This is a genomic window from Petrimonas sulfuriphila, assembly GCA_038561985.1.
In the GTDB taxonomy this organism is placed as follows: domain Bacteria; phylum Bacteroidota; class Bacteroidia; order Bacteroidales; family Dysgonomonadaceae; genus Petrimonas; species Petrimonas sulfuriphila.
Genome location: CP073276.1, coordinates 346029 through 461371, shown reverse-complemented (window position 1 = coordinate 461371; position 115343 = coordinate 346029). Strand labels below are relative to the sequence as shown.

At 43.0% G+C, this 115343-nt stretch carries 86 protein-coding genes and 5 tRNA genes (2 of these 91 cut by a window edge); 44 read left to right on the top strand and 47 right to left on the bottom strand.

What is annotated here, in order from left to right:
- From KCV26_01795 to cysK, 3 genes are all read left to right on the top strand, one after another.
- Positions 1 to 140, top strand: the final stretch of a protein-coding gene (locus tag KCV26_01795; GenBank protein ID WZX37149.1) for a DUF4954 family protein. 1849 nt of this gene lie to the left of the window's left edge; the window shows 140 of its 1989 coding nt (coding positions 1850-1989); its start codon lies beyond the left edge, outside the window; the stop codon is at positions 138 to 140.
- A gap of 275 nt (positions 141 to 415) precedes the next feature.
- Positions 416 to 1237: a serine acetyltransferase gene (locus tag KCV26_01790; GenBank protein ID WZX37148.1), complete on the top strand. Its 822-nt coding sequence runs from the start codon at positions 416 to 418 to the stop codon at positions 1235 to 1237.
- 44 nt (positions 1238 to 1281) lie between these two features.
- A complete protein-coding gene (cysK, locus tag KCV26_01785) occupies positions 1282 to 2190 on the top strand; it encodes a cysteine synthase A (protein WZX37147.1) in 909 nt (302 codons plus the stop codon).
- On the opposite strand, the gene mfd is transcribed toward cysK, so the two are convergent.
- Entirely contained in the window at positions 2170 to 5496 is a 3327-nt protein-coding gene (gene mfd / locus KCV26_01780) for a transcription-repair coupling factor (protein ID WZX37146.1), read from the bottom strand. The genes cysK and mfd overlap by 21 nt on opposite strands.
- A 146-nt stretch (positions 5497 to 5642) precedes the next feature.
- On the opposite strand from mfd, the gene KCV26_01775 reads away from it, so the two are divergent.
- Both KCV26_01775 and glgP read left to right on the top strand, forming a co-directional pair.
- A complete protein-coding gene (locus tag KCV26_01775) occupies positions 5643 to 7292 on the top strand; it encodes a glycogen/starch synthase (GenBank protein ID WZX37145.1) in 1650 nt (549 codons plus the stop codon).
- A 171-nt stretch (positions 7293 to 7463) separates the two neighbouring features.
- Complete coding sequence (glgP, locus tag KCV26_01770) at positions 7464 to 10031, top strand: alpha-glucan family phosphorylase (protein ID WZX37144.1); 2568 nt, start codon at positions 7464 to 7466, stop codon at positions 10029 to 10031.
- A 912-nt stretch (positions 10032 to 10943) separates the two neighbouring features.
- On the opposite strand, the gene KCV26_01765 is transcribed toward glgP, so the two are convergent.
- The 10 genes from KCV26_01765 to KCV26_01720 all read right to left on the bottom strand — a co-directional run bounded on the left by KCV26_01765 (position 10944) and on the right by KCV26_01720 (position 28137).
- Positions 10944 to 13799, bottom strand: a complete 2856-nt coding sequence (locus tag KCV26_01765; protein WZX37143.1) for an insulinase family protein — start codon at positions 13797 to 13799, stop codon at positions 10944 to 10946.
- Between the two features lie 35 nt (positions 13800 to 13834).
- A complete protein-coding gene (locus KCV26_01760; GenBank protein ID WZX37142.1) occupies positions 13835 to 14260 on the bottom strand; it encodes a hypothetical protein in 426 nt (141 codons plus the stop codon).
- Between the two features lie 317 nt (positions 14261 to 14577).
- On the bottom strand, positions 14578 to 16677 hold the full coding sequence (locus tag KCV26_01755; GenBank protein ID WZX37141.1) for a S46 family peptidase: 2100 nt from the start codon (positions 16675 to 16677) through the stop codon (positions 14578 to 14580).
- Positions 16678 to 16718: 41 nt separating this feature from the next.
- Positions 16719 to 18677 carry a 4Fe-4S binding protein gene (locus tag KCV26_01750; protein ID WZX37140.1) on the bottom strand — a complete coding sequence of 653 codons (1959 nt, stop codon included), beginning with the start codon at positions 18675 to 18677 and terminating at the stop codon, positions 16719 to 16721.
- 56 nt (positions 18678 to 18733) lie between these two features.
- Positions 18734 to 20317, bottom strand: coding sequence for a hypothetical protein (locus KCV26_01745; protein ID WZX37139.1), 1584 nt, complete (start codon positions 20315 to 20317; stop codon positions 18734 to 18736).
- Positions 20318 to 20358: 41 nt separating this feature from the next.
- Positions 20359 to 21588, bottom strand: coding sequence for a DUF4876 domain-containing protein (locus tag KCV26_01740; GenBank protein ID WZX37138.1), 1230 nt, complete (start codon positions 21586 to 21588; stop codon positions 20359 to 20361).
- A gap of 64 nt (positions 21589 to 21652) precedes the next feature.
- A complete protein-coding gene (locus tag KCV26_01735; protein WZX37137.1) occupies positions 21653 to 24832 on the bottom strand; it encodes a carboxypeptidase-like regulatory domain-containing protein in 3180 nt (1059 codons plus the stop codon).
- 133 nt (positions 24833 to 24965) lie between these two features.
- The gene (locus KCV26_01730) at positions 24966 to 26177 is read right to left on the bottom strand and encodes a FecR family protein (GenBank protein WZX37136.1); all 1212 of its coding nucleotides are present in this window, start codon (positions 26175 to 26177) and stop codon (positions 24966 to 24968) included.
- Positions 26178 to 26331: 154 nt separating this feature from the next.
- Entirely contained in the window at positions 26332 to 26928 is a 597-nt protein-coding gene (locus KCV26_01725) for an RNA polymerase sigma factor (GenBank protein WZX37135.1), read from the bottom strand.
- A 228-nt stretch (positions 26929 to 27156) separates the two neighbouring features.
- Positions 27157 to 28137 (bottom strand): FecR family protein, encoded by a 981-nt coding sequence (locus tag KCV26_01720; protein ID WZX37134.1) that lies wholly within the window; start codon positions 28135 to 28137, stop codon positions 27157 to 27159.
- Between the two features lie 127 nt (positions 28138 to 28264).
- Between KCV26_01720 and KCV26_01715 the strand changes: the two genes are divergently transcribed.
- The 4 genes from KCV26_01715 (at position 28265) to KCV26_01700 (ending at position 36046) form a co-directional block, all read left to right on the top strand.
- Complete coding sequence (locus KCV26_01715) at positions 28265 to 29383, top strand: hypothetical protein (GenBank protein WZX37133.1); 1119 nt, start codon at positions 28265 to 28267, stop codon at positions 29381 to 29383.
- A gap of 39 nt (positions 29384 to 29422) precedes the next feature.
- Positions 29423 to 32989, top strand: a complete 3567-nt coding sequence (locus KCV26_01710; protein ID WZX37132.1) for a TonB-dependent receptor — start codon at positions 29423 to 29425, stop codon at positions 32987 to 32989.
- A gap of 25 nt (positions 32990 to 33014) precedes the next feature.
- Positions 33015 to 34847, top strand: coding sequence for a RagB/SusD family nutrient uptake outer membrane protein (locus KCV26_01705; GenBank protein ID WZX37131.1), 1833 nt, complete (start codon positions 33015 to 33017; stop codon positions 34845 to 34847).
- Positions 34848 to 34963: 116 nt separating this feature from the next.
- A complete protein-coding gene (locus KCV26_01700; protein WZX37130.1) occupies positions 34964 to 36046 on the top strand; it encodes a family 43 glycosylhydrolase in 1083 nt (360 codons plus the stop codon).
- Between the two features lie 201 nt (positions 36047 to 36247).
- Here KCV26_01700 and KCV26_01695 read toward each other — a convergent pair whose 3' ends face one another.
- The 7 genes from KCV26_01695 to KCV26_01665 form a co-directional block, all read right to left on the bottom strand.
- Entirely contained in the window at positions 36248 to 36703 is a 456-nt protein-coding gene (locus tag KCV26_01695) for a helix-turn-helix transcriptional regulator (GenBank protein ID WZX37129.1), read from the bottom strand.
- Between the two features lie 21 nt (positions 36704 to 36724).
- Positions 36725 to 37120, bottom strand: a complete 396-nt coding sequence (locus KCV26_01690) for a hypothetical protein (GenBank protein WZX37128.1) — start codon at positions 37118 to 37120, stop codon at positions 36725 to 36727.
- 180 nt (positions 37121 to 37300) lie between these two features.
- On the bottom strand, positions 37301 to 38980 hold the full coding sequence (locus KCV26_01685; protein WZX37127.1) for a hypothetical protein: 1680 nt from the start codon (positions 38978 to 38980) through the stop codon (positions 37301 to 37303).
- A gap of 331 nt (positions 38981 to 39311) precedes the next feature.
- A complete protein-coding gene (locus KCV26_01680) occupies positions 39312 to 40760 on the bottom strand; it encodes a SusD/RagB family nutrient-binding outer membrane lipoprotein (GenBank protein WZX37126.1) in 1449 nt (482 codons plus the stop codon).
- Between the two features lie 25 nt (positions 40761 to 40785).
- Complete coding sequence (locus KCV26_01675) at positions 40786 to 43944, bottom strand: SusC/RagA family TonB-linked outer membrane protein (GenBank protein WZX37125.1); 3159 nt, start codon at positions 43942 to 43944, stop codon at positions 40786 to 40788.
- Between the two features lie 727 nt (positions 43945 to 44671).
- Positions 44672 to 45694 (bottom strand): FKBP-type peptidyl-prolyl cis-trans isomerase, encoded by a 1023-nt coding sequence (locus tag KCV26_01670; GenBank protein ID WZX37124.1) that lies wholly within the window; start codon positions 45692 to 45694, stop codon positions 44672 to 44674.
- A gap of 32 nt (positions 45695 to 45726) precedes the next feature.
- Positions 45727 to 46311: an FKBP-type peptidyl-prolyl cis-trans isomerase gene (locus tag KCV26_01665; protein WZX37123.1), complete on the bottom strand. Its 585-nt coding sequence runs from the start codon at positions 46309 to 46311 to the stop codon at positions 45727 to 45729.
- A 121-nt stretch (positions 46312 to 46432) separates the two neighbouring features.
- On the opposite strand from KCV26_01665, the gene KCV26_01660 reads away from it, so the two are divergent.
- From KCV26_01660 to KCV26_01625, 8 genes are all read left to right on the top strand, one after another.
- On the top strand, positions 46433 to 47140 hold the full coding sequence (locus KCV26_01660) for an NAD-dependent deacylase (protein WZX37122.1): 708 nt from the start codon (positions 46433 to 46435) through the stop codon (positions 47138 to 47140).
- 265 nt (positions 47141 to 47405) lie between these two features.
- Positions 47406 to 49994: a DNA mismatch repair protein MutS gene (gene mutS, locus KCV26_01655; protein WZX38290.1), complete on the top strand. Its 2589-nt coding sequence runs from the start codon at positions 47406 to 47408 to the stop codon at positions 49992 to 49994.
- A 17-nt stretch (positions 49995 to 50011) separates the two neighbouring features.
- Positions 50012 to 50614, top strand: a complete 603-nt coding sequence (locus KCV26_01650; protein ID WZX37121.1) for a thymidine kinase — start codon at positions 50012 to 50014, stop codon at positions 50612 to 50614.
- A gap of 68 nt (positions 50615 to 50682) precedes the next feature.
- Positions 50683 to 51153 carry a hypothetical protein gene (locus tag KCV26_01645; GenBank protein ID WZX37120.1) on the top strand — a complete coding sequence of 157 codons (471 nt, stop codon included), beginning with the start codon at positions 50683 to 50685 and terminating at the stop codon, positions 51151 to 51153.
- A gap of 100 nt (positions 51154 to 51253) precedes the next feature.
- The gene (locus KCV26_01640) at positions 51254 to 51586 is read left to right on the top strand and encodes a type II toxin-antitoxin system RelE/ParE family toxin (protein WZX37119.1); all 333 of its coding nucleotides are present in this window, start codon (positions 51254 to 51256) and stop codon (positions 51584 to 51586) included.
- On the top strand, positions 51567 to 51869 hold the full coding sequence (locus KCV26_01635; GenBank protein ID WZX37118.1) for a helix-turn-helix transcriptional regulator: 303 nt from the start codon (positions 51567 to 51569) through the stop codon (positions 51867 to 51869). Before KCV26_01640 ends, KCV26_01635 begins: the two co-directional genes overlap by 20 nt.
- Before the next feature lie 101 nt (positions 51870 to 51970).
- Complete coding sequence (locus tag KCV26_01630; GenBank protein WZX37117.1) at positions 51971 to 54250, top strand: UvrD-helicase domain-containing protein; 2280 nt, start codon at positions 51971 to 51973, stop codon at positions 54248 to 54250.
- A gap of 122 nt (positions 54251 to 54372) precedes the next feature.
- The gene (locus tag KCV26_01625; GenBank protein ID WZX37116.1) at positions 54373 to 56019 is read left to right on the top strand and encodes a diphosphate--fructose-6-phosphate 1-phosphotransferase; all 1647 of its coding nucleotides are present in this window, start codon (positions 54373 to 54375) and stop codon (positions 56017 to 56019) included.
- 108 nt (positions 56020 to 56127) lie between these two features.
- On the opposite strand, the gene rpoC is transcribed toward KCV26_01625, so the two are convergent.
- From rpoC to KCV26_01520, 21 genes are all read right to left on the bottom strand, one after another.
- On the bottom strand, positions 56128 to 60414 hold the full coding sequence (rpoC, locus tag KCV26_01620) for a DNA-directed RNA polymerase subunit beta' (GenBank protein ID WZX37115.1): 4287 nt from the start codon (positions 60412 to 60414) through the stop codon (positions 56128 to 56130).
- 25 nt (positions 60415 to 60439) lie between these two features.
- A complete protein-coding gene (gene rpoB / locus KCV26_01615; protein WZX37114.1) occupies positions 60440 to 64252 on the bottom strand; it encodes a DNA-directed RNA polymerase subunit beta in 3813 nt (1270 codons plus the stop codon).
- A 97-nt stretch (positions 64253 to 64349) separates the two neighbouring features.
- Complete coding sequence (rplL, locus tag KCV26_01610) at positions 64350 to 64727, bottom strand: 50S ribosomal protein L7/L12 (protein WZX37113.1); 378 nt, start codon at positions 64725 to 64727, stop codon at positions 64350 to 64352.
- Between the two features lie 47 nt (positions 64728 to 64774).
- Entirely contained in the window at positions 64775 to 65299 is a 525-nt protein-coding gene (locus KCV26_01605) for a 50S ribosomal protein L10 (protein ID WZX37112.1), read from the bottom strand.
- A gap of 21 nt (positions 65300 to 65320) precedes the next feature.
- Positions 65321 to 66019 (bottom strand): 50S ribosomal protein L1, encoded by a 699-nt coding sequence (gene rplA / locus KCV26_01600; protein ID WZX37111.1) that lies wholly within the window; start codon positions 66017 to 66019, stop codon positions 65321 to 65323.
- A 20-nt stretch (positions 66020 to 66039) separates the two neighbouring features.
- Positions 66040 to 66483: a 50S ribosomal protein L11 gene (gene rplK, locus KCV26_01595; GenBank protein ID WZX37110.1), complete on the bottom strand. Its 444-nt coding sequence runs from the start codon at positions 66481 to 66483 to the stop codon at positions 66040 to 66042.
- Between the two features lie 73 nt (positions 66484 to 66556).
- Complete coding sequence (gene nusG / locus KCV26_01590) at positions 66557 to 67099, bottom strand: transcription termination/antitermination factor NusG (protein WZX37109.1); 543 nt, start codon at positions 67097 to 67099, stop codon at positions 66557 to 66559.
- A gap of 18 nt (positions 67100 to 67117) precedes the next feature.
- A complete protein-coding gene (gene secE, locus KCV26_01585; protein ID WZX37108.1) occupies positions 67118 to 67309 on the bottom strand; it encodes a preprotein translocase subunit SecE in 192 nt (63 codons plus the stop codon).
- A 20-nt stretch (positions 67310 to 67329) separates the two neighbouring features.
- A tRNA-Trp gene (locus tag KCV26_01580) sits at positions 67330 to 67402 on the bottom strand.
- A gap of 58 nt (positions 67403 to 67460) precedes the next feature.
- Entirely contained in the window at positions 67461 to 68648 is a 1188-nt protein-coding gene (gene tuf / locus KCV26_01575) for an elongation factor Tu (protein ID WZX37107.1), read from the bottom strand.
- 112 nt (positions 68649 to 68760) lie between these two features.
- Positions 68761 to 68832: transfer RNA gene (locus tag KCV26_01570), tRNA-Thr, on the bottom strand.
- Between the two features lie 6 nt (positions 68833 to 68838).
- Positions 68839 to 68911: transfer RNA gene (locus KCV26_01565), tRNA-Gly, on the bottom strand.
- Positions 68912 to 68980: 69 nt separating this feature from the next.
- Positions 68981 to 69063: transfer RNA gene (locus tag KCV26_01560), tRNA-Tyr, on the bottom strand.
- 10 nt (positions 69064 to 69073) lie between these two features.
- Positions 69074 to 69147 (bottom strand) — tRNA-Thr (locus KCV26_01555).
- 107 nt (positions 69148 to 69254) lie between these two features.
- Positions 69255 to 69551 carry a ribosome-associated translation inhibitor RaiA gene (gene raiA, locus KCV26_01550; GenBank protein ID WZX37106.1) on the bottom strand — a complete coding sequence of 99 codons (297 nt, stop codon included), beginning with the start codon at positions 69549 to 69551 and terminating at the stop codon, positions 69255 to 69257.
- Positions 69552 to 69564: 13 nt separating this feature from the next.
- Entirely contained in the window at positions 69565 to 70455 is an 891-nt protein-coding gene (locus KCV26_01545; protein WZX37105.1) for a tyrosine recombinase XerC, read from the bottom strand.
- 58 nt (positions 70456 to 70513) lie between these two features.
- Positions 70514 to 70705, bottom strand: coding sequence for a 30S ribosomal protein S21 (locus KCV26_01540; protein WZX37104.1), 192 nt, complete (start codon positions 70703 to 70705; stop codon positions 70514 to 70516).
- Positions 70706 to 70946: 241 nt separating this feature from the next.
- Entirely contained in the window at positions 70947 to 72365 is a 1419-nt protein-coding gene (locus tag KCV26_01535; GenBank protein WZX37103.1) for a sialate O-acetylesterase, read from the bottom strand.
- A gap of 124 nt (positions 72366 to 72489) precedes the next feature.
- Positions 72490 to 73341 carry an endonuclease/exonuclease/phosphatase family protein gene (locus KCV26_01530; protein ID WZX37102.1) on the bottom strand — a complete coding sequence of 284 codons (852 nt, stop codon included), beginning with the start codon at positions 73339 to 73341 and terminating at the stop codon, positions 72490 to 72492.
- Positions 73342 to 73409: 68 nt separating this feature from the next.
- Positions 73410 to 75164 (bottom strand): RagB/SusD family nutrient uptake outer membrane protein, encoded by a 1755-nt coding sequence (locus KCV26_01525; GenBank protein ID WZX37101.1) that lies wholly within the window; start codon positions 75162 to 75164, stop codon positions 73410 to 73412.
- Between the two features lie 12 nt (positions 75165 to 75176).
- Positions 75177 to 78410 carry a TonB-dependent receptor gene (locus tag KCV26_01520; GenBank protein ID WZX37100.1) on the bottom strand — a complete coding sequence of 1078 codons (3234 nt, stop codon included), beginning with the start codon at positions 78408 to 78410 and terminating at the stop codon, positions 75177 to 75179.
- 436 nt (positions 78411 to 78846) lie between these two features.
- On the opposite strand from KCV26_01520, the gene KCV26_01515 reads away from it, so the two are divergent.
- The gene (locus KCV26_01515; GenBank protein ID WZX37099.1) at positions 78847 to 79281 is read left to right on the top strand and encodes a helix-turn-helix domain-containing protein; all 435 of its coding nucleotides are present in this window, start codon (positions 78847 to 78849) and stop codon (positions 79279 to 79281) included.
- A gap of 75 nt (positions 79282 to 79356) precedes the next feature.
- On the opposite strand, the gene KCV26_01510 is transcribed toward KCV26_01515, so the two are convergent.
- The 4 genes from KCV26_01510 to dnaK form a co-directional block, all read right to left on the bottom strand.
- Positions 79357 to 79638, bottom strand: coding sequence for an RNA-binding protein (locus tag KCV26_01510; protein WZX37098.1), 282 nt, complete (start codon positions 79636 to 79638; stop codon positions 79357 to 79359).
- A gap of 55 nt (positions 79639 to 79693) precedes the next feature.
- Positions 79694 to 80119, bottom strand: coding sequence for a cold shock domain-containing protein (locus KCV26_01505; protein WZX37097.1), 426 nt, complete (start codon positions 80117 to 80119; stop codon positions 79694 to 79696).
- A gap of 85 nt (positions 80120 to 80204) precedes the next feature.
- On the bottom strand, positions 80205 to 81296 hold the full coding sequence (locus KCV26_01500; GenBank protein ID WZX37096.1) for a nitronate monooxygenase: 1092 nt from the start codon (positions 81294 to 81296) through the stop codon (positions 80205 to 80207).
- 291 nt (positions 81297 to 81587) lie between these two features.
- Positions 81588 to 83510, bottom strand: a complete 1923-nt coding sequence (dnaK, locus tag KCV26_01495; GenBank protein WZX37095.1) for a molecular chaperone DnaK — start codon at positions 83508 to 83510, stop codon at positions 81588 to 81590.
- A gap of 222 nt (positions 83511 to 83732) precedes the next feature.
- Between dnaK and KCV26_01490 the strand changes: the two genes are divergently transcribed.
- On the top strand, positions 83733 to 85253 hold the full coding sequence (locus tag KCV26_01490) for a DUF4301 family protein (protein WZX37094.1): 1521 nt from the start codon (positions 83733 to 83735) through the stop codon (positions 85251 to 85253).
- Between the two features lie 40 nt (positions 85254 to 85293).
- Here the strand turns inward: KCV26_01490 and KCV26_01485 are convergent, their stop codons facing one another.
- Positions 85294 to 88209, bottom strand: a complete 2916-nt coding sequence (locus KCV26_01485; protein ID WZX37093.1) for an insulinase family protein — start codon at positions 88207 to 88209, stop codon at positions 85294 to 85296.
- A 330-nt stretch (positions 88210 to 88539) separates the two neighbouring features.
- Between KCV26_01485 and KCV26_01480 the strand changes: the two genes are divergently transcribed.
- From KCV26_01480 to KCV26_01435, 10 genes are all read left to right on the top strand, one after another.
- On the top strand, positions 88540 to 92892 hold the full coding sequence (locus KCV26_01480) for a CusA/CzcA family heavy metal efflux RND transporter (protein WZX37092.1): 4353 nt from the start codon (positions 88540 to 88542) through the stop codon (positions 92890 to 92892).
- 49 nt (positions 92893 to 92941) lie between these two features.
- On the top strand, positions 92942 to 94075 hold the full coding sequence (locus KCV26_01475; GenBank protein WZX37091.1) for an efflux RND transporter periplasmic adaptor subunit: 1134 nt from the start codon (positions 92942 to 92944) through the stop codon (positions 94073 to 94075).
- A gap of 61 nt (positions 94076 to 94136) precedes the next feature.
- Positions 94137 to 96116, top strand: coding sequence for an OmpA family protein (locus KCV26_01470; protein WZX37090.1), 1980 nt, complete (start codon positions 94137 to 94139; stop codon positions 96114 to 96116).
- 75 nt (positions 96117 to 96191) lie between these two features.
- Positions 96192 to 97115, top strand: coding sequence for a J domain-containing protein (locus tag KCV26_01465; GenBank protein WZX37089.1), 924 nt, complete (start codon positions 96192 to 96194; stop codon positions 97113 to 97115).
- On the top strand, positions 97112 to 97405 hold the full coding sequence (locus KCV26_01460; protein WZX37088.1) for a hypothetical protein: 294 nt from the start codon (positions 97112 to 97114) through the stop codon (positions 97403 to 97405). Before KCV26_01465 ends, KCV26_01460 begins: the two co-directional genes overlap by 4 nt.
- A gap of 43 nt (positions 97406 to 97448) precedes the next feature.
- Entirely contained in the window at positions 97449 to 98351 is a 903-nt protein-coding gene (locus KCV26_01455; GenBank protein WZX37087.1) for a DUF4835 family protein, read from the top strand.
- Between the two features lie 7 nt (positions 98352 to 98358).
- Positions 98359 to 100059: a DNA repair protein RecN gene (gene recN, locus KCV26_01450; protein WZX37086.1), complete on the top strand. Its 1701-nt coding sequence runs from the start codon at positions 98359 to 98361 to the stop codon at positions 100057 to 100059.
- 28 nt (positions 100060 to 100087) lie between these two features.
- On the top strand, positions 100088 to 100840 hold the full coding sequence (gene rlmB, locus KCV26_01445) for a 23S rRNA (guanosine(2251)-2'-O)-methyltransferase RlmB (protein WZX37085.1): 753 nt from the start codon (positions 100088 to 100090) through the stop codon (positions 100838 to 100840).
- A gap of 11 nt (positions 100841 to 100851) precedes the next feature.
- Positions 100852 to 101229, top strand: coding sequence for a RidA family protein (locus KCV26_01440; protein WZX37084.1), 378 nt, complete (start codon positions 100852 to 100854; stop codon positions 101227 to 101229).
- Positions 101226 to 101600, top strand: coding sequence for a YccF domain-containing protein (locus tag KCV26_01435; GenBank protein WZX37083.1), 375 nt, complete (start codon positions 101226 to 101228; stop codon positions 101598 to 101600). The genes KCV26_01440 and KCV26_01435 overlap by 4 nt, the downstream gene beginning before the upstream one ends.
- Here KCV26_01435 and tatC read toward each other — a convergent pair whose 3' ends face one another.
- Both tatC and KCV26_01425 read right to left on the bottom strand, forming a co-directional pair.
- Positions 101601 to 102425 carry a twin-arginine translocase subunit TatC gene (tatC, locus tag KCV26_01430; protein ID WZX37082.1) on the bottom strand — a complete coding sequence of 275 codons (825 nt, stop codon included), beginning with the start codon at positions 102423 to 102425 and terminating at the stop codon, positions 101601 to 101603.
- Between the two features lie 98 nt (positions 102426 to 102523).
- Entirely contained in the window at positions 102524 to 102733 is a 210-nt protein-coding gene (locus tag KCV26_01425; GenBank protein ID WZX37081.1) for a twin-arginine translocase TatA/TatE family subunit, read from the bottom strand.
- Positions 102734 to 103012: 279 nt separating this feature from the next.
- Here KCV26_01425 and KCV26_01420 point away from each other — a divergent pair, with 279 nt between their 5' ends.
- From KCV26_01420 to KCV26_01350, 15 genes are all read left to right on the top strand, one after another.
- Positions 103013 to 104464: a family 10 glycosylhydrolase gene (locus tag KCV26_01420; protein ID WZX37080.1), complete on the top strand. Its 1452-nt coding sequence runs from the start codon at positions 103013 to 103015 to the stop codon at positions 104462 to 104464.
- Positions 104465 to 104538: 74 nt separating this feature from the next.
- A complete protein-coding gene (locus KCV26_01415; protein ID WZX37079.1) occupies positions 104539 to 105027 on the top strand; it encodes a transcriptional repressor in 489 nt (162 codons plus the stop codon).
- A gap of 86 nt (positions 105028 to 105113) precedes the next feature.
- Positions 105114 to 105290, top strand: a complete 177-nt coding sequence (locus KCV26_01410; GenBank protein ID WZX37078.1) for a four helix bundle protein — start codon at positions 105114 to 105116, stop codon at positions 105288 to 105290.
- Positions 105291 to 105407: 117 nt separating this feature from the next.
- On the top strand, positions 105408 to 106670 hold the full coding sequence (locus tag KCV26_01405) for an adenylosuccinate synthase (GenBank protein ID WZX37077.1): 1263 nt from the start codon (positions 105408 to 105410) through the stop codon (positions 106668 to 106670).
- A gap of 20 nt (positions 106671 to 106690) precedes the next feature.
- Positions 106691 to 106987 (top strand): hypothetical protein, encoded by a 297-nt coding sequence (locus KCV26_01400; protein WZX37076.1) that lies wholly within the window; start codon positions 106691 to 106693, stop codon positions 106985 to 106987.
- Positions 106988 to 107068: 81 nt separating this feature from the next.
- Positions 107069 to 107752, top strand: a complete 684-nt coding sequence (locus KCV26_01395) for a zinc metallopeptidase (GenBank protein WZX37075.1) — start codon at positions 107069 to 107071, stop codon at positions 107750 to 107752.
- 390 nt (positions 107753 to 108142) lie between these two features.
- A complete protein-coding gene (locus tag KCV26_01390; GenBank protein ID WZX37074.1) occupies positions 108143 to 108859 on the top strand; it encodes a pirin family protein in 717 nt (238 codons plus the stop codon).
- 67 nt (positions 108860 to 108926) lie between these two features.
- Complete coding sequence (locus KCV26_01385) at positions 108927 to 109877, top strand: TIGR01777 family oxidoreductase (GenBank protein ID WZX37073.1); 951 nt, start codon at positions 108927 to 108929, stop codon at positions 109875 to 109877.
- Between the two features lie 3 nt (positions 109878 to 109880).
- Complete coding sequence (locus KCV26_01380; GenBank protein ID WZX37072.1) at positions 109881 to 110417, top strand: DUF1697 domain-containing protein; 537 nt, start codon at positions 109881 to 109883, stop codon at positions 110415 to 110417.
- An 8-nt stretch (positions 110418 to 110425) separates the two neighbouring features.
- The gene (locus tag KCV26_01375) at positions 110426 to 110992 is read left to right on the top strand and encodes a YdeI/OmpD-associated family protein (protein WZX37071.1); all 567 of its coding nucleotides are present in this window, start codon (positions 110426 to 110428) and stop codon (positions 110990 to 110992) included.
- A 31-nt stretch (positions 110993 to 111023) separates the two neighbouring features.
- A complete protein-coding gene (locus KCV26_01370; protein ID WZX37070.1) occupies positions 111024 to 111386 on the top strand; it encodes a DUF1801 domain-containing protein in 363 nt (120 codons plus the stop codon).
- A 1-nt stretch (position 111387) separates the two neighbouring features.
- Positions 111388 to 112230, top strand: a complete 843-nt coding sequence (locus KCV26_01365; protein WZX37069.1) for a VOC family protein — start codon at positions 111388 to 111390, stop codon at positions 112228 to 112230.
- A gap of 177 nt (positions 112231 to 112407) precedes the next feature.
- The gene (locus tag KCV26_01360) at positions 112408 to 112842 is read left to right on the top strand and encodes an SRPBCC domain-containing protein (GenBank protein ID WZX37068.1); all 435 of its coding nucleotides are present in this window, start codon (positions 112408 to 112410) and stop codon (positions 112840 to 112842) included.
- A gap of 82 nt (positions 112843 to 112924) precedes the next feature.
- Entirely contained in the window at positions 112925 to 114715 is a 1791-nt protein-coding gene (locus KCV26_01355) for a gamma-glutamyltransferase (GenBank protein WZX38289.1), read from the top strand.
- 55 nt (positions 114716 to 114770) lie between these two features.
- Positions 114771 to 115190 (top strand): VOC family protein, encoded by a 420-nt coding sequence (locus tag KCV26_01350; protein WZX37067.1) that lies wholly within the window; start codon positions 114771 to 114773, stop codon positions 115188 to 115190.
- Positions 115191 to 115225: 35 nt separating this feature from the next.
- On the opposite strand, the gene KCV26_01345 is transcribed toward KCV26_01350, so the two are convergent.
- A protein-coding gene (locus KCV26_01345) for a PQQ-dependent sugar dehydrogenase (GenBank protein WZX37066.1) crosses the window boundary here: on the bottom strand, positions 115226 to 115343 show its 3' end. 1145 nt of this gene lie beyond the right edge of the window; the window shows 118 of its 1263 coding nt (coding positions 1146-1263); the start codon falls outside the window, past its right edge; the stop codon is at positions 115226 to 115228.

Genomic DNA, 115343 nt, shown 5'->3' with positions numbered 1-115343 from the left:
TCCAGGACCAGGCCATGGACTTTGAATATGTTCGCGGAGCTTTTGATAAAAATCTGTTCGTAATGGCTACCCTTAAGCACATTGAAGATAAAAAAGCGTTGGGTGACGAACTTATCGAAAGGATTAAAAATGTAAAATAAAACAGCTTGCTGTAGTTCAGATTTGTTGTTGAAGAACAGTTTTTTTATTAAATGTTATTTTTTTAGGGACAAAAATGAACAAAACAACAAATGTGGGTGTTTTCATTTCAAATAAGTTATATCTTTGCTACTTCCTAACGTAAAAAATGAATAAGAAGCGAATGCATATTTGTTGTTGCTGTTGTTGATCACCACCTCCCAATCGATTAACAAGGGCTGGCCCTCTGTTCCTTTCAGCAAACAAATAAAAATTATTCATTAAAAAAACTCTTCTTATGATAAAAAAGACTTTTGAACTTATCAATAAGTTTCAACCGTTGCCCGTACAAATCCCCATTGACAAGTGTAAGCTGGAAGAAGTGGTTAAAACGCTCTTTTCGCAAATGTTCCCTGTCTGCGAACGGATTGATATGGGTGACATTCATGAAAAGCTAAAGGATTGCGCCCGGGAATTGAGTGTAAACATTGCCCGCTTGAAGGATCAGCAGTTTGCAGACGAAGCTGTGTATAAATTCTTCAGCCGGTTTCCTGAAATTCAGGATCTTTTGTACGAAGATGCAAAATGCTACCTCAAAAATGATCCGGCAGCCAAGTCACTCGAAGAAGTAATCATCACTTATCCCGGTTTCTTTGCACTGAGTGTCTACCGGATGGCGCACGAACTGCATGTGTTGGGTGTACCTCTTATCCCGCGCCTTTTTGGTGAATATGCTCACTCAAAAGTCGGAATCGATATCCATCCCGCTGCTAAAATCGGCAAGAATTTATTTTTGGATCATGGCACGGGGATTGTGATTGGTGAGACTGCCGAAATAGGCGACAACGTGAAAATCTATCAGGGCGTAACGCTGGGAGCGCTCTACGTGGAAAAAAAACTGTCGGATGTAAAACGGCATCCCACAGTGGAAGACAATGTGGTTATTTATGCCAATGCTACCCTTTTGGGAGGAGAGACGGTTATCGGGCACGACTCAACCATTGGTGGCGGTGCGTGGTTGACACAAAGCGTTATCCCCTATTCGCTGGTTTACAACTCGGTGGATGTTAAGATCAGAACGGTAAAAAACTTTGTTCAGCCTCTTGACTTTATCATTTAAACAAAAACATATAAGGTATTCATAACATTTTAAAATTAACAACAATGAGATTTAACAACATTCTGGAATCAATCGGGAATACACCTCACGTACGTTTGAGCAAGTTGTTCCCCCATCACGAAGTATGGATTAAACTGGAAAGACAAAATCCAGTAGGGAGTATCAAAGATCGTATTGCTCTGGCAATGATTGAAGATGCGGAGAAAAAAGGGATCTTGAAGCCCGGAGGAACCATTATAGAACCCACATCGGGAAATACCGGTGTAGGGCTTTCTTTTGTCGGTGCCTACAAAGGGTATAAGGTCATTATCGTGATGCCCGAATCCATGTCGGTTGAACGACGTCGCCTGATCGGGCTTTTTGGCTCGGAACTGGTGTTGACACCCCGGGAGAAAGGGATGAAAGGTGCCATTGAGAAAGCCCTGGAGCTTCAATCCGGAATTCCGGGATCCTGGATCCCACAACAGTTTCAAAACCAAGCCAATGTAACGGTTCATGCAGAGAAGACGGCAAAAGAGGTACTCAATGATTTTCCCGAAGGGTTTGATTACCTGATTACGGGGGTAGGTACCGGTGGCCACATTACAGGAGTGGGGAGAGAGCTAAAAAAGAAGTTTCCTTCCATTCAGGTCATTGCCGTTGAGCCGGCGGCTTCTCCCGTTATTTCCGGCGATAGTCCCGGCCCGCATACCATTCAAGGCATCGGAGCTGGCTTTATCCCCGACACGTTGGACCTGAACGTGCTCGACAGTGTCATCAAAGTATCCAACGAAGACGCCTTTATATACGCCCGTAGGCTAGCACGAGAGGAGAGTATTCTCGGAGGGATCTCCACCGGTGCGGCTATTGCTGCCGTGGCGCAGAAAGTGTCGCAACTGACCGAGAAAAAGCGGATATTGACGTTCAATTACGATACGGGAGAACGGTACTTGTCAGTGGATGGATTGTATTAGCGCAATCGCTGCCTCAACGGTTTTTACATTCCGGATGATTACCGATCGTTTTTTGCCGGCTTCCCGTAGCTGGCAGTCCCGCGGATGAGTCTGGATAAAGTTTAGCAGTTTGTCGAAAGCCGTTGAGCGGTAATAAGGCGATTCGGTATCGGAGATAAGGAAGAGGGTCATTCGGCCGGTCTTCAGGAAAATCTTTTCGATACCTAGTGATTTAGCAAGCCGGCGAAGCCGCACGATACGGATAAGCTCTTTTCCTTGTGCGGGGATTTTACCAAAACGGTCTTCCAGCCGTTGGGTAAAATCCATGATTTGTGTCTCGGATTCCATGTTGTCCAACTCGCGGTACATGGCTACCCGTTCGGCATCGTTGGGGATATAGGCTACCGGAAACATCAGCTCCAGGTCACTCTCTACGGTCACGTCGTCGACAAAATCCTCTTCCCTTTCGGCCTTCAGTTCCTGTTGTTCGCGATAGAGTTCGGTAAACTCCTCCTTGCGCAATTCCTGTACGGCTTCTGCCAGGATCTTCTGGTACGTCTCGTAGCCCAGGTCGGCAATAAATCCGCTTTGTTCTGCACCCAACAGGTTACCGGCACCCCGGATATCCAGGTCCTGCATCGCGATGTGAATGCCGCTGCCCAGCTCGGAGAAATTCTCAATAGCCTGTAACCTTCGCCGGGAATCGGTGCTGAGTGTGTAGAGCGGTGGAGCCATCAGGTAACAGAACGCTTTGCGATTACTCCTTCCCACGCGTCCGCGAAGTTGGTGGAGGTCGCTCAGCCCAAAGTTTTGAGCGTTGATAACGATAATAGTGTTCACGTTGGGCATATCAATTCCCGATTCGATAATGGTGGTTGCCAGCAGCACATCGTACTCGTGATTCAGAAAATCGGCAATAATGGCTTCCAGTTTTTTCGGATCCATCTGTCCGTGAGCTACCGCAATACGGATGTCTTTGACCTCGCGCCTGAGCAGCGCTTCCATTTCGTAAATGTTCTGTATGCGGTTGTTGACGATAAAAACCTGCCCGTTCCGGCTCACCTCGTAGTTGATGGCCTCTTTCATCACCTCCACGTCGAACGTGTGAACCTCCGTTTGTACAGGATAACGGTTGGGGGGAGGCGTGTTTATGGTGGAAAAATCGCGAGACCCCATCAGCGAAAACTGCAACGTTCTGGGAATAGGGGTAGCGGTCATCGTGAGCGTGTCGATATTGCTTTTCAGCTGTTTCAGTTTCTCTTTGGTGGATACGCCGAACTTTTGTTCTTCATCTATAATCAACAGGCCCAGGTCGTTGAACTGAATGTCTTTGCCTACCAACCGGTGAGTGCCGATGATGATGTCTATCTTGCCTTCTTTCAACTCGGAGAGGATTTGTTTTTGTTCTTTCGCCGAGCGGGCGCGGCTCAGGTAATCCACTTTTACGGGAAGATCGGACAATCTTCCGCTGAATGTCTTGTAATGCTGGGTGGCCAGCACGGTGGTCGGTACCAAAACGGCCGTTTGTTTGCCATCGGTGGCCGCTTTGAAAGCCGCACGTACGGCTACTTCCGTCTTGCCGAAGCCCACGTCGCCGCATACCAACCTGTCCATCGGATGGTCACTTTCCATATCCAGCTTGATTTCTTGCGTGGCTTTTAGCTGATCGGGCGTATCTTCATACATGAACGAAGCTTCCAGTTCAGTTTGCAGGTAGGTGTCTTTTGAATAGGAGAATCCCTTTTCGTTCTGTCGCTGGGCGTATAACTTTATAAGGTCGCGGGCGATATCCTTTATTTTTGTTTTAGTTCTTTCCTTAGTCCTTTCCCACGCACCGGAGCCTAATTTGTTGAGTTGCGGAGACTCTCCTTCTTTGCCTTTGTATTTGGATATCTTATGAAGGGAATGGATGGAAACGAATACCGAATCGTTGTTCAGGTAGGTTAGCTTGATCACCTCCTGCACCGTTTCTCCGATACGAAGGCGGACCAGTCCCGCAAATTTTCCGATTCCGTGATCCAGGTGAACCACAAAGTCGCCTTGTTGAAGCTGGTTAAGCTCCTTTAATGTGAGTGCAATCTTTCCGGAGCGGGCCTTCTCGGATTTCAGGTTGTATTTGTGGAACCGGTTGAAAATCTGATGATCCGTAAAGCAGCAGATTTTCAGCGATTCGTCCGAAAACCCTTCGTGCAATGTTTTGTTTACAGGCGTGAACGGAATATCGTCGCCCCTGTCGTGGAAGATGGTGTTCAGACGCTGGTGCTGTTTTTCACTGTCGCTGAGGATGTAAAGGGTATAGTTGTTTTGCAGGAACTGGTTGAGCGAGTCCGAAATCAAATCAAAATTCTTTTGAAACAACGGTTGTGGAGTTGTTTGAAACTGCAAGATGGCATCTGGGGTGTCCGTCAGTTTCGTATCGAACCGCAGGTGTGTGAACGGTTCAATAGATGACAGGAACTCTTCTTTCGTGAGCAGGTCGGCTTTAACCAGTTCCTCGTTACTGATGTCAATGCTCAGCTCATCGTTGCAGATACTTTCAACGCGGCTTTCTATCCAGCGGATATCTTCAATCGCGATAATCGTCTCCCGGGGAACAGAGTCAAAAAGCGATGCGTTTTTGTGCTTGCTTTTACCGAATTCAGGGACGATACGGATTTCGACGAACTTCTCTACAGAAAGTTGGCTTTCAACTTCAAAGCTGCGAATGGTTTCCACCTCGTCTCCAAAGAAATCGATACGGTAAGGCAATTCGTTCGAAAAGGAAAAGACGTCCAATATACTTCCGCGAGTGGCATACTGTCCGGGTTCGTAAACGTAATCCACAGCGGTGAAACCGTAAGAGTCCAGTACTTCCGATACAAAACCGGAATCCACCTGCTCACCCACCGACAACCTCAGGGTGTTTTGCTGAAGTGTTGCCTGAGAAACCGTTTTTTCTGCCAGCGCATCGGGGTAAGATACGATGAACAACGAAGAGTCGTTGTTTTGTAAACGACTCAACACTTCGGTGCGGAGAATTTCGTTTGCCGGATCCATCTGTCCGTACTTGGCAGCACGTTTGTAAGCCGAAGGAAAGAAAAGGATGTCTTTCGTTCCCAGGATCTGTGTAACGTCGTGATAAAAATATCCTGCCGTTTCCAGGTCATTGAGGATAAAAAGAAAGGTCCGCGGTTGTTTGTTATAAAGCGTTGCCGAGAAAAGTGCACGCGAAGAACCGTGCAAACCTTTCACTAAAAGTGTTTTTACCTCTTTCAGCAATTTGTTTGCGGCCGCTACGTTGGGGTGAACCTCAAGGATCCGGAGCAATTGAGAGATGTCTGATACCATCGTTTATAAATTCGGGGCAAAGGTACAAAGAAATTACGATTTTAGATTTACGGATTGTGCCTGTGATTATGATATTTTTAAGACTTCCCTTTTCGCTTTTTCACTTTAAATCTGTATCTTTGTCTTTCAAATTACAGTTCTTTTATATGCAAATGGATGCAAAGCATACTCCCGACTACATCTTCGAAGCAAGTTGGGAAGTGTGTAACAAAGTTGGCGGTATCTACACCGTTTTATCAACGAAGGCAAATTCACTACAAAAATTATACAAAGACAAGGTTTTTTTTATCGGCCCCGATGTTTTACAACCATCGGATAATCCCTGGTTCCTGGAAGAAAAGGAACTTTACGCCGATTGGAGAAACTTTGCACGGATAAACCAGAACCTCGAGATACGTGCTGGAAGGTGGAATGTACCTGGAAATCCCATCGTTTTTCTGATTAAGTTTGACCGGTTTTTTGAACAAAAGAACAGCATCTATTCAGAGATGTGGCTCGATTTTGGGGTAGACTCCATGTATGCCTACGGAGATTACGACGAGTCATCGATGTTCGCCTATGCTTCGGGGGTGGTTATAGAAAGTTTCTATCGGTTTCACCGTTTGGAGGCGTGCCATGTCATTGCGCACTTCGATGAGTGGCAGTTAGGTATGGGAGCCTTGTACATCAAGAAATATGTTCCGAAAATTGCCACAGTTTTCACCACCCACGCCACGGGAGTAGGACGCTCTATTGCCGGAAACGGGCTCCCGCTCTACAATCACCTGAAAAATTATAACGGCGATCAGATGGCGCGCCAACTGAATATGGTGGCCAAGCATTCCATTGAGAAAAGGGCGGCACAAAGTGTGGATTGTTTCACTACGGTAAGTGATATTACGGCACAAGAGTGTTCGCAGTTTCTTCAGCGTCAGCCTGATGTGGTGACTCCCAACGGATTTGAGAAAGACTTTATCCCCAACGGATTGAACTATAGGCGTACCCGAAAAAAGGCGCGTGAAACGTTGCTGAGTGTTGCGGAGAAACTATTGGGGCATTTTGTTCATCCCGATGCACTACTGGTAGGAATTAGCGGAAGGTATGAATACAAGAACAAAGGTATCGATGTTTTTATCGATGCGTTGGACACGTTGCGCAAGATGCCTCAATTGTCCAAAGATGTGATTGCATTCATTATGATCCCTGCTTGGATAAAGGGTCCCAGGGAAGATTGGCAATCGGCACTTTATACAACTCATCAGCTGCAGGATATCGAAAACGACAAGATTGTAAATTACCTGAAATACCTTGGATTTAGCAATTCAGAGCAGGAGAGGGTAAAAGTAATTTTTGTTCCGTCTTACCTGAACGGATTCGACGGTATCTTCAATACGGATTATTACAACCTGTTAATTGGCCTGGATGTTTCTGTTTTTCCGTCCTATTACGAACCGTGGGGGTACACACCGCACGAGAGCGTTGCCTTTTCCATTCCTACCATCACGACAACGCTGGCGGGTTTTGGTGTTTGGGCAAAGAAAAATGGAGATACAGAGAAAGGTTTATCCGATGGGGTACAGGTCATTTACCGGGACGACAGCAACTATAAAGAGGTGGCAGAGGAGATTGCAGCCACCCTATACGACTTTACACTCAAAAGTATAGATCAGGTGAATGTGTTGAAAAAAATGGCTGCGGAACTTTCCGACAGGGCAGATTGGGCACATTTCATCACCTATTATCAGGAAGCTTATCGCAAAGCATTGCACAACTCTTTTATACGGTTATCGAAACCGGCAAGATACAAAGCCGATTAAATGCTTATATTTGCGGAAAAGAACAAAGAATAAAGAGCGAAAACTGTTAGACGATTGGGTAGTTAGATGGTCAGACTATCTTGACGTTTAAAAGTGTAGTGGTCTGAAATTCTGATGATTTGAATTCAGACCAAAATCAACATTAAAAAATCAACATTTAAACGATAAAAAATGATTATTAAAGCGAGTTATTCAAACACTCCGGTATGGCATGATGTGCACGTACATTCAATTTTGCCGGAAGAGTTAAGGCCGTTGGAAGAAATCGCCCATAACCTTTGGTGGGTTTGGAGCGAGGAGGCAAAAGAAATTTTTGAATTGCTGGATTATGAGGAATACGAAAAGTGTGGTAAAAATCCGGTAGCGTTACTTCAAAACTTGCGTACTGAAAAAACGGAGGAAATTATGAAAAATGCCGATCTGATGGCTAGAATAGGTCGGTTACATCAATCATACAAAAACTATATAGGTACTCCTTTCGATGCAGATCGGCCCAGTATTGCTTATTTCAGCATGGAATACGGCCTGTCGCACGCTTTAAAGATATACTCCGGCGGGCTCGGCGTTCTGGCCGGTGATTACCTGAAAGAAGCAAGCGACAGCCGGGTTGATATGACTGCTGTCGGGTTCCTGTACCGCCACGGATATTTCACCCAAACCCTTTCCGTGGACGGGCAGCAAATTGCCAACTACGAAGCCCAAAACTTTGGTTCCTTACCCATAACCCAGGTACTGGATGAACATAACAAGCCTGTTGTTCTCGAAGTACCTTTCCACGACAGAACCATATATTCAAATATCTGGAAAGTATCGGTAGGGCGTATTCAGTTGTATCTGATGGATACAGATCTTGAACATAACAGCGAATATGACCGGTCCATTACCCACCAACTTTACGGAGGGGATTGGGAAAACCGCATGAAACAGGAATATTTGCTTGGCGTAGGAGGAATATTGCTTCTGAAAAGGCTAGGTATCCGGAAAGATGTGTATCACATGAACGAGGGGCATGCAGCCCTTATCAGTGCTAAGCGGTTACGCGATTATGTGCAAGAAGAAAAACTGTCGTTCAACGAAGCGTTGGAGGTTGTACGTGCATCCACCCTTTATACGGTACACACCCCTGTTCCTGCCGGTCATGATTATTTTGAGGAGTCGCTTATCCGGAAATACATGGAACCTTTGGTCAACAAGATAGGTATCCCCTGGTATCAGTTTATGGATATGGGACGTGATAATCCGGGTACAAACGAAAAGTTCTCGATGAGTGTTTTTGCGTTGAACACCGCACAGGAATCAAACGGAGTAAGTAAACTTCACGGCCTGGTTTCTCAGGAGATGTTTCAGCCGGTCTGGAAGGGTTATTTTCCACAGGAACTCCATGTGGGCTATGTTACCAACGGTGTCCACCTGCCGACCTGGGCAACTTCATCGGTAAAGAGGATTTACGAGAATAACCTGGGCGAAGATTTTTACCAGGATCAGTCTAATCCCGAGATATGGAAAAAGGTGTATGATATCAGTGATGAGGAGATTTGGGGATTACGCATGCACTTGAAGGAGAAGCTTGTCGATTACATCAAGAGTGAGTTTGTTGATGGGTGGTTAAAAAATCAGGCTGCCCCCACCCGGATCATTTCGATGCTCGATGAAATCAGGCCGGGTTCTCTGATCATAGGATTTTCGCGCCGTTTCGCTACCTATAAACGGGCTCATTTATTGTTTTCAGATTTAGACCGTCTGGCAAAAATACTGAACAATCCCGAGCGCCCGGTTACGTTTATTTTTGCCGGCAAAGCGCATCCTGCAGATGGTGGTGGACAATCGCTCATCAAGCACATTGTGGAAATATCGCGCCGCCCCGAATTTTTAGGAAAAATAATTTTCCTCGAGAACTACGACATGCGTTTAGCTAAACGTTTGGTTTCGGGCGTTGATATCTGGCTGAACACCCCTACGCGTTTACAGGAAGCTTCGGGCACATCGGGTGAAAAAGCCATTATGAACGGCGTGTTAAACCTTTCTGTATTGGATGGCTGGTGGTACGAGGGGTATGTCGAAGGGGCCGGTTGGGCGTTAACCGCAAAACGGACTTACGAAAATCAGGCTTTCCAGGATGAACTGGATGCATCGACTCTTTACACCATGCTTGAGTCGGAGATCATTCCGCTTTATTATGCGCACAACAGCAACGGATATTCGCCTCAGTGGGTGAAGTTCGTGAAGAAATCGATTGCAGAAATAGCTCCGCATTACACGACCAAACGGATGATGGACGACTACTTCGACCGTTTTTATATGAAGCTGGCACAACGATCGAAAAAGCTTGCCGAAAATAATTATGCGAAAGCTAAGGAAATCGTTCGTTGGAAAGAAGATACCGCATCTAAATGGGACAAGATCGAAGTAATTAAACTGGAGTTTGAGCCGGTACAGGAAGTAGATATAAATAACGGAAAAAACAAGATTTACGGCGAAGTGGTTATCGACAAGAAAGATATTGCTGCCGAGTTGGGGCTGGAGTGCGTGGTGGTTGACTACGACTCAACTGCCAATAAAGTTGAATTTGTTGAAAAATACGAGTTCAACTTGTTGAAAACGGAAGGTTCCCGGCTTTTTTTCCAAACCAGAGAAGCGCTAAACGACCCAGGCACACACCAATATGCTTTGCGTATTTATCCGAAAAATCCGGATCTGCCGCACCGCATGGATTTTGCTTACGTGAAGTGGATCAGTTAAAAACGCACTTTCCGATGAGCAGTATTTTAAGAAAATGCTTGTTTTGTTGTGCAAATTATGTATATGTGATACCGCTTTGGGCGTTCGGGTTGAATTATTAGATTGGCGCCAACGTATCACTTTAGGGAAAGTATTGCCTGCCGCACCGCATGGACTTTGCTTTTTTTTTGAGACAGCCTCTTTTTGCATAGACTTCCATCGGTTTGTTGTTTCGGTTCCAGAGGTATTCCATCGTTACCGGCGGAATGGTTGAGAAGGTTTGTGCAAGCACGTTTTATTCGCATCGAACAGTTCAAAACTCTGCTTTTTGCAGTAGTTCTCTTGCATGGTGTGGTTATCCCGGGTTTTGGTTTCCGCTTTTTGCGCTTGCATTGGTCTACATGGATGTTTGGAAAGGAGTGTTGTTTCAAGAGTCAACTTTTTTCAGGTAAAAGTATACTATTGAAAATTCAGCATTTTTTTTCAACCATACAAATAAGTTTCGTGATAGTGTATGATATTGCAATTTGTACCGGATCTTCAAGTTTAACTTTTTAGCTATATAAAATTAATACTTCGTTAAAACTTCATTTATAATGCTGACAGTCAACAATTTATATCAGGCCCTCTAAAAGTGCCATACTCTATTGATATTCAGTGAATTACAAGAACTATTTAAAAAAATTACCGAAGTATTATAAAATTAAAATTGAAAAATAAATGAACGAGTCTCCTCCAATAAGTCTTTTTTCTTAAAAATTTCACAATATGATCATTGATATTCAATAAGTTGCAAACCGATAAAATTGGGTTTTGAGGTTTTCGGAGAGGACTCATGAATAGTTTAATAAAGACTTCCCGATTGAAATTTCTTCAATCGGGAAGTTGTATATAATGATTTACGTCGGTAACGCTTGAGATAGGTTGACCCTTTTATTGTTCAACTGTGCTATCCCGGGGATCAAAGACAAAAGTCATTTTATTACCTGAGCCAAATAGTTGTTTAGCCAGATTATGTATCCTTGCTGCATTAACCTCATCCAACAATTCAGAATCATTAGTATCCAGAAATTCTTCATTTAATATTGATTGGGTAATGATGGTAGACCAGGGAATAATCTTATTATTATTCAGGGCTTTTTCCCGATATTTCTTTACTTCATCAATCTCTTTTATGGTAGGTCCATCCTTTGCTAATAGATCTGCTTCATGCTGTACAACTTTCAATAATTCAGGAATCATTGAAGAATTAGTCTCAAATTCAATCTTTACAACAAGTTGCGATTGAGGGTGTCTGATGAGTGATGCGGATACAGCGACATGATAGGTGCCTCCTCTGTCCTCGCGAATGCTTTGATAACATCTTCTGGATAATATATCACGTAAAAACAGCGTGTTTGCATAATTTGTTGAGCTATATTCAATATCTGTATGGTAAGTGATAGATACTGAAGCCTTCGATGTTATTGTGTTTTTCGCATTATAAAAAAGTTCTACTTTTCCTCTGTTTAATTCAGGATCTTTGTATTCCAAAATTTTTTCTTGTGCGTGGTGATTGACAGCAATAGAGGCTAAATATTTTTCTATTAAAGGGACAGCATCTTTAACAGGCATAGGGCCGGTAAATATGAATGTAAACTCAGCTGGATTACAAAAATGACGCTTATAAAGTTTATTTAATTTTTCCGTATTAATTGACTGAATATATAGAGTATCGAAGTTAGTTTTAAGAGGATCGGAAGAGTAGGTAAGTCTCTTAACTGAATCCTCAAATAGTTTTGTTTCATTTTTTTCTTCTCCGATAGTCTTTAAAAATAGTTGTTGGAACTTACTGAGCTCTGTTTGGTCTGCAGAAACGTCAGTGAAATGGGAGTAGAGCAGTTTAAAGAAATTTTCACTTTTTTGCGGATAAAAATCCCCTGAATAGTTATCTGTTCTTCTGTTGACTGACTGGCTTAATCTGATGCTATTGGTATGTTTCCATTCACTCAATTCATTCCAGTTTAAGTTGGCTACATTATAGTACCTCATGTAATTTTTCAGAATCATAATCTCCTCTATGGAGTGAGGACGAGCATAACCTCCCGGAGTAAAGGCTGATAGCCTAACTTTTTTACCGTTTCCGTACGATTCTTTCCATATGACCCTTGCTCCATTTTCAAGCTTGATCTCAGTGGTTGAATCAAGTGGTACTTTATATTTAATGCCAAAGTCAGCTGCACTTATCTGGCGGAAACCTGAAATTCTACCTGGATTTATTGGTACTGAGAGAGCAAGTTCTTTTTTGATCACAGGGTTATATTGTTCTAGAGCTTTATTTTGGACTGATTTAACGAGCCCTAACACCTCAGTGGCTGAAGGAAGTGATTCTTTGTCACTTTCCGGTGCAGCAAAGATTATTATCCTGTTGTTTTCATTTAAAAAGACTTCAATGTTGTCATTAATATCTGAAATTTTCATTTTGTCTAACATTGAGTATGTCAGATCCATTAATTCTGTATGATTCACAAGTGCCTTGTTCCGTGTAAAGTTTTCTACTGCAATATTAACAAAATCTTTGTTGGCCGGTTTTTGCACTTGATTAGATTGTTTTTTTCTGATGTTTGCTCTTACAATATTTTTAGCATTATCCAATTCTAATCTTGTCATTCCATGTTGCCTTATACGTTCAACTTCTTCTAAAACACCATTGAGAGCTGTGTATAGATCTTTCCCGTGTGCAGGCATAGCAGTTGCAGTAAAAGTTTTACATGTATAATCAATTTCACCGAATACCGGAACGATTACGCGAAAATCAGCACCGGTCTTTTTGGCTCTTTCCGTACATCTTGATTTAAACATCTCTAAAAATAGTTCTTCCACAAGCTTATCGTATACAAATGCATGTGTTTGCCTTTCGGCAACAGAGCGATGCGGTATTTTTACAGTCATCCTTACTGAGCTCGCTTTTGTTTCAGGATCAGTGAAAAATCCAACAATGGGCTCCTTGTTATCGGGAACCGTATAATATATCTTCTTCGTTTCATTTTCAGGATTTGGGATTGTGGAAAACCTCTCTATGATTTTTTTTTCGATCTCTACGGCATTAATATCTCCTACAACAATTACTGCTTGCAGGTTAGGCCTGTACCATTTATGATAGAAGTCGATTAAATCTTGATGGTCAAAGTTTTCTATCACTTCAGCTAATCCTATAGGGGTCCTTTCGGCAAAACGTGAGTTGGTACGTTGAATTTTTGATATGGTCTGCATTGTTCTTGTCAGCGGGTTGTCACCTCTTCGCATTTCTTCACGAACTACTCCTCGCTCACTTTCAATCTCTTCAGGCAGACAGTTGATGTAGTGTGACCAGTCGTGCAGTGCCAATAAAGCAGTATCAACCACTGAACTCCTGGTTACAGGTACTTCCGATATATTGTATACAGTACGGCTCATGGAAGTGTATGCATTTACATTTACCCCAAATCGTACGCCTATACTTTCGAAATAGTTGAGCAATTGCTTACCGGGAAAATGTTTTGTACCGTTAAAAGCCATATGTTCTAAAAAATGGGCCAATCCGCGCTGGTTTTCCTCTTCCTGCAGAGAACCTACATTGTGGACAATAAAAAAATCAGCTCTGTTTTCACTTAATTTGCTCTCTCTGATATAATAGGTAAGTCCATTTTCTAGCCGACCTGTAATAAATTCTTTATCGACAGGCAATGCTTCTGATATATCGAACGATTGTGCAGCTAAGAATGCAACCTGAACGAGCAATCCAATTATAAGAAACGTTTTCTTATTCATATTATACTTGTTAATAATGTAGTATTTCCAGTAATTTATTTATTTTCGATATTAAAACCCAGCGTAAAAGCAAGATAAGGCCGGTTCTCGTAAATCCAGTTTTTTCTGTCTTTACCCAGTAAATTATCCATTCCTATAGCAATACCTGCCTTTAGGTTGTTGTAACCCATATAGACGGCAATTCCTTTTTGTAACACTACCCCGTCGTACTCATCATCTATAGCATGATCTGTGGTGGTTGGGGATATAAAAGTGTTCCCTATTCCCATAAACAGGCCGTAAAAGAATTCGTAGTTGGAGATATTTCTTACATATAAGCCAGACTTGTGGTTTAAATAATCAATATTATATCTGTTTTTCAAATATCCGGCACAAATTGAACCGTTAAAATCGCAATTTAGCTGATGAGAAACTTCCTTTACAGCAGGTCTTAATTTAAGCGGGAGAATAATGAAATTCATTTTAAAGGCATTTTCATGGAAAGTTATTCGCGGCAAAATGTTTTTTTCGCATAAAATTAATGGGTAGATTTCTACTGTCGAACTATCAAAATCACATGTGAAGTTCTTGCTGTTTATCCGGAATATTTCCACTTGATCTTCATCACCCTTAACAAACAGATCTTTCGAATCAGTCCTTCCGGCCTGTTTGAAAAATCTGTTGTTAATTTTTCGGGTTGATGTGTTTTTCAATGTCCAACATCCCGGTAATACAATTAGTGCAGCAAGAAGAAAGAAGGGAAACAATCTTAGACACATATTACAACTATTGATACTTGCTATTTGGCTGCTATTTCATCCAAAAGATATCCAACATCAGTACAATTGTCGATATACCAAAGTACATACCGGATATCAACCGAAACACAGTTTGTCATCTCATCCTGATAGTAATACTTTGAAGCCAAGGACTCTTTGTTTCCGTCGAATGCCAATCCTATCAGCTCGCCTTTCCCGTTCATGACAGGGCTTCCCGAATTGCCGCCCGTAATGTCATTGTTTGTAAGGAAGTTTACATGCAATTTTCCATCCTTTCCATATTTTCCCCATTCTCCTCTTTTAATTATATTGAGAATATTTTCAGGATATGCAAAGTCATAATCATAAGGATTATACTTGTCAATAATGCCTTGCGTGGTTGATATATAGTTGTAATTGATTGCATCAGATGGTTGCATTTTGCACACATTTCCATAAGTAAGTCTCATGGTAAAATTGGCATCCGGATATTGTAATATACCTGCACTTTTTTTCTTGTTGTACAATGCTTTTTCATAAAGACCGTCCATTTTGTACAATGACACTTTACCCTTTAATATCTGTGTTTCATCTTTGCGTAAATCAGATATTTTTATATCTCTAGCCAACTTAACTGCTGGATCTTCCATGAAGAGCTTAATGTTGTTTTTTTCTTTCGCTGCCTCTTTAAATCTATTGGGATCCAGCATAACAGAATTATCGAATATCTCACTTGTCATTGCTGCGTAATTGTCTTCGAACTTTCCTGTCAGATACTTTATAAATGGCCCCCAATATTTTTCAGGTACGTTTTCGATAAATAGTCTCAGTTGATACTCCATAAGCTCTTTTTCTACTCGGGCATCATATTCAGTAAATAATTTTTCAACCCTTTTTACGAATGAGTCATACGATTGATTGTCGTCAGGTTTTAAAGAGTTTACCCTGTTCCCCAGTGCAATAAATCCCTTCCCTGAAACGAGCGATTGGCGGTAGTATGTCATATATTTTTCGATTTCTTCCACATCTTTGTATCCTCTTTCCATCATCGACAGGAGTGAGGCGTCATTTTTCCAGTATTTGTTTTCTTCCTGCCTTTTTTTCTCTACAACATCAAATCTTCGTGTGCAAGCAACCTCACCTGCCAGGGATTCCTGTACGTTGCTTAAACCAAAAAATATATTTGAATATTTCTTGCGTATTTCGGAATCTCTGTTCATCCATTTTCTGATAATTTCCATTTTTGTCCCCATAGATTCCACCATTATAGGCCCAATTATTCTTTCATTCATATCTACTTTGAAAGAGGAACTGTATCTGTCGGTTCTCCCCGGAAAGCCAATTATCATAGCAAAGTCGTTCTCCTGAACACCATCCAGTGAAATCTTCAGAATTTTTTTGGGTTTAATTGGAATGTTTTCATCTGAGTAAGCTGCAGGTCTTCCATTTTTATCTCCATATATACGATACAGTGCGAAATCACATTTATGTTGAGGCCATTCCCAATTATCAACATCGCCTCCAAACGCTGCGACCTGAACAGGGGGGGCGCCAACAAACCTTATGTCGGTATAGGTATCATAATAATACATATAATACTTGTTGCCATTCCACATGGAAGAGCACGAGGCTTCGTATCCGCTTTGCTGCTTGTGTTTATTTTCGATAATACTAAATACACGTCGCGAACCGCTTGGCTGTTTTATTTTCTGTAAAGAATCTCTGACATGGTTCACTTCGTTTGTGCAATCTACCACTTTTCTTAGGAAATAGATGGTTTTCCCTTTTACAGGTATCTCCTCGGAGCTGTTTTTTGCCCAGTATCCATTCTCCAGCAGGTTGTTTTCAGGGGTACTTAGATTGAAAATATCATCATAAGCACAATGATGATTTGTTATTAAGAGTCCTTTATTGGAGATCATACTGCCGGTGCAACCAAAATCTAATGAAACAACGGCATCTTTCAGAGAAGCTTCATTTTCACTGTATATAACTTCTGACCCAATTTCCAATCCCCTGGTTTCCATGCGCTTTTGCAGTTCATTATTCAGAGCTTGTATCAGCCACATGCCTTCGTCTGCCTTTACTGTGTTTGCACTTATACCTATTAAAATTATCAAGATGATGATATATTTTCTCATATCAGATTTTCTTTTGTAAAATTTCTGTTTATTTAGTATTGTTATTCTGTTTGTTGTTTCTTGTCCTTGAAATCTAATCTTGCATCTATTTCTTTGATCTCTCCACTTGTCATTTTTACACTCCATTTATCCGAACAAAGATTTTCCCATAATTTCTCTCCGGAAATTACTGAAGGGACATAGACTATTTTCATGGAAGGAGTATCATTGTCATCTAAAAATGTCTCCAGTCTCAAAACTCCTTCGTTTAAAGAGAGGTAACTAGATAAATAGGGAATATTTCTCGAATAGATTGGTTTGTCAAGTTCAGGAAAGGGTACCACCAATGATGCAGAGTCTAATCCGGCAAATTTCTTAATATTCTCCTTATAACGTGAATTGTATTTATTGAAATGCCTTTCCAGAAAATCTCTCCGTGTAATAGTATCGGTTTCCGTTTCAATTTTCACAAATTCAAAATTCAAATCTCTTATATTCTCTTGCCCATCGGCCGAACGAATGATAAGCTGCCTTTTCTCTACAATATTTTTTAGGAACTCTTTATCAACGGGTTCGTCAATATCCATATACAGATGTACGGTTAGCGGACATGAAAACTTGGTCTCAATTCCAAAATACTTATCATTTCCATATTGTCTGAACTGCATTCCGAGATAATTCGGATCTAATTTATCGTACATCTTTTCGGTATACATTGTAATTACTTTAATCAGACTGTCTGATAATTCGGGATTTACAATCTTGAACTTCACAGGCGTATATGTTGCTCCCATGATCTCCTCTTCGCTTGTTTGAGTTGGATCGTAGAGGATGTTTGCAGTTTGAGTTTTAACAAAAGTAGATACACCATAAACACCGGGAACACGACGTAACTTTGCGGAAAATGCTTTTGAACTACCGTAACAATGTACAGAGCTTAGTCCTTCCATTTTGAATGTTTTAAGCTTTACATCTTCGATGTTATCACCCCATGTTTCATTGATTGTAGGCATTTCCCACTTAGAACCAATAATCAATGCAATGATAAATAGAACTATTGTTAATATGGCCGGTAACCAGCGGTTATATTTCTTCTTGTTGAATGTAAGTGCATCAGAAGGACAAGCCGATAGACACTCGCCGCATAGAGTACAATCCACTTCCTTTACAACTTTGTTTTTGTCAACAGGGAGGTTGTAGGGGCATTTTTTGGAGCAAAGTCCGCAGTCAGTACACTTTCCCTCATCCTTATTCACCTTTATCAATGGGAAGACTTTGGGTTTTACCATGAAAACTTCAAGGATATACCCCATAAGGCAGGCTGTTATCAAAAGATATAACCATGGAATATTTAATCCTAACTGAATAAGAATTATATATAGGATTATCATGGATAAGAACGAAATGGTAAACTTGAACAGGTTACTTAATGCGCCCAAAGGACAAACATATTTACACCAGAACAATTTAATGAAGAAACTTCCTAAGAACAGGATTACTAAAGAAGCAACTGCCATCCATAATGTGATCTCCCCATGAAATCCGGTAGCAGCTGCATAGTAGGGATCGAAATTCTTACAGAATAGTTCAGATGTACTCAATGTCATGTAAAAAACGATAAATAGGAGTATGTATTTTACCGATCTGAGAATTTTATCTACAACGGTTCCGTTCGCAATTTCAATCCCTTTAATCTTTGTCTTTTTTCGAAACTTAAACATATATTCCGAAACCAATCCTACAGGGCATAAGTAACCGCAGAACAACTTGCCAAAGAGAATTACTCCCACTCCAAGTGCCAGGCCCATCAAAACCTGAACTGTGGTCATACTGCAGGCTAAAGTTTCGCTGGATAGGTAAGATCCAAAAGCTTGAAGGCCGCCAAAAGGACAATACGCTTCCGGATCGGAAGAAGTTTTAGAGAAAACATTGGTCATTGTGATGATTATTGCAAATAATACACCCCATTGCAGTAGATGTCTGAACCAATTTTTTTTGAAATGTCTCGAAAATAGTTTCATAATTTATTTTATTGTATTAATATATTGTTGTATCGTTATTCTTTTCGCTGTTTCTTCTAAAAAACATAGCTCGTTGATAAAGACAGAAATGATCTCTTCTGTTTGTTTTTAGCTACTATCTTGTGGTATTTCATACAGAATTCTAAAGCATAATTTTTATCCGGATTCAATAAGTGACGATACCTTGCTCCAACATTGATGTTTGTTCTGGAGGCATTACGGTATTGATAATCTATTTCCAACAATCTCTTATTTAGTTGCAGCATGCCTAAATTGCCTGAGCTTTCCGAATTTAATGAGTTTCCTTCATCTGAACCTTTAGAGAATGCTACCCCGGCTTCCAGTTCAATTATATTTTTTTGCTGAGGATAGAAATACTTCCTCCCCTCAAAGTACAAAGTATTGATGTTAAAATGTTGATTGTAAGTCTCGGGGAAAATTTTGTAAGTTTTCTCGTTAATCATCCTGTTAAACCCAGCTGTTAGGTTGAAATTATATTTCCAGTCGGTTTTTTTATAGCAAAAGCGATAAGCAGCATCTAGTTCTTTAATGGAAGTCATATATCTTAAAACGCTCCCTTTTTCATAATATTCCCACGATTTAATTTCTCCCGGAACCTGCTCATAATTATTAATTATGTAATTCGAAGCCCTTTCGTTGCTGTTTAGATTAAATTTTATAAAATGATTGGAGCTGTTTCCTAAAAACTTGATAGAACCGCCATAATGGTAGTTTAGCAACTCTTCACGACTGTACTTTTTGGTAAGAAATATCCCTTCGTAGTTGTTGAGTTTCCCATAATTCATTTCTAATTCATTGAACCACTCGAGATTATTGTTATTGTAGTCAAGTTGAAATGCCCCTCCAAGTAAATTAAAAAAATAGCCTCTTTTAAGAATGGTTGCTGAAGTTATTCCTGATTTGGCCATAAAAAACAGTCCTTCCATGTAGTATATGTTTTTCCCTGTCAAATCTCCGATAAAATCATAGGTCACTCTGTCTACATCGTACTTATAGTTGAAGTTCAGACCTGTAGTGAAATTTGCAGTTTTGTGGGTAACACCAGGTTTTATACATATTGACGAATATACATTCGAGTTTCTTCCATCAGTTCTTTTTGCCATTGTTGCAGTGTGATAACTAATGCCAATTCCCAATGCTGTTTTATTAGTCAGGGCATATGCAATTTTTCCGGACATGTCGTAACTCTCGCTTAGGACTTTCCCCGGAATTGAGTCCAGCATAGGGTTTGTTGTAAAGTCAGGTATGTAGTTGCCTAGCCAGGTTTGATTCTTTTTGGTGTCATATTTGTATGTGAAATCACCATAAAAAAGCAGTTTCTTAACTTTCCTATAAGCTTGTGTAGCAACTCCGAAATTAAATAAATTTTCAGCCGAATTGTAATTTCTGTAATCACCACTCTCAGAATTGTAAAAGCCTCCAACAGAAGCATAATCCTGAAACTGATAATAGGCCAGTCCCGAAACATTATCAGAAACAGCCCATGGAGCACGTAATTGTATTTCTTCAAATGTGTAGTCAATTTTTTCATTTTTATCGCTTGCCTGTGCGAACATGTTGAATGTCATTAACTGCCATGATACCCATGCTCCTAGTATAATTATATATCTTTTTTTCATGAAATAAATATTTAAAATATAACGGGTTAAATAACGCCAGCTTATTGATTATATAAAGTAGGATGAGGTATAACTTCGAAATCGTTGGATGAATTGTTCGTGTCCATATATACTATTCTTCCACCTGTTTTTTCCGTTTCTTCATTGTCGACTTTTCTTATGATACTCTGTCCCTGACCCGATCCTGATATCATTGCAAATCCGTTATCAATCTCTGGCATGAATCTTTTGGTATCTGTGGGATTTCTAAGGCATTCAACAGCATCTAAAATAAGATTTTTATCAACAAGCAAAGCGCTTGAATTAATGTTTGAGGAGTTCGGATTTAACGCGTAATTGTCCAGAATATACTGTTCAATACTCTTTCCACCCAGGGTAAATATAAAAAATCCTGGACTGAAATTAGAAATTACAAAAGCTTTTGCACTCCCAATTTTCCAAATCCCCTCAAGTAATTTGACACCCGCTTCGGGAGTAGCATGGCTAGGGGTCATGATGGGATCATAAATGGCCCAATATCCTGGTCTCCCTAAGTTTACAGAGGTTTGCACAGATGCGGAGTGATCTATAGCATTGAGTGCTAAAACCACTTCCCGGCCAGGTTCAAGAATGTTGTCTTTACCGGTTCCGGGAAACATCCATACCATGGATGCTGCCGGAATGGAATCTCTCAGTTCCGAGGTCCCCGGTTTTACCCAATCAGACAAACGTCCGTTGGTGGGAGCATTAAATGGATAAACCACACCTAAACACAATGAATCAAGGTATGCGTCCTGATCTGAGTTATTATATAGGATAATGTATTTGTCAGTAGTATAGCTTTTGCCTGTTTCTTCGTTGAAACATCCCCCAAAATACAACTCTTTGAATACAATCTGACTCGATTTCGATGCTGTAAGCTCAATTTCAACGCTGTTTGACTGGGATATCGCATCAATTTTTTCAGACATTCCGTTAAAGAGGTAAAGGATTCCTCCCGAATCTCTAAAGGATGTTTCGGTTGACGCTATGTAGTAACCTGGAGCAACTCTGATTTCTGCAACCCCCTGTTCATCGGTAATGCCTTTAAACTGAAGACCTGCTGTGTTATCGTAAAGTATAACCTTTAATCCTTTTACAGGATAATCATATCCTTCTGGCATTTTTACGCTTACAATAACAGTTCCACTTAATTCTGCTTCACTGAATTCATCTGATCTGATATTCTCGAGGCAAGAAGGAATAATTAAAATGAAGCTTATAGAAATAATACTGTATAAATATCTTTTCATTTTATTTGATTTTAATGTTTTTGAAATTTTTCTGGCGCTGTGTTTGCACCCAAGTATCTGATGATCAAAATTTAAATTTCACTTCTGCTCCAAAATATATATCTGAATTTAATCGGTTCCCAATTGCATTAGGACGTGCTTTATCCTTCATGATCGGCGTATGATTTGTAAAATTATTTGCATAAAACGATAGGGAGGTGTTATCGCCAATTTCCTTTGTCAGTCTTATATTAGCCATCATATATGGTTTATATCCTGTTGGCAGAAAGTAGTAGCTGTTGTTTGTAGTTTCCCTTAAAAGAGCGAGCCGAGTTTTTAACACAGGATCGTTGGTGGTGTGAAAATCTGAAAACGGATGTCTGTTTCCATCAAAACCTATGTAATATGTTGGATCTCTATAGATATCCTGCAGCACATTTTTGTTTGAAAAATCGTCATATATCGGCTTCCCATTCTGATCTTCAATGTATGAGTTTGCCGGATCAAAAATATATCGCGATTGATTGAACCAGATAAACTGAGTGGTTAATGAAACAATCATTCTAATTGCAGGAATGTTTGTTACAAAATTCAGATTGGTGTTAAACCTTCTGGCACTGTTACCGATATCGCTGCCGGTATTTTTGTCGAATACTGCTAAATAGGGGAAGACCTCCTGTGGATTTACCGGATCGTTACTGTTTATCTTTTTAAGTTCTTCTCCATCTTTACTGTCTTCCGTTTTCAGGTAAGCACCGTTAAGAATAACCGTAGTGTTCAGTGCCTCGATTTTAGGGAATGACATTGAATATTCAATGCCCCATTTATCTATTTTACCCCGGTTATCCGGCCTGCTAAATAATTTAAAATCATTTCGGAGTGTATGGGATACTTCAATGTAATTTCCTGTTTCATCTTTTGCATATACGGTGCCGTTCTCAAATTTTGGATCAGCATTTTCTCCGGTCAAGGCGTTATAATATTTAATAGTATTAGTCTTGAAATTAACATTTTGGGTAATACCATCAACCAGTTTTTCTTTAAAATAGGTAATCTGTGCATTAATTCCGGAAATGTTTACATCAATACCCATCTCCATATTATAGGTCTTGTTGGGTTTTAAGTTATATGGCAGCAGTTCATCAATAATATCGGTCTGTATTACCGCAAGTGACTTGTTGGCTTCCGTACTGCTATAACGGAATAGGTTATAATCCATATAAATCGGTGCAGGATACAGATAACCGATCGATGGCAACTTTTCCATTATTCCCCAACCACCCCTGAAGTTTAATTTTCTCAGGCCACCCCTGAATTTAGGTTTGAATAGTTCGTATCTCGCATTAAACCTGGGCTCAACAGTAGGATTATAATTATATCCTTCCAGTTTCATTTTGGTTATACGAGCTCCACCTACAAGTTCCAGAGTGGATTTTTTTATTGGTATTTTAATTTTTTCTTCGGCGAATAAGCTGATGTTGTCCATGAAAGGGATCTCTTTATAATTACGTTCTCTGAAAAAGGGAGGAGTTGCATCGGTATAATAACTACCCCTTCCTTTGTTTCCATCACGGTTATATTCAAATCCAAGTAAACTGGCGAATAGGGTTTTTCCCATCAACTTATTAAGATTCCCATGAATTTTGGCATTAAAGGAAAGTGGAACACTTTCCAGCCAAAAATCTTCCTTATAGAGAAGTTCTGTAAAATAGCCTTCTGATATTCCTGGCACTTTAGTGTTTGTTGTTGGAGTGGGGGTTCTGTTTATGACGGTGTATTGATTTGTTTTTTGTTTTTGATAGACTGCCGAAATATTGTAGTTTAGCACAGAAATGTAGGGTTTATTAAGCATCCAGGACCCATAAATGGATGTGTTTAAATTATTTGTAGAGGACTTGGAAAAGTCTTCTTTTGAGACATCCGGATCTTGTGTGACATTATTGGAGGTAAAGTTACCATTAACCTTGAAATTAAACCTGAATGGCGTTTTTTCTTTATTGAAAGTATTGGAGTAAGTTAATCCAATCGTTGTCCGGTCAAAGATATCAACAGGCGAGATATTTTTCTTGAAAGCCTTGGCGTAATCCATGCTCACGTTTAAAAATCCCACGTTATATGGCAGCCTGTATCCTTTATTAATTGATCCAGCTTTTGTCCTTGGATCAGATTTTATCCTCACTTCGTAGGGTGTCATACCTGCCTTGGTTTTCACTACAATCGCGCCTGAGGTCATATCACCATACTGAGCCGAAAGTACTCCTGTCATAACTTCTACCGATTCGATATTGTCAGTTGGGATTTTTCTGTAGTCGAATGTGGCACTTTCTACCTCTGCATTATTGGATACTTTATTACCATCAATCAGTAAGCCTACTCCGGCAGCATTTAACCCGCTAAAATCCTTGATGCTCCTTATGGTTATTATGTTCTGAGTAGTTAGATTGGGATTGTTTATAAGTGCACCCGGCATAAGTTGCATAACATCTGCAAGGCTCGATGGCTGAAGGTGATCAATAGAAGCCTTTTCCATTATATGAGATGAGTTTATTGCCCCTCCTGACTGAGCTGTAACTATAACATCATCAAGTAACAAATTGCTGGGCTCCAGCAAAATATTCAAATTTGAAATATCCTTTGTTACACTTATCGGGATAGAGTAGGTGACATAGCCCATACTCGATGCTTCAAGAGTATATTCACCGGGAAGGACGTTCTGGATGGAAAATTTACCGTTTTTGTCACTCGTTGCCCATAAATTGAGCTCTTTTAATACTACGACGGCAAAAATAATTGTTTCTCTATCTTTGGAATCGATTATTGTACCGTTAATGGCAAAACCATTTTTTTTGGTTTCCTTTTTTTGATTAATTGGTTTTTCAAAAACGATTTGTTCTTTTTCTTCGTCCAGGTAAAACACAATTTGTTTATCGTAAATTTTATAATTAAAATTGCTTCCGTATGTGATGATGTGTAGGATATCTTCAATTGATTCATTCTTGATGTTGATATCAATTTTTTTACTCATCTCATCGTTCAGATTACCAGGTATAAGAAAAATGAAGTCGCTTTTTTTCTCAATTTCAGAAATCACTTGCTTAATGGATACATTATCAAGCCTGATGCTGATATAAGTCTCCTGTGAAAAGGTTGTTGCGTTTGCAGAAAGAATTACAGCAAGTAGTAATACATTCAAAACCTTGAACATTTTAAATACCATTTTGGCATTATCAGGTTTTCCCTGTTGTCTTATACATTTATTCTTCATGATGCGAAATACTTTTATTGGTTACATTGTGTGTGATAATATAATGATTGAAAAGTATGGTTATGTAGATGATAAACAATGAGATGATAATTATTTTAGCCATTTATACTGAAAACATTTTGTTAGTTGTAATCTATTTTGCGATCTTTTTATTATTTCTTATGTAAATTGTGTTATTTTCTTTCTTATATGTTGTGTTAGATAGTATTGCGATTGATTTCATTACATTGTCTATATTATCAGAAAGATATAGTTTCCCATTGCATGTAAGACCTTTCAGGTTTGTAGCATTTGTACATTTTAACGAGAAATTATAATTTCGTGCTATGTAATTCAATAAATCCTCTACGGGCGTTTCATTAAGTATTATATACCCTTTAGTCCAGGTGATATATTGCGATGCATCAACCTGACGCTTGCTAAATGAGTGATTGTTATTGAGTAATGCCATTTCGTTTGGCATAAGCAGAAAATCTATATCTTTTTTTGTTTTTTTTGCCATTAAATTCACTTTGCCTTCCGCTAGTACAACAGTCTGTGGCTGTTTTTCATACGCCGAAATACAAAATTTTGTTCCTAACACGCTGACACAAAAATCGGATGTTTTAACAAAAAAAGGTGCTTTTTTATTTTCAGCCACTTCTATATACATCTCGCCTGTTATTGATATTTCGCGCTTATTTTCTTCGAACTCTGAAGGGAAGGTCAGTGTAGAACCTGAATTGAGCCAAATCTTTGTTCCGTCGTAGAGGGTAACTGTTGTACGTTTTCCGTAAGGTACTATAAGTTTATTGAGCCCATTCTTGCTCATTGCAATTTCAACCTCTCCCCCTTTGTTATCATCTGGGATTCTTGCTATACCCATTTTATCAATTTGCAAACTGATATTTTTATCAAACAATGTTGTCTTACCAGTAGTTATAAGCTGAATACTTTCAGTCTCATTTTGATAGATTGATATTTGTCCGGTGGAGCCAGATTGAGATATTTGATATATAAACATTCCTATTAATAGCAGAATTGAAGCTACTGTCCCGTAACTTACTAATCTTAGGATTCTCTCTCTCTTTTTCTCTTTGTTTTTTCTTTTTTGCTGTACTGAAAATAATATCTCCTGAAGGATTTTTTCTTTTTTCTCTACTTTGAGATATCTTTTTGGAAAAGACTTTTTTTTCAGGTATCCATCAGCAATATCAATTTCCTTCTGTAATTCAAGATTTTGTTTTATCAATACATTCCAATATCTGTCTAATTCTCTTGAAGGAGAAAATCGCCACAATAGATATTTTTTATCTCGTAGCAATTCAGAATGAGTTTTATGAAAAGGGCGACTATTGCTTATCATAATTGGGGAAAATTTTGTTGATAAAACTATTTAAAGATTTTATAACGTATTAACAAGACAGATAAAACTTGGGAATGTCGCCTGTATTTAGTAAAAATAATGATAAATTAACAAATCCACATCCTTTGCATACAAAATCCAGAAGAATAGTTCACTATTGCAGAAGAGGAGAAGGGAAATGAAATGGCGCTGTGGATAATTCATATATCAAGTATGTGAAATAAATAATAAATATTATACCATCGTATTTATTACGTAAGGTTAACAAGGCTTTATATACCAATTTACGGCAATTATCATAATTAATATCCATTATCTCCGCTACATGTTTATAATCCTGTTCCTGAATAAAGTGAAGATAGATGATTTCTCTTTGTCGCGGAGATAAGAGAGAAAGCATTTCTTCAATCTTTTTTTCGATCTCATCTGACTCTTCCCCTTTAATTAACCTGCTTTCCGGTGTGTTTTGAGTATCAGTAAAAAGAGTGTCAAGTAGAGTCGAATTGTTGAAGGTTATTGTGAAGCTCTCTTTTTTATATAAATCTATCAGCCTGTTGCGAAGAGATTTAAATAAATAGAATTTTATGTTTGAGATCTTTTTTATATCTCTATTTAGTTCACATAGATTGACAAAAACATCTTGTATAGCATCGATGATATCGTATTCTTTAAAACCTAAATAAATGGCGTAAGTATACATGTCATCCACATAATTATTGTATATTTCCGCAATATTTCCACAACTTGGCATACGTACAAAACCCTTTAATACACTTGCTGAAAAAAGTCAACAATTGTGCTGCTTACATTTGACTATATAAATGTCATGCAAAAATACAAATATATGTTCAAAAGTTTAAATAAAAGTTGCATTCGACTTTCTACCTGTGTATTTTCCTTGTATTGATTGATTTAATATCTGTTTTTCATTTTTGCCCCCGCTGTTTCAAGAGTCAACTTTTTTCAAGAGGAAGTCATTTTATTTGCCATTAAAGATATAAACTTTGTTTTTTTTAATTGAATACTTAAATTTATTTGTTTCTGCCATTATTCCAAGTATCTCTTCCAGATTATTTGTTTCAATAATGAAGCTCCCGTGGAAAACTAAACTCTCAAGGCCCTCAGATTCAAATGAAAATGCCACATCAAACTGTCGTTCGAGCTCTTTGGAAATTGTTAATAAAGGGATTTCATCCCAAAAAACTTTATTATTAATCCATTGCTCAGCATAGTCGGCGTTTTCAGCCAGTGTATAAATCTGATTTACTTTATTAAAAGATATTGTTTGATTGGGTTTCATTATGTACTCCTTATTAGCACCTGATAAAGCTATAGACCCCTCCAGCAGCGAAATTTTCATATAATCCTCGTCACTGTAATTCTTGATATTGAACTTTGTGCCTAAAACTCTAATTTGTGTGGAGTCTGTTTGTACAATAAATGGATATTCTCCATGTTGTACTTCGAAGTATCCTTCTCCTGTTAATTGAATATTACGGTTATTCCTGCCAAATTTCTCAGAGTATGATAATTTAGAGTCGGCGTTCAACCAAACAACGGAACCATCGGGTAGCTTCATTTTTAATTTAGATTTTCGAGGGGCATATACCTCAGAGATAAGCAAATTTTCAGGAGTGTCCTTAAATACGTTGGTTATTAGTGTGGTAGTGACCAATAGTAAAATTATAGCTGCTGCATACCCGGCATATCTAACAAGCCTATCCTTTCTTTTAGTAACCTCCTTTTTGCGAATCCGCTCCAAAAATCTGGCGTATGCACCTTCAGCATAAAAATGGTTAGTATCATGCCCGGAAGATAAAAGCCAGATGTGTTTCAGCTTTTCAAAATGTTTTTTATTTTCCGTGCTTGCGTGCACCCAGTCATTCAACTTGTGTAGATCTTTCTTGGCAATGTTTCCGGAAAGAAAATCATATATCAATTTTTCAAATTCTTCTTTCATATAATCATAAACTTAATTTTCTTTTGAAAACTATATCTGTGTCACAGATAAGACAGTTTTTCATTATAGTAAGTATAGTGAATTTTATGGCATTTAATATTAATTAAACATATTCATCATAAAAAAAATGATAAAGGGAAGATATAACAAAGACTATTTGGTTAGTGCAGTAAACGGCATTATTAATGCCGGGGATAACTGGAGAAATGTTACTGCAGATTTGAAAAATCAGTACGCCGGCATTGTTATTCCAGATTTCATGCAGATTTATGAAAATAATAATCTACATGGCAGAAACGGGAATAAAGGATGGCTGATTACTATTCCTGCAGGAAAAATCAACATGAAAGTTAGCTGGGATATGAGTATTGACAAAGGGGGATGGGATATGCCAAGCCCTGCACATCGTACAACGGCTATTATGGAGTCAAATACAGACTATTCTCTATTTATTCCGGGATTGTCAGGCCAGTTATGGTCGCCTACATTCTATTGCCTTGCATTGAACGACAATCAACTGTTGTCTGCACCGCATATCGGATACAATCCGGCCACAGCAATCAAAAACTGTCCGGGGACATTGGGTATTTCGGCCGAAGGAAAAGCAGAAATATCATATGCTGAAGTATTTGACAATGTACTGTATAAATTCTCAAACGGAGGGACAAACAAACAGGTTTCGAATGGAACACCCTGGACTCCTGTAACTGCTGTCAGCGGCTATTCTTATCCTTTGCAGGGAGGATCGGTAATGATTGGTGCTGAAAATAAAGCGTCATATCAGACTTTTGCTACAAATGAAGGAAGGCATACTCCAATACGAAACGCTGCTTTGTCGGGCCATATCAATGGAAGTAATCCGTGGATATCAGACCGCTCTATACCTGTTGTAGACGGAGTTCCCATGAGCAGGCGTGCAGCAGGAATCACCCCCGATGGTGATCTGGTGTTTTTTGTAAGCAACCGATTCAGCAATACCTATAATATGGTTAAAAACGAAAAGGTGAATTGGAATACTCCCAGCGATGGTTCTTCATTGCGTGAAGTGGCCGTAGCCTTGCAAGAGGTAGGCTGTACAGATGCGATTGTTTTCGGAGAAAGTTATTTTGCACCGGTTGTCATTAAAGATAGCGAAAGAGGAATACCTTTAGGAAAGACCGCAGGAAGGTACGACTGGGAGCTAACCGGTAAAATTAAGAATCCCGACCAGGAAGGGACTACACAATCCTGGATGATGTTTAAATAAAAAATTAACAATCAGTTCAAAATACTAAAACAAATATCAATGAGTAAAATTATTAAACACTTGTTTTTCGTCTTATTGGCAGCGTTGCTTCCACTGTCAATCTATGCGGAGAAGGATGACCTGCATTTGCAGAGTGCGACATTAATTACAACTACCGACAATGGAGACGCTTTGAAGCAAGTGACCCTGAATTTGCAGAGCACAACAGTACGCGAAGCACTACAAGAATTGGAGGTTAAGGGAAATGTATTCCTTGTTTATGAGAAGAACGATATTGATTTATCACGTAAAATAACCGTAAGGGTTAATAATCAAACTGCTAGAGAAGCTCTAAATCAAATATTGCAAGGGCAGGAATTGGAATACAAAGTTAAAGGTGATCATATTATCATTACCCGCTCTGTAAAACAAAATTCGAATGAAAAAAGACGTATCAACGGTATTGTAACAGATCCAAATAATGAACCTCTTATTGGTGTTACGTTAACTATTCCGGGTACTAATACCGGTACAGTGACAAATGCAAATGGCAGGTTCGAACTGGAGATACCGGCAGATACAAAAACAATACAGGCTTCATATATTGGCTATGCAACACAAAAAGTTGGACTGACCGCCGGCAAAACCACTTTCAATATTGTATTGGATGAAGATGTTGCTCTTCTTTCCGAAGTAGTGGTAGTAGGTTACGGCACGCAGAAAAAAGTCAATCTCACCGGATCGGTAGCTACAGTAAATCTGGAAAAAGAATCCCGTTCACGTCCCCTGGTCAGTGCTTCACAGGCACTGAGCGGTATGACTGCCGGGTTGCAGGCAATGCAGGGCTCAGGGACTCCATATGGAGAAGGTTTCTCATTCAATATTCGTGGCGTGGGTACACTGAACAGTTCTTCACCGCTTGTACTGGTAGATGGAATGGAGCAAAGTTTGAATAACGTAGATCCAAACGATATCGCCTCAATTTCAATTTTGAAGGATGCTGCATCATGTGCCATCTATGGTAATAGAGGGGCAAATGGTGTTATTCTTGTGGCAACCAAAACCGGGAAGGCCGGCAAAGTGAGTGTGTCTTACAATACATTATTGTCTCTCAACCAGCCTACCAAATTAATTAAGACTGTATCTAATTATGCAAAATACATGGAGTTAATGAATGAATCGGCAATTAATATTGGCGAATCAGCTCCCTTTAGTGAAATAACTATAAATGAATGGCGTGAAGCAGAGAAAGATCCGAATGGAATTTCACTATCAGGATACCCTAATTACGTAGCTTATCCTAATACCGATTGGTATGATGAGATATACAGCAACGATTGGATGATGAAACATTCTTTGTCGGTTACAGGACAGGAGGGGCGCACAGGTTATAATCTCTCAGTATCTTATATCGATAACCCGGGCTTAATAAAGAACACAGGGTATCAGCGATACTTTATGCGCACAAATGTATATTCAGATATTACTAAATGGTTGCGTATCGGTACCCGTATGTGGGGCTATCACACAGATCAGAAGAAGAGCGATACAAATTCACTCAGAAATATTACTACCCAAAAAATGGTACCGGGGGTTTATCCCTTTTATGACGGGAAGTATGGTGCCCCCGAAGCAAATGAGGAAGATCCTCAGTCACATAACCCTTTGTGGGATATGGCTCAGTCGGAAGGACATATCAAGAATACGCAAATGTTTACTACCTTCTATACCAATATAAAGTTTTTGGAAAATTTATCATACGATATCAACTTAAACTATAAAGACTATCGCCATGAATTTATGGCTGTAGATACTGATTATGGGAAATATAGTTTTAAGAGTGACCAGTGGATTGCATCTCTGAAAGATCCTGCCGATCTGTACACACGCATGGGATATATTCGTGAGAATGACTGGAAGCTTACTCAACTACTCAAATATAACCAGACATTTGACAAGCATGATGTGAGTGCTTTGATGGGGTTTGAAGAAGAGCGCTTTATGAAGAGAGTAACAAACACAACCAAGTTGGGACTCATTGATGCATCGGTAGGTGATCCGAGTTCGGCTACTACCCCTTCAGACATTAACGGCACAGGTGATGAGTTTACTTCACGTTCATATTTTGGACGTATAAATTATGCATTTGATAACCGCTATTTATTTGAAGCAAACATGCGTTACGATGGTTCTTCACGCTTTTCGCCCGATAATCGTTGGGGGTTATTTCCGTCAGTTTCTGCCGGATGGCGCATAAGTGAAGAAGCGTTTATGGAGGAACTTCCCGTCGATAATCTTAAACTGCGTGTTTCATGGGGAAAATTGGGGAATAACGCCATTGGAAACTATGAATGGCAATCTGTTTACAACTCCGCCAAATACGCATTTGGCAGAACCCTCAGCAATGGCTTGGCAGTGACATCTATCTCAAATAACCTGCTTGAGTGGGAAAGTACGGCAATTACGAATATAGGGGTCGATTTTGCTACATTTAACAACCGGCTGATATTTGAGGCAGACTATTATAATAAAGTAACCGATGGAATATTATACCGTCCCGATATGTATATGGTAATGGGAACTGCCAGTGGCCCGCGTCAGAATATCGCGGAAGTGACGAACCGTGGAATTGAAATGACATTAAACTGGCAAGACCGCATCGGTAAGGTGAATTATCGAGTATCGGGGAACTTTGCTTACAATAAGAATGAAGTAAGCAAATACAAAGGTGAACTTAAAAGAGGCTGGATGACAGACGAAAAGGGAAACCGGTTTTATCAAAGCAATATTGGAGATGTATCAACCGGAGGTATCACCCGTGTGATTGAAGGTAAGATTATTAATGAATGCTATATGCTTCAACCATACAATGGCAACGGGAATCACTTTAATGCTGATGGTACCGTAAATATTAATGGTGGGCCCAAAGACGGTATGATTCGTACTGTTGATGACATGAAATGGATAAGGGCAATGGTTGATGCCGGTTATCAGTTTTACCCGCGGCAGAATGTCAGCAAGAATGGTATCTGGTATGGAGATTATATCTACGCCGATTTAAATGAGGATGGTGTGTATGGTAACGATGCAGACAATGATTTTCAGGGAAGTTCAAACGTGCCTAAATACAACTTTGGTTTTCAGGCCAGCGCAAACTGGAAAGGCTTCGACCTCTCAATGAACTGGTCTGGAGCAGCGGGATTCAGCCTCTACTATTATCGTTTGGCCTTGAACAGCAGTGCTACCATCAAAGGGTATGCCATCGGGGAAAAGATTGCGAACGATCACTATTTCTTCGATCCTAAAAATCCGGACGATGTTCGTACTAACATAACATCCAAAAACCCGCGTCTTACTAATAACTCGGGTAGCGATCAAAGCGGGATGAGACACTCGTCTGTTCACCTGCAAAAAGGAGACTATCTTAAACTGAAGAACCTGACTCTTGGCTATACTCTGCCTGAGACGATGTCGAAAAAAGTATATGCGCAAGATATACGATTCTTTGCATCAGGTGAAAACCTGTTTACCATTACCGGTTTTGAAGGGATGGATCCCGAAATGCGTACTGATATCGGCTACTCTACAATGCGTCAATATGCTTTTGGAGTAAATATTACATTCTAAAATAAATTTTAAAAATAATTTCATTATGAAAAGCAAAATAATAATATATCGGAAACTGGTAAAATGTCTATTTTTTGTTCTGCTTTTTTTGCCGTTTGCCGGATGTGAATCTGACTTTTTAGATACCACGCCGACGAATAATGTAAATGGCAATAATATCTGGACCAAAGCAAGCCTGGCACGCCAGGCTGTAAGGGGTGTGTATAATGTTTTTCTTGATCAATATTGCCCCCCTTCCGGTTCCGGCTTACTTGACTCCCATCGTATTCCATGGGATGCATATTCTTCTATTATGGATACTGATAAAAACTGGATTAAACGAATGCCAAACTGCACTGGTGCTGCTACTCCTTCCAGTGGCTTGTTCAGTGATATATACAGACGTTACTACACCTTTATCTTTCGCGCCAATGATGTTATAGACAACATCAGCAAGGTGCCCGATATGACTGAGGAAGAGAAGCAACGCTCCATTGCAGAATGTAAATTCATTCGCGCATTTACCTATATGAGGCTGAATACTCTTTACAAGGGGGTTCCTTTATATATGAATGCTATAACAAGCCCGGAAAACGGTAACAAGTCCCGTTCTTCTGAAGCTGATGTGTGGGATGCAGTAATACAGGACCTGACAGACTGTATAAACGAATCGCACTTTCCCGATAAGTATAATTCGGGAGATCCAGAATATGGGCGTGCAACAAAAGGAGCAGCCTACACATTACGCGGCTTGGCATATATGTGGCAGAAAAACTGGGAGGAGGCTGTTAACGACTTCAACGCTGTAGGTAATTGTGGATTTGGGATCTTTAATCAAGGGAAAGACAGTTACAAAAAACTGCTTAAAATTGCCAATGAACAATGTGAGGAAATGATTTTTTCTGTACAGTGCATCAATCAATACGGATATGGAAACAGTAGAAACGTTACTTATGGCAATCGTTGTACAGCTGGTTCGATGTGGAATAATTATTTGCCTAACCCTCGATTTGTGGAATCATTTGAAACAGCAAATGGCGAAAAATTCAACTGGGACAACTATATTGAAGGATATAGTGCAATGAAAGATAAGGAACGTGTTGTATTCTTTTTGCGTGATGGGCTTACTCCAAAAGAGAAAGAACGTATGGCCGCTTATGGAGCGGATATGAGCAAGTATCTGGAAAGCGGCAATGAAGAGCGGATCAGAAAGGCATATCAAGACCGTGACCCGCGCCTGCAAATGGCTATTATTACTCCGTATGAACAGTATCACGGTGCCGCATCAGGAGTGGCACATACCTATACCCTGCGCTGGCCCTACCGGGGCTCTGACAATGCTGCTCCTTTCGATATCCGTACCGATACGAATGACAAGTTGTATTATCTCTGGAGAAAATTTGTTCCTGAAGGGTTGGAGCATACCGAACGCGATACGTATCCATTGGACTTGCCGTTACTGCGTTATGCAGAAGTGCTTTTGCTGAAGGCTGAAGCATTGAACGAATTGGGGGAGGCTCGTGCAGCAGAGGCTATTAGTTGTGTGAATGAAGTAAGACGCCGTGCCGGTCATGTTGAGTTGAACAGTGATGCATTCCCCGGTACTAAGGTTAACGGGCAGGAAGATCTCCGCAAGCGTATTCGTAACGAATTTTATTGGGAGCTGGGTGGTGAAGATTCTATGTATTTTCACGAGCTTCGTTGGGGAGTATGGAAAGACAAGAAGTTCGACAATAACAGGAACGGCCTGATGCAAATGTGGGGAGAAACAACCTATAACTGGTTCTGGTTAGGCGATCAATGCTGGACCTGGCCTATCCCTGCCAAAGAGATGGAGATGAATCCAAATCTTGTACAGAACGAAGGCTGGATAAATTAACGTTGATTTTAACAGTAAAAAAATAAAATTATCGAATGGAACTAACATTTAAACAATTACATCCAATAACATGATTGTTTGCGAGTTTCATAAGTTATAATGAAAAAAATTATTGAATGAAAAAAACAATATTTTTATTTGTAATATTATTGTGTGTTGTGATAGGTTGCTCAGGCGGTTCAGGTGAACTGCCGGGCAAACCTGATGACGGCGACAATGGGAACAAAGGTGGTGATACAAATTCCAATCCAATATCTTTTTCTAACCCGGTAGTGGGGAAACAGTTGCCTGACCCATCTGTGATTCGAGCAAAGGACGGATTTTTCTATCTCTATGCAACACAGCAGGAATATGCCTTTATGCCTATTTATAAGTCATCTAATATGATGCAGTGGACATTCGTAGGTTCAGCTTTTACCGAAAAGCCGGATTGGCAGCCCAATACGCGTGTATGGGCACCTGATATAAACTATATTGACGGAAAGTATGTACTTTACTATAGCCTGGGACATTGGGACAGCCCAAAAAACAGCAGCATCGGCGTTGCCGTAAGCGATACCCCTGCAGGGCCATTTACCGATCAGGGGAAGCTGCTCGACTATAACACCGGTAATATGCAATGTATAGATCCCTGCTTTTTTGAAGAGAACGGGAAGAAGTATCTTTTATGGGGTAGCTTTGGCACAGGTAGTTATGAAGGAGGCATCCGTTATGTGGAGTTAAGCAATGATGGCCTCTCCATTAAGCCGGGAACGATGTCCGACAAAATTGCTGGTCCTTTGGTTGAAGGTATTATGATACATAAGCGTGGAAGCTACTATTATTTATTCGGATCCACCGGCACATGCTGTAGTGAAGCCAAGAGTACCTATCGTGTAGTGGTGGGGCGTTCCAAAAATTTAGCAGGCCCTTATGTGGGTAAGAACGGAACTCCTATGAAAAATAACGAAAGTTATAACGAGGTTATTTTACAAAGCAATAATCTTTTTGCCGGAACAGGACATAACTCTGAGATTATAACAGATGATAACGGTAACGACTGGTTTTTTTACCATGCCTGGCAGAAGTCTAAAATTGATAAGGGGCGCCAGCTCATGCTCGACCGGATACAGTGGAGCAGCGATGGATGGCCCTATATCACCAACTGTGCGGCATCGTCTGTATCCCGGTCACCCGTTTTCAAGAATGGAGAAAAATAGCTGCCAGTAACAAAAGTTGCTTTTTACATCTAGAAAAGGCCGTCCCATGGTTGATTATGGGACGGCCTTGCATTGATTACATCCACAATGAAGTTTAGTTGAATTTATAAGAAGAATAGTTCGTACGGGTTTTGTATAACCGGACGTTTTTTTTGTTTCATGAAAATTGCGCAACAATAACTACTCCTTTTTGCAAATTAATCAAATTGCATTTTTGTTTTCCTGCATCCTGTTTCTGAAAGGCGGGATGCCGAACTTGCTGGAGTAGGCATTCACCAAGTGTGTCAGGTTGTTGAAACCGCATATTTTTGCAATATCGGATATCGACAGATCCGACTCCAATACCAGGTGCTGTACTTCTTCCATTTTGCGGTCAAGCATCCATTGATAAGGCGTTTGATTGAAGTGCTTTTTAAAATGTCGGGTAAAAGTCTTCAGACAATCGTAGTTGCATTTTTGTGCTAATTCGCTGACGTTTTTGGATTCGGGATAATTAGCGACCACACTTTCCTGAAATGAGTTCTTTTTCGAGGTGTGGGGGATGAATTTTACCAGTACAATTTCCTTTCTGGGCGATGATTTTACAAAGGCCCTTTTTCCGTCTGAAAAATTAAACGTACAGGTACTTACGTCGGAAAATACATATTTATCTACCATGGCTTCTCTTGTTTTAATGGATTACCTACCTACTGCTTCTTTTGTAAAGGTGCCTTCATAAACCTCGTTGTCCAAAATGATGCGAATGGTATATGTGGCTGCCCTCAATGTTCCAATGTTTATCACTTCGTAGCCCATTTCGTTTACATCGAAATAATACTGTGCCGAAGTTCTTCCTCCGATTATCTGCACTACGGCCGTGCCGGTAAAATCTACCACAGATATAGCAACGGTTGTTTTACCATCGGTGGTGGCAGCAAGTTCTACGTCCGTTACTCCACGGGTTGTCCCGCCAATCCTGCTGAATCCAATCTTATCGGACTGGTCGTTTACCTTGTTTGTTTCGGTAACAGCAAAAGAAGAAAAGAAAAGCGTGCTGCAGATTAACGCCATCGTATAAAAGAATTTTGTTTTCATAGGAATAATTTTATTATGAATTACAGACACAAATTAATAAACAACAGACAAGAAAAACAATACCCGGGTCGAATTTTAACGGTAATTTTCGGGTTAAGTGGTTGACAATGATAATTATAGTAATGTCTATTTTAACGCTCCCAAAGGAGCTTGAAACGATGCTTTTGCAAGAAATGCATGCTAAAAATTAAAAAATTGAGTGGTATCGATCCCGTTTTCTGTCAATTTTTTCTTCAGTTGCGATTTTCTTGCGCGAATACTTTCTATTGAGGTATTCATAAAGGTGGATATTTGCCTGTTGTCTGCCTTGCAAATTAGCAGCATCAGCATGATCTTTTCGTTTGCATTGAAAAGTTCCGCGGCTTCTATTGATAAATTGGTGTATAAAGAAAATGTATTCTCGTCGGGTATCAGGTTTTTGGGCATTTCCCGCAAATCGGATTCGGCCGTATGCAGAATATTGTGCATGTTTTCGTATATCTTAGGATGGGAGGAAACATACCGTTGTGACAGGGTATTGAAATTTTCCTGTAGCGAGGTAAGCCTGTTTGATATGTGCCCATACAGCTGGATAAGCCAGTCCCTTTTGTTTGCTTCTTCTTCCAGCAACTTTGTTTCGATGGCTCGTGTTTCGGCTTCGTGTTCCAACTGCATCAGCTTTATTTTTGCCTCGCGGCGGTTTTTTACGTTCAGCATAATCAAAATAGTGGCAAGCATAGCAAGGAACAAGGCTATAATGGCAATGATAAGCGTGTTCTGTTGCGATCTTAACGCGATATTTTCAGCCTCGGATAGGTCGTATTTTTTTTCCAGTTCCATGACCTGGGTGTTTAACCGGTCTTTCACCGATTTTTCATACAGATCAAAAGCTTTTTGCCGGTACGTATTGGCCAAAAGGTAATTCTGCTGTTTTTCGGCAATATTGGCAACGTTCTCATATAATAAATAATTGCCTTTATTGGCTTCATCAACAATATTTTCAAGAGCTATTTGCCCGTAAAACATGGCACTATCCAGCTGATTCAATGTATTGTATCTGTCTGAAACGGCAAAATATAAACTGGAAAAATCAATGTCCTCTTTTTGGGATTTTGTTAGCGTTAATAATTTTTTATCGCATTCCAATGCTTTTTCAAATTCTTTTGTGGCTTCATAATAAACCGATTGCGCATTTAGAATAAGGTGATTTTTATCCGGAATTTTATCAAAAAATAATGATAGAGTATCCACATATTTTTTTCCTGCATCAAAATCGGTTTGACGCATCTCATTCCAATAGATAGCCAAATAGGCATCAAAGATATGTAATGAATCGTTTTTCAGTTTAGCATTATGGAGAGATTCCTGAAAATATTTTCCGGCTAATTCAAAATTACCGTTGTAATAATGGGTATTCCCCATAAAATAGTGAAGGATATACCCGGTTGCTGGATCGGGATTCTTTTGTGTGTGAAATATGTGATCGGCCTTCTTTAGAGGTTCGTATACAGTACTGTCTGTTACCCCCATGCGGGTACGAACAATGCCTTTGTAGGTAAGGGCGCGGATATAGTTGTTGCTGTAGGGTTCGTGGAGGTGATAATAGTCCACTACTCGGTTAATCAGCGAGTCGCTTGTGAATTCAAAATAGGTTTTATCGTCCGAGATTGTTTTGAGCAGGTTATAGTAAGCACGGTTTTCCCGGGAAAGGGTTTGCGGTTTAATTGTATTCAGGCTGTCTGAAATAGCGTCGGGATTCTTTTCCAACAGGTTATCCCATTGTGTAAGTATTTTGTGTATTTCACCATTTTCCCGTCCATTACAAGAAATGAAAAGCACTGCAGCAGCCGCCGCAATGGCAATATATATAAAACAGCGCATTTTCTTGAAGTTTATTTACGGCAAAGATAATTTTTTTTGTTGAATTTGTTTAATAAAAAGGACAAGATTCAGATTTAATGTTGGTTTTAGCTTCGTAAAGTTTGCGATGTGCTGTTTTTGTTGAAAGTTTAACGTTTAGGGCTTGTAGTGAATTTTAAGTATTATTCAAAAGACAAAAAAAATGAGACTGTCCCAAAATAAACCTCTTGAGAAGTAAATATTTGGATTTGTTCTTAGGTCATAAATAAAAAAGGGTGAAATCACGTTGTGATACACCCTTTCCGTAAGATTGTGAATTCTTTTCTTTGAATCAACTTTTTTAAAATATACTCTATTCTTTATTGTTTATCCACGTTTTTTGAGAATAGATGTAAGTTCCATCACCGTATGCTGTTTTTATATTCGGATTACCTATGACGGCGCTATTGCCGTAGGGCAAACGTTCCGGATATCGGTTGAGACCGCCTTGGGTATTCATCGGATTGGTCAATACCACATACGTTTCACCCATTGCTTTCAAGCGGCGGAGGTCATTGTAGGTTTCCACCTGTTCGTCATAGGACTGGGCTACGTATTTTTGTTCAAAAAGTTTTTTAAGTGTAGGAGTACCTAACGATTTTGCAAATTCACTTGCACTTGTATCATCATCGAATAATTCCAAAATCTCATTAACAGAAGTTTCAATGGCTGTCTGGAATGCAGCAGTAGCATCCTTATCCAAACGCAATTGGGCTTCAGCCAGAATAAAATAAAGTTCTGATTTGCTGAACAAATGAAGCGGTTGTGAGCCTAAATCATACCAGGCAGGAAAAGCTAAACTACCGTCCGCAACTTGTGCTGTTTTTTCATCTCCAGGTTCATAAGCTTTACCTGTTTCTTTTGTGTAATACGTAAGACGAGGATCATTTGTAGCTTTCATAATATTTGCCACTGTCAGGGATGAAGCCGTATAACTTCGACTCCAGACAAAAGCGCTCCACGGATTATCGGCTGTTACACCATTAAATTCTCGAATGGTAAATCCTTTAAAATCTAAATTCGCTGCTTCTTGTGCATTGGCTTCCACTTGGGCTAAAACGCTGGGTTCCACAGCTAGCTTGTGCAGCAGGTAGCGGGCTTTCAGAGCATAGGCCGTGGCTTTCCACTGATTAATGTCTCCAGCAAAAGCAATGTCTTGTTTTCCGGCTGACTTTAACGTTTTCCCTTTTTCGAAATTGGCGATAGCCGCATCTAGCGTGGAGAGAATCCCTGCATATACATCTTTTTGTGCATCCAATTTCGGCTGGAGATTGGCTTGACCTTGCAACGCCTCACTGTATGGAATGTCTCCATGCAAATCAGTCAGTATGCCGAAATTAAGTGCTTCCAACACTTGAGCCATTCCCAAAAGGTCGTACTGTCCGATATTCCCAGGAACCTCTGTTGTTATTTTCCTAATTATTTCACGAATATTCAATAAATTACTATAAGTAGAATTCCATACATTATTAAATGTAGTAGAAGCCGCCCATTCATTCGAATTGCGCAGTTCAGCCTTCATTAATTGGTTGTTGCCTACGCCAATTTCTTGTTCATTGAGTGAAGCAAGATAAAAAGCGTAATCACCTGAAACTGTGCTGAATCCTGTTGACATGATTGCTTCACTCAATTGAAGATATGCAGGAACCGCATCCGGAGAAGGATGTTGTCTGTCTTTATTGATTTTGTCAAGTGTATCCTCGGTACAAGCTGTTAGTCCAAGGAAAACGATCGACAGTATAATTAAAATATGTTTCCTCATAATTGAAATCTTTTATTTAATTGCTTTAGAATGTAAAAGTTAGTCCGCCGCCGTAGCTGGAAGTGTTTGGAATAGAAAAACGTTCAAAATAACCGCTCATGTTGTTGTTCCCTTGCGAAGACTCAGGATCAAAATTGGGTAGTTTAGCCCAAAGAAGTACATTACGAGCAAAAGCGTTGACAGAAATATCAAACGAACCAATCTTTGGCAGCTGATAGGTCAGTGTCAGATCACGTAGTTTAAAGAAGCTGGTGTCGTATATTCCAGATTCGGTAACGTCGTAATATGCTTGAAAATAATTCTGTTTGTTTACTTCTACCGTGTTAGCTTTTCCTGTTGCTTCATCAATTCCTTCCGCAACCATTTTACCTTCGTGAAAAGGTAAGGATTCTTTGGTAACCCCAAAGTAGTTCATTGTCATATTTGTTCCGTGATACATCTTTCCTCCTTGCTGCCAACTCCATGTAGTAACCAATGATACACGCTTAAAACGGCCTCCAAAAGTGAATCCTGTTGTAAAATCGGGAGAACAATTCCCTAGATTCTGGCTGTCACCGGTAGCCTGAGGCAAGCCATTCAGCAAAAGCAGATTCCCGGCTTCATCACGTTTAAAGGCATTGCCGTAGATATTCGGATAGGTAGATCCGGCTTGTGCGCGAACCTGAGGTTCCACAAAACCACCCAACATGATCGACTCCACACCGGGAGCCAGTTCGATGACTTCATTCTTCATTTTGGTGAAGTTTATACCTAAGTTCAAGTCATAATCCTTAGCTTGCAAAATAGCTGCATTTAAAGAAAGTTCATGTGCACGGGTTTGCATTTTACCGGCGTTTGTGAACATTTCCTGATAACCAGTAGCTCCGTCTACAGGAACAGAAAAGATTTGGTCAGTCACATCCTGAAAACTGTAGGTGTATTCTAATTTAATACGGCTTTTGAAAAAGTGCAGATCAGTACCTAACTCGTAGTTGGTTGTGTTCTGAGGTTTCAACCCTTCGTCGTAAACCCTGTAATAGGGTGTAAAAGTGGAAATGCCGCTAGGTAGTGGATAGGAAACCGGCGTGTACATATAGAACCCTCCGCCATAATCGGGGGTGGCATAAAAGTTGTTGTAAAAGTTGCCTGCTTGTCCTACTTGTGCAAACGATGCACGTAACTTTCCGTAATTTAAAATATTATTGTCTTTCAGACCGGAGAGTTGTGTAAATTCCCACCCCAGCGATACGGACGGATAGAAGAAACTGCGACTTCCCCGGGGCATGGTGGATACATAGTCATTACGCCCTGTTACCGTCAAGTATAATTGGTTTTCCCACGACAAAGAAGCACTTCCAAAGAACCCTACATTACGTTCTCTTCGGGTGTACTCGCTTGAAGTATAGGAGGTAGCATTACCGATAGTTAAGAAGCCGGGAAAATTGAAGCTACTTCCATAGTAGTCCCATACACGCATGTTTTCATCATTTATCTCATTACCAATAACAACGTTTAATCCCCATTCTTCATTTGCACCGAACTTGCCATCAAGATTGGCTGTGAGCAAATTGTTAAACACATTGTGTTGCCGTCCGTAATTTTCTATGTCTCCACCCTTTAAAGACGTGGTAGTCCCCATTTCTCTAACATCTGTATAGTCAGAGGTCCACATATCCAAACCGGCTTGTTCGCGAAGTTTTAATGTGAAATTTTCCGTATTTAATTTAGGTTGGAATTCTACGTATGCGTTTCCAAACGCACGATTGGTATGTTGCGAATATTCATTATGTTCAGCCCACCAATAGGGGTTTACAAATGAAGTTGCACGGAATAATATTTGCTGGGTAATATTTCCCGGAACGTGGCTGGGTATTCCTTTTAAGTCATATTCAGCTGGGGCGGAATAAATTACGTTCATAATACCATCGTTGGCTCCTGGGGCTCCGGTAATTTTATTAGAAGAATAATTCATAGAGAATCCGGTACTCCATTGGTCGTCTATTTTCCAGTCTACTAAACCGCGAGCACCCCAACGGTTCATGCCGGTTGATGGAATTATTCCTTCCTGGTACGAGTTGTTTATGCCAAAAGAATAATTAATTCCGTTGATGCTTTGTGAAATATTAATATTCGAATTTTCAGTAAACCCGGTTCCTAGGAAGTCGCCCACATTGTCATAAGTTTGTGGGGTAGTCCAACCGTCTAATCCTGCTAAAACTCGTTTGGGGTTATAGTATTGACCTTGGCGTTTGCCGTCTTTAGCTGTATAATCATTGTCTATATTACCTCCATATTTAGGATCGCTTGGCAAATCACTGATCTTCGGCCCCCAAGACATTGATGAAGAGGGGTTATAAGCGGAAAGGCCATTTCCCTGTGCGTACACGTCCTGACGTTCAAATTTACGGGAAACCTTCTGGGCACTCAAATTCGTAGATACTGTTACTATCGGTTTACGCATATTTCCACCCGATCCCCGTTTGGTTGTGATCACTATTACACCGTTGGAGGCGCGGATACCATAAAGTGCAGACGCAGCCTGTCCTTTCAAGACGTTGATCGTTTCAATGTCTTCCGGATTAATATCAATACTGCGGTCAGCATAGTTTGCACCTGTTACCGAATTAAGTGTATTAAAATCGGCAGATGTATTAATAGGCATACCATCAACTACGTACAAGGGTTGGTTATTGCCGTCGAAAGAACGGGCACCACGGATTACAATCTGTGCTGAAGCACCGGGAGCTCCTGATGATTGACGAACATCCACTCCGGTAAGTTTTCCTTGTATGGCATTCGCCAATGAAGTTGTTCCGGCTTTACTCAATTGATCCGATTTCAAATCTTGGGCTGCATAACCTAATGCTTTGCGGTCTCGCCTGATACCCAGAGCTGTAACTACTACCTCATCTAATAACTCTGCATCAGACACAAGGGCTATATTTACTGTCGGTCTAACCGCCACTTCTTGTGTAACCAATCCAACATAGGAGATTACAAGTGTGCCGTTTGTCGGGGCAGATATCGCAAATTTTCCATCCATATCAGTGATTGTTCCCTGCGCTGTACCTTTCACTTGTACAGTTGCACCGATAACGGGTTCACCTGCTTCATCCACCACTGTCCCTCTCACTTGAGTTTGAGCAGCGACAATTCCTATTCCAACAAAGAACAGGGCTAAAAACATAGTTAGTTTTCTTTTCATAAACTCTACTTTTAAATTAAACAATTATAGTATCTAAATCATTTTTTGTACTCAAACAATCGCCATAATCAGTAAAAAAACATACGTTTTTTGGTGGAAATAAAGGGTATCAAGGTAAATTCTTGATGGTTTTCCCTATTGTGAGCGATTAACATAAAATAAGTTTCCTTATCTGTTTGCAAATATAAATTAAATTTTTCATAGCAAGACTTTTTTTGATGTTTTTTTTGCATTCTTTCTAACAAATAAAAAAATATTTTAATGTAATTCTTACACTTTATTACCTGCTATCACTTGGCAAAAACGTATGCCTAAAATAGTAAAACAAATGTAAATGAATTTAAAACAATACATATTTGAATAAATAGTTCACAATGTGTTTTGAAAAATTTCAACGAAATAGTTATTATGTTTCATAAAAATACAGCCTTGATAACCTTTGAAAACAAATTAATCTTAGTTTATAAGTTGCAATTTTGTTTTTCCCAAAACGCCAGGTTGTCAAAATAACCTAAAACGATGCAAAAATAACCTTAAAATTAGTATTATGCAATAATTTCGTGTTAAAATCGATGATAAAACAAGTATAATACCTATTATTGAAGAATAATGATAGAGTTTGAATGGTTTTGTAGACTTTTTTTTCGTAGATCCGTATGGGTTAAAACAAAAAAACGGGACGACAAACAGCCGTCCCGTGAATAAATATAGGGTGATGTGTGATCGGTTACTTTTCTATCCCCAGTAATTCTACATCGAAGATCAATGTAGAGAAAGGTTTGATGGTTCCACGGTCTTGGGCGCCGTAAGCCAGGTTGTAGGGGACGTAGAGTTTCCATTTCGAACCAACAGGCATCAGTTTGAGTGCTTCTGTCCATCCGGGAATAACTTGTGTTACACCGAAAGTGGCCGGTTCTTTTCTATCGACACTGCTGTCGAAAACAGTTCCGTTGATAAGGGTGCCGTGATAATGCACTTTCACTGTATTGGTGTCACCCGGTATTGGTCCGTTACCTTTACGGATCACTTCGTATTGTAATCCACTGGGAAGAGTAATCACGCCTTCGCGCTTACCGTTGTCGGCCAAGAATTTTTCACCGGCAGCAATGCTGTCCTTGTACTGAACCTTCAGCTCTTCTTCCTGTTTGGCCTGTTCTTTGGCCTGAGCTTCTTCCACTTTACTCTGGATAAGTCCGTTGGCATCCATTTTTGAGATGGCAGTGCTTTGATTTTTCAATGTGCTGATTAAACCGGCCAACATCTGATCGTTGTTGATCTTTTTGGTGGAATCCTGGCCGAACAGCATCGTCCCAAATTGAGGAAGCATTTGTTGGGAGATTTGATGGCCAATGCTTAATCCCTGGATATAAGCCGACTTCTCTTTTCCACCTTTCAACGATTCTTTCAATCCCTTGATGAATTCGTCCAGTTTTGGAGCATTCACCTTATTCAGTGAATCGATTTTTGCATTCATCTCTTTCTGCAATGCTTGCTTCTGGGTAGAATCAGCAGCGGCAATGCGCATTTGATAATCGTATTCGATATTGGATGCACCCTGGATAATTCCGGATTGCTCCAGGTACTGCATCAATCCGCCCTGGTCGGCCAGGTTTACGCCATAAGCATAAGATACACTATCTACATCGCTTTTTAACGATGCAGCAGGAGCAGAACTGCCGCCACCGCAAGATGCCAGCATAATTGAAAATGCTGCCAGTGCACCAAGTACAACAAAGTTTTTTTGTTTCATTTTTCTCTTTTTTTTTATTTAATGGGTTCTCTTTATTCAATCCCTAACAATTCAACATCGAAAATTAAGGTGGAGTTGGGCTCTATGGAACTCCCGGCACCCTGGCTTCCGTAAGCTAACTCCGAAGGAATATATAACCTCCATTTGGAGCCGACGCTCATCAGTTGTAGCGCCTCTACCCAGCCTTTAATCACCTGGTTGACACCAAATACAGCAGGTTGTCCCCTTTCTACGGAACTATCAAAAACCTTGCCGTTTATCAATGTACCGTGATAATGGCACTTCACTTTTTCGGTTGCTTTGGGTTTTGGTCCTGAGCCTTCTTTAAGAATTTCGTATTGTAATCCGCTGGCAAGGGTAATAACACCGTCCTTCTTCTTGTTCTCTTCCAGAAATTTACGTCCGATTCTTAGGTTCTCACCCAGCATCTCGTTTTGCCTTTTGCTCAAATATTCCTGAATGTATTGATTGGCCTCCTGTGGGCTCATTTCTGCTGCGCCGTTGTTTATAACTTCAATGAATGCCTTTACAAACGAGTCTGTGTCAATCTGATTTAGCCCGGAATTAACAAGACTCGATGCCATACTCATTCCTAACGCGTAACTTAATTTATCCATTCAACTTTTTTCTTTTTTTCAATTTGGACACAAAAGTACGAATTTAATACGGAATAATTCTTCTTTTGAGTATAAAAAACTATATTTGTATAAGGAGGATAACCATTTAAACGGACAAAAAATGAAAAAGAAACTTGTTATACTTACCGGAGCAGGAATGAGTGCCGAAAGTGGAATATCGACGTTTCGCGATTCGGGTGGATTATGGGATAAATACCCCGTTGAAGATGTTGCCACTCCCGAAGCATTCCACAGAAATCCGGCACTTGTGTTGGAGTTTTATAATATCCGCCGGCGCGAGCTGATCCGTGCAAAGCCCAATGAGGGGCATGCCGGAATTGCAGATATGGAGAAGGATTTTGACGTTCAGGTAATTACGCAGAATATTGATAATTTGCACGAACAGGCGGGAAGTACCAAGGTACTGCACTTGCACGGTGAGTTGATGAAAGTGAGGTCTACCGGAGACGAATCGTTGATCTATGAGTTGCCGGCCGATAAACCGGAGATCAACATGGGCGATAAGTGCGAAAAGGGATATCAGCTGCGTCCGCATATCGTATGGTTTGGAGAGGCTGTACCGATGATTACCGAGGCTGCGGAATTGGCCGGGAAAGCAGATATTTTTGTGATAATAGGCACTTCAATGAATGTGTATCCGGCTGCGGGATTACTGGACTATGTGAAAAAAAATGTTCCCGTTTACCTGATTGATCCCAAAGATGTGAATACCGGCCGGTACGATGTATTTCATATAAAAAAAGGGGCATCGGAGGGAGTGAAGGAGTTGCGCCAGAGATTGGGCGACCCGACGATAGGGCGAGTGTAAATCGTAAATAAAAAAATAGTATCTTTGTTATCCTTTTTCAGAAAAAAATCATTACACATTATTTAATAAAGGGATGATCCAAAATAATGTCGTATTTGTCAAGATTGAGAAAGATTAATTAAGATTGAACAAGATTGATAAACTGCCGCCCATATTCAATCTTGTTCAATCCGCCATCAATCTCATTCAATCTAAAACACAGTAATAATTTATTGGATAATTTAATTTATAGAGATTAGTGAGTAAGCAGGTAGTTGAAACCCCGATGATGAAGCAGTACAACGAGATTAAACAACAACATCCCGATGCTGTTTTACTCTTCAGGGTAGGTGATTTTTACGAGACTTTTTCGGATGATGCGATCACGGCTTCGGAGATCCTGGGAATAACGCTGACGCGCCGAGCAAACGGTGCAGCACAATTCGTGGAATTGGCCGGATTTCCGCATCACGCTCTTGATACGTATTTGCCTAAACTGGTTCGTGCGGGGAAACGTGTGGCTATCTGCGATCAGCTGGAAGACCCGAAGCTTACCAAAACGATTGTTAAGCGCGGTATCACCGAATTAGTTACGCCGGGTGTATCTATTAATGATAATGTGTTGAATCACAAGGAGAATAATTTTCTGGCAGCCGTTTATTCGGCAAACGGAAAGACGTTCGGCATCTCTTTTCTCGATATCTCAACGGGTGAGTTTCTCACTACCGAAGGTAATAAGGACGAAACAGACAAATTGCTTTCCAGCTTTTCACCCAAGGAGATCCTTATCGAGCGGGGCAGTAAGCGTAAGCTTGGAGAATACTTCGGGGCGGACTACTTCTTTTTCGAACTCGACGATTGGATATTTACCGATGATGCAGCCCGCGAACGCTTATTAAACCATTTCAACACAAAGAACCTAAAAGGGTTTGGGGTACAGCACCTGCCCCTTGGAATTATTGCGTCCGGAGCTGTGTTGCATTATCTGGATATAACACAGCACACTCAGATCAGCCACATTACTTCACTCAGGCAACTGGATGAAAGCCGTTACGTACGACTGGATAAATTCACGGTACGCAGCCTGGAGCTGATTTCCACGATAAATGAAGGTGGAAAAAGTTTACTCGATATACTCGATAAGACCATCTCACCCATGGGGTCGCGCATGTTACGCCGCTGGATGGTGTTTCCCCTCAAGGATGTCAGGCCTATTGAAGAACGCCTGGATGTGGTGGAAAACTTTTTCCGCGAAACAGCATTGAAAGAGCTGCTCGAGGAAAAACTCTCGCTTATCGGTGACTTGGAACGAATCATATCTAAAGCGGCTGTCGGTAGGATCTCTCCCCGCGAAGTGGTACAGCTTAAGGTGGCTTTAACAGCAATAGAACCGGTACGTGAAGCCTTCCTGTCGTCCGAAAATGCCGGCCTTCAGGAGATGGGTAGGAAATTAGATCCTTGCTTCGTTATCCGGGATCGGATTGAACGGGAGATCTTTCCGGATCCGCCGGCTCTGCTGAATAAGGGGGGGGTGATTAAAAAAGGAGTGAACGGACAGTTGGATGAGCTTCGCGAAATTGCCTACTCGGGCAAAGATTACCTCCTACAGTTGCAGCAACGGAAAAGTGCAGAAACGGGTATCCCTTCCCTGAAAATTGCATTCAACAATGTCTTCGGATATTACATTGAAGTGCGAAATACGCACAAAGACAAGGTCCCTGAAACGTGGATACGGAAACAAACGCTGGTAAACGCCGAGCGATACATTACCGAGGAACTGAAAGAGTACGAAGAAAAAATATTGGGTGCCGAAGAAAAAATTGTATCACTCGAAGCAGAGTTATACAACGCTCTTGTGGAGAGCCTGATAGAGTATATTCCGGCCATACAGGGTAACGCGACCGTTATTGCAAGGGCCGATTGCCTGTTGTCTTTTGCAAAAATAGCTCGGGAGAACAAGTATATCCGTCCCGAAATAAACGAGTCGGATGCCATCGATATCAAGAGTGGCCGCCATCCCGTAATAGAGAAACAGCTTCCGCCCGGTGAACCCTATATTGCCAACGATGTGTATCTCGACCGGGATTCACAGCAAATCATCATCATTACCGGCCCGAACATGGCCGGAAAATCGGCCTTGCTGCGCCAAACGGCACTGATCACGATTATGGCGCAAATCGGGAGTTTTGTCCCGGCAGAATCGGCAAAGATAGGACTGGTGGATAAGATCTTTACCCGCGTCGGCGCATCGGACAATATATCGCTGGGCGAATCCACGTTTATGGTGGAAATGAACGAAGCAGCCAATATCATCAATAATATCTCGGAACGGAGTCTTGTGCTTTTTGATGAATTGGGCAGAGGTACAAGTACCTACGATGGGATTTCTATTGCGTGGTCGATCGTGGAATATATTCATGAGCACCCCCGGGCAAAAGCCAAGACTCTTTTTGCCACCCACTACCACGAGTTGAATGAGATGGAAAAATCGTTTAAGCGAATCAAAAACTACAATGTTGCTGTAAAGGAGATTGACAACAAAGTCATTTTCTTGCGAAAACTCGTGCCGGGAGGGAGTGAACACAGTTTTGGTATTCACGTTGCCAAAATGGCCGGGATGCCGCAGAGCATTACCAAACGGTCGGAAGCGATCCTGGAACAGATGGAAACAGCCAATCGCAGACAGGGCATCAAAAAGCCGATAAAGGATATTGTTGAAAAACGGGAGGGCTATCAGTTGAGTTTTTTCCAGCTGGACGACCCTGTTTTAAGCCAGGTTCGTGACGAAATACTCAATCTGGATGTCAATAACCTTACCCCTATTGAGGCTTTGAATAAATTGAATGAAATTAAGAAAATAGTGAAAGGGAAATAATTCGCTCTCCGCTCAGTATGTACAACGAAAACAATCCCAACGAAACCCAGCGCAAAGGGCGTATCGAAGTCATTTGCGGTTCCATGTTCTCCGGAAAGACCGAAGAACTGCTTCGCAGGCTTCGCCGGGCGAAAATTGCCCGCCAGAAAGTGGAAATATTTAAACCGGTAATCGACGTGCGTTATTCGCAGGAGGAGGTGGTGTCGCACGACAAAAACTCTATTCTTTCAACACCCGTTGAGCATTCCAGTAACATCCTGCTGCTTGCGTCTGAAGTAGAAGTGGTGGGAGTAGACGAAGCTCAGTTTTTTGACAAAGGGCTTACCGATGTTTGCCAGCAGCTTGCCGACCAAGGTATCCGGGTAATAGTGGCTGGACTCGACATGGATTTTAAACGGATACCGTTCGGGCCGATGCCCGCCCTTTGTGCCATTGCCGATGATGTGACCAAAGTTCATGCCATCTGTGTCCGTTGCGGTTCACTGGCCTGCTATTCACACCGTATAGTGGCTGGCGAGAAACAGGTGATGTTGGGGGAAATGCATGAATATCAGCCGCTTTGCAGGAAATGTTATTTGCAGGAACAGTTATTTTCTACTCCACCGATAAACAAATTTTAAACAGGGGTGTTTATATAGACAAAAGTGTTAAATACACGGTGAGTAAATATTTATTAAAACATTAACTTATGAAACTTAGAAACTTATTTATCGTTACAGTCTTGGCTGTTACAGCCATAACCACAACTGCAAATGCTCAGAACTACAAAACCGCTTTTGGTGCCCGCTTAGGTTATGACAGCGGTATTACGCTGAAGCATTTCTTTGCGCCGGCTAGCGCATTCGAAGGTATATTGAGCGCTTCTCCGCGTTATTTTCAATTGACCGGGTTGTATGAATACCAGCAACCGCTACCGGGAGCACCCGGCCTGGACTGGTATGTGGGTTTGGGAGCTCATCTTGGAAATGTCTATTACAAGGATTATAACGGCGGTCGTTTTCTGCTAGGAGGGGATTTAATTGCAGGGCTTGAGTACGCGTTTCCAACGGCTCCCTTTGCGATTTCACTGGACTGGAAACCCTCGTTTAACTTTACCAACGACTACAACGACTACTGGTTTGCCGGGTTAGCACTTAGTTTACGCTACACGTTCAGATAAGAACCAGATTCCTGTACTTTATAAAAACCGTTCTCAACCGAGAGCGGTTTTTTTTACCATAAAAGTTGTATTATGATATAACTTTTGTTACTTTTGTCTTATGGGACGAAAAATAGTAGCTTACGGAGGATATTATGAATCGTTCATGAAAACATTAAGTAGTAATGAACGCAGAAAAATATTAAAGGCCCTGCTGCTATTTAGTGAAGAAGAAAAAATCCCGTATCATTATATTAAATATATTCGAGATTCAATTTTCGAATTTAGAGTGAGTTATGGGAATAGTGAATTTAGAATTTTCTTTATTTACGATGGAAATACAATTGTTGTATTACTCAATTGTTTTAAGAAGAAAACGCAAAAAACACCACAGAATGAAATAGAAAAAGCCATCAGATTAAAAAATGAATATTATGAAAGGAAAGAAGATTGAACTTTACGATATCAGCGCTGAATTGGAAAAAGAGTTTGGCGAACCCGGTTCACCTGAAAGGCGGCAAGCAGAACAGGAAGCATGGGAAGATTATAACGCACAGATATTGATGGATGCTCGAAAAAGTGCTCGTCTTACCCAGGAACAATTGGCAGAACGTGTTGGGGTAGATAAAGGGTACATTTCACGGGTTGAGCGCGGGTTGATTGTGCCAACCATCGGCACTTTCTATAAAATTGTAGCCGCTATGGGACTTTCGGTTGAATTACGTCCACACGCTTAAGAGAGAGTATGAACAATTATAAAAACCGTTCTCAACCGAGAGCGGTTTTTTTATGACGGTACGCTTAAAAATCGTATTTTTGTACTATATTATTCGAAAAAATGGAGCATCTCCTCAGTCAATTAAATTCCAAACAACGCGAAGCCGTTGAGTTCTGTGATGGCCCGTCGCTGATTATTGCCGGTGCCGGATCGGGAAAAACCCGTGTCCTGACCTATAAAATTGCTTACCTGCTGGAACAGGGCCTTCCGCCATATTATATACTGGCGCTGACTTTTACCAACAAGGCTGCTCGGGAAATGAAATCGCGGATTGCCGACTTGGTGGGGGAAAAGAAAGCACGTCAGTTGTGGATGGGAACGTTTCATGCCATCTTTTCACGTATATTGCGGAACGAGGCTGAACGGATTGGGTTCACTCCTAATTTTACAATTTTCGATTCTTCCGATTCCTCTAATCTGGTACGCCTAATCATTAAAGAGATGCAGCTGGACGACAAGGTGTACAGGCCGGGAGCTGTTCATAACCAGATATCGAGAGCGAAGAACGGTCTGATAACGCCTGGAATGTATGCCCAGAACAGGGAGATAATTGAGTACGACCGTGCTTCCAAACGCCCTCAACTGTTCGAAATTTACCAGCGTTACCAAAACCGGCTGAAGGCCGCCAACAGCATGGACTTTGATGATCTGTTGATGTATACCAATATCCTGCTGCGCGATAACCCCGATGTGCTGGAAGATTACCGGAACCGTTTTCAGTTTGTGCTCGTTGACGAGTATCAGGATACCAATTTCGCGCAACACCTTATCGTAAAGCAGTTGGCAGAACTGCATCACCGGGTTTGTGTGGTGGGTGATGATGCGCAAAGCATTTATTCGTTTCGCGGAGCCAATATCGACAATATCCTGAAATTTAAATCCACTTTCCCCCAGACGCAAATTTTTAAGCTAGAACAAAATTATCGGTCCACGCAAAACATTGTAAACGCTGCCAACAGTCTTATAAAAAAAAATAAGGAGCAGATCTTCAAAGAGGTTTTCTCGGAAAACGAAGAGGGTGAGAAAATTGAAGTGGTGAGTGCCTTTTCCGATTTTGAGGAGGGGCTTATCGTAGCCAATAAAATCGCACGGATGCGCTACGAAGGGCATACCGGATTTTCGGATGTTGCCATCCTCTATCGTACCAACGCCCAGTCGCGAATCTTTGAAGAGTCGCTGCGCAAGAAAAATATTCCCTACGTCATTTATGGGGGGCTTTCTTTTTATCAACGAAAGGAGATAAAAGACATCATCAGCTATTTCCGGCTTATTGTAAATCCCGGAGACGAGGAGGCGTTCCGCCGCATCGTGAACTACCCCACGCGCGGAATTGGCGATGTTACGGTAGGCAAGATAAGTGAAAGTGCCCGTCTGCATAACGTCAGCTTGTGGCAGATACTCTCGTCGCCGCTGCAATATAACCTGGACGTGAATAGGGGCACAGCCCGGAAACTTGCGCTGTTTCACGAACTGATAAACGGATTTATTGCCGATAACGAAACGCAGAACGCTTATGAACTGGCTCAAACGGTACTGAAAAATACGGGTATCGTTAAGGAGGCTTACGAAGACCTGACCCCAGAAGGGATGAGCCGGGCACAAAATATTCAGGAATTGCTGAATGCCATAAACGAATTTGTGTCTGAAAGGCAGGAACAGGGAGAGGAAGACGTTCGGTTGGTGGACTTTCTTTCGGAAGTATCTCTGCTTACCGATCAAGACACCGGTGACGATGAAGGCAACGAGAAAGTCACCCTGATGACGGTGCACTCTGCCAAAGGGTTGGAATTCAATCATGTTTTTGTGGTGGGGATGGAAGAAGACCTCTTTCCGTCGAGCATGGCAAAATTCGAGCCGCGAGGTTTGGAGGAGGAACGACGCTTGTTTTATGTGGCTATCACCCGGGCAAAAAAAACGTGTACCGTTACTTTTGCCAGGAGCCGTTTTAGGAATGGAAGCACAAACGCTACACGCGAAAGCCAGTTTCTGAAGGATATCGATCCCCGCTTCCTGTTGATGGAGCAAAAGGCGTTGACCCCTGCCCGGGATGAGTTGGCCGATGGCTTTTGGGAATCGTTGCGGCAAAAAAGGGAAAGCAGCGTGTTTGTCAGACCGTCGAGCCGGATTCCTGTCAGCCGGACCGAAAATTCTTCCTTGAAGCTTTCCGAAGAGGCCGGACAACTGAAAGAGGGGGACGTAATCGAACACGAACGGTTCGGCAGGGGAGTGGTTACTTCCATTGAACAATCGGGAGGAGATAAACGGGCTTTTGTCGATTTTGACTCTGCCGGACAGAAGCAACTGCTGCTGAAATTTGCCAAATTTAAAATTGTACAATGAAAACGAAGCGGATAAAAATAGCATTCCCAATCGTTTGAACATTTCGGAAAAAATTGCTAAATTTGGACTCTTTTTCAGGTAAACCATCAATAAGAAATAAATCCATTAAATATTAGAACGAAATGTCAAAAAGTGCTTTACAAATTGCAAGGGCAAGCTATGTTCCCAAGACGCCACAGGTCCTGAACGGTAATGTGCAGCCCAAAGAGGGTGCAGCTACTGCATCGGTGAACAATCAGGAGGAGATAAAAAAACTGTTTCCCAACACGTACGGAATGCCCATCATCACTTTTGAAGAGTCCCGGGGAGAAATGGGATTGGAGAATCCCGTAAATGTGGGTGTTATTCTGTCCGGTGGACAAGCTCCCGGCGGACACAATGTGATTGCCGGAATCTTTGACGGAATCAAACGGTTGAATTCAGACAGCCGGCTTTATGGGTTCATCCTAGGGCCTGCGGGACTGGTAAACCACGAGTATAAAGAACTTACTGCGGATATTATCGATGAATATCGAAACACGGGTGGATTTGATATTATTGGTTCGGGACGTACAAAGCTCGAAGAGAAAGAACAGTTTGACAAGGGATTGGAAATCCTGAAGAAACTCAATATCCGGGCGCTGGTTATTATTGGTGGAGACGATTCTAACACCAATGCATGTGTGCTGGCCGAATATTACAAATCCATTAATGCCGGTGTGCAGGTAATTGGCTGTCCGAAAACCATTGACGGTGACCTTAAAAACGGACAGATAGAAACATCGTTTGGCTTTGATACCGCTTGTAAGGTCTACTCCGAAGTAATTGGAAACATCCAACGCGACTGTAATTCGGCACGCAAGTACTGGCACTTCATTAAACTGATGGGACGTTCTGCCTCACACATCGCCCTGGAATGTGCGTTACAGACACAACCCAATATTTGTATCGTGTCTGAGGAAGTGGAAGCGAAGCAGCAATCGCTCGACGATGTTGTTAACGATATTGCCACCGTAGTGTTACATCGCGCAGAAAAGGGAATGAATTTTGGAACGGTGTTGATTCCGGAAGGTCTGATTGAGTTTATTCCAGCCATGAAGGCGCTGATAGCTGAGTTGAATGACTTCCTGGCACACAACCAGGCTGAGTTCGATTTGGTACGCCGTTCGGGAAAACGAGATTACATCATAGGCAAACTTTCACCTAAAAATTCCGAAATTTATGCCAGTCTTCCTGAAACGGTTGCGCGCCAGTTAACGCTAGACCGTGACCCCCACGGAAACGTACAGGTTTCCTTGATAGAAACGGAAAAACTGTTGGCGGAAATGGTAAAAACCCGGCTCGACGAGTGGAAAAAAGACGGAAAATATTCGGGAAAATTTGCTACCATAACCCACTTTTTCGGATACGAAGGCCGTTGTGCCGCACCGTCTAATTACGATGCGGATTACTGCTACTCGTTGGGATATACTGCTTCGATGTTAGTTGCAGCAGGTAAAACAGGATACATGTCATCGGTACGCAACACAACTGCTCCCGCGTCTGAATGGATTGCCGGCGGGATACCCATTACGATGATGATGAACATGGAGCGTCGTCACGGGGAGATGAAACCGGTTATACAAAAGGCACTGGTTAAGCTCGACGGCAATCCGTTCCGGTACTTTGCCAGCCAACGGGAAAAATGGGCGATTGAGACCGATTATGTTTATCCGGGGCCCATTCAGTATTTCGGGCCGACCGAAGTATGCGATCAGCCGAGCAGAACATTGAAGCTGGAACAGCAATAACTCCCTTAACCCTACACACCTGGATAGGGGTGTAATAAACAAAACCCGCAGGTGGTTCGCACCATCCTGCGGGTTTATTTATTTAACAGCGTCGGGATACCTGTCCCGTTATGCCTCTTCTTCTACTTCCTGATACAAGGGCGAACGCCTGTTAGCATTCATCTTATCGAAATCTTCTTTTGAGCCTACAATTATTTTTTCGTATTCCCTCAAGCCGGTTCCGGCCGGAATCAAGTGGCCGCAAATGACGTTTTCTTTCAACCCTTCCAGCGTGTCTACCTTTCCGTTGATGGCTGCGTCGTTCAGCACCTTGGTGGTTTCCTGGAACGAAGCGGCTGACATAAAGCTGGTGGTTTGCAGTGCGGCACGTGTGATACCCTGCAACACCTGATTGGCGGTTGCCGGAATAGCATCGCGGCTTTCAACCAATTTCAGGTCGCGGCGTTTCAACGAACTGTTCTCATCGCGCAGCTTGCGAACGGTAACAATTTGTCCCGGCTCGAAGATTTGGGAATCTCCCGCATCCATGATCACTTTTTTACCCCAGATACGGTCGTTTTCTTCCATCATCTCGTGCTTGTCGACCAATTGCTGTTCCAGGAAACGGGTGTCGCCCGGCTCAACCACTTCTACCTTACGCATCATCTGACGGACAATCACTTCGAAGTGCTTGTCATTGATCTTCACACCCTGCAAACGGTATACATCCTGAACTTCGTTCACGATATACTCCTGTACGGCAGTGGGACCCATGATCGCCAAAATGTCTGCCGGAGTGATAGCACCGTCGGATAACGGCATGCCGGCACGTACAAAGTCGTTCTCCTGTACAAGTATCTGTTTTGACAGCGGAACAAGGTATTTCTTGATTTCTCCCGTTTTAGACGTGATGGAAATCTCCTGATTACCGCGTTTGATCTTACCGAACGATACTTCACCGTCAATTTCGGAAACGACAGCTGGATTGGAGGGGTTACGCGCTTCGAACAATTCGGTAACGCGAGGAAGACCTCCCGTAATGTCACCCGATTTTCCAATTGCGCGGGGAATTTTTACCAGTACGTCGCCCACTTTGATTTCGTCGTCTTCACCTTTCACGATGTGAGCGCCGAGCGGCAATGTGTACGTACGAAGTACGTCGTCGTCCTGATTCACGATATGGGCCGATGGAGCTTTTGTCTTGTCGCGCGATTCGATAATGACTTTCTCTTTCAATCCGGTTTGTTCGTCCGATTCTACTTTGTAGGTAATACCTTCCAGGAAATTTTCAAACTTGATCTTACCGGTTGCTTCGGAGATAATTACTGCGTTGAAGGGGTCCCATTCGCATATCAGGTCGCCTTTCTTCACTTTGTCGTTATCGTTGAAGTACAGCTTGGAACCGTACGGGATGTTGTGCGACAACAGGACGATCCGGGTGTTGGGGTCAATGATCCGCATTTCCACCAACCGGCTCACTACCACCTTGTAGGTTTTGCCTTCAGCGTCCTGGGTTTCCACAAAACGAAGCTCTTCGAATTCTAAGATACCGTCATACTTGGTGATTATCCTGTTTTCGGCGGCAATGTTGGAAGCGATACCTCCCACGTGGAACGTACGCAGCGTAAGCTGTGTACCCGGTTCCCCGATGGATTGCGCAGCAATAACACCCACAGCTTCTCCTTTTTGCACCATTTGTCCGGTAGCCAGGTTTCTTCCGTAGCATTTTGCACAAACACCGTGGCGGGATTCGCAGGTAAGTACCGAACGGATTTCAACGCGTTCGATGGGTGATTTGTCTATTTTTTCAGCGATCTCTTCCGTAATTTCTTCTCCGGCACTCACCAGTATTTCTCCGGTGGTGGGGTGAGGAACGTCGTGCACGGAAACTCGTCCTAGGATACGTTCGTAAAGCGAAGCAATTACCTCGTCGTTATTCTTGATGTCCGTGGCAACTAATCCGCGAAGGGTGCCGCAGTCCACTTCGTTGATGATGACGTCTTGGGAAACGTCCACCAAACGGCGGGTCAGATAACCGGCGTCGGCCGTCTTCAGTGCGGTATCGGCAAGACCCTTTCGTGCACCGTGAGTGGAGATGAAGTACTCCAATACCGAAAGTCCCTCCTTGAAGTTTGAAAGAATGGGATTTTCGATGATTTGAGCCCCTTCGGCACCGCTTTTTTGCGGTTTAGCCATCAAACCACGCATGCCGGAAAGCTGTCGGATTTGCTCGCGTGAACCACGAGCGCCCGAATCGAGCATCATGTACACGGAGTTGAATCCTTTGTCGTCTTCGGCAAGCTGCTTCATGAGGATATTCGATAACTTGGAGTTGATGTGCGTCCATGTATCGATGATCTGATTGTAGCGCTCGTTGTAGGTGATGAACCCCATGTTGTAATTCTCCATGATCTGTTCCACCTCGTTGTAACCCTGTTGGATAAGGTCTTCCTTCTCTTTCGGGATAATCACATCTTCGAGGTTGAAAGACAATCCGCCCTTGAACGCCATTTTGTACCCCAGGTCCTTGATGTCGTCCAGGTATTGGGCGGTACGCGCCACTCCGCAAGTCTTGATGACCTTTCCGATAATGTCGCGGAGCGATTTTTTCGAGAGCAATTCATTGATGTATCCCACTTCTTTTGGGATATACTCGTTGGTAATCACACGCCCAACGGTGGTTTGGTGCATCTTGCGTAAGGGATCCCCGTTTTCGTCGATATCATCAACCAAAACGTTCACCAGTGCGTGAATGTCCACTTTGCCTTCGTTGTATGCGATAATAGCTTCTTCTTCGCCGTAGAAAGTCATGCCTTCGCCACGGGCTCCAGGACGGATTTTGGTGATGTAATACAATCCCAACACCATGTCCTGCGACGGAACGGTAATGGGTGCACCGTTAGCGGGATTAAGGATGTTGTGCGAAGCCAGCATCAGGATCTGTGCTTCCAGGATAGCTTCGTTGCCAAGTGGCAAGTGAACGGCCATCTGGTCACCGTCGAAGTCGGCGTTGAATGCCGTACACGATAGCGGGTGAAGCTGAATGGCTTTCCCTTCGATGAGTTTAGGCTGGAAGGCCTGAATACCCAAACGGTGAAGGGTGGGGGCCCGGTTCAGAAGGACAGGGTGTCCTTTCATCACGTACTCCAGGATATCGTAAACCACAGGTTCTTTCCTGTCAACGATTTTCTTTGCTGATTTTACCGTTTTTACAATACCGCGCTCAATGAGCTTGCGGATGATAAATGGCTTGTAGAGTTCTGCGGCCATGTCTTTGGGTATCCCGCACTCGTGCATCTTAAGCTCGGGTCCGACAACAATAACCGAACGGGCGGAATAGTCCACACGTTTACCGAGCAGGTTCTGACGGAAGCGTCCCTGTTTCCCTTTCAGACTGTCTGAAAGCGATTTCAGCGGGCGGTTGGAGTCGGTTTTAATGGCGCTTGATTTGCGGGAGTTGTCGAACAAAGAGTCAACGGCTTCCTGCAACATACGTTTTTCGTTGCGCAAGATCACGTCGGGTGCTTTAATATCGATCAGCCTTTTCAGGCGGTTGTTGCGGATAATTACCCGGCGATACAGGTCGTTGAGGTCGGAAGTGGCAAAACGTCCGCCGTCCAACGGTACCAGCGGGCGTAAATCGGGCGGAATCACGGGAATCACCTTCATGATCATCCATTCCGGTTTATTCACGCTTTTGGATCCTCTGAACGCTTCCACTACCTGAAGTTGTTTCAATGCTTCGTTCTTGCGTTGCTGGGAGGTGTCTGTGCTTGCGCGGTAGCGCAGTTGGTTGGCCTGTTTGTCCAGGTTGATGCGTTCCAGCATGTCCAGGATGGCTTCAGCCCCCATCTTGGCTATGAATTTGTTGGGATCGGTATCTTCCAGGAGGTGGTTGTCTTTGGGGAGCGTGTCTAACAAATTCAGGTATTCTTCCTCGCTCAGCAAGTCTTTTTCAGCTACTTTATCTTCAAGTACGCCCGGCTGGATCACCACATACCTTTCGTAATAGATGATAGAATCCAGTTTTTTGGTAGGAATACCCAGCAGATAACCTATTTTGTTGGGTAATGACCTGAAATACCAGATGTGTGCCACAGGAACTACCAGGTGGATGTGTCCGGTACGCTCACGGCGTACTTTCTTTTCAGTAACTTCAACTCCGCAACGGTCGCAGACAATACCTTTGTAACGGATTCTCTTGTATTTGCCGCAATGGCATTCGTAATCTTTTACGGGGCCGAAAATGCGTTCGCAAAATAAACCGTCGCGCTCCGGTTTGTAGGTGCGGTAGTTGATGGTCTCAGGTTTTAACACTTCGCCGAATGAACTTTCCAGTATTTGTTCGGGAGATGCCAAACTGATGGTTATTTTTGAAAAGCTACTCTTTATTTTATTTTCTTTTCTAAATGCCATATTGTTGTTTTATAAAGAGTTATTATTAATCAAGTTCTACGCTCAATCCCAAGCCTTTAAGCTCGTGAAGCAGTACGTTCAACGATTCGGGGATGCCGGCTTGCGGCATTGCTTCTCCCTTCACGATGGATTCGTAAGCTTTTGAACGTCCGACAACGTCATCGGATTTAACGGTCAGGATTTCCTGCAGGATGTGCGACGCGCCGAAAGCCTCGAGCGCCCAAACCTCCATTTCTCCAAAACGCTGTCCCCCGAACTGGGCTTTCCCGCCGAGGGGTTGCTGCGTGATGAGCGAGTATGGGCCGATGGACCGGGCGTGCATCTTGTCTTCCACCATATGTCCGAGTTTCAACATATAAATGATGCCCACGGTAGCCGGTTGGTCAAAACGTTCGCCTGTTCCTCCGTCGTACAGGTAGGTCTTCCCGTAGCGGGGAATACCGGCTTTGTCCGTCCATTCGTTCAGGTCATCTAACGATGCGCCGTCGAAAATGGGTGTTGCAAATTTTACGCCGAGTTCTTTTCCAGCCCATCCGAGCACCGTCTCGAAAATCTGCCCCAGGTTCATACGTGAAGGTACGCCCAGTGGGTTCAGCACAATGTCAACCGGAGTTCCGTCGGCAAGGAAAGGCATGTCTTCCGAACGGACAATTTTCGACACGATACCTTTGTTACCGTGGCGTCCGGCCATTTTGTCACCCACCTGGATTTTGCGTTTTTTGGCCACATATACTTTGGCAATCTGCATAATTCCCGAGGGAAGCTCGTCGCCTATAGTCAGGTCGAAACGCTTGCGCTTAAGCTCTGCATCCAGTTCCTTGAACTTGCGCAGGTAATTGATGACCGTTGTGCGGATCAATTGGTTTTTGTGAGCGTCGGTTGTCCACTTGCTCAATTGAACCGACTGGTAATCGATATCCGAAAGAACCTTCAGGGTGAATTTAGCTCCTTTGGGAACAATATCCATATTGGTGTAATCCTTCACGCCGGCAGACGTCTTGCCTTCGGTAATGTGCAGGAGTTTATCGATAAGCAACTTTCTCAGTTCTTCCATCTTGTTCTCATACTCTTCGTCGAGTTTGGGAAGAAGCGCTTTGTTCGACAACTTGCTTTTGCCTTTCTTAGCGGCTTTCGAGAATAGGTTTGTATTGATAACCACACCCTTAAGTGATGGTGAAGCTTTTAGAGAAGCATCTTTCACGTCGCCTGCCTTGTCGCCAAAGATGGCGCGAAGCAGTTTTTCTTCGGGTGATGGGTCGGATTCCCCTTTCGGAGTAATTTTTCCAATCAGAATATCGCCCGGCTTAACGCGTGCACCCACACGGATAATACCGTGCTCATCGAGATCCTTGGTGGCCTCTTCACTTACGTTGGGTATGTCGGAAGTAAGTTCCTCTAACCCACGTTTGGTTTCACGCACTTCGAGAGAGAACTCTTCCACGTGAACCGAAGTAAATACATCTTCGCTGACCAGCCTTTCGTTCAAAACAATAGCGTCTTCAAAGTTGTATCCTTTCCAAGGCATGAACGCCACTTTCAGGTTCCGGCCCAAAGCAAGCTCTCCGTTCTCCGTAGCAAAACCTTCGGTCAGGATATCGCCTTTGGAAACTTTTTGTCCCAACTTGCAAATCGGACGCAGGTCGATGGTTGTATTCTGGTTGGTTTTACGGAATTTAGGAATGTCGTAAGTCTTGATAGAATCCTCAAAACTGGCAAACTCTTCCTCCTCCGTCCTGTCGTATTTTATCTTGATGGTGGTGGCATCCACGTAAATGATCTCTCCGTTTCCTTCGGCCATCAATTGTGTACGGGAATCTTTAACCAGCCGACCTTCTATACCGGTGGCGACAATAGGAGCTTCATTTTTAATAAGCGGAACCGCCTGACGCATCATGTTCGACCCCATAAGTGCGCGGTTGGCATCGTCGTGCTCAAGGAACGGTATAAGTGATGCGGCAATAGAAGCGATCTGCATGGGCGAAACGTCCATCAGGTCCACTTCCTCGGGTGTGGCAAGCGGATAGTCAGCTTCGAGCCTCGATTTCACACGCGGTAAAATAAACTCGCCGCTCTCGTTTAACGGAGCGTTTCCTTGTGCAACCACTTTTTCTTCTTCTTCTTCCGCTGAAAGATAAACCACTTCTTCGTTCCGGGTATTAACCACACCGTCTTCAACTTTGCGATAGGGCGTTTCGATAAAGCCCAGGTCGTTGATTTTGGCGTAAACGCAGAGCGAAGAAATAAGGCCGATATTGGGCCCCTCGGGTGTTTCAATCGGACACAGACGTCCATAGTGCGTATAATGCACGTCACGCACTTCAAAACCGGCACGTTCACGTGAGAGGCCGCCGGGGCCTAACGCAGAAAGACGGCGTTTGTTCGTGATCTCTGCCAACGGATTGGTCTGATCCATGAACTGCGACAGCGCATGCGTGCCGAAGAACGTATTGATAACGGAAGAGATGGTTTTTGCATTGATCAGGTCAATGGGGGTGAACACTTCATTGTCACGCACGTTCATCCTTTCACGGATAATGCGCGCCATGCGGTTCAAGCCAACACCGAACTGAGAGTATAGTTGTTCCCCAACGGTACGGACACGCCTGTTGCTCAGGTGATCTATATCGTCCACCACCGCTTTGGAGTTCACGAGCTCGATGAGGTATTTAATAATCTCAATAATGTCTTCTTTCGTTAATACACGAATGCTCTCATCGATATCGAGACCCAGTTTTTTGTTCATTCTGTAGCGCCCCACGTCTCCCAAATCGTACCGTTTCTCGGAGAAGAAAAGGTTGTTGATCACTTCGCGTGCACTGGCATCGTCTGCCGGTTCTGCACTGCGAAGCTGACGGTAAATATGCCGGATGGCGTCAATTTCCGTATTGCTGGGGTCTTTCTGCAGGGTGTTGTATATGATGGAGTAATCGGACGAGTTGGAAGTCTCCTTGTGCAACAGGATGGAGGAGATATCCGCTTCCAGGATGTCATCGATATGCCCCTGGTCGAGAATAGTTTCCCGCTCAATGATTACTTCGTTTCTTTCTATGGAAGTTACTTCGCCGGTGTCTTCGTCCACGAAGTCTTCCATCCACGATTTCAGCACGCGGGCGGCTAGTTTTCTACCAATAACCTTTTTCAGGTTGGCTTTGCTTACTTTCACCTCTTCGGCAAGGTCGAAGATTTCAAGGATATCTTTATCGCTTTCAAAACCTATGGAGCGAAGCAAAGTGGTTACAGGTAATTTCTTTTTTCGGTCGATGTACGCATACATCACGTTGTTGATGTCCGTAGCAAATTCAATCCATGAACCTTTGAACGGTATAATCCGGGCAGAGTAGAGGAGCGTGCCGTTGGCATGTACGCTTTGACCGAAGAATACACCGGGCGAACGGTGTAATTGAGATACGATAACCCGTTCTGCTCCGTTGATGATAAAGGTGCCTTTATCGGTCATGTACGGAATGGTTCCCAGGTAAACGTCCTGAATAACGGGTGCAAAATCTTCGTGATCGGGATCGGTACAATATAAATAAAGTTTGGCCTTCAGCGGAACACTGTAGGTAAGCCCTCTGTCTATGCACTCTTCAATAGTGTAGCGTGGCGGATCGACAAAATAATCTAAAAATTCAAGGACAAAGTTATTACGGGTGTCCGCAATGGGAAAATTTTCCGTGAAAACCTTATACAATCCTTCATTTTTTCTGCTTTCGGGGGGAGCGTCAAGTTGCAAAAAATCCTGAAACGACTTGAGTTGAATTTCCAGAAAATCAGGAAAATCGAGTGGGTTTTTTGTAGACGCAAAATTGATTCGTTGGTTGGTGTTATTTGAAGACATGAGAGTAAGTTTTTGAACCTAATATGTATTGACACAAAAGGTTAAGAATCTTCCGGTAGAAGATTCCTAACCAAATTAACCTGGTTAAAGGCAAATCTTATTTAAGTTCAACTTCTGCTCCTGCCTCTTCAAGTTGTTTTTTCAAAGCGTCAGCTTCGTCTTTTGTTACACCTTTTTTGATTTCGCTGGGAGCGCCGTCAACTAAGTCCTTAGATTCTTTAAGTCCAAGTCCGGTAAGTTCTTTAACTGCTTTAACAACAGCTAGCTTAGCCTGTCCTGCGCTTTTAAGAACAACATCGAAAGATGTTTTTTCTTCCACTGCAGGAGCAGCTTCGGCAGCAGGGCCAGCAGCAACAGCAACAGCTGCAGCAGCGGGTTCAATACCGTACTCTGTTTTTAATATTTCAGCAAGTTCGTTAACTTCTTTTACTGTTAAGTTAACTAATTGTTCAGCAAATGCTTTTAAGTCTGCCATTTTTGTATTTATTAAATTGATTACTAATTCTGTTTGTTGTATGAAAATTAATTTTGCTTTTCCGACAACGTTTTCAACACTCCGTGGAGAATTGTACCGCCGGATTGGAGAGCCGAAATAACATTCTTCGCAGGTGATTGCAGAATGCTGATAACTTCTCCGATAAGTTCTGTTTTGCTCTTGATACTTACAAGGTCTTTCAGCGTATTTGCCCCGATGAAGAAGCTTTCCTGAACATAAGCACCTTTTAGTGCAGGTACTTTTTCCTTGTTTTTATTGTATTTATCAATGAGCTTAGCAGGAGCATTGGCGTCGTTGGAAAACATGATGGCTGTGTTCCCTTTCAGTATGGGATACAGTTCTTCATAGTTTCCTTCAAGTTTTTCCAATGCTTTACGCAACAAGGTATTCTTTACCACTAGCAGCTTAATGTCCTGTTTGGAACACTCTCTTCTGAGGATGCTTGTTTTTGCCGCGTTGAGCGTGGCAATATCAGCAAGGTAGAAGTTTTCGTATTCCTGCAGGTTAGCTGCAATCTTCTCTATAATAATGCTTTTATCTTCCTTTTTCATAGATTCTTCTTCTTTTTACCATTAGATTTCGTCTACCGATTTACTGTCCACTTTTAATCCCGGACTCATCGTACTTGAAAGATAAATACTTTTAACATAGGTACCTTTTGCTGCCGTCGGTTTCAATTTGATCAACGTTTGAATAAATTCTTTTGCGTTTTCAACAATTTTTTCGGGCTCAAAAGATACTTTTCCAATAGAGGTGTGAATAATACCTGCTTTATCTACTTTAAAGTCGATTTTTCCCTGCTTTACTTCCTGAACAGCCTTAGCTACATCGGGAGTAACGGTTCCGCTCTTGGGATTAGGCATCAGTCCGCGTGGCCCTAAAATACGGCCAAGGGCACCGATCTTACCCATGATCTGCGGCTGTGTGATGATCACATCCACATCAGTCCAACCTCCTTTAATTTTCTCGATATATTCATCAAGTCCCACATGGTCGGCTCCTGCTTCTTTAGCAGCAGCTTCGACTTCGGGAGAACACAATACAAGAACTCTTACTTGTTTACCGGTTCCGTGTGGCAGAGACACAACGCCCCTGACCATCTGGTTAGCTTTTCGCGGATCTACGCCAAGGCGCACATCGATATCTACTGAAGCGTCGAATTTCGTGGTGGTAATTTCTTTCACCAGTTTCGCTGCTTCTTTCAGCGTGTAGGTTTTCCCCGCTTCAATCTTGCTCAAAGCCAACTTTTGATTTTTTGTAAGTTTACCCATGTCTTAATTGAAGTTTATAATTAATTATTGGCGGGAAATTCCCCTTTTACTGAGATACCCATGCTCCGAGCCGTTCCGGCAACCATCTTCATTGCAGATTCGAGTGTGAAGCAGTTTAAGTCGGTCATTTTTTCTTCGGCAATGGTCTTTACCTGTTCCCAGGTAATTTCCGCAACTTTTTTACGGTTAGGTTCTGCCGATCCGCTTTTTTGTTTACTGGCTTCTAACAACTGAATAGCAACGGGTGGTGTTTTAACAATAAAATCAAAAGACTTGTCGGTATAATAAGTGATTACCACAGGCAACACTTTACCGGCTTTGTCTTGAGTTCTGGCATTGAATTGCTTGCAAAACTCCATAATGTTAATCCCTTTGGAACCCAAGGCAGGTCCTACGGGGGGAGATGGGTTTGCAGCTCCTCCTTTGATTTGTAATTTTAGTTGTCCAGCAACTTCTTTAGCCATTTTCTTGATTTTAATAATTACTGTTTTCGAAACACTTGAAGAATTTACAGAATCTGCGTAACCAAATTTCTGATTATTCTTTCTCTACTTGCATATAGCCCAACTCGAGAAGTTGAGCCCGTCCGAAGATTTTAACCATCACTTTGAGTTTCTTTCTCTCATCGTTCACTTCCTCTACCACGCCTGAGAAGCTGCTGAAAGGACCGCTGGTCACTTTCACGTTTTCGCCTACGTAGTATTTTACATCCAACTCATCGCCTGCTTCCTCCAGTTCATCCATTGTACCCAGGATGCGTTTCACTTCAATTTCGCTCAACGGTTGTGGGTTGGTGGTGTTGGGAAGAAATCCGGCAACATAGTTGATGTTCTTAAGCTGGTGAATGACTTCTCCCACCAGTTCAGCCTCAATAAGAACATATCCGGGAAGATAAGCGCGTTCTTTCATCACTTTCTTTCCGTTACGTACAGTATAAGTCTTCTCTGTTGGGATGAGAACTTGTGAAACGTACTTTCCTAAATCGGTTTTTTTAATTTCTGACTCAAGATATTCTTTGACCTTATTCTCTTTTCCACTAACGGAACGTAAAACGTACCATTTCTTTTCGCTTTCAGCCATTTCTTCTCAATTCAGAATTTACAAAATACCGTAAAGAAATTTAACTATCCACTCAAAGGCAGAGTCCATGCCGAATACGATTAAAGCGATGATGACGGAAGCTATCATCACAATTATTGTACTTCCGGCTAATTCTTTGCTGGATGGCCAAGATACTTTATGAACGAGTTCGTTATAAGCATCTTTAATATATGCAACTATTTTTTTCATTGATTATTCGGATCGTTTTGCACGGGTCGAGAGACTCGAACTCCCGACACCTGGTTTTGGAGACCAGTGCTCTACCAACTGAGCTAGACCCGTAAAATACAACCCCTCCAAGCTCCTCTGATGAGGAGGCTTTTGGGAGTTGTAAAGCTTTTTAGTCTAATAAAGCAGTAATTTGTCCTGAACCTACCGTACGTCCACCTTCGCGGATAGCAAAGCGAAGACCTTCTGAACAAGCTACCGGATAAATCAATTTCACATCAATTTCCAAGTTATCGCCCGGCATAACCATTTCTATGCCTTCTGGTAACTGAATTTCTCCTGTTACGTCCAGGGTGCGAATGTAAAATTGAGGACGGTATTTGTTGTGGAACGGTGTGTGGCGACCGCCTTCTTCTTTCTTCAGGATATAAACAGTAGCCTTGAAGTGATCGTGAGGTTTCACTGAACCCGGTTTAGCTATAACCATACCGCGTTTAATTTCATCTTTATCGATGCCGCGGAGCAACAACCCTACGTTATCACCGGCTTCACCTCTGTCAAGGATCTTACGGAACATTTCAACTCCGGTAACCACTGATTTTCTGCCTTCTGCACCCAAACCTATGATCTGAACTTCCTCACTGGTATTGATAACACCGGTTTCGATACGGCCTGTAGCCACAGTTCCACGACCAGTGATGGAGAACACGTCTTCCACCGGCATAAGGAATGGTTTGTCAATATCGCGGGGAGGCAATTGAATCCAGTTATCTACTGCATCCATCAGCTCCATGATTTTTTCTTCCCATTTCGGATCGCCGTTCAAACCACCAAGAGCAGAACCTTGAATAACGGGTGTATTGTCTCCGTCAAAATCATAGAACGAAAGTAATTCGCGCATTTCCATTTCCACCAGTTCCAACATTTCAGGGTCGTCAACCAGGTCTACTTTGTTCATGAAAACAACCAGTCTGGGAACGTTTACCTGACGCGCCAACAAGATGTGCTCGCGAGTTTGGGGCATAGGACCGTCTGTTGCAGCTACAACGATGATGGCTCCGTCCATTTGAGCAGCGCCGGTAACCATGTTTTTAACATAGTCGGCGTGACCGGGACAGTCAACGTGCGCGTAGTGGCGGTTTGCTGTTTGGTATTCAACGTGCGATGTGTTGATGGTGATACCTCTTTCCTTTTCTTCGGGTGCGTTGTCGATAGAATCGAACGAGCGCAATTCTGAAAGGCCTTTTTTGGCTAAAACGGTAGTAATAGCGGCTGTCAAGGTGGTTTTGCCGTGGTCAACGTGACCGATGGTCCCGATGTTAACATGCGGTTTCGACCTGTCAAATTTTTCTTTTGCCATAAAATATACTATTAATTAGTTTAATAAAATGTTGAATTTTCTATCTTGTACGTTTTAAAGTAGCTAAAATAAGATGCCAGACCCTCAGCACCTTCATTTTTTTCGTTCCATGAGCCGATGGCGGGAATTGAACCCGCGACCTCTTCCTTACCAAGGAAGTGCTCTACCCCTGAGCTACATAGGCGGTGAGAGCGGAAGACGGGACTCAAACCCGCGACCCTCAGCTTGGAAGGCTAATGCTCTATCGACTGAGCTACTTCCGCAACATTCAATTTACAATGTATAATCAAGAATGCATAATAATTGTGCATTTTGCATTGTGAATTGTTTTGTGGGCAGTGATGGATTCGAACCACCGAAGGCGTAAGCCAGCTGAGTTACAGTCAGCCCCATTTGGCCACTCTGGTAACTGCCCTAAAGTTTTGAGCCTCTTGTCGGATTCGAACCAACGACCCCGAGATTACAAATCACGTGCTCTGGCCAGCTGAGCTAAAGAGGCTTATTATCTTATAATTAACCGTTCCCCTCCAAAAATAAGAGAGAAACGGTCGCAAAGGTAGTGATATTTTTTGGATAACCAAAACTTTCAAATGATTTTTTCTTCGATTATCTGTCCTTTTTCTCTTTTGTTTTTAGAATCTGTTTTTCCAATGCTTCGGCGCATAAATCAATGGCCTCTTCAAACGTGTCAGCGACTTTGCTGGCAAAGGCTTCTCCGTTTTTCAAGTTGATTTTTACAGATGCTTCCTTGTTCTTTGCAGTCTCTGGTTTGATTACTTTTAGGAGCACTTCGGTTTGAATGATGTTGTCGCTGAATTTTTCGAGCTTTTTGATCTTTTTCTCAACAAAGGCCTTCAGTTGTTCTGTCGCTTCGAAATTGATAGACTGAATACGTAATTCCATAATCTTTCCTCCTCTAATTTTTTGCTCTGGGATGAGCGTTATGATAGACTTTTTTTAGTTCTTCGAAGGTTACGTGTGTGTAAACTTCGGTAGATGCCAGGCTCGAGTGGCCCAACAGCTCCTTGACGGCATTTATTTCGGCACCGTTGTTAAGCATCTCGGTTGCGAAAGAGTGCCGCAACACGTGCGGGCTTCTTTTCGATAAGGTAGGAATGCTGTCGAGATGTTTTCGAACGATGTTGTAAATCATTTTAGGATACATGGGGTTTCCGTTTTTTTTAACAAACAGGTGTGGCGATTTGTTTTCTATTTCCCGATCCCTTAATTGTATATATTTTTTCAGTTTTTCAACGGTGTCGTCCGAGAGAGGGATGATGCGCTGCTTATTCCTTTTTCCGGTGACGCGAAGTGTTTTGGTATAGTTGTCTACGTCTGAGTTTTTTATGCCGATGAGCTCCGATTTTCGTATGCCGGTCACATAGAACAGCTCAATAATAAACCGGTCGCGTTGCCCTTCAAAATTATCGGGATATGCACGTTCATCGTCGATAACCCGGATCATCTCTTCATGATGAACAAAAGCTGGTAGTTTTTTGGGTGTTTTTGGGCCTCTTATTTTTTCGGCGGGATTTCCGCTGACGGCCCCGATCTTATTCAGGTAGTTAAAGAAGGTTTTTACTGCACTCAGTTTTCGGTTTGCCGACCGGGGTTTAATGCCTTCTTCTACCAGGTGGGCTATCCAGAGCCGGACAAGGTCGCTGTCGATTTGTTCCGGATCGAACTCTCCACACTCCTCCTCAATAAATTGCTGGAATTGCGTGAGGTCTGTCAAATAAGAAATCTCCGTATGAGAGGAATAATTTTTCTCATTACGGAGATGCTGTATCCATTTTTCCTTCCACATATCGTAACTCAGCCGGTTTGATATGCGAAGTTAGGAAATTTTTTTTTAATTGTGAAAATTAATCTTCGTTTTCTTGCATTTTTTGTACGTAAACGGCGTGTTGTTTTTTCTTGCGTTTTACAACTGAAGGTTTGGCAAAAGCCTGGCGTCCGCGAAGTTCTTTCACAACACCTGTTCTTTCGTATTTACGTTTAAATTTTTTCAAGGCCCTTTCGATGTTTTCGCCTTCTTTTAATTGTACGATGATCATGTTTTTGTTTTTTTTGAGATTATTGTTTGTTTGAAAAAATATACACAAATATATGCATATGTGTAATTGTCACGGGCTAAGAGCACGTTTGCCCCGACGAGTGAAATAAATGGTCTTTTATTCTATACTGTTTTATTTCCGAGCGTTACAATAACCTCCCTTCTGTTTTGCGGGTGCAAAGATATAAAATAAAAATTTAACTGTCAATGCTATGGGCATCTATTTGTATTTTTTTTACCAGTTACCAGTTGTCGGTACGGAAAGAAGAAAGGGGGAGGTTGCCTTCGACCGTAAAGATTTCTGTTGCCTCGGTATCGTTAAAGCAGTAACGGACGGCTACTGGCTTTTCTACGTTCGGAGAGAATACAAAAATCCGGTTTCCGGCAATGGCCGCTTTGGCCGGATGGAACCATTTGTTATCTCCGGCAACCTGAAACTGTAGGATCTCTTTCCCGTGCGAAGTGAGTCCCGGGCTCGAAGGAATGTCCATCGTGAGAATGGCTACGCGCCCTTCCATGGTTACGGATTGAACTTCCGGACTGCGGTAATGTATCTTGTCCATATCGTATGTTTTCGCCAATGCCCAAAGCGCCATGCGTTCGCCGGCTATTTTCTTCTTGGGGGGATGAATACAGGTGGGGCTGTCCGAATCCATCAGAACGGCCATTCCCGTGTTGGGTGTGGTTTTCATCCCTTTGGCCTGTGCTTCACGAATAAAACCCGAATTAAGTCCACCTCCGTAATTGAAGGGTGCAATCTGGCAGTAATAAAACGGGAACTCGCCCACCTCCCAGATTGTACGCCATTCGCGTACCATTTTGTCAAACAGTTCCACATACCTGGCGGGTTCATCCCGGTTTGATTCACCCTGATACCAGATAGCACCGCGGATACCGTATCCCACTATGGGATGCAGCATTCCGTTATACAATACGGTGGGTGTCCCATTTTGGGACTTTATGTCGGCATCGGTTGCGGGTATCTGAACATCGGGAATCACGCTTTTAATGGAAGAGGGGGTCATCCAGGCTTCGATGCGCGAACCACCCCAGCTGGTGTGGATCAGTCCGACAGGAACATCCAGCGCCTGATTCAGCAAGCGGCCGAAGTAATAGCCTGTCGCCGTGAAATCCGGTGTTGTCTCCGGTCCCGCTATTTCCCAAGTACCTTCACCGTCGGCCTGAGGGGCTGACTTGGAAGCCTTTTTCATGGTGAAGCATCGGATGCCGGGATTCCGGGAGGTGGCAATCGCTTCCGGCCCTCCCTCGATCGGTTGGTTTCCAAATCCTTTCATTGGCATCTCCATGTTGGATTGTCCAGAACAAATCCATACTTCCCCGATCAGGATATTATTCAACGTAATTGCTTTTCCGTCGCTTATGGTGATGGTATAGGGTGTATAGCCTGCTGCTGGTGTCTTTACCTTCAGCTTCCAATACCCTTGTCCGTCACTTTTTGCCGAATAGCTTTTATTGTTCCAGGAGGTGGTTACCCGTACGGAGGTGTTTGCTTTTGCCCAACCCCAGATCGCAGCCTCCGATTGTTGCTGCAATACCATATTATCACCAAAAATGACAGGCATCCTGATCTCCGCGTTCAATGAGAACAGGGCGGAAGACAGGAATAAAATAACAAATACTCGTTTTGTAATTTTTTTCATGACACGTGAATAATGTTTCTTTATTAAATTGTTGGCAAAAATAGTCATTTTTTTTAAAATTACCGTTTGAATGGATATCTGGTGATCAAAAGGGGCATTTGTTTAGCATTTCAAAGAGTTATGCCTAAAAACTCACGTTTATCATTACCGGAAAATGATCGGAAGGAAAATGTCCATATTGTACATCGTTCAGAACGCCATATTTGTTAACTGTAAATTCTTTACTTATCCAGATATAATCAATTCTGTTTTTCATTTTCGCAAAGATATTAAACGAGTTGGAGGTACCGGTTGTACCATAAGGAGGCTGAAGAGTGACTTTGTATGAGTCGTTGAGTAGCCCGTTTTCATTAATGATTTTAATAGGTTCGGAATCGGGGGTCGCGTTAAAATCGCCTGTACAGATTACAGGATAACCTGCTGCAATCTTGCGAATTTTTTTCATCAACAATATAGATGATTGTTTTCGAGCCTCTTTTCCCTGATGGTCATAATGTACATTAAAGAAATAAAACTCTTTACCGGATATAATGTCTTTGAACTTTGCCCATGAACAGATACGGTTACAACAGATGGCATCCCATCCTTTTCCTGGGATTTCGGGAGTCTCAGAGAACCAGAAATCGCCTTTATCCAGAACCAGAAATTTATTTTTTTTATAAATTATGGCAGAATGTTCTCCGGCATCTTTGCCATCGTCTCGCCCCACTCCTGTATAAGCATAATCTCCAGGTTTAATTATATCCGTTATCTGATGGTGAAATCCTTCCTGTGTGCCGAAAATATCAAAATCATGAAAGCGTATCAGACCATTTACCATATCTTTACGGTGTTCCCATGAATCCAGGCTGTCCCTTGGGGTATCCATACGGAGGTTATAAGAGGCTACATTGAATCTGGCCACCTTGCTTTTGGGGGCTGAGAGGACAATTGAAATCAATAAAAAGAGGTGTGCCCAAATAATTGTTGTTCTCATTATACTTTTATTTTTAAGAATGGACCCGGTGTATTCCGGGCCCATCAATTTAAATGATTAATTTTCTATTACCAACCGGGGTTTTGCCCTAAGTTGGGATTTTTTAGCCTGTCGGCTTCAGGAATAGGATAAAGGTACTTTTTGTCTAACCATTCCCGCTGCCCCGGATTCCAGATAACTTCACCGGAATCACCTTCAGATAAAACTCTCCTACCAACCCCTTCCGATGTGACATCCACAAAGATTGAAGCTGTAGCATTAGCAGGCCGTTTACCTATATAAAAACAGACATCCATTACTTCGTCTTCGTTAAGATCGTATTCTCCTGGAGCAGGAACATACATTCCGTTCATAGGAGCTTCAGCAAATAATTCACCCAAGCGCCATCGTGACAAATCATCAGGCCTCAGTCCTTCCGTTATCATCTCTACCGCACGCTCCCGAAGGACTTCTAGCAGCACAGGATCGGTAAATCTATTGTTGTAAAAATTCACCATATAGGGGTCGGCTGTTACAGGTATCTGTGTCAGGGAAGGACCTGTAATTCCGGCACGGGCTCTCAAGGCTCCAATGGTAGACGCCCACTGGGTATCGGTCATTGTTCCCAGTTCAGCCAAAGCTTCGGCCTTGTTCAAGAGAATCTCGGCGTAACGGAAAATAATGTGTGCATTTTCATTTCGGCTTTCATCGTCATAAGGAAAACGCTCGTCGTAACACCCTTTGATAATCTGGTAGCCCGTGTAAGCTTGGTCGAGGTTAGGCGGTGCAATAACGGGAACCCCGTTCTCGGTACGTCGATAATTTCCCATACGTATCGTTTGTTGTAGGCGGCCATCTCTGTTTTTAACTTCTTCTGCAAAAGGAGTTGTCTTGTAGTTGGGATTACTTGTAAAAGGGGTGCCGTCAATATTCAGATAGGTGTTGATAAAGCGGCGTGTTAACGATGGCCTGTTGCCGTACGTAGGACTGATGACCCTTCTGTTTCTGGAGCTAAACACCTGCAGGTCGGCGTCTAATGTGACGGCCAGAATTACCTCGCTACTGTTGGGCGTTTTCTGCAGAAACAGATTCCTGTAAGCGGATGGCCCGTCCGCCAATGTGTATCCTTGAATTTCATCGGCTGTTTTAACAACTTCTTCGAACCACTTGCTGGCTGTTCCCTCTTTGCCATACGATGTGTGATACTTCCTGAAGGATGCTTCATACAGGCATACCCTTGTTTTAAATGCTCTGGCTACATCCCTGGTAATCAAGGTTCGGGTAGGTTCTGACTTGTCGGATATATGCGATATTGCGTAATTTAAATCTTCCAACACATGTTCCATGACTTCAAAACGATTATCCCTCGGAGCATAAAGGGTTTCCTCATCATCAACATCAATAGTGCGATCAATCCAGGGCACATCTCCGAATCGTTTGACCTTGTCAAAGTAAAAATAAGCTCGGAAAAAGCAGGCAAGGCCCAGGTAGTGATCTTTTGTCGGTACTGTACTTTCTTCAGCATTCTCAATGAAATAGTTGATATTGCGTAAGTTTTCCCACGACCAGCCACCACTTGTTGTAGGACTCAGGGCATTGGGCATGAATCGTGTATCAACCCCGTTACGTGCCACTAAATCAGAATTGTCATCAATGGCAAAGACTCCATCGTATGGAGAGGGCAGTATTTCGTAAAAGGAATTGGAATAAAGTTCCAGTCCGCTGGCTGACTCAAAAATGGCTACACGTGAAGCTGTGGCCTGCGGTAATTCTTCCATGTCGCAGCTTATAAACCCTGTCAGGATCAGCATGCTTGCAAAGATGTATCGTATATTTTTCTTCATATGATTGAAATATTAAAAGTTAATGGATAAACCCACAGAAATTGTGCCGAGTGTAGGATAATTATAGCCATCTCCGTCACCTCGGGTATTGTCGCTGTCCAAACCGGTTAATTGTGACCCAGCTCTCCACACATTGGTAACATCCGTGTCTTTTGTGATTTTATATAAAGGTGACCAAGTCCATAAATTTTCACCGGAAAGATATATTTTTATATCGTCAGCCTGGAGTTTGGATGAGATCGAAACAGGAAGTGTATATCCAAAATTCAGTGTCCTTAAACGTATATAAGCTACGTTCTGCAAATATCGGTCGTTAGGCATTCCCAGTTGACGGCTTCCACTTGATGCTGTATAGCCGGATAAGAATGGGAGATAGGCGTCAAAGTTTTGTAATTCGGGCCGGAACTGTTTGGTTTCCTGCCAACGAGGATATGGGTTGTACGGCCTGTTATATTGTCCCCAGAATCTCGATTCTGTGGAGGGATACCACTGTTGTTTTCCAACACCGTGAAAAAAAGTTGTGAAGAAAAAATTATTCCAGTCAGCCCCTAACGTCAATCCAAATACATAGCGCGGTGATTTGTTGCCGATTATCGTCTTGTCGCCTGAGTCTCCTACACGGTTTAGCCCGTGATAAATTTCATCATCGCCATCCAGATTTTTGAATTTTAAATCACCCGGATGATTTGCACGCGTATTGTGAGCAGGAATATTGGATTGAGAGGGAGAACTTTTTATTTCTTCATAGGAGGTAAATAATCCTTCAACCCTATATCCCCAGATCTCACCTATTGTCTGGCCCACATAATAGTCGGTAAGGAGCTTGTCGGGATTGTAATAATCGGTTATGATCGCTTTGGAATCGGCAAGGCTTGCCTTTACATTATAATTGAAAGGCTTGCCGGCTAAAGTAATCCCATCCATCCAGTTCAAGCTTAACTCCCAGCCTGTTGTCTTTAGGGAGGCATAATTTCCTTTTGGAACTCCGGTTCCGAAAACAGCCGGTACGCTTGGACCCACAGTATACATATCTTCTGTCCATCTCCTGTATACATCACCGGTAAAGGAAATTCGATTGTTCAGAGCGTTGATATCTAGTCCGATGTTGCCGGTAGTGGCGGTCTCCCAGGTAAGTGTGTTGGGAATGACTCCCGGCTGTGATGTGCGCTGAGGACGTGTGTCTCCCAGTATCCGGGAGGATTGGCTGATGCTGAAGTTCTCTGTAAACGTATATGGATTAATGGATCCATTACCCAAAGATCCGTATGACACTCTAAACTTGATGTTTGAAATAACATCGGGATTAACCTGCCAGAAGGCTTCTTCAGATAATCGCCAACCTGCGGAAAATGAAGGAAAGAATGCCCACTGTTGGTTGCTTGGAAATCTTGATGAACCGTCATAACGCCCGTTTATCTCAATCAGGTACCTTTGCAGGTAATTGTAGTTTACACGGAAGAAATTTCCTGCAATCCGCCACCTGCTATATCCGCCTGATGTGTTGATGTTATTTCCCAAAGCAAGATTAATATCTTTTGCGTCTTCGTAAACAATGCCGTTTCTTGTCATTGTTACATTATTATAAGTAGATTGTTCGTAGTTGAATCCTGCCAGGAATTCGAAATTATGTTTTTTGTTGAATGACTTCAAATAATTGGCATACACATTTGTTGCCAGATATTCTGTTGTAGAGCGACGTTCTTGTAAGTCATTCGTGTTTGTGCCGGTATAACCGATCTGCCCTTCGTAACGGCTATAAGGCACTTGTACCCGTATTTGCCGATGACCGTATTCCGTATTTTGAAAAGTAAAATCGGCCTGCAATGTTAAACTTTTGTCAAAAAAGTCTGCTTTTAATGCGGTTTTGTTTTTAATAATTTTTTGATGTAAGTCGGCTCCACTTTTCCCTAAATACCTGTCTCCAATGGTATATGCAGCCGGAAACGTCAAGGTTCCATCGGGATTTGTGAGCGGGGCTAAAGGATGGCCTTCATCAGCCATATTGCGCCAGATGTTGCTCCCTTCACCCACATTTATCGGTTGATGGTATTTCATTGTTGAATACTCTGTATTATTATCGACCAGTAACCAGTCGAATATTTGGATGTTGCCTCTGGCACGAAGATTGTACATAGAATAGGTATCCGTGTTGTATTTATAGAGTCCATCCTCACTGTTATACCTCCCACTTACATAAAAAGAAGCCAGTTCATTTCCTCCTGAAACGGATACATTGTGATCCTGTGCAAAAAAACTATCCTTATACAGTTCCTTATACCAATCGGTGCTGTAATAATATTCATAAGCTCCGGTGGTTGGATTTATCTCTATGCGCGGTAAGGAGGGGTCTTCCCATCTCCTTTTTATCTCGGCCAAGTATTCTGGAGAGAAAGAGAGCGTCTTATTGACGGCGGTGGGTGTTCTTCCGTCATCATTCCAATTGGACCATGCATCACTAAAAGATTTTGCCCACGGGTATGAATCCACGATATTGTCGGGGACAGTTGTAGGACGTTTGGAAGACAAATTTCCGGTGTAATTCAATGATGTTCTTCCTTTTGACGCAGTTTTAGTTGTAATCAACACAACTCCAAATGCGGCTCTCGCACCATAAATGGAAGCAGAGGCTGCATCTTTTAAAACAGAGACGCTTTCAATGTCGTTTGGATTCAGCATACGAGGGTCTCCCTCTACGCCATCAATCAACACCAATGCATTTCCTCCCTGACCAATAGAGGTGGTGCCCCTCACATTATAAGAAGGAGACTGAGTAGGTTTTCCATCTGTCAAGCTGATGTTTAAATTAGGAATAACACCTACAAGGCCTTGTGTAATATTGGTTATGGGTCGGTTCTCAAATACTTTACTGGTTACTTGTTCAACAGCTCCGGTCAAGTTTACTTTTTGAGCGGTTCCATACCCAACCACCACTACTTCTTCCAATAGTTCGGAATCTTCATGGAGTGTAACATTCAATCGACTGTTCCCGTCCCAGGCAATTTCCTGTTTGGCAAATCCGATATAGGTAAATACTATGGTTGAATGAGGCGTAGCCTGAAAAGAGAATTCTCCGTCATGATTGGTGATGGTTCCTTTAGTAGTTCCTTTTTGAACGACGTTGACACCGATCAGCGGATTGTTGCTCACATCCCTTACAACGCCTGAAAGCGTCGCGTCTTGTGCATTTATTGCTAAAGCAAAACACAAGGACAATACAAATAATTTAAATCTTAATAATTTGTTCATAATTTTTTTGTTAATAGAACTTTGGAATCACTTCTAAAATTTCCGGCAAAGAACGGTTTTTATTGTTACGAAGTGATGACAAAAAAATAAATAAATTGTTACTTAACATTCATATAAACTATTTCCAAATAGAAACTTAGATGTTTAATATGCTAGCAAATAAACTTGTTAGCTATCTCTTTGATTAAAAAAACAACAGATTAAAACGGAGTTTTTAAGAATGATGCGCCTTTTGCAATGATTATCATTTAACATTCAATAGTTAAAATTTGATTTTGTTTGAACCACAAACATATGGGATTAAGTGCTTGTATTTTAACAATCGCGGTTGTTTAACTTCAAATATCGGGGAGTAAAATACAACTTGTTCCTTTTTTTTGTATTTTTGCTTATCGAGGTGTTATTATGTTTCATCTTTCAGCGTAATACAAACAATATGGAAACAACTTACAGGGCTAATCGGACACATTTGGGATATAACGTGAAGCGTCTTCGCGAAATTCTGGGCGTTAAACAGGAGGATTTGGCCGAGAGGCTTCAGCTCTCTCAGCAATCCATATCCAAAATTGAGAACAAAGAAGAGTTGGATAACGAAACGCTGGCAAAAGTGGCCAACGCATTGAATATCCCGGAAGATGCCATAAGGAATTTTACCGACGAGGGAGCTGTTCATATTGTGTCGAACACATTCTCTGGAAATTATTCGGCATTGTATAACAATTCGACAATCAATAATCCTATCGAGAAGATCGTGCAGTTGTACGATGAAAAAGTGGAGCTTTACGAGCGGATGCTTAAAGCTGAACAAGAGAAGGTTGCCTTGCTGGAAGAACTGCTCAGAAATGATCCGGCCGCCAATGCCAAAGGTTAAAATAGTGCCGGGCAGTAGATAAAAAAATCCCGGCTACATCAATTGCAGCCGGGAAGTAATTCAATGGGTTGACGATTAATACCGTCTTCTGTTGTAACCGCCGTCGTTTCTTTCCGTTTTCGGGCGGGCCATGTTTACGGTGATTGTTTTTCCTTCAAAGTCGCTGTTGTTCAGTTCATCAATGGCTTTTTGAGCGTTAGCGTCGTTTGGCATTTCTACAAACCCGAAACCCCTGGACCGACCGCTGTCTCTGTCTTTTATTATGTTGGCAGAAGAGATTTCACCGTATTCTGCGAATAATTCCTGTAAGCTTTCCGTTGTTGTGTCGTAGCTTAAATTTGATACATAAATGTTCATTTTCTTGTTTTTTTAAATTGTTGTTTAATTTTAATAATGTTTCTTTATTATTTTTCTATTCAAGGATAGTAATATTTACTGCGTTCATTCCCATTTTCCCCCGTTCCAGATCGAAAGTAACGGTATTTCCTTCCTCGATTGAGGCAAAAGCATTGTTGATATGGAAAAAATATTTTTCGCCAGAATTGGTTTTTTTTATAAATCCAAAGCCTCTGTCGGAGTTAAAAAAATCCACTTTACCGGTCAACGGTGTGATTTCCTCTTCTTCTTTTTTTGGCGTTGAAATGACGATACTCTCTATCGCGACTTTTTCTTGTTTTTTGGGTTCAGGTGGAGTGTCGGTAATGTTTCCGAACTCGTCCACGTATGCAATCATGTCTTCAAATGATTTACTTGCGTTGCTTTTCTTCCGATGTTCTCTGCGCTGCTGTTTTTCCTGTTTTTTTTCTTTTCTTTTCTTTTCGAATTCTTTTTTAATCATCTTATTTAATTTGCGATTATCCGAAACCGGTTTGTAATAAGGGTACACCGTTCGTTAATCGATGTTTTTTTGTTCTTTGAGTCATTTAATGCGCTATCTCCTTCCCCGATAGAAATTCAGCAGCAATAAATTCTTTTTTTAGTTTTGAAATCACTTCTCTTACACTGGATATTTTTTCTGTCAGATAGGCGTTTGCTCCGGCAAATGCGTATCCACGGTTCATCCTGCCTTTTGAAGCATTATACAACGCTTTGATTATGCAATATGGGCTTTTTGAATAATCGCAGGTCTTGATACAGTGGTAAGGACACGATTTGGGTATTTCGTTGCCAGCACTGACGCTATCTAAAAAATCTCCCTGAAAAGCGCGCCCCGGCATACCCACCGGACTTTGAATAATCATCAGGTCCGATTGTAAGGAGTTGACATAAATTTGCTTAAATGCATCTGAAGCGTCACACTCATCGGTTGGCACAAAGAGACTTCCTATCTGTACGCCTGATGCGCCAAGCTGGATAAAACGAAGAATATCTTCCCCGGTAGAAATTCCGCCGGCAGCAATTACGGGAATTGTTTTCTTGTCTTTGTAACTTGTGGCAATTGCCAGCACTTCTGGAACTAGCTTTTCCAAGGAGTAATTCGCATCCTCCAGATTTTCTCTCTTAAAACCGAGGTGGCCTCCTGCTTTGGGGCCTTCTACCACAATGGCATCTGGGAGATAATCGTAATTGGTGTGCCACTTTTCGCAAATCACTTTTGCGGCACGTGCTGATGATACGATGGGAACGAGTTTTGTATCGCTTGATGTTGATAAGTAGGATGGTAAATCCAAGGGCAATCCTGCACCCGCAAAAATTATATCGGCCTTTTCAGCAATTGTGGTGCGCACCATATCGGCGAAATTTGACAAAGCAACCATGATATTTACACCGATTGTTCCTTTTGACTTTTCGCGAGATTTGCGCAATTCTTCTTTCAGTCCCCAAATACAGTCTTTCAGATAATCGCCCGGTTTTCGTCGGTATAGCAATCCTAATCCTGCACTTGAAATCACTCCAATTCCTCCTTCGTTGGCTACCGCCGAAGCTAAGCCTGAAAGTGATATACCAACACCCATACCGCCCTGAATTATGGGTAGCATAATTTCTTTTTCTCCAATAAAAAATGATTTGAACATCTCTGTAAATGGGTGTAACGATGTTGATGTATTGCACATGAACACCTGGTTGATCCAAACAAGAAAGTTGATTTTGAGGTCGATTTAGACGATGAAAAGACTTACCCGATGAGGATAATGCAAAGCATTGCTGTGAAGGATATCAATATAAACTTGATTGTCTAGACTGCAAAGATACAACATTTTTATTGATTTTCAGTTATTTCAGAAAATGTAGTTCTGAAAAATAAAAACCGCAGCAAATCATCTGTTTGCTGCGGTTTAATAGTATTTAATAATAAACTCTATAGATTACTTCACCTCTTCGAAGTCGACGTCGGTCACATCACCTTCCTGGCTTCCGCTTGGATTGCCTCCGGGCTGTTGCCCGCTGAAATCCTGGGGACCGGCTTGTTGTGCCCCTGCTTGTGCGTTGGCAGCATTGTACATGTCCTGGGAAGCAGCCTGAAATGCTGTATTGAGTTCGGTCATATAGGTGTCGAGGTCGGCAATGTTTTGAGCCTTGTGGGCTTCTTTCAGCTTGTTCAGCGCGTTTTCGATAGGCGCTTTTTTGTCTGCCGGGATCTTGTCACCGTATTCTTTCAACTGTTTTTCGGTTTGGAAAATGGTTGAGTCGGCCTGATTCAGTTTGTCGATACGTTCTTTCTCTTTCTTGTCGGCTTCGGCATTGATAGCAGCTTCCTCTTTCATTCGTTTAATTTCCTCTTCGCTCAAACCCGAAGATGCTTCGATACGGATTTTCTGTTCTTTTCCAGAAGCCTTGTCTTTTGCCGAAACGTTCAGGATGCCGTTGGCATCAATATCGAAAGTAACTTCAATCTGTGGAATGCCACGCGGTGCAGGTGGAATGCCGTCGAGGTTGAACACGCCGATTTGCTTGTTGTCGCGCGCCAGAGAGCGTTCACCCTGTAATACGTTGATTTGTACAGAAGGTTGATTGTCGGCGGCAGTAGAGAACGTTTCCGACTTCTTGGTCGGAATGGTGGTGTTAGCATCAATAAGTTTTGTCATCACACCACCCAGAGTTTCGATTCCCAACGACAGCGGAGTAACGTCCAGCAACAACACGTCTTTCACTTCTCCCGTGAGGACGGCGCCCTGAATGGCTGCACCAATAGCTACTACCTCGTCGGGGTTTACACCTTTGTGCGGTGATTTTCCGAATAACCTTTCAACCAATGCCTGAACAGCAGGAATACGGGTTGAGCCCCCTACAAGGATGACTTCGTCGATATCTGAATTTGTTAATCCGGCATCTTTCATTGATGTCTGGCAGGGTGCTACACATTTTTGCAACAAGTCGTCGATCAGTTGCTCGAATTTTGCGCGGGTAAGGGTTTTTACTAAATGTTTGGGAATCCCGTTTACCGGCATAATATACGGTAAATTAATCTCCGTGCTGGTTGTGCTGGATAGTTCGATTTTTGCCTTTTCAGCCGCTTCTTTTAGTCGTTGTAACGCCATGGGGTCTTTCCGCAAGTCGAGGCCTTCATCTTTCAAAAATTCTTCGGCCAGCCAATCGATAACCCGATGGTCGAAGTCGTCTCCTCCCAGGTGAGTATCTCCATTGGTCGATTTCACCTCGAAAACACCGTCACCCAATTCCAGGATCGAAATGTCGAACGTGCCGCCTCCCAGGTCGAACACGGCAATTTTAGAGTCCTTGTGCTGTTTGTCCAGACCGTAAGCCAGGGCGGCTGCCGTAGGCTCGTTTACAATGCGGCGCACGGTTAACCCCGCAATCTCTCCGGCTTCTTTGGTAGCCTGACGTTGCGCATCGCTAAAATATGCGGGCACGGTGATTACGGCTTCTGAAACGGATTGTCCGAGATAATCCTCAGCTGTTTGTTTCATTTTCTGAAGCACGATTGCTGAAATTTCCTGCGGAGAATACAATTGTCCGTTAATGTCTACACGTGGGGTATTATTGTCGCCTCTAACTACTTTGTAGGGAACGCGTCCGATTTCTTTTTGCACCTGGTCGAATGTTTCACCCATAAACGTTTTTATGGAGTAAACGGTGTGTTTGGGGTTGGTTATTGCCTGACGTTTTGCCGGGTCGCCCACCTTTCGTTCTCCGTTTTCGACAAAAGCCACAACCGATGGTGTGGTACGTTTTCCTTCATTGTTAGGGATTACAACAGGCTCGTTGCCTTCCATCACCGAAACGCAAGAGTTTGTGGTTCCTAAGTCTATTCCTATTATTTTTCCCATAATTTATATATATGTATTTAATTGATTAATTTCTGATCCATAGCTTCTTTTTAATCATTCTCAAATCTTATGCCAAAAAACGATATTTGAAAAGAAACTGACAGATTGTCGGTAATATTTTAACAGACGTGTGGATATGTATTTAAAGTTTTTCGTTACCTTTGAAGTGTTTCTGTGAAAGATTTAAAATCGAAAATAATTTTCAACACAATATAAGACAGTATGTTTACAAAGGAAGATTTAGCGTTGTTACGGAAAAAAAATATTTCACAACAGCAAATTGATGCTCAGTTGAATTGGTTGAAGAAAGGCTTCCCTTTTCTGAAAATACTGAGTGTTGCATCGGTTGAAAAAGGGATTTTGCGTGTATCTAAAGCCGACGAGGAAGAATATCGGATGGCTTGGCGTGATTCTTTGGATGCGGGTAAAAAAGTCACCAAGTTTGTACCCGCATCGGGTGCTGCAAGCCGTATGTTTAAAGACTTGTTTACCTTTTTAGATGATGGTAATGATGTGCCTGAAACTGCTTTTGTTAAAACATTTTTCAACAATATAGGGAAGTTTGCCTTTTACGATGCGCTCAACGAAACCTGCAGGAACAATTTTGGAAAAACAGTTCCGGAACTTATTGATTCGGGCAAGTACAAACAAGTGGTGAGAGCCTTGCTCTTTCCTGACGGATTGAATTACGGGAACCTGCCCAAAGGGTTGCTTTTGTTTCACAGTTACGAAGAAGGAAATAGAACACCGGTGGGTGAACAGATGACCGAAGGTACCTTATACGCAAAAGATAAAAACGGTGTGGTGAATATTCATTTTACAGTTTCGGAAGAGCATAAAGAGTTGTTTGAATTGTTGGTCGCTGCCCGGAGGTTGGGGTACGAATTAAAACTCGGTGCTAAATTCAGGGTCTCATACAGCGTTCAAAAGCCTAGCACCGATACCCTTGCCGTGGATATGGAGAATAATCCATTCCGCGATGAGGGCGGATCGTTGCTTTTCCGTCCCGGGGGACACGGTGCGCTGATCGAAAACCTGAATGACATCGATTCCGATTTTATATTCATTAAAAACATCGATAATGTTGTTCCAGACCGGTTAAAAGAAAGCGAAGCCTTATATAAACAACTTTTGGGTGGAGTGTTGGTGAAGATGCAGCAACGGGCGTTTGGCTACCTTGGAGAGTTGACTTCGGGAAAATGTAGCAACGGAAAGTTGCAGGAAATTTTGAAGTTTACAGAGAACGAACTTTGTATAGCTTCTTCCAACAAATCTTTTGCCGATGAAGAAGAGTTGAGGGACTACCTGATTGCTAAACTTGATCGTCCATTTCGTGTGTGCGGCATGGTGAAGAACGAGGGTGAGCCGGGCGGTGGTCCGTTTATTGTTGAAAATCCTGACGGAACCGCTTCTTTGCAGATTCTGGAAAGTTCCCAAATCGATATAAACGATGCCAGGGCTGTGGATGCTTTCAAGCACGGGTCGCATTTCAATCCCGTGGATTTGGTATGTGGCGTGAAGTGCTATAAAAACAACAAGTTCGATTTGACCCAATTCGTGGATAAGAACACCGGATTTATTTCGCAAAAATCCAAAAACGGAAAAGAACTGAAGGCCCTGGAGCTTCCCGGCTTGTGGAACGGTGCCATGAGCGACTGGAACACCATTTTCGTAGAGGTGCCCGTCAGTACCTTTAATCCGGTAAAAACAGTGAACGATTTGCTGCGGCGGGAACATCAGTAAAAGCATTTAGGGCGCCATTTGGCGCCCTAAATGCTTTATCCTAATACCCGAACAGCTCTTCCTGCGAAACCTTTTGGATAGGCCCGTATTTCTCGAGCGCTTTCAGGTCTAAATCCGCTTCTTTACCCAATATATAATAGGTGTACGTGCGTTTTTTTACCCATTCTTCCTGGAATGCCTTTATGTCGGACAGTGTCATAGACGGTACCTTTTCGAAAATTTCTTTTCGCCTGTCCACTTTCAAGCCCAGGTCCTGTGCATAAATGTAGTTCCACAGCACATCTTCCTTGATAATCCTGTTGGTGCGCAAACGGGTAATCAAGCCTTCTTTGGCCAGGTTAAACGCATTTTCCGATAACGGCATCTCTTTCAGAATAAGGTGGAACGCCTGTAGTGCATCGTCCATTTTATCGTTTTGAGTAGCAATAAACGTTCGCATCGTGTAGGGGTATTTCAATTTCGTCGGAGCATTCAGGTACGCATTTGCCGAATAAGCCAGTCCGCGCGCTTCGCGCATTTCCTGAAACACGATCGCATTCATGCTTCCGCCAAAATATTCGTTGTATAATTCACGCATAGCTTCGACTTTCGGATCAAACGACCGGCCGTCGTTGGAAACCATTCCCAGGTAAATCTGTTTTGCATCGTATTCGGCTAAAAGCACTTTGTTCTCGTTGGTTTCTACTTGTTTGAACCGGTCGGTTTCGGGTACCGGTTTTAACTTTGCCGGGACATTGTGTAACGAGTTAATTGTGGATAGCAGTTCTTTTTCGTTTTCAGGACCATAATACATAATCCGGTGCTCAAAACCGTTGAGGCTTTTGATGCGTGTGGTCAGTTGCTGCGGATCCATCGATTTCAATTCTGCTTCCGACAATATATTGTTATCGGGAGAGTCCGCTCCCCAGGACGCATACTGGGTTAATTTGCTGAAATTAGCCCCTTGGTTGAGTTTAGCATCGCCGCGTTTCTTCAGGATATCTGCCGACAGGTTGGCGAATGCTTCTTTATTTACTTGCGGATCGGCCAGCAGCTCTTCGAAAAGCGCAAGAGCCTTGCTCATGTTTTCTGCCAGGCCATCGAGCAAAACATATACCCTTTCTGTCCCCGGAAAAACGTTGAACGAGCAAGCCAGACTGTAAAAATTGGCTTTGATCTCTTCCGGTGATTTTGTGGATGTGCCCAGGTATTTTAAATAATCGAAAGCCGTACCCAGGGCTTTATCGTGGTTATTTCCCATGTCGAACACATAAATCAGGCTGAAAATGCCGTTGGTTACATTCTGCTTGTAGAGCACGGGGATCTTTGATTTGGCAGTCAGTATTTTCATGTCCTTATCGAAGTCGAGAAACACAGGTTCAATGGGTGTGACCCTAGCGTCCTGAATTTCTTTTACGAATGTGCTTACCGCATCACGATTGGTGGCAATGGGCGTGATTTGTGGTTTGTCGATCTTTAACTCCGTGGGATCTTTTCCTTCGCGTTTATAGATTACGGCATAATTGTTGCGAAATTTTTCGTTGGCAAAATCCACGATCTGTTTTTTAGTGATTTTTGCGATACGATCGATCCGGGTTACTTCGTTGGCCCACTCCGTCCCGTTGATGAATGAGTTTACAAACCAGTTAGCCCGTCCTCCATTGCTCTCTATTCGATACATCTCGCTCAGCTTCATGTTGTTGATAGATGCAGTTATCAGTTCCTGGGGAAAATCACCTTTTTTCAGTTTTTCCACTTCTCCCAGCAACAAATCTCTTACCTGCTCAAGTGTCTGTCCTTTCTTGGGCGTGGCATTCATAACAAAAGCGCAGTGGTCTGCCATGCTGTAGGCACCCGAATATGCAGAAAGCACTTTTTGCTGCTGCAGCAGGTTCAGGTCGATTAATCCGGCTTTTCCGTTATTCATAATTAGGCTGATGATATCGAGCATATCTTTGTCGGGTGTGGCCCATCCACCCATTCGCCAGCCGAGGGTCACGTTTTCGGCTTCCTGCCCCAACACATCCGTTTCAACCGGCTTTGTTATAGGTTGCCCGGCAGATGGTTCTATAACTGGCAGGCTGGGATTAGGTTTCATCTCTCCGAAATAGGTATCGATAATCTTGATCATTTCATCAGGATCAAAATCTCCGGCAACGCAGATAGCCATGTTGTTCGGAACGTAGTAGGTCTTGTAGTAGTTTTTAATGTTTATGATTGACGGATTCTTCAGGTGTTCTTGTGTGCCGAGCACGGTCTGTTTACCGTACGGGTGGTGAGGGAACAGTGAGGCAAGCACTTTTTCGTACACTTTCCGGCTGTCGCGGGTGAGTGACATGTTTTTCTCCTCATAAACCGTTTCCAGTTCTGTGTGAAAACCACGAATCACATTGTTTTGAAAACGGTCCGATTGTATTCTTGCCCAATTTTCGATTTGATTCGACGGTATATTTTCCGTATAAACCGTCATGTCAAAACCCGTATAGGCGTTTGTCCCTGTTGCCCCGATAGTCTTCATCAGTTTGTCGTACTCGTTGGGGATGGCTAGCTTGGATGCGGCGTAGGAGATACTGTCAATTTCCTTGTAAATGGCTCTTCTTTGGGTATCGTCTTCTGTATTCCGGTATTTCTCGAAGAGGCCTTCAATCTCTTTTAGCATCGGCTCTTCCTGCGTGTAATCCTGGGTGCCGAATTTTTTTGTGCCCTTAAACATCAGGTGTTCGAAATAATGAGCAAGGCCGGTGGTTTCTGCCGGATCGTTTTTCCCTCCCACTCGTACGGCAATATAGGTTTGTATACGGGGGGTTTCAGGATTCACGCTCATGTAAACTTTCAACCCGTTATCCAGGGTGTAAATACGTGCACTGATCGGATCATTGGGAACTGTCTTATACTTCAGATCACTGTTCTGAGAGAATACGCTCGTGGAAATAGTAGCGATTAAGACAATAATTGCGAATGAGGTAATTTTTTTCATAGGTTACAATTTAAAAATGAGTACGTTGTGGTTTTTCCCTTTTGGAAAAGCTACGATGATGTCGTACAAAGATAGTGTTATTTTGCTGCAATCACCAAATAAAACTTGAATTTTTATTGTTCAGTGAGTAGGGAGAAAACTTTAAAGGTTTATGCTACGTCTGAATTTTAAGCCGTTTATTTTTTGATAGATAAGTGGCTTTTGCGTGACTTGCTTATTTAGAACAAGAAAAAATTAAAATACTGGATAAATAAGATTTGATTTATCTTGCATTTTTTTGTTCATTTGTGTAGCTTTCAGAACATTATATGAAAACTTTTTCATGCGTTTATGTTAAACAAGATAATTCGGTTTAGTGTCAGGCACAAGCTGATAATCATACTTTTCACAATTACGATTATTGGTTTCGGAATATTTGCATTAGCCAATCTTTCCGTAGGCGCGGTTCCTGACATTACCAACAATCAGGTACAGGTAATTACCACATCAGCCAACCTTGCGACGCAAGATGTGGAGCAATACATCACTATGCCTGTGGAGTTAGCCATGGCAAACCTGCCGGGTGTGAAGGAGATACGTTCCGTATCGAAATTTGGATTATCGGTAGTCACCATTGTTTTCGATGAAAAGTTAGGTACTTACCTACCGAGACAACTGATTGCCGAAAAAATATCGGAAGCGTCTGAAAATATTCCCCAGGGTTTCGGTACGCCCGTTATGGGACCGGTTACTACCGGGTTGGGAGAGATCTACCAATACATTCTCGATGAAAAACCGGGTTATGAAAACCGTTATTCCATAACCGACCTGAGAACGATTCAGGACTGGATTGTGAAAAGACAACTGTCGGGAATTCCCGGGGTAGTGGAAGTGAACACGTGGGGAGGATTTCTCAAACAATACGAGATTGCCGTTAATCCGGAGTTGATACGTAGTCAGGGGATCACGTTAATGGAAGTTTTTGATGCCATCGATAAGAACAACAACATAACCGGCGGCTCATACATCGAAAAAAACAACCAAAGTTATTTTATACGTGGCGATGGAGCTATAAAATCGCTGGAAGACATCCGGAATATTGTGGTGAAGAACAGGAACGGAATCCCCGTATTGATCGGCGATATTGCCGCGGTACACTACGGACATGCAAACCGTTTTGGAGCCATCACTGCCAACGGTGAAGGCGAAAAGGTGATGGGCCAGATTATGATGCTCAAAAATGCCGATTCGAAAAAAGTGATTAAAGCCGTACACAAAAGGGTGGCAGAAGTACAGGAAACTCTTCCGGAAGGGATTTTTATCAATCCCATTGTTGACCGGAGTGAACTTATCGGACGCACCACGATGACCGTTTTCGAGAACCTGTTGTTCGGATGCGTTATCGTCATCCTGGTGGTTCTGCTTATCCTGGGAAACCTGCGTACCGCGATGATTATCGCTTCCATCATCCCCTTGTCGTTACTGTTTACGTTGTCGTTGATGTACATTTTCGGGATTGATGCTAACCTGATGAGCCTGGGCGCACTCGACTTCGGAATTATCATTGACGGCGGGGTGATCATAGCCGAGTTTATAGCACTTAGCCTTAATACCCACTACGATGATGCAAATAAACTGCACGGGCAGGAACGAAAAGACTACATCGATGAGATCACGATCAATGGTGCGTCCAAAATGATGAACTCCGCCATTTTCGGACAAATCATTATCCTCATTGTTTTTGTACCGATTATTTCGCTGACGGGAGTGGAGGGGAAAATGTTCCGTCCGATGGCACTCACGTTTTGTTTTGCCGTAATTGGAGCATCTCTGCTGGGGATGACGTGGCTGCCCGTGGCATCAGCCTTGTTTATGAAACCCGGGAAAAAGGGAGAAAAGGATGTATCCCCGGTAATGCGGCTGGCTTACAAAACGTATAGACCGTCCATCGAATGGGCGTGTGCACATAAAAGGATGATCGTTGTCGGTGCGTTGGTTATGCTGACGGTTGCCTTGCTTCTTTTCGGCAGACTTGGGGCAGAGTTTACGCCTACGCTTGACGAGGGCGACTTCGTGATTCAGCCGGTGCTGAAAACGGGGACATCGTTGAGGAAAACCATCGAGATGACCACACAAATGGAGGCGATCTTAAAAAAGGATTTTGTGGAAGTCGACCAGGTGGTGAGCCGTATCGGTGCCGCAGAGGTTCCCACCGATCCGATGTCGATGGAAGAGATTGACATGATCATCAAGCTTCGTCCGAAGAAAGAATGGAAAAACGCCGGGAGTAAAGAAGAGCTTGCCGACAAGTTTAAGGAAGCCCTTTCGGTTTTTCCGGGTATCGAATACGAGTTTACGCAACCCATAGAGATGCGATTCAACGAGTTGGTTACCGGGGTGCGCTCGGATATTGCGGTGAAAATTTTCGGGGAGGACCTGGATTACCTGGCGGAAAAGGCTGTGGAGATTGCGGCCCAGGCTCGAAGGGTGGAAGGCGCGGCCGATGTGATCGTTGAAAAAACGGTAGGACTGCCGCAAATGAGGGTGACGTATAATCGCGAAAAACTGGCTTACTACGGTGTTTCTATCGAGTCGCTCAACCAATACCTGTCGATGGCTTTCGGCGGACAAATCTCGGGGACGGTTTTCGAGCGGGAGCGCAGCTTTGATCTGGTGGTCCGTTTTTTGGAAGATTTCCGGCAGGATATCGATAACATTAGGCAGATGTACGTGAATCTCCCCGATGGAAACCAGGTACGGTTAAGCGAGCTGGCTCAAATTGAATATTCTACCGGTCCGGCAAAAATTTCGCGCGACAATACCCGACGGAGGGTGGTCGTAAGCGTGAATGTGCGAAACCGCGACTTGCAATCGGTGGTGCAGGATATTCAACAAAAAGTGCAGGAAAACGTAGATTTGCAATCGGGGTATTATGTGGTTTATGGAGGCCAGTATCAGAATCTTAAGAATGCATCTACCCGGTTGATGATTATTGTACCTATCGCTCTTGCCCTTATATTCTTGTTGTTGAACTTCGCTTTCAATTCGTTGAAAGAAACGATAATAATTTTTTCTGCCATTCCGCTTTCTATTGTCGGAGGTATACTGCTGCTCTGGATAAGGGGGATGCCGTTCAGCATCTCAGCGGGGGTAGGGTTTATCGCGTTGTTTGGTGTGGCTGTGCTGAACGGAATTGTTTTGATTGAGCATTTTAAAGAGTTGCGCCATAAAAACGGAGGGATGAAAATGCACGACATTATTGTACAAGGCTCTGTCGACAGGCTTCGGCCCGTTGTTCTTACAGCAGCTTCTGCAGCGATGGGATTTCTGCCCATGGCGATTTCCACATCGGCAGGAGCAGAAGTCCAGCGCCCGCTGGCCACGGTCGTTATTGGTGGATTGGCGACCTCAACTTTTCTTACGATGATTGTCTTGCCGCTGCTTTACGGATATTTCATGAATGACGAGCGCAGGGGGAGAAAAAGCCGTTCAAGGAAAAAGAATGTGCCGAAAGTTAAGTCTTGGCTTGTCCCGGTTTTGATGACGGTTTCCGCTGCGACCTTTTCCCAATCGCATGAACTTTCGCTGGAAGAAGCCATCGCAACCGGAATGGCCAACAACCGGCAACTGAAAATATACGAGTTGCAGGTACAGCGGAGCAAATCGTTTGTCCCCACGGCTTTCAATATCGGGAAAACCGGTGTGTATTACGGCACGGATGCCAACAACATTGCCGAAAACAATCATCCGCTGTATGTGGTGGGGGTATCGCAGGAAATTAATTTTCCTACCGTTTATGCTGCGCAATACAGAGCCAACCGGGCAGGAGTTTCGGTTTCACAAGCAGCTTATGAACTCGAACGTCAGAGGCTCGGCAAGAACATCACGCAAGCGTATTATCACGTGGTATATCTGCAAAACAAACAGCAACAGTATCGTTTTATTTCCGATATTTACCGCAAGTTTTCACGATCGGCTGATGCGCAATACAAACAAGGTGAAATTGCGTACCTGGAAAAACTGAATGCAACCGCTAAGCAGCAACAGGTTGATATTCAGCAAAAACAAATTGACGCCGACCTGCAGATCGCTTACCGGCAGTTAAGCTTGTTTTTACAGCCCAAAGAAGATATCCGGGTTCCACTTCAGGAACTGGAGCCGGTTTTATTGACCCGGGACATCCACGACAATGCCGGACTGAAGCTGGCAGACGAACAGCTCCGGTACGAGAGTGCGTTGCTGGATGTTGAGAGAAACTTGTGGCTGCCCGGTATTAACGTGGAGATTTTTAACGGAACGAACCGGTTCGCAAACGCAAAAAGTTATTGGGGCTGGCAGGTTGGAATCTCTGTTCCTCTGTTCTTCGGGGAACAGAAAGCCAGGGTTGCTTCGCAAAAACACAGTGTGATGATGGCCGATTACTCCAGGCAGCAGGATGAGGTGCGGTATAACTCTACGCGTGAACAACTGCGCAACGAACTCGAAAAATACCGTCAAAATATCGATTACTACCAAACATCGGGGAAACAGATCAGTGACGAGCTGATAAAATTTGCCACGTCAAGTTACGAAATAGGGGAGATTGACTTCTTCCGTTATATACAGAGCCTGGAAAATGCTACGCAATTGAGGTTGGATTATTTAGACAACCTGGCGAAATACAACCAGACGGTAATTGCGCTCAATTACTTGATAGTTGAGTGAACCGGCGGATAAAGGGCAAGAGGGAAGAAAAACGTAAAAAGACAGCAAGATGCGATTTTATAAACATTTCTTTTGGGGAGTTTTGGTTTCCGTAGCTCTTTTGGGTTGCGGTAACAAAAAGTCGGGTAGCGAAGCCGGAGATTCTACCGGAGATTCTGCGTTGGTAGCAATTTCCAACCGCCAGTTTGAAGCGATGCAAATGGAATTTGGTGAATTGCAGGAAGCGCAATTCCACGAAAGTGTGAAGGTGAACGGGCATGTCATCTCATCGGTAAGAGGGCAGGCCCAGGTTACCAGCCGAATTCCGGGGACGATAAGGATTATTTCCCGTGAGTTGGGTGATTTTGTCTCTGCGGGAAGTGTGCTTTGCACTGTCGAAAGTAACGATTTTATTGTGCTGCAACAGGATTTTGCTACGGTAAGCAATCGATTCAACGAAGCAAAAAAAACATACGAGCGGTTACAAACGCTTTATCGGGACAGCATCGCGGCCCGCAAAGATTTCATTGCAGCCGAAAGTACTTACAACAGCCTGTTGGCACAATACAACGGGATAAAACATCGGTTGAGTCTGCTTAACGTAGATCCGGCGCAAGTAGAAAAAGGAGATTTTTACCGGATACTCGAAGTCCGTTCGCCTATTGACGGATACATTACGCAGGTAAACAGTATGATCGGAGAATACGTTACGCCTGAAAAAATGTTGATGACCCTTGTTAATGCCAATCAGTTCTATCTTCAACTGGAGGTGTACGAGAAAGATATCGCACAATTGGCTGTCGGCCAAAATATCCGGTTTTATAACCCCGGCAATCCGTCCGAAAAGTTCAGTGCGAAGCTGACCCGAACGGGGAAATCCATCGATCCTGAAAAGAAAACCATTGTGTGTACAGCACAGATAGAATCGATAAACAGCGGTTTTGTAAACAACATGTACGTTGAGGCAGAGGTGAGTGTGAAAGAATACAGGGCAAAAGGGATTCCCGGGGATGCCCTTGAAGCGTTGGCGGACGGAACGTACCGGATTTATTTGCTTGAGAAGAAATCGGGAGAGAATATATACCTTAAATCCGTTTCCGTCATCGCCGGGTTGACCTCCGATAACCTGGTGGAGATAAAAACACCGCTTCCACCCCAACAGGTTTTAGTAAAAGGAGTATATAACCTCCCGGCAACGGAATAGTCCCCACGGTTTTCACACAATATTTCCGCCAAAACCGAGTTATTAAGAAAAACAACCGGATTTGCTACGAACTCGAAAAATATACCCTTTATGCTTTCTGGGAGTGTTGTTGCTGGTTTCGTGCCGGTCAGCAAGCCTGAGCGATGCCCGGACGCAATACCTTAGGGGAGAGTATTTTTTGGCCTCCGAAACCTATCGAAAAGTGTATCGGGGCATCAAGCCCGATCAGCGTCCGTTGCGCGGAGTGGTAGCTTACGAAATGGCGGAGGCCTACCGCCGGATGAATGTCGCTTCCCGTTCGGCTAACGCGTATGCCAGCGCTATCCGGTACAAGTATCCCGATACGCTGGTTTATTTGCGGTATGCGCAAATGCTGCACAAAGAAGGAAGATACCTGCAGGCACAAAAGGCTTACGAGGATTTTCTTGCCTTGGATCCGGTAAATGTGTTGGGAGTGAACGGATTGCAGGGAGTGAAAGATGCGATGGAGAAAAAGAAAGCGCCGTCGCGTTATGCGGTAAAACGGATGGATCTGTTCAACTCGAACCGCGGAGAGTTCAGCCCGGTGTTTGCAAAGGACGATGCCGTACTTTATATCACCTCTTCGCGCGAGGATGCCCGGGGCGATTCAATCAGCAACATCACAGGGATGAAGAACAACGATATTTTCGTTGTCACCAGAAACGATAAGGGCGAATGGCTGAAGCCGGCGATTTTGGAGTCGGAAATCAATACCCGTTTCGATGAAGGAACGCCTTCGGTTTCCGCAGACGGCAACTACCTTTTCTATACGTTCTCTCCCGTTCATCTTAGCCGGGCAACCACTCCCGGGATTTACTGTTCACAACGCGGTAGCGGTGGCTGGAACGCCGGGCAGGAGTTGACTCTGTCTGCAGGTGACACGCTTTCGGTTTTCGCGCACCCTTCCGTTTCTCCGTTGGGCGATTATCTCTATTTTGTTTCCGACATGCCCGGAGGATACGGCGGAAAAGACATCTGGCGTGCCGGGATGGATGGCCTCACCGTACTTTTTACAGAAAACCTGGGCCCGGAGATCAATACGCCGGGCGATGAAATGTTTCCGTACATTAAAAACGACACGACGCTGTATTTTTCGTCTGACGGACACCCGGGAATGGGGGGGCTGGATCTGTACGAAGCCAACTTGCATGGCAGCAGCAAACGGTGGAGGGTCCAGAACATGGGTGTCCCCATCAATTCATCCATGGACGATTTTGGCATCACTTTCGAGAAAGGGAAGCGTCGCGGTTTTTTCAGCTCAAACCGTAACGATGCACGTGGGCGCGACCATATCTATTCGTTTGAATACCCGGATGCAGAGATTTTCGTGGAGGGTTTTGCAGTGGATATGGAGGATAAGTTCATTCCCAATGTCAAGGTTTCGGTTGTTGGTGATAACGGTTTCCGACACGAATACATTACCGGGCAAGACGGAGCCTACCGTTTCCGTGCGGACAGGAACGTGAATTATCTTTTTCTGGCCTGCGCAGAAGGGTTTCTGAACAGGAAGAAAATACTAAAAACACCCGTCGAGGAAAAGGATACCGTTTATTTCGTGGATTTTGAAATGATCCCTTACAACAGGCCCGTTATCCTCGAAAATATTTTCTATGATTTTGATAAGGCGGAGTTGCGTCCCGAGTCAAAAGAAGAACTCGACGGACTTACAAGCCTGTTGAATGACAATCCGTCAGTAACCATCGAACTTTCCGCGCACACCGACAGGAAAGGTGGTGAGGAGTACAATCAAAATCTTTCGTTACGCCGCGCACAATCGGTGGTACGGTACCTTATCGGCAAAGGGGTGGATGAGCGGCGATTATCGGCGGCAGGTTTTGGAAAAACACAACCTAAAACGGTCTCTGCTGCCATTGCTGAAAGATACGGTTTCCTGAAAGAAGGAGATAGGCTGGATGAGGCGTTTATCGAAAAGCTGACGCCCGAGGAACAGGTGGTTGCCGACCAGATTAACCGGCGGACAGAATTCAGGGTAACCGGCTCATCTTTCGGATTATTCTGATCGTTATATTTTCGTGTGAAGGAGTAGTAATAGAGGCGCATTTTTTACTATATTTGTATTATAATAGTTTTAAAAATGGCATATATCGATTACTACAATATTTTGGGTGTGGGTAAAAATGCGTCGGCCGACGACATTAAAAAAGCGTACCGGCAAAAGGCGCGCAAGCTGCATCCGGATTTGAATCCAAACGATAAGGAAGCGCACAGAAAATTCCAGCAGCTCAACGAGGCCAACGAAGTGCTGAGCGACCCCGAAAAACGTACTAAATACGATAAATACGGAGAAAACTGGAAACACGGCGAGGAGTACGAAAAAGCGCAACAGCAATATCAACAGCAACAGCGTCAATGGAGCGGACAACAGGCTGGACAAACTTTCTACACCGAAGGTGATTTTTCGGACACCGATTTTTCCGAGTTTTTTCATTCGATGTTTGGAAGTGGTTTCACACAAAGGGAAACCAGACATGCGAACAGAAAGTACAAAGGAGGGGATTATCAGGCAGAATTGAGGTTATCGCTCCGCCAGGCCATGTATACCCATAAGCAAACGCTTAACCTTGACGGGAGAAACATCCGCATAACTATTCCTGCCGGAGCTGCAGATGGACAAAAGATAAAGCTTGCCGGATACGGTCAGCCGGGAATAAACGGCGGCCCTAACGGGGATTTATACATTACGTTCGCTATTGAAGATGATCCGGAATTCAAACGGCTCGGCAACGATCTGTACACATCGGTTCATGTTGGGTTGTACACGGCTGTTCTCGGTGGAGAAGTGAAGGTGAATACGCTTGACGGACAGGTGAAAATGAAGGTAAAGCCCGGCACACAGCCAGGAACGAAAGTTCGTCTGAAAGGCAAAGGGTTTCCGGTATATAAAAAGGATGATCAGTTTGGCGACCTTATCGTGACAATGAAAGTGGAGGTACCTCAAAACCTCTCGTCAAAGGAACAGGAATTGTTTGTCGAATTATCTAAACTGAACCAACGATGAACGAAAAAAGAATTTTATACAGCGAGTGCATCCGTATTTATGAAGTGAAAGAATCGTTCCTCGATTCGCTGGGCGAACTGGGGTTAATTCGCCTGTCGGATTCCGGCGACACCCGGTTTGTGGAATACGACGAGCTGGAAGAACTGGAACAGTTTGTCCGCTGGCATAATGATATGGATATTAATGTGGAAGGGATTGAGGCGTTGTATCATATGCTTGTTAGGGTGAAATCACTTCAGGCCGAGGTCGATAATTTGCGAAACGAATTGCAGTTTTACCGTTCGTTGTAATTGAAATAATTTCAATATAAGAAACCACCGTCAGGCATAAGTTATGAAGAATGCCGTATTTTCCGTTATTTTCTTGTTGGGAGCTGTTGTTTGTACTACGGCGCAGAATCTCAATGCTACTGTCTCTGTCAACAGTGCCCGAATACAGGGCAACCGGCAGTTGTTCAACACTCTCGAAGAGCAATTGAGGATATTTATAAACGATGGGAAATGGACGGACGTGAATTCCCCGGCGCATGAAAAGATCGATTGCTCGTTTGCCCTCATCATCAATGAGATGCCGTCTCCCACGTCGTTTAGAGGAGAATTGCAGGTTCAAGCAAGAAGACCCGTTTCCGGTGCATCATGCAATACGCCGTTGCTGAATTATCGTGAACCTTCCTTTTTGTTCGATTACACGGAATATCAGCCGTTAGAGTTCAATCCCGACAACATTTCCAACAACCTGGTTGCGACCATTGCCTTTTATGCCTACCTTATTCTCGGACTCGATTATGATTCGATGTCGCCTCTGGGAGGAACGGATTGTTTCCGTCGGATGCAAACCCTGGCCAGCAACGTTCAACCCAATAACTGGAGCGGATGGGAAGCGTTTGGAGGTGAGCGGAACAAGTATGCCATTGCCGTTGCTTTCAACGAACCCGTATTTGAAGATTACCGCCGGATGTGGCACGATTACCACCGGGCAGGATTGGATGAAATGGCGGTAAACAGTGAAAAAGGTCGTCAAAAAGTTGTAACTTCGCTGCCTGTAATCGCTTCGCTATACGCCCGTCTGCCCAACTCTGTTTTGGTAACCCTTTTCGGCAATGCCAAACTGGACGAACTGGTAAACGTCTTTACTGGCGCTCCGGAGCAGGAAAAGCGAGCGGCATATGAAATGCTCCGGAATATTTACCCGACGCAGACAGCCGTTTTGGAAAGATTACAACGAACAAACCGTTAGGAAAATTATGCTGAAATCGCTTGCAATACAAAATTATGCGCTGATAGACTCGCTCCAGATCGATTTTGATAAGGGTTTTTCAGTCATCACCGGAGAAACCGGTGCCGGAAAATCCATTATATTGGGTGCACTTTCGCTGATTTTGGGACAACGTGCCGATAATCGTCATATCAAGCAAAACGAGCAGAAATGTACCATCGAAGGTATTTTCGATCTTTCAAGGTATGGTTTGCAAGATTTTTTTGAAGAGCGGGATTGGGAATATAATCCCGATGAATGCATCCTGCGCCGCGAAATCTGGACGACCGGGAAGTCGCGGGCTTTTGTGAACGACTCCCCTGTTTACCTGAATGACCTGAAGGGACTGGGCGATAGATTGATAGATATCCATTCACAGCATCAGAACCTGTCGTTAAACGATAACTTTTTTCAGTTAAACGTATTGGATATTCTTGCCCGTACAAAAACGGAGAAAGAGGCGTACCAAAAAGCTTTCAAGGAATATCAGGCGAGCAGGAAACTGCTGCTCGAACTGCAGGAGCAATCGCAGAAAAACAAGGAAGAGGAAAATTATTTTCAATTCCAGTTCGACACATTGGCCGGTGCAAAACTACAGGCGGGAGAGCAGGAAGAACTGGAAGCCGAACTGGAAACCATAACGCATGCCGAGGAGATTAAAGCTTCGCTTTTTGCAGTAGTAGATACATTCTCGGGTGAAGGTGACGCTGTAGAGCAAAAATTAAAATCGGTAACCGATGCGTTGAAAAGTATCCGGCATGTTTTTCCGAAAGCAGCCGAATTGGAGCAGCGGGTGGAGTCGGCTTATATCGATTTAAAAGAGGTCCGGATTGAAGCCGGGAAGCATTTCGAAGAAACAGATTTCAATGCCGAACGGCAACAACAGGTGGAGGAGCGGTTAAGCGTGATATACGATTTACAGAAGAGGCATTCGGTGAAATCGGTTGAGGAACTGCAGGAGATACAGAGGCAGCTGGATGAAAAGCTGCAAGACATCCTGTCGCTGGACGAACAAATAGAGCAACTTGAAAAAGAGGTATTTGAAAAACAACAGCTGATGTTGCAAAAAGCCAGGGCTTTGAGCGAAAAGAGAAAATCGGCTACGCAGCCGGTAGAGGAGCAGCTCACGGACATGCTTGTTTATCTGGGAATGCCTAACGCGAGGTTCACATGCGATATTACCACCAAAAACAATCCCGATTCTAACGGAAAAGATGCTGTCGGCTTTCTTTTCTCCGCCAATAAAAACACACCGTTGCTGCCTGTTTCCCAGATTGCATCCGGCGGAGAAATCTCTCGACTGATGCTTTGCCTGAAATCGATGATTGCCGGAGCAACAGCACTGCCAACGGTTATTTTTGATGAAATTGACACGGGTACTTCGGGTGAGATTGCCGATAAAATGGGCACGATCATGCGCGAGATGGCACACGACATGCAGGTAATCGCCATCACCCATTTGCCGCAAATAGCAGCCAAAGGAACAAGGCATTACAACGTTTACAAAGAGGATAGTGCTGAGACTACGGCAACCTATATGCGCCTGTTGCCGCAAAACGATAGGATTTCGGAAATAGCCCGGATGCTTAGCGGTGCGGAAGTTACTGCTCAGGCTGTAGAAAATGCCAAGGTGATGCTGAGAGAAGGACAAATCACAAATCACAATTCACAATTCATAATTCATAATTAGAACTACCGTCAACTTGTCAACCCAAAAAATGAAAGAAAAAGAGATGATTTTCGGCATCCGTGCCGTGATTGAAGCGGCGGAAGCCGGAAAAGATATTGACAAAGTACTTGTTAAGCGCGAACTGTCGGGTGAACTTTTCAAAGAACTGCAAGAGGTGTTGCGCCGGTACGAAATCCCGATGCAGAAAGTCCCGCTGGAGCGGATCGACAGGATCACCCGTAAAAATCATCAGGGTGTTATTGCCTTTACTTCGGCAGTTACCTACCAGAAATTGGACCAGATTGTCCCGTTTCTGTACGAGCAGGGGAAAAACCCGCTTATTATCGTGCTTGATGGAATTACCGATGTGCGTAACTTTGGGGCCATTGCCCGTACATGCGAAGTTGCAGGCGTAGATGCCATAGTGATTCCGGCGCGCGGAAGTGTGTCGGTAAATGCCGATGCCATAAAGACGTCGGCCGGAGCATTACACATCATTCCGGTATGTCGGGAAAATAGCCTGAAAGAAGCCGTTGTGTTCCTGAAAGACAGTGGAATAAAAGTAGTTGCCGCCACCGAAAAAGCGGCAAAAAACTATACCGAAGCAGACATGTCCGTACCTGTAGCCATTTTAATGGGATCGGAAGACGAAGGTGTTTCTCCCGAAATCCTACGCATATGTGATGAGTTGGTAAAGGTTCCACAGTTTGGTAGCATTCAATCGCTCAATGTTTCGGTGGCAGCGGGTGTAATGATTTATGAGGTGATAAGACAAAGGGCGGTCTTAACTGTCCACTATTAAACTATTTAAAAATGAAAAAAATAATTTCAACAAAACGTGCTCCCGCGGCAATTGGTCCTTACAACCAGGCAATTGAGGTGAACGGAATAATTTTTATTTCCGGACAGATCCCTATTAATCCGCTGACCGGAGAGCTGGTCCCCGGAGGAGTGAAAGAGCAAGCAGCTCAATGTTTCAAAAACATCCGGGCTATTTTGGATGAAGCCGGACTTACAACTGAAAACATTGTGAAAATTACCGTCTTTCTGGGCGACATGGCTTACTTTTCCGAGATGAACGAGGTTTACGCTTCGCAGTTCGATGGGGATTTCCCTGCCCGTTCGGCCATAGCTGCCAAAGGTCTGCCCAAAAATTGCATGGTGGAAATTGAAGCAATCGCCGTACGATGAGGACACTGGGAAATGTGATCTGGATTGTTTTCGGAGGTATATTCATTGCCGTCGAATACGTTATAGCCAGTGTTGGCCTGATGGTTACAATAATAGGTATTCCTTTCGGCTTGCAATCGCTGAAACTGGCAGAGATGGCCTTGTTGCCGTTTGATAAAAAAGCGGTACAAAACCACACAACTTCGGGGTGCCTGGCGCTTGTTATGAATATAATCTGGTTCTTTATCGGCGGCTTGCCCATCGTGCTCACGCACCTGTTTTTTGGCCTGTTGTTTTACATCACCATCATCGGTATTCCTTTCGGAAACCAGCATTTCAAACTAATGAAACTGGCGTTTTCTCCGTTTGGAAAAGTAATTGTGAACCGATAATTAGTCAACGACTGCCGGCAGGTTCTCTTCTATTTCTTCGGGCGGGTCTTTTTTTACCACAAATGCACTTATCTCCCAAAGCATGTAAAGCGGTATGGTAACCACAATGAGCGAAAATGGATCGCCCGAGGGGGTAATTATGGCTGCCAGCACCATAGAACCTACCACTGCGTGTTTGCGGTACTTGCGGAAGAAAGATCGGTAAATGAGTCCGAGACTGGATAAGAGCCAGAAAACAAGTGGCAACTCGAACACCACGCCCATAATGAGGATAAGGGTGTAGAAATTACTCATGTAGGAATCCAGCGAAATGGTGTTTTGGATTGCATCGCTTAGTTGAAAAGTAATGAGAAATCGGAAGATCAAGGGGAAAACCATAAAATAGCCAACCAGGCAACCGATCACGAACATTACTCCACCGAACCCGAAAGCCATCTTTACCCCTTTGGTCTCGTTTTCGTACAGGGCCGGGCTGATAAAGCGCCAGAGTTCAAACAGAATATAAGGTATAGTCAACAGGACAGCAAATGCCAGGGAGGTGGAAATATAGGTCATAAACTGCGTGGTCATGTTGATATTCAACAATTCGACATTAAAAGAGTCAGCAGAAAAATCAGGAAGGAAAGGTAGGTACTCTCCGGCTTTTTCAAAGAAACGATAGGTGATAAAGTCGGAAGATCGGGGTGCAAGAATTACCGAGTCGAAAATACGTGGAATAAGGATAAATCCAGCAATAGCCAAGATAAGCACTGCGCCGATAATCCGAATCAACGTCCAGCGGAATTCCTCGAGATGGTCCCAAAAGGACATTTCTTTCTCTTTCATGCAACCAACAGATTATAGAATTTAATCTCGGAAAAAACCCACAAAAACGCGGATTAATCCCGAGAACGGACGATTTTTACAAAAACGGGTAAATCAGGTTACTGATTGCTAGGAGTTGATGTTTTTTTGTCGGCCGGATCGGCTTTGATATCTTCTTCAATATCGTTCAGTCCCTTCTTGAAACTGTTGATGCCTTTTCCGAGCCCTTTCATAAATTCAGGGATTTTCTTTCCACCAAAAAGAATCAGGACAACCAAAATAATAATGGGAATTTCCCATCCGTTTAAATTAAAAAGCAGTGGATTCATAGGTTTTATTGTTAGTTTGTTAATTTGTTTACGAATACTATATTTTCACAAAAGTAGAATTAATTATTAAGTTTCGCAATAATATTAAGATAAAGTTTCGTAAAAAGGAACGTCAACTGATTTTCGTATGGCGGTCACGCATAGTCAAGTATTGGAGTCCGGTCGCTGCGTGGAACTGATTGGTTTTGCCGGTTCAAAATGTTAACATTCAAAAAATGTACGTAGACACTCTATTTTTGTTTTAAATTTGTGTCGTTAAGTTTAGAACGGTTATAATTAATGAATAAAACATGTCTGCTTCTCATCGTTTTTCTGTCTGTTGCGATGGGAGTTTTTTCTGTTAACCCCCCTGCTTCTGAAGTTCGGGCGGTTTGGTTGACAACAAATTACGGGCTTGACTGGCCAAGGAATAAAATCAGTCAGGAGATGCAAAAAAGAGAGCTTGTCGTTATCCTCGATAATTTGCAAAAACACAATTTCAATACAGTCCTGTTTCAGGTCCGGGCCAGGGGAGAAATGTTTTATGATTCAAAAATTGAGCCGATGGCATCGGTCGTTGTACCATCCGCTCACGGGAAACCTCAATTCGATCCGCTGGCTTTTGCCATAGAAGAGTGCCATAAGCGCGGTATGGAGCTGCACGCCTGGATGGTAACTTATCCGTTGGGATTAGACAAGCACGTGAGAAGTTTGGGCGCAAGATCGATAACAAAGAAGAATCCATCCATAACCAGGAAATACCGTGGCGAATGGTTTCTTGATCCGGGTAATCCCAAAACAGACGACTATCTCTTGTCCATCGTCAAGGAGATCGTTTCGAATTACGATATTGACGGAATTCATTTTGATTATATCCGGTATCCGGACAACACAGGTAAGTTTCCTGATGCCGGTATGTACAGGCTCTACGGTAAGGGGAAAACGTTGCAACAATGGCGTAGGGATAACATTACCCGGTTTGTGACCAAAGCTTACGACTGGGTGAAAAGTCAAAAAAAATGGGTGCAGGTCAGCAGTGCTCCGCTGGGACGGTACAGGGCGTTGGGAAATACCGGGGCTGGATGGACGGCTCTGGAAACTGTTTTTCAGGATGCCGCCATGTGGCTGAAGATTGGCAAACACGATGCCCTTTATCCGATGATGTACTACAAAGACCATCTTTTTTATCCGTTCGTTGACGATTGGCTGGAGAACGGGAACAGGCGTATCATCGTACCGGGATTGGGGACTTATCAGATGATAGAACTGGGATGGAGCCGGCAGGATATCGAGAACCAGATGGATTACACAAGAAAGAATGAATCGGCCGGACAGGCATACTTCAGAGCCGATAATGTGCTTTCGAACACCAAAGGGATTTTGAATACCCTTGACCACTACTACCGTTATCCGGCAAAACTGCCTGCGATGACATGGCTCTCGGATGAAGTTCCCGAAGCGCCGCAGGACTTAACAGCCGAAAATGTTGACGGAAGACTTCAGTTGAATTGGAAAACCGGTGATGCCGGAGCTCGTGTCACTTACAATGTTTACAGGAGTGAATCGGAGGATTTTGATGTAAACAAAGCTGAAAATATCCTTGCCACGGGATTGAGAAATCCTTTTTTTGAGTATGCTGCTTCCGTGGATGAAAAAGGCTATTATTATTTTGTAACGGTTTCAGATTCATATCATAACGAGAGCAAAATCTGTTATCCGGCATTTTTTGTTCATTCCGAAACGGTGAAATGAATTTAAATGTGTATCTTTAAAAAAATATCAAAAAAATAACTTCAAGCGATTGAAAAAAGAAATATTTTTGTAGTATGGATAGCAGTCAAAAATTGAGAAAACAGGTGAAAGACGAGTTCATGCAGTATCTCTCTGATCGTAAGCATCGTAAAACTCCGGAGAGATTTGCCATACTCGATCATATTTACAACACGAAAGGACATTTCGACATGGATTCATTATACAAATCCATGGTAGACGTGAATTTCCGCGTTAGCCGTGCCACCCTCTACAATACCATTGAACTGCTGCTTGACTGTGGACTGGTGGTGAAACATCAGTTTGGAGGAAATATTTCAAAGTACGAGCGTGCTTACGGCAACGAGAATCACGATCACATTATCTGTACCAGCTGTGGGGAAGTTTGGGAATCCAAGAACGGCAACCTGTTTACTCCGGCACAGCAAAGAAAAATTAAAAAATTTACCGTAAGCTATTACAGTATGTATATTTACGGGATTTGTAGTAAGTGCAGTCACGCCAAGAAAATTGCGTTGAGAAAACTGAATAAGGAAAAAAAATAATAAAGATATTCAGACTTGTAGACTAAAAGATATTTAGAATAAGAATTGCGCATAATTTCAGGAAGTTAATTATACGGCAGAAAGCAATGGATTTCGTTACACAATGTCCTGTCTTATCAATTCCCTTAAATATTGCAGAAGGTTCTTCGAAGTACAGGACCAAAGATTTTTCGAGTTTTTGGAAATGGCGATTGGCTTTTCTTATGAGCTTGAAGCGGCAATTATTATTGCTCGAAATCTGGAATATATTGATACTGAATTGATGCATGAGAGTGTCGATAAACTTGTGAAATTACAAATAATGATTCTCTCGTTCAAAAAATAATCTAAAGTAAAGTCTATTGTCTATAAGTTTTGAGTCTTATAATCTAAAGAATAATATGAAAGTTGATGTAATTTTAGGCCTTCAGTGGGGCGATGAAGGAAAAGGAAAAGTTGTAGATGTATTAACGCCCAATTACGATATTGTGGCTCGTTTTCAGGGCGGGCCAAATGCCGGTCATACGTTGGAGTTTGAAAATCAGAAATATGTACTGAGATCGATTCCCTCGGGAATTTTTCAACCCGGGAAAATCAACATTATCGGAAATGGGGTTGTGCTGGACCCGGCTCTGTTCAAGGCTGAAGTAGAAGCGTTGGAAGCATCGGGGCATGCGTTGACCGAGCGGCTGTATGTTTCCAAGAAAGCTCATTTAATTCTGCCTACCCATCGGTTGTTAGACGAGGCTATGGAACAGGCTAAAGGAGATTCAAAAATAGGGACGACCGGCAAGGGAATCGGGCCGACATACACCGATAAAATAAGTCGGAACGGCTTGAGGGTAGGAGATTTATTCAATAATTTCGAAGAGAAATACAAAAAAGCTACGGCAAGACACATAGAGATGCTGGCGCAATACGATTTTGAGTACGACTTGGAAAAGATTGAAACCGAATGGTTTGCCGGAGTTGAGAAATTGAAATCATTCCAGGTTATCGATTCGGAACATTTTATCAACAAGTCACTCACATCGGGAAAGGGAGTGCTTGCTGAAGGTGCGCAAGGATCTATGCTTGATATTGATTTTGGTTCCTATCCGTTTGTTACTTCATCCAACACTATTTGCGCCGGCGCCTGTACCGGATTGGGTGTGGCTCCGCGAAAAATTGGCGAAGTGTTCGGGATTTTTAAGGCATACTGCACCCGGGTGGGAAGTGGCCCTTTCCCTACAGAACTGTTCGATAAAGACGGACAGCAGATGCGTGATCTAGGTCGTGAATACGGTTCCGTTACCGGACGTCCACGTCGTTGCGGATGGATTGACCTGGTAGCACTCCGCTATGCGATAATGCTCAATGGGGTGACCAAGCTGGTGATGATGAAAAGTGATGTGCTGGATACTTTCGAAACCATCAAGGTGTGCGTGGCATACAACATCAACGGACAAGAAACCGAAGACTTGCCTTTCGACATTACAGGAAACATTGAACCTGTTTTCGTAGAACTGGCGGGTTGGAAGACCGATATGACGAACATGCAGTCGGAAGACGAGTTTCCCGAAGAATTTAACGCTTATCTTTCGTTTTTGGAAGAAGAGCTGGGTGTGCCTGTTGCTATTGTTTCTGTAGGGCCGAACAGAGCTCAGACAATCATCAGGGGATAAAAACATCCGATCTGGCTTACTTGGATGAGCCGTTACCTATTGCATCGGGACAAACTATTTCTCAGATTACTACCGTAGCCCTGCAGACCGGGTTGCCTCGATGGGCTCCTTTCAACGGGATATTAATTACCTGTGGGGCACCCAAGATTCCGGAAGAACTGCTGGGACAACTTGTGACAGGAGGAAGGATGGTAGTGCCGATAGGAGAAAAATTGCAGGAGATGGTGGTGGTTGGAAAAACCGGTGAAACGGCCTACACGACTACCGGTGAAGGCTTCTTTCGGTTTGTACCCATGCTGAAAGGAACGGTGGAGTGAAAAACAAACAGGTCTAATTCGTAGAAAACATTTTATAGCTGTTTTACGTTTAACAAAAAAACTAAATAAAAAAAGAATCGCATGAGTGCAGTTTGGTTTCTATTAATTTTAATTGCTGTAGCTGGCTTTGGTGTACAAGCTATGCTCCAGAGCCGGGTTAAAAAATATTCAAGAATTCCCCTGAGAAACGGAATGACGGGTCGTGACGTGGCAGAAAAAATGCTTCACGACAACGGCATATACGATGTCCAGGTCATTTCGGTACGCGGTCAGCTTACCGATCACTATAACCCCACCAATAAAACCATCAACCTGAGCGAACCGGTTTACGGGAGCAACAGTATCGCTGCAGCTGCAGTGGCTGCTCATGAAACAGGTCACGCCTTGCAGCACGCCAAAGGGTATGCCCCTCTGAAAATGCGTTCGGCTTTGGTACCCGTTGTCAGCGCTTCTTCAAGGTGGGTTACGTGGATATTGTTGCTTGGAATTGTAACAGTATCTACCTTCCCGGCATTGTTGTGGATGGGGATCGGCTTGTTTGCCTTGACAACCCTGTTTAGTTTTGTGACGCTTCCCGTAGAAAAAAATGCGACCAACAGGGCGTTAAGGTGGCTAAGCAGCGCCGGTGTTACCGATGTAAGCAACCACTCGCAGGCCACCGATGCTTTACGGTGGGCCGGGTATACTTATGTTGTGGCTGCATTAAGTTCGCTGGCAACTCTTCTGTATTACATCATGATTGCCATGAGCGGGAGCAGGAGATAAATTTTTAATTGACGGGGGCAAAATAATATTGGACGCGGTGCGGAGAACATTCTCGAATCGAATATAGATATTGACGAGCAGGCTATCAGTTTGTTGCCGGAAAGTTGTAAAACGCTCACACTTAGGAAAGGCGAGTTTGCTTTACGTGAAGGAGAAACCTGCAAACGCGGGTAACCCAACTGCTAGGTGCTTCGGCTGAAGAGCAAGGATGATTGCTGCCTATCTGGGCATTACTCCTGAAAGTTTGAGCCGGGTGAGGGGAGAGCTGGCAGAGCGAAACTATCGCCCACGCTAAGCCTGAAGTCTTTTCTTAACATACATCAATGCACACTATAAAAAGAGCGGTTATCTTTGCATGGAGAATATTTTAAAAATCACAAAAAAGAAAAAATGAAAACAATTTATCATGCTGCAGGTAGCCGCGGCTTTGCCGATCACGGATGGCTCAAAAGTAATCATACATTCAGTTTTGCCAATTATTACAATCGCGACAGAATGCATTTTGGTGTTTTGCGGGTAATCAATGATGATTTCGTGGATAAGGGAAAAGGTTTCGGTACGCACCCGCACAACGATATGGAAATAATATCCTTGCCGCTCGAGGGTGAGCTCGAACATCGCGACAGTATGGGCAACGGAAGCATTATCCGTCAGGGAGACGTGCAGGTTATGTCGGCTGGAACAGGGATTACGCACAGTGAATTTAATGCCCGTCAGGATCAGCCGGTAGAATTCCTGCAAATCTGGGTGTTCCCGAGAGAGAAAGGCGTCAAGCCGCGTTACGATCAGGTCCGTATTGCCGATTTAGCCAAACCCAACGATTTTCAGCAAATTGTTTCTCCGAATCCGGACGGCGACGGTGTATGGATACATCAGGATGCATGGTTTCACCTCGCCAATTTTGACAAGGGGGTTACGAAAGAATATGACGTAAAGAAGAAAGGTAACGGAGTATATCTATTTGTGATTAGAGGCAAAGCCAAAGTTTCGACCCAAACGTTGAACGAGCGTGACGGTTATGGAATTTGGGATATCGGTAGTTTTACGCTTGAAGCTCTTGAGGATTCCGAGATTCTTTTGATGGAAGTCCCCATGGAATTACCTTGAAATTATGGATAAAGAAGGCAACCAATTGCTGTCTTTATTTGTTTACCATGAAATTAACTGCACTGCGATGAAAACAATTTTAATAACAGGTGGATCAGGTTTAATAGGAAGAAAACTTTCACGGTTGCTTGTTGAAAAAGGATACAAAGTGATTTGGCTTAGCCGTGAGCGATATGTAAAAGCTGATATACCCCGGTACAGGTGGGACTATCGTCGAAACGAAATAGAGAAAGAGGCCGTGGAACTGGCCGATATTATTGTCCACCTGGCCGGATCGAATATCGGGGAGGACTCGTGGACAAGGCAGAAAAAACAGGATATCGTGGAGAGCCGTGTTCAAACCGCACAACTCTTGCTCGACACAATAAAATCTATGGATAAAAGGCCCGAAGCTTTTATCTCGGCTTCGGCAATCGGGTATTACGGATTGAAAATAACCAACAACCTGTACTCGGAGGAGGATCCTTCTACCGAAAACGATTTTCTGAGCCGGACCTGCCGTAAATGGGAGAATGCTGCTCTCCGTTTTCAGGAAGAGCTCAATATCCGGACAGTCGTGTTGCGTACAGGATTCGTGATTTCAAAAAACAGCGATGCCTTCAGGAAAATGGTTTTGCCCACCCGTTTTGGGCTGGGTGCACCTATTGGGAGCGGCAGGCAATATTTGACGTGGATACATATCGATGACCTTTGCCGTATGTATTTGAAAGCTATTGAAGATGTAGATATGAAAGGCGTGTACAATGCTGTTTCCCCGGAATTTATCAGTAATGCCGATTTCATGCATACGTTGGCAAATGTGATGAAACGGCCTTTTTTTATGCCGCACGTACCCTCGTTTTTAATGCGTCTGATTATGGGAGAGGCTGCCGGTATGATTCTAGGGGGAAGCCGCATTTCATCCCGGAAAATTCAAGATGCCGGTTATGAATTTCAGTATGATACTTCGGAGAAAGCGATGAAAGCTTCGTTGAAAGCCATAAAGGAGAGGGAGAACAAAAAAAGAAAAAGAAATTAACCGGTGACAAAATATATCGTGCTTCTTCGGGGCGTAACACCCACCGGGAAAAACCGGGTACCGATGGCGCAACTTCGACAGTTGCTTGCTGAGAGTGGTTTCCAGAATGTACAAACGTGGATTCAAAGCGGAAACGTGATCCTCTATTCGGAACTTTCAGTAGAAGAAGTAGTGAAGAGAGTGAATAAAATCATCAAAGAGAGCATCGGTGCCGATTTGAAAATTATCGTGAAAACGCCTGCTGAGATTGAAACGGTAATTGCTGAAAATCCTTTCGGTAAAAGATACGATATTTCCCGGGTTTTCTTTACGCTTTTCAACGATACTCCCGATATTAATCTTGTTACAGCCCTGCAAGCACAGGATTTTGGCCCAGACGAATTCATTTTCACCCCGCACGCCATTTATCTTTTCATTCCCGGCAGTGCTGCTAAAACCAAGCTCAATAACAACTTTCTCGAAAGAAAATTAAAAATTGACACCACAACCCGTAATTTTAATACGTTGTCGAAACTCATAGCTCTTAGCTCTAACCCCTAGGCCTCATAATGGAAATAACAAAAGCAGTATATTTCGATTCGCGCGAAGACTGGCGTCAATGGTTGTCGGAGAATTTTCGTAAAGAAAAGGAGATATGGCTTATCTACCCCAATAAATCGACAAGGAAACCGCGTATTTTATACAACGATGCCGTGGAGGAGGCTTTATGTTTTGGTTGGATCGACAGTACGATGAAAAAATACGATGAAACTCACACTGCTCAGCGATTCTCGCCCCGGAATCCTAAAAGTACCTACTCTCAACCCAACAGGGAACGACTTCGGTGGTTGGCAGAGAATAACTTGTTACACCCTGAAATTTACGAAAAAGTAACAAACATTTTATCGGAAGAATTTGTTTACCCATCAGATATTATCACAGCATTGCAAGCCGACAAGGAAACGTGGCAAAACTTTCAAAGATTCTCTGAAGCTTATAAAAGAATCCGGGTAGCATATGTCCACGATTCACGCAGCCGTCCCGATTTTTTTGCAAAACGTCTGGCCAACCTGTTAAAGATGACAAAGCAAAACAGAAAAATAATTGGACACGGCGGAGTAGATAAGTATTATTGAGACAATCCAGTCTTTAAAAAGAGTAAAGTCAATGAGTAGCCCCGAAAACATCGATCAATATATGGCCGGCTTTGATGCTGAAGTACGGAAAAAACTGAGAACAATTCGAGAACTGGTCCACGATACTCTTCCCGAAGCTGTAGAATCTATCAGTTACCAAATGCCTGCCTTTAAATATAACGGAAAAATTCTGGTGTATTTTGCAGCATTTAAAAACCATATCGGATTTTACGCCACGCCTGAATCCAATTTGGCATTCAAAGAAGAATTGTCGGAATACAAAACCACCAAAGGAACTATTCAATTACCTTACGACAAGCCGCTTCCGATAGAATTACTTCGCAAAATCATTTTGTTCAAAGCGGCTTCCAACGAAGTAAAAAAGAAAAAGTAATATGAACAATACCATTTATCCTTGCATTTGGTGCAACAACAACGCCCGCGAAATGGCCAATTTTTATTGCAGCACTTTTCCTGAAACCACCGTAATGGATGAAAATCCTGTGGTGGTCATGCTCGAAATGTTTGGCCAGAAACTGATGCTGCTTAACGGTGGCGACAAGTTCAACCCCAATCCGTCTATTTCGCTGATGTTTCTTACGATGTTGGAAAAGCGAGTTGAAGAGATTTGGAATAAGCTCATACAGGAAGGGAGGTCGATGATGCCGCTTGACGCCTATCCCTTTAGTCCGAAATATGGCTGGGTACAAGATAAATATGGCGTTTCGTGGCAGTTATACACGGCACGCGATGAAAACCATATCCTCCAGAAAATAGTGCCGACGCTGATGTTTACCGGTTTTCAAAACGGACGGGCAATGGAGGCCGCGCATTTGTACACATCACTTTTTCCCAATTCGGAAATCCATGGTGTAATGTACTATGCTGAAGAAAGCGGTGAGCCTGAATCCAGCGTGCAGCACGGAGAATTTTTCATCAACGATTATCTGTTGATGATGATGGATAGCTCACAGGAACACAATTTCAGTTTTTCCGAAGGTGTTTCGCTTGTGGTTGAGTGCGATTACCAGGAGGAAATCGATAACTATTGGAACGTGCTTACATCGAATGGCGGAGAGGAAAGTATGTGCGGATGGCTAAAAGATCAATTCGGAGTCAGTTGGCAAATTGTTCCTGCCGAGCTGGGTGGATGGATGAAAAAATCAACAAAGGTGATGGCAGAAGTATTGAAAATGAAAAAATTGGATATTGATACATTGAAAAATGCCATAAAATAATAACTTCTAAACATGGATCTTTTGCCGATTATGCGGTGATCGATAAACAAAGTACTTTTTTTGTTTTGTTGGAAGAACCGTCGGGTGCTGTCATCGGGATAATGCTGGGAAGTGCGTATCAATATAGAAATTTGATGATATTTTTTGAGGTGTTTAACCGTTTATCTGAACAATCGTATGTATAAAAAGCAAATTTCAATAAACACAAGCGTTGATAAAGTGTGGAACGCACTGACGCAACCGGAAGAAATGCGAAACTGGTATTTCAGTATTTCGAATTTTGAAGCGACGGAAGGTGCCGTATTCGACTTCATTGTTTCTTTTACCGATGAAGCCGGAGAGCATAGTTTCCGTCATTTATTCAAGATACTCGAAGTGATCCCTAACGAAAAACTGAGACATACCTGGGAGCATCCCGGACATAGTGAGGGAACTTCCACGCTTACCTGGGAGCTTATTCCCGGAGAGGAGACCACTACCGTGATCCTTACACACGAGGGGAACGAAAGTTTTCTCGATGAGGGCAGCAAATATTTCACTGCGGAAAGCTACACTGCCGGATGGAACGATATTCTGCAAGGACTGAAGGACTATCTCGAAAATGAAGTTTAGAATAATCTTTTTTTCTCTCTTGGTAACGATGGCCATTTCTGCGCAGCGTACCCAGAAGCCGGAATTACACGGGAAACACTGGATGGCCATCACCGGAAAAAGCCTGGGAGCCTCGGCAGGAGCCATGATCTTTCAGCAGGGTGGTAATGCGGTGGATGCCGCCTGTGCTATGTTGGGAGCTACCTGCACGTTGTGGGATGTGCTAAGCTGGGGTGGCGAGACGCAAGCCTTGATCTACAATCCAAAAACGGAAAAGGTGATCGCTATAAATGCCCTTGGCGTTGCACCTACGGGAGCTACCGCCGGTTTCTTCAAAGATCAGGGGTGTGATTTCCCTCCCGAATACGGCCCGTTGGCTGCCGTCACACCCGGTACGGCAGGCGGTTTGTGTTATATGCTTGCCAACTACGGTACGATGAGCCTGAAGGATGTTTTGGCTCCTTCTATTGAGCTGGCGAAAGGATTCCCGGTTGATGTCCCTTTCGAAACCAGCGTCTCGAGGGACAAAGAACGATTGTCACAGTGGAAATACAGCAAAAAGGTTTTTATCACCAGACCGAGTGAAGAAAAAGAAACGCCGGTGTCGGGGGAGATTTTTGTTCAGGAGAATTTGGCGGAGACCTTGCAAAAACTTGTTGACGCAGAGCAACAGGCCCTGAAAGAAGGTATAAGCCGGAAGGAGGCCATAATGGCCGCTTACGACAGGTTCTACAAAGGAGATATTGCAGCGGAGATTGTTCGGAGCGTACGAGAACAGGGAGGGCTGTTTACGATGGAAGACCTGGCCCGCTGGAAGCCTGTTGAAGAAGAACCCCTACACACGAATTACAAGGGAATAGATGTGTTCAAGCTGCAGTCGTGGACGCAAGGAGCGGCAATGCTGCAAAGCCTGAACATCCTGGAAAACTTCGATTTAAGGCAAATGGGGTATAACAGCCCGAAGTATATTCACACGGTTTATCAGGCCATGAACATGGCTTTTGCGGATCGTGATTTCTATTACGGTGATCCCTATGTTCATCCCGATATTCCCATCAAAGGATTATTGAGCAAGGAATATTCCAGAAAGCGGGCGTCCGAAATGTGGCATGATAAAAATAACCCGTCGGTTGGGCCCGGGGACCCGTATCCGTTCGAAGGAAAGAAAAATCCATTTATAAAGATTCTGAAGGAACGCGGATTTGACCGGGACCCGGTAGAAGACAGGGATTTTGTTCCCAAGCACGATGTCGTTTCGCTCTCAGAGATGGACTCCCTTTATCAGGACAGGTTACATCGGGGAACAACCTCAATAGTAGCTGCCGACGCTGAAGGATGGGTGGTCTCGGTCACACCTTCCGGTGGATGGATTCCTGCCTGCATTGCCGGAAGCACAGGAATAGGGTTGAGCCAGCGGATGCAGAGTTTCGTTCTCGACGAATCGCTTAACCCATTCAACGTGGTGGCACCTGGAAAACGTCCGAGGGTTACGCTTACACCCAGCCTGGCGTTGAAGGAGGGAAAGCCGTTTCTGGCTTTTGCCGTACAGGGTGGAGATACACAAGAACAAAACCTGTTGCAGTTCTTCCTGAATATAGTGGAGTTTGGAATGAATACGCAGCAGGCGGCTGAAGCCGCAAATATCAACTCCAACCAGTTGTGGTTGTCGCTGGGCGGCACAAGAACTGAAGATCGTAGTCCCAGGGCAGGGCAGATTTTACTCAACACACAAACGCCCGGTCCGACCCGTCAGGAGTTAACGGCAATGGGATATATGCTGCAGTTTTCTGATCGGACAAGCGGACCAGTGAATGCCATTTATTTCGACCGGAAGAACGGGACTATGCGCGGTGGAAGCAGTAACCACGGCGAGGATTACGGAATTGCGTGGTGAGTAGTAATGATCCATTACATCACAAGTTTGTAACAATTTAAAAATCAAAAAAATTATGGCTAAATTAAATCCTTACCTCAATTTTGACGGTACTTGCGAAGAAGCATTTCGTTTTTATAAAGTTGTTTTTGGCGGTGAATTTCTGGGAGATGTTCACAAAATGAAAGACATCCCAGGCATGGAAATACCTGAAGAAGCCAAAAACAGGATTATGCACGTAGCACTTCCTGTCAGAAATGATCTTTTAATGGGTTCTGATGTGTTTCCGGGGCAACCGTTTGTTCAGGGGAATAATAACTATATCAGCCTCTTTCCCGAAAGCAGGGAAGAGGCTGACCGTTTATTCGGAGCTTTGTCGGAAGGCGGTGAAGTGGAAATGCCTATGGCTGACCAGTTTTGGGGTGATTATTTCGGAAGCTTGAAAGATAAATTTGGAGTCTACTGGATGATTAATTATAATTCTGCAAATCAGTAATCTGTCTGGTTTATTGCCCGCTGTTCCGGGTTATTTCATTTCTTCGCAATCCGGTACAGCCGGCCTTCATCGGTAACGGCATAAATTGCTCCATCCTTTCCATCGCCGACATCTCGAAATCGTTGATTTTCGCCGGCGAGCAGTCTTTCTTCA

Bases quoted from the DNA above. Each gene is read 5' to 3' on its own strand.
- KCV26_01790 (WZX37148.1), top strand. From the start codon at position 416: ATGATAAAAAAGACTTTTGAACTTATCAATAAGTTTCAACCGTTGCCC.
- cysK (WZX37147.1), top strand. From the start codon at position 1,282: ATGAGATTTAACAACATTCTGGAATCAATCGGGAATACACCTCACGTA.
- mfd (WZX37146.1), bottom strand. From the start codon at position 5,496: ATGGTATCAGACATCTCTCAATTGCTCCGGATCCTTGAGGTTCACCCC.
- KCV26_01775 (WZX37145.1), top strand. From the start codon at position 5,643: ATGCAAATGGATGCAAAGCATACTCCCGACTACATCTTCGAAGCAAGT.
- glgP (WZX37144.1), top strand. From the start codon at position 7,464: ATGATTATTAAAGCGAGTTATTCAAACACTCCGGTATGGCATGATGTG.
- KCV26_01765 (WZX37143.1), bottom strand. From the start codon at position 13,799: ATGAATAAGAAAACGTTTCTTATAATTGGATTGCTCGTTCAGGTTGCA.
- KCV26_01760 (WZX37142.1), bottom strand. From the start codon at position 14,260: ATGAATTTCATTATTCTCCCGCTTAAATTAAGACCTGCTGTAAAGGAA.
- KCV26_01755 (WZX37141.1), bottom strand. From the start codon at position 16,677: ATGAGAAAATATATCATCATCTTGATAATTTTAATAGGTATAAGTGCA.
- KCV26_01750 (WZX37140.1), bottom strand. From the start codon at position 18,677: ATGAAACTATTTTCGAGACATTTCAAAAAAAATTGGTTCAGACATCTA.
- KCV26_01745 (WZX37139.1), bottom strand. From the start codon at position 20,317: ATGAAAAAAAGATATATAATTATACTAGGAGCATGGGTATCATGGCAG.
- KCV26_01740 (WZX37138.1), bottom strand. From the start codon at position 21,588: ATGAAAAGATATTTATACAGTATTATTTCTATAAGCTTCATTTTAATT.
- KCV26_01735 (WZX37137.1), bottom strand. From the start codon at position 24,832: ATGAAGAATAAATGTATAAGACAACAGGGAAAACCTGATAATGCCAAA.
- KCV26_01730 (WZX37136.1), bottom strand. From the start codon at position 26,177: ATGATAAGCAATAGTCGCCCTTTTCATAAAACTCATTCTGAATTGCTA.
- KCV26_01725 (WZX37135.1), bottom strand. From the start codon at position 26,928: ATGCCAAGTTGTGGAAATATTGCGGAAATATACAATAATTATGTGGAT.
- KCV26_01720 (WZX37134.1), bottom strand. From the start codon at position 28,137: ATGAAAGAAGAATTTGAAAAATTGATATATGATTTTCTTTCCGGAAAC.
- KCV26_01715 (WZX37133.1), top strand. From the start codon at position 28,265: ATGATAAAGGGAAGATATAACAAAGACTATTTGGTTAGTGCAGTAAAC.
- KCV26_01710 (WZX37132.1), top strand. From the start codon at position 29,423: ATGAGTAAAATTATTAAACACTTGTTTTTCGTCTTATTGGCAGCGTTG.
- KCV26_01705 (WZX37131.1), top strand. From the start codon at position 33,015: ATGAAAAGCAAAATAATAATATATCGGAAACTGGTAAAATGTCTATTT.
- KCV26_01700 (WZX37130.1), top strand. From the start codon at position 34,964: ATGAAAAAAACAATATTTTTATTTGTAATATTATTGTGTGTTGTGATA.
- KCV26_01695 (WZX37129.1), bottom strand. From the start codon at position 36,703: ATGGTAGATAAATATGTATTTTCCGACGTAAGTACCTGTACGTTTAAT.
- KCV26_01690 (WZX37128.1), bottom strand. From the start codon at position 37,120: ATGAAAACAAAATTCTTTTATACGATGGCGTTAATCTGCAGCACGCTT.
- KCV26_01685 (WZX37127.1), bottom strand. From the start codon at position 38,980: ATGCGCTGTTTTATATATATTGCCATTGCGGCGGCTGCTGCAGTGCTT.
- KCV26_01680 (WZX37126.1), bottom strand. From the start codon at position 40,760: ATGAGGAAACATATTTTAATTATACTGTCGATCGTTTTCCTTGGACTA.
- KCV26_01675 (WZX37125.1), bottom strand. From the start codon at position 43,944: ATGAAAAGAAAACTAACTATGTTTTTAGCCCTGTTCTTTGTTGGAATA.
- KCV26_01670 (WZX37124.1), bottom strand. From the start codon at position 45,694: ATGAAACAAAAAAACTTTGTTGTACTTGGTGCACTGGCAGCATTTTCA.
- KCV26_01665 (WZX37123.1), bottom strand. From the start codon at position 46,311: ATGGATAAATTAAGTTACGCGTTAGGAATGAGTATGGCATCGAGTCTT.
- KCV26_01660 (WZX37122.1), top strand. From the start codon at position 46,433: ATGAAAAAGAAACTTGTTATACTTACCGGAGCAGGAATGAGTGCCGAA.
- mutS (WZX38290.1), top strand. From the start codon at position 47,406: ATGATGAAGCAGTACAACGAGATTAAACAACAACATCCCGATGCTGTT.
- KCV26_01650 (WZX37121.1), top strand. From the start codon at position 50,012: ATGTACAACGAAAACAATCCCAACGAAACCCAGCGCAAAGGGCGTATC.
- KCV26_01645 (WZX37120.1), top strand. From the start codon at position 50,683: ATGAAACTTAGAAACTTATTTATCGTTACAGTCTTGGCTGTTACAGCC.
- KCV26_01640 (WZX37119.1), top strand. From the start codon at position 51,254: ATGGGACGAAAAATAGTAGCTTACGGAGGATATTATGAATCGTTCATG.
- KCV26_01635 (WZX37118.1), top strand. From the start codon at position 51,567: ATGAAAGGAAAGAAGATTGAACTTTACGATATCAGCGCTGAATTGGAA.
- KCV26_01630 (WZX37117.1), top strand. From the start codon at position 51,971: ATGGAGCATCTCCTCAGTCAATTAAATTCCAAACAACGCGAAGCCGTT.
- KCV26_01625 (WZX37116.1), top strand. From the start codon at position 54,373: ATGTCAAAAAGTGCTTTACAAATTGCAAGGGCAAGCTATGTTCCCAAG.
- rpoC (WZX37115.1), bottom strand. From the start codon at position 60,414: ATGGCATTTAGAAAAGAAAATAAAATAAAGAGTAGCTTTTCAAAAATA.
- rpoB (WZX37114.1), bottom strand. From the start codon at position 64,252: ATGTCTTCAAATAACACCAACCAACGAATCAATTTTGCGTCTACAAAA.
- rplL (WZX37113.1), bottom strand. From the start codon at position 64,727: ATGGCAGACTTAAAAGCATTTGCTGAACAATTAGTTAACTTAACAGTA.
- KCV26_01605 (WZX37112.1), bottom strand. From the start codon at position 65,299: ATGAAAAAGGAAGATAAAAGCATTATTATAGAGAAGATTGCAGCTAAC.
- rplA (WZX37111.1), bottom strand. From the start codon at position 66,019: ATGGGTAAACTTACAAAAAATCAAAAGTTGGCTTTGAGCAAGATTGAA.
- rplK (WZX37110.1), bottom strand. From the start codon at position 66,483: ATGGCTAAAGAAGTTGCTGGACAACTAAAATTACAAATCAAAGGAGGA.
- nusG (WZX37109.1), bottom strand. From the start codon at position 67,099: ATGGCTGAAAGCGAAAAGAAATGGTACGTTTTACGTTCCGTTAGTGGA.
- secE (WZX37108.1), bottom strand. From the start codon at position 67,309: ATGAAAAAAATAGTTGCATATATTAAAGATGCTTATAACGAACTCGTT.
- tuf (WZX37107.1), bottom strand. From the start codon at position 68,648: ATGGCAAAAGAAAAATTTGACAGGTCGAAACCGCATGTTAACATCGGG.
- raiA (WZX37106.1), bottom strand. From the start codon at position 69,551: ATGGAATTACGTATTCAGTCTATCAATTTCGAAGCGACAGAACAACTG.
- KCV26_01545 (WZX37105.1), bottom strand. From the start codon at position 70,455: ATGTGGAAGGAAAAATGGATACAGCATCTCCGTAATGAGAAAAATTAT.
- KCV26_01540 (WZX37104.1), bottom strand. From the start codon at position 70,705: ATGATCATCGTACAATTAAAAGAAGGCGAAAACATCGAAAGGGCCTTG.
- KCV26_01535 (WZX37103.1), bottom strand. From the start codon at position 72,365: ATGAAAAAAATTACAAAACGAGTATTTGTTATTTTATTCCTGTCTTCC.
- KCV26_01530 (WZX37102.1), bottom strand. From the start codon at position 73,341: ATGAGAACAACAATTATTTGGGCACACCTCTTTTTATTGATTTCAATT.
- KCV26_01525 (WZX37101.1), bottom strand. From the start codon at position 75,164: ATGAAGAAAAATATACGATACATCTTTGCAAGCATGCTGATCCTGACA.
- KCV26_01520 (WZX37100.1), bottom strand. From the start codon at position 78,410: ATGAACAAATTATTAAGATTTAAATTATTTGTATTGTCCTTGTGTTTT.
- KCV26_01515 (WZX37099.1), top strand. From the start codon at position 78,847: ATGGAAACAACTTACAGGGCTAATCGGACACATTTGGGATATAACGTG.
- KCV26_01510 (WZX37098.1), bottom strand. From the start codon at position 79,638: ATGAACATTTATGTATCAAATTTAAGCTACGACACAACAACGGAAAGC.
- KCV26_01505 (WZX37097.1), bottom strand. From the start codon at position 80,119: ATGATTAAAAAAGAATTCGAAAAGAAAAGAAAAGAAAAAAAACAGGAA.
- KCV26_01500 (WZX37096.1), bottom strand. From the start codon at position 81,296: ATGTTCAAATCATTTTTTATTGGAGAAAAAGAAATTATGCTACCCATA.
- dnaK (WZX37095.1), bottom strand. From the start codon at position 83,510: ATGGGAAAAATAATAGGAATAGACTTAGGAACCACAAACTCTTGCGTT.
- KCV26_01490 (WZX37094.1), top strand. From the start codon at position 83,733: ATGTTTACAAAGGAAGATTTAGCGTTGTTACGGAAAAAAAATATTTCA.
- KCV26_01485 (WZX37093.1), bottom strand. From the start codon at position 88,209: ATGAAAAAAATTACCTCATTCGCAATTATTGTCTTAATCGCTACTATT.
- KCV26_01480 (WZX37092.1), top strand. From the start codon at position 88,540: ATGTTAAACAAGATAATTCGGTTTAGTGTCAGGCACAAGCTGATAATC.
- KCV26_01475 (WZX37091.1), top strand. From the start codon at position 92,942: ATGCGATTTTATAAACATTTCTTTTGGGGAGTTTTGGTTTCCGTAGCT.
- KCV26_01465 (WZX37089.1), top strand. From the start codon at position 96,192: ATGGCATATATCGATTACTACAATATTTTGGGTGTGGGTAAAAATGCG.
- KCV26_01460 (WZX37088.1), top strand. From the start codon at position 97,112: ATGAACGAAAAAAGAATTTTATACAGCGAGTGCATCCGTATTTATGAA.
- KCV26_01455 (WZX37087.1), top strand. From the start codon at position 97,449: ATGAAGAATGCCGTATTTTCCGTTATTTTCTTGTTGGGAGCTGTTGTT.
- recN (WZX37086.1), top strand. From the start codon at position 98,359: ATGCTGAAATCGCTTGCAATACAAAATTATGCGCTGATAGACTCGCTC.
- rlmB (WZX37085.1), top strand. From the start codon at position 100,088: ATGAAAGAAAAAGAGATGATTTTCGGCATCCGTGCCGTGATTGAAGCG.
- KCV26_01440 (WZX37084.1), top strand. From the start codon at position 100,852: ATGAAAAAAATAATTTCAACAAAACGTGCTCCCGCGGCAATTGGTCCT.
- KCV26_01435 (WZX37083.1), top strand. From the start codon at position 101,226: ATGAGGACACTGGGAAATGTGATCTGGATTGTTTTCGGAGGTATATTC.
- tatC (WZX37082.1), bottom strand. From the start codon at position 102,425: ATGAAAGAGAAAGAAATGTCCTTTTGGGACCATCTCGAGGAATTCCGC.
- KCV26_01425 (WZX37081.1), bottom strand. From the start codon at position 102,733: ATGAATCCACTGCTTTTTAATTTAAACGGATGGGAAATTCCCATTATT.
- KCV26_01420 (WZX37080.1), top strand. From the start codon at position 103,013: ATGAATAAAACATGTCTGCTTCTCATCGTTTTTCTGTCTGTTGCGATG.
- KCV26_01415 (WZX37079.1), top strand. From the start codon at position 104,539: ATGGATAGCAGTCAAAAATTGAGAAAACAGGTGAAAGACGAGTTCATG.
- KCV26_01410 (WZX37078.1), top strand. From the start codon at position 105,114: ATGGATTTCGTTACACAATGTCCTGTCTTATCAATTCCCTTAAATATT.
- KCV26_01405 (WZX37077.1), top strand. From the start codon at position 105,408: ATGAAAGTTGATGTAATTTTAGGCCTTCAGTGGGGCGATGAAGGAAAA.
- KCV26_01395 (WZX37075.1), top strand. From the start codon at position 107,069: ATGAGTGCAGTTTGGTTTCTATTAATTTTAATTGCTGTAGCTGGCTTT.
- KCV26_01390 (WZX37074.1), top strand. From the start codon at position 108,143: ATGAAAACAATTTATCATGCTGCAGGTAGCCGCGGCTTTGCCGATCAC.
- KCV26_01385 (WZX37073.1), top strand. From the start codon at position 108,927: ATGAAAACAATTTTAATAACAGGTGGATCAGGTTTAATAGGAAGAAAA.
- KCV26_01375 (WZX37071.1), top strand. From the start codon at position 110,426: ATGGAAATAACAAAAGCAGTATATTTCGATTCGCGCGAAGACTGGCGT.
- KCV26_01370 (WZX37070.1), top strand. From the start codon at position 111,024: ATGAGTAGCCCCGAAAACATCGATCAATATATGGCCGGCTTTGATGCT.
- KCV26_01365 (WZX37069.1), top strand. From the start codon at position 111,388: ATGAACAATACCATTTATCCTTGCATTTGGTGCAACAACAACGCCCGC.
- KCV26_01360 (WZX37068.1), top strand. From the start codon at position 112,408: ATGTATAAAAAGCAAATTTCAATAAACACAAGCGTTGATAAAGTGTGG.
- KCV26_01355 (WZX38289.1), top strand. From the start codon at position 112,925: ATGGCCATCACCGGAAAAAGCCTGGGAGCCTCGGCAGGAGCCATGATC.
- KCV26_01350 (WZX37067.1), top strand. From the start codon at position 114,771: ATGGCTAAATTAAATCCTTACCTCAATTTTGACGGTACTTGCGAAGAA.